Here is a 115,343-nt window from a genome sequence, read left to right on the forward strand (position 1 = left end):
ATGTATTGGAACTTCTGCTGGTAATAGGTCAGCACATCAGGATGCTGGTCAAAAAGACGCAAGGTCAGCATAATCAAATCATCAAAGTCTACCGCTTCTGACTGCCGGAGTTCCTTTTGGTAAGCCTCATAACACTTGGCGACGATCTGGGTATACATATCTCCCGCTTGTGCAGCATAGGCCACTTCATCGATCAGGTCATTTTTAGCATTGGAAATAGTTCCCAAGATGGTCCGTTCATTCCATTTCTTAGGATCCAAATTCAAGGACTTCAAGATCCGCTTCATCAAGGTTCGTTGCTCACCTGGATCGACAATGGTAAAATTGCGATTGTAGCCAATGTGATCCGCATCTCGACGAAGGATACGCACACACATGGAGTGGAAGGTGGCAATCAAGCAGTCTTGGGTGGCTGGATTTAGCTGATAAGCCCGCTCCTTCATCTCCCGAGCGGCTTTATTGGTAAAGGTAATGGCCAAAATATTCCAAGGATTGACCATTTTTTCATCGATCAAATAAGCGATACGGTGGGTCAAGACACGTGTCTTACCAGAACCAGCCCCCGCCATGATCAAGAGGGGACCTTCTGTCGTTTGGACCGCCTCTGCTTGGCGATCATTCATACCATTCAATAAAGGATTCATCTCATACTCCTCATTCATTCAATCGTTCTATTATACCACAAAAACCGGTCTAGCTTCTTTTAAAAAAGGACTCATTTGAATTTCCCTTCCAAAAACGATATAATAGTAGCTTAAAGAAAACAGGTTCATATCCGAGGTTGTAGGAGGAAATTTTGGAAAAACCATACAGTAACTTAAAACTGGCCGAACGTGGTGCCATCATCAGTATTTTAGCCTATTTACTACTTTCTTCAGCAAAATTAGCTACTGGCCATCTGCTTCACTCCTCTAGTTTGGTAGCCGATGGATTTAACAACTTATCAGATATTATCAGCAATGCTGCCCTGCTCATCGGGATTCGTCTCGCTCGCCAACCAGCTGACCGGGATCATAAGTTTGGTCACTGGAAAATTGAAGATCTAGCTAGTCTAGTCACTTCCATCATTATGTTTTATGTCGGTTTTGATGTCTTACGCGATACCCTCCAAAAGATCTTCAGCAATGAAACAGTTAGCATTGATCCACTCGGTGCTGGTGTCGGAGTGGTATCAGCCCTTGTCATGCTTGGCGTTTATTTCTACAATCTTCGCTTAGCAAAACGGGCCAAATCAAAAGCCTTAAAAGCAGCCGCAAAAGACAATCTTTCAGACGTCGTCACATCTCTTGGAACGTCGATCGCGATCGCTGCTAGTGCTTTTAACTATCCAATTGTCGATAAAATCGTAGCCATCATCATCACCTTCTTTATCCTCAAAACAGCCTACGATATTTTTATGGAATCTTCCTTTAGTCTTTCAGATGGCTTTGACGATAGTCTCCTCGAAGATTACGAAAAAGCTATTTTAAAACTCCCTAAGATTGCGCGTGTGAAATACCAACGCGGACGGACCTACGGAAGCAATATCTATCTGGACGTTGTCTTGGAGATGAATCCCGATCTTTCCGTCTATGAAAGCCATGCGATCACAGAAGAAGTCGAGAATCTCCTAAAAGAAGAATTTGGAGTCTTTGACATTGACGTCCATGTGGAACCTAGCTCAATTCCTGAAGATGAGCTGATCGAAAACGTTGAAAAGAAACTCTTAACCTACGAAAAACGCCTCTATGCTAAGCAAGAGTTTGATACATTGCTAGCGGATAATTATACCTTGATTGACGATACCGGTCACGAACACCACAAGGTAGAATTAATAGAGGCTCTCGCAAGTGACCAAGTTCAATTCCAAAACTTTGAACTAGAGTCCATCAGCCAAAAAACCAAACTTATCCGTTATGAACTAGACGGTCAAATCCATACCAGTCTCTGGCGTCGCCACGAAACTTGGCAAAAGATTTTCCATCAAATCACAAATAAAACCGAGTAAAAAGCTAGGAATCATTTCCTAGCTTGAGAGAGTATCCAAATCTTATAAAAAAAGTTAATTGATTCTCTAAAAATTTTCTAATTTTTAAAATGAATCAAAAGTATACCAAAACTTTCCGCTGTGAGAAAAGTGCTAGAAACAGTGATGTTTCTAGCACTCGGGAGTTTTGAAACCTTAGGTTCAAAACTAAGTCATGGAACTTCGTAGAAGTTCGCTGACGTCCGTACTCACCTAAGGAAAGTTTTTAAGATAACTTTGTCTTCAATCTAAAGCTAGGAATCATTTCCTAGCTTTTTTACTTGATATCGTCTGTTGCTACATCCGTTCCGAACCACTTCTTAGAGATCTTTTGGAACTGGCCCTTTTGATAGAGTTTTACGAAAGCTTCATCAATTTTTTTCTTCAAGGTTTTATCCGCCTTGCGCACCCCTACCGCAAAGGATTCTGTCTCAAAACCGACAGGAAAGACATTGTAGTCTTTTAAAATTCCTTCCGTTTGCAGATAATAGTTGGCATAGACACGGTCGATTAAGAGGCCATCGATCCGATCATTCTGAAGATCGATCAGCGCCTCGTTGAAACTCTGGTATTGGGTAGCCTTTTGATTTTTGACCTTATTTTTCAAGATTTTAGGATTGGCTTCAAAATCCATATAGCCGGAAGATCCGGTCTGGGCACCTAATCGTTTCTCTTTCATACCATCGACTGATTGGATCCCAGAGGCTTTCTTAGTGACCAAGACTTGTTCATTTTTCATATAGGGCTTGGTAAAAGCAACACTTTCCCGACGTTCATCTGTAGCCGAATATCCATTCCAGATGGCATCAATGGTCCCATTTTTCAGTTCCGTTTCTTTCATATCCCAATCAATGGGTTGCCAGTTGACATGAATCCCATAAGAATCAAAGACTTGATTGGCCAAATCAATATCAAAACCAGCGTAGCTCCCATCTTTTTGCTCAAAGCCCATGGGAACGAAAGTATTATCAAAACCAATCGTGATGGACTGCTCTTTTTGGTATTTTTGCCAGTTATCCACTTTAGGATCACTCACTGTCTGTCCACAGGCAGTCAGAAGAACGAGACTAAGGACACCTAGCAGCCATGGTATTACTCGTTTCATCCTCTCCTCCTATTTAGGCTCAACCTTGAGAAGAACATCCGCAATTGCTTCTGCAAATGGAATATCATGGGTAACAACGATCTGAGTCATCCCCAGTTCACGGTTTTGCAAGATTAGCTTCTCAACTTCTAATCGCAATTCTGGATCCAAGGCCGAAGTCGGCTCATCATAGCCAATAATTTCTGGATCGATCATCATAGCACGAGCCAATGCCACCCGTTGCTTCTGACCACCAGATAGAGAGAAGGGATAAGCATCCGCATGTTGTTCGAGTCCCAAACGCTCCAGTAAGCTCATGGCTTTTTTACTCGCTTCTTCCTTAGTCACATTCATGGTCTTAACAGGAGACAAGATAAGGTTTTCCATGACCGATAAATGTGGAAACAATTGAAAATCTTGAAAGACAAAACCGAGAAGATTTCGTTTTTCTAAGGCATCCAGAGGCAAGTTTTCACCATTGTAGATGATCTGACCAGAATCAATGGTTTCAAGACCAGCTAACATGCGAAGCAAGGTGGTCTTTCCTCCTCCAGAAGGTCCAACAATGGCGACGATTTGTTTTTCAGGAACGAGAAGATTGAAATCTGATAAGATCTGCTTATCCCCAAACCGTTTCGAAATTTGTTTTAATTCTAACATATGCTTCTCCTCCTATTTATAATATGAAAAGTTCTTTTCAACTCGCTTGGCAATGATGGTCACGATCCCAATGAGGATTAAATAAATAGCTCCCGCTAAAAACATGGGTGCTAGACTGGCATCACGATTGGCTGCCGTCCGACTAGCCAGGATCAAATCACTAATTCCCAGAGCATAGACCAAGGAGGTATCTTTAATCAAGGACATGACTTCATTGAAGACACTTGGAAGAACGATCTTCACCACCTGAGGCAAAATGATATAGCGAATTGTTTGCCATGAACTCAATTTTAAGACCTTGGCCGCCTCATACTGACCTGTCGGAATGGCGACAATTCCTCCACGGAAGATTTCCGCAAAATAGGCTGCATAATTGAGAGTGAAGGCTGTAATAGCCGCAGGCAAGCGATCAATCCGAATCCCGATACTTGGAAGGACGTAATAAATAAAGATCAACTGAAGCAAAAGAGGAGTTCCTCGCATGATCCAGATATAAATCGTTAGGAGTCCATGCAGGATCTTTGAGCGCAATTGAAGCAAAAAGGCAACAACGATTCCTAGTGGAATCGATAAAATCAATACGAAAGCAAACACTTGCAAGGTGAGGCTTGCTCCCTTTAACAAACTTGGTAAAATTTCCAAAGCATACTGCATAGCATTCTCCTCCTAAAAAATTATTTAATGAACATCTTACCACAAAAATGGAAAAAAACTAGTTCATTTTGATATTTATAAAAAAAATAGCCTTTCGGCTATTCTTCTACTTTTATAAATCCAAATTTATTGAGAGGATAGAGACGCAGATTCACGACTCCTTCGATCTGATTTTTATGGATATAACCAAACTCACGACTATCTTCTGTATCTCCACGGTTATCATTTAAGACTAGATAAGTATCGGATGGTACACGACCAGCCTTGGTCCCTTTTAACTCTGATAAGAAGAAATCATCCGTATAATACCCATTACTCGTAGGAGCAGCTAGGTGTTTGTTGAGCATTTTATTCAGGTAAGGTTCTGGTGTTGCCTGTCCATTCAAATAGAGGACATCATCTACGTAGCTGACTTCATCGTTTTCTTTGGCAATGACACGTCCAAGGTACTCTTTTCCACCAACCTTGTATAAGACCAAATCACTGCGATCTACCTGAGCATTTCTAGTCGCTACCACAAGATCTCCAGTTTTCACAGAAGCATTGGCCATTTTATCATTGATACTAAATGGATGAAATACAAAGATTCGAAGCAAAATCAGTGCTAAAACCAGTACACCGACAATGATGACATTTCTAATTAAATCTCTCCTTGGCATGAATGTCTCCCTTCCTTTTTGTTTATTATACCATTTTTTTGATCTTTAAAAAAGAGAAAGTAAGCATTAGTGAGAATTCTTGTTAGCACACTAAACAAGAAAAACCTCGCGGTCAGTCCTTTCAGACTAACCAGCAAGGCTTTAAGATAGAATTGTCTATTAACGTACTGTACGGATACGCATTGTGTTTGTACGAACAGCTTCTCCAACTGGTACACCAGCAACGATAACGATATCATCACCAGATTTAACAAGACCAGCTTCAACTGCTTTACGTTCAGCAATTTCGAACATATCGTCAGTTGATGAAGGAGCATCTGTCAACATTGGGATAACACCCCAGTTCAACATCAATCCACGTTCAGTCAATTCGTCAAATGTCAATGCCAAGATATCAGCATCTGGACGGTATTTAGAGATCAAACGTGCAGTGTGACCTGTCTTAGTCAATGTTACAACCAATTTGATATCCATTGAGTTTGTAGCATCTTTAACAGCTGAAGCCATAACTTCTGTCTTAGAGTTACGTTCAAATGTAGCTGGGTTCAAACGACCATATTCTTTCAAAAGTGTTTGAGCGTTCATGTCGATTTTCGCCATTGTAGCTACAGATTCAAGTGGGTATTTACCGTTTGCAGATTCACCTGAAAGCATTGTAGCATCAGTACCGTCGATAACAGCGTTGAAGACGTCAGATACTTCTGAACGAGTTGCACGTGGTTTTTCAGTCATTGTTTCAAGCATGTTTGTTGCAGTGATAACAACTTTACCAGCAGCATTTACTTTAGAAGTAATCATTTTTTGGTAAACTGGAACCATTTCGAATGGTACTTCGATACCCATGTCACCACGAGCGATCATGATACCGTCAGTAACTTCGATGATTTCATCCAAGTTTTCGATACCTTGTTGGTTTTCGATTTTCGCAAACAATTGAACGTGGCTGTTACCAGTTTCTTCACAGATAGCACGAACTTCTTGAACATCTTTTGCAGTACGTACAAATGAGATCGCGATGAAGTTGATACCTTGTTCCAAACCGAAGCGGATATCGTCGTTATCACGTTCAGCAAGTGCTGGGAAAGGAATCTTCGTATTAGGGATGTTTACACCTTTTTGTTTAGCGATGATACCATCGTTTTCAACTTCAACAACGAATTCACGTTTTGCAGCGTCTTTTTCTACAACGCGAAGACCTAATTTACCATCATCAACCAATACTTGGTGTCCAACTTCAACGTCATCAAAGATGTCAAGCGCACCTGCAACGTTCAAAGCAATCACTTCACGAGTTGATTTGATGCCTTGTTTTGTAGCAACGCGGATACGTTCACCAGTCTTGTATGAATATTCTTTAGCTTCGCCTTCGAACAATTCAGTACGGATTTCAGGACCTTTTGTATCAAGAAGGTAACCAACTTTTTTACCAGCGATTTCTTCTGCACGTTTAACAGTCGCCATACGTTCACCTTGTTCTTGGTGGTCACCGTGTGAGAAGTTGAAACGGAAAGTGTTAGCGCCAGCTTCGATCAATTTAGCAATGTTTTGTGCTGAAGCTTCAACGTCAAGTTTTTCAGCCCAGTATCCATCTTCACCGAATTTTTTACCGCCACGGATTTCTACCGCAGGACCTAAAGTTGCAACGATTTTTACACGTTTGTTCATGATATATATGACTCCTTTTTTAATATATCTGTCTTTTTAAGACAAGGTTAACGAATTAATGAAATAAAATTAGATTGAAGACAAGCTACGGTTCAACTCGGCAAGACCAAGATCAGCTTTATGTGGATTGTTTACCACAATCTTACCATCTTCTGTCAAGCTAAAGAGGGCTCCTTCTTCTGCTTTACCAAGGATTGGGTTTTCCACCATTTTTTCATTACGGATACCAACGGCTACACCACCGATTCCTTGTTTCAGCAATTTAACAGCGTGTGCTCCCATACGTGAAGCAAGAACACGGTCACGCGCAGTAGGTGAACCACCACGTTGGATGTGGCCAAGCTCAGTCACACGAAGGTCACTTTCATCACCAGCCGCTTTCAAGGCTTTACCGAATTCATCTGCAGACATCACGCCTTCAGCTAAAATGATAATGTTGTGGGTACGGCCTTTTGCGTAACCTTCTTTGATGCTCTCAACAACATCTTCGATCTTGAATCCTTCTTCAGGAATGATGATTTCATCTGCACCAGATGCAATCCCTGCCCAAAGAGCGATATCTCCAGCGTTACGTCCCATCACTTCAATAACGAAGGTACGGTGGTGACTAGATGAAGTATCACGGATCTTATCGATCGCGTCCATTGCAGTTGTGACTGCAGTATCAAAACCAATTGTAAAATCAGTTCCGACAATATCGTTGTCGATCGTACCAGGAAGACCAACAGCTGGGAATCCAAGTTCAGTCAAGCGCATCGCACCATGGTAAGAACCATCTCCACCAATAACGACAACACCTTCGATCCCGTGTTTCTTCAATTGCTCGATCCCTTTTAATTGACCTTCGCGTTGTGCGAATTCAGGGTAACGTGCTGAATGAAGGAAAGTACCACCACGGGAAATAATATCTCCAACAGATGATCTATCAAGGGGCTGAATTTTACCAGCAACCATTCCCGCATATCCATCATAGATACCGAAAACTTCCATTCCCTCTGAAATTGCTTGACGAACAACTGCACGGATGGCAGCATTCATACCAGGGGCATCTCCACCACTAGTTAAAACAGCAATACGTTTCATTTCGTTGTTTGCTCCTTTTTTTCTTTTACATTCTACGTAATTATAACACAAAGAAGACTAAAATTCTCGTATTTTTCGCAGTTTTTACCGATAAATCGTTTTCATAACGAGATTCTTTAGTTCATCTTCCAATTCTTTGTTTTTCTGAACTGTATAGCCCTTCAATTGAAGAGTTTTTTTCTCATCTTCATAGCGTAATACCACAGGATATGGCCCTGGATATTTTTTCAAGATAGAAAGAATCGTTTGATCCTGACGATGATCGAGCAACTGAATCCAGAATTTCTCATTAGTAGCTAGTTGAGCCTCTGCTAGAATCATCTGTAAGCGCCCATCACGCTCCTGTACCTTCCCCGTCAAGTAATAAAAGCCACTTTCTTTTATCAAGGAGGAAAATCGATTGTAGGTTTCAGGGAAAAGGGTCACATCCAGTTTTTTCTTGGTATCACTGACTTGTAAGAAAGCCATGAGATCACCCGACTTGGTTCGAATCGTTCGAATGTTTTGTATCTCAATGAGAATGCGTGCCTGCTCTCCTTGAACTAATTGAGAAATTGGTTGGATCTCGTAGGGACTCATTTGCCCAATCGCAACCAATGGGTGAGTACTGAGCCCGACGCCAATAATGGCCTCTTCCTTCTCATATTTTTCAGCCTGGCTAAAGTCCTCCGTTTCTGTCCAGGAATAGTTAGAATCCGCAAACAAACTGCCTAGCTCATCAGCAAAGACAAACAAATTCGGCAAATTGTGAAGCACCTTGCGCCTATTTTTTTCAAAAATGTCAAACAATCCAAGCTCCACTAAAGGTGTTAACAAAGGCAATTTATGATACTGATTGGGTAGTCGTAAAATAAAATCTTCGACACTTTCAAAGGGACGATTGTCAATGATCCAATATGCTAAATCTCTTGGGAGTCCCTTGATATTTTTCATTCCCAAGTAGATTTTCCGATCCTGGAACTTATCTCTGTAAGGGATGGTGTTGATGGATAATGGCGCGACTTTAAAATCAAACTGGAGAGCATCTGTCAGATAATCGCTACTCGAATAATTGAGCATGACATCAAAGAAAACATCTGGATAATGGACCTTGAAATAGGCCATCTGAAAGGCCAAGGCAGAATAGGCATAGGCATGAGAACGGTTAAACCCATAGCCTGCGAATTTTTCCATGATCGCAAAGACCTCTTTGGCTTTTTCTTCCGTATGCCCAAGTTTAAGAGCACCTGCGACAAAATCGTCTTCCATCTTGTGCATTTCAGCCACATTTTTTTTGCCCATAGCCCGACGTAAGATATCGGCTTTCCCTAGGCTAAAACCTGCAAAACGCTGGGCAACCTGCATGACCTGCTCTTGGTAGAGCATGATCCCATATGTGGGCCGTAAGATTGCTTCAATAGCTGGATCTAAAATCTCAACTTTTTCTTGGCCGTGCTTTCTTTTGACGAAATTATCAATGTAATCACTAGCGCCTGGACGATTGAGAGAGGTGGTCGCTACCACTTCTTCGAAATGATTGGGTCTCACACGTCTCAAAAGGCGAATGGCTCCAGCCTGTTCAAATTGGAAAATCCCCTTGGTATCCCCAGCAGCAAATAAGGCCAAGGTTTCTTGATCTTCTAAATCAATGGCTTCAATCACGATCTCTTCTTGGTACTTTTCATAGACGGCTTCCTTCATTTTTTGAACAAAGGTTAAGTTTCGCAGACCCAAAAAGTCCATCTTCAATAGACCATTGGCTTCAACCGCATGAGCATCGTACTGGGTAACAAACATGTCTTCTCCATACTTGAGAGGAATGTGATCCGTCAAATCCTGGTCACTCATCACAACACCCGCCGCATGGATCGAGGTCTGTCTAGGTTGGCCCTCAATTCTTTTGGCAATTTCAAAGCCACGTTCAAATTCTGTTCGACTATGAATCACTTGTCGAAAAGCTAGATTCTGTTCATACGCTGTCGTCAGTGTATCCCTAAAGCCAATCCGCTTGGTAATGGAGGTTAATTCGTACTCTGGTACCCCAAAACGTTTAAAAACATCTCGAATGGCTTGTTTGGCCCCAAAGGTTGAAAAGGTCACGATCTGAGCCGCATGGTAACTCCCATAACGGTCTCTCACATAACGGATAAATTCTGGACGATAGATATCAGGAATATCAATATCAATATCCGGCATGGTATAGCGCTCCACATTTAAAAAGCGCTCAAACAGGAGGTTCTTCTCCACTGGATCAATCCCTGTAATCTCCAGGGCATAAGCTACCAGTGAGCCTACAGCAGACCCACGCCCCATTCCCATATAATATCCCTGACTTCGTCCGAAACGAAGAAGATCCCAGACAATCAAGAAATAATCATCAAAGCCCATTTGGTGAATAATGTCTAATTCATGCTCCAAACGTTCTTGATAGACCGGACTAGTCAAGTTCTTTCGAAGAAGACCGGCTTGGGCTAATTCTCTCAATTCCTCAACAGCTGGTTTCTGAGGATTGAAGCGAGGCAATTTCAACTGAGTATCAATGTCGTATTGAATCCCTTGGACAAGTTTTTCAAGATTTGTGATGGCTTGAGGAAATCGCTCAGCAAAATCATTCTGTAACTCCTGAGGAGTTTTTAGGACAGTTCTAGGATCAATTTGTCCTGTTTCTGTCAAGCTTTGATTGTCCTTGATGGCCGCGAGCATCTGCATGGCTTCCATATCTTCCGCCTCAAAAAAACGCACAGTATGAAGAGGAAGCACAGGGTGGCTAAACTCTTGGTCCGGCGTATCGGCAAAAACTCCGATGAAGTAATCTAGACCAAGCGGTATGTCTTCACTAGCAAAAGGCGCTGGGACAATGACCGCTACTCCTTCTGTAAGGTGCTTCACATCTTCCCAATTGTTTTTCCCCATCATTTTGACGGTCGACATCTTCATCAGATTCTGGTAGCCTTTCGTTGACAGGGCCATCATCCGAAACGGAATTGTTTCATTGTCTACTTTTAGTCCAATTTCTAAACCGACCAAGGGGCTGAGGTTGTGGGCCTGACAGGCTTCGATAAATTCATAAGCACCATACAAATTATCTACATCCATGATTCCCAATGCGCCATACCCCATGCTTTTAGCCACTTGGACATAGTCTTTTATGGTCACTAGGCTTTCCATAAAGGTATAGACTGATTTGGTATCTAGCTGTGTAATCACTTTTTCTCCTTTCTTCATTGTCTATTTTGGTGCCTCCTTTGGTAACTCCTTTTTGTACAAAAAAACACCACTGCTACACAATGATGTCTCAACAACGGAAGACATGGGATTCGAACCCACGCACGCTATTACACGCCTACCGCGTTTCCAACACGGCCTCTTAAGCCTCTTGAGTAATCTTCCAAAATTATATATGGAGCCGGTGGGAGTCGAACCCACGTCCAAACACCTGCCAGCATATTTGTCTACAACCATAGGTTATGTCTTAGTTTAACAGCTACACGACACATAACTCAAGCCCTGTACCTGCGAGTCTATCAATCTCTTATCTAACTTCTAGACAAAGTTAGATCGTATCTCGCTAAAATAAAGACCTGTCATCAAACACGAGCGATTCGAATCGGGTCACGCCTGCTGGTGTTTAGGCAGCTAAAGCGTAAGAATTATTATTTTTTGCAGTTATATTTAACTGGCGTTTTACATCCGCTAGATGAGTTGCAAAATATGCCTCATAATGCCTGTCGAATCCGTAACGACCCCAAAACGAATACAATTAGTATATCAAAATGTAGCTAAAAATGCAAAAGAAAAAAATTGAACAAGAAGGCTTCCACTGGAGAGCTCCTTGCTCAATTTACTGTTATTATTGAAGATTCAACTTGTACTTGCTGATGTAGTGAATGGTGAAGTACATAGAAACAATCTTAATGACTTCATAAATGAGACCTGGGATGAAGTTTGGTCCAAATTCATCAATATTTCCATAAACCAATGCATATCCGACAGCATATGAATCTTTTAATGGATTGACTGCTGTACCGATGATACTTAACACAATACACAAGAGAAAGAAAAACAGAATAGCCTTCAATCCACGACGATTTTGGAACAGTTGGCCAAGTGCGATTGATACATAAAATAGTAAGATTCCTGAAGCTGTGGTAAAAATCCACCAGATGATAATCCAATAAGCAATAGAATGACTAAAAGCCTCAGCGATAATACTAAATACAGGAGAGAGGTCTTGACCAATGACAGCGCCCATCACAATAATTGTGATAAAACCACTAAAAAATAGAAGGAATAGGCAGTAAAGACTCGCTACTAAAGCTCCCACAAATTTAGACAAAATGATCGCATGAGGGCTAGCTGGAAGGGTCCAGGTCAAGTAACCTTCACGTCCGTATAAGTTGGAATAGAAACGACGAATAATAATATAGTAGTTACTAAGATAAAGACCAATGACTCCTCCAAAAATGAGAATCCCAAGAGTCCCAGTTATGATTTGCATACTATTGGTTTCCATATCCACAAAACCGTTTGTAGCACTTCCACCAATAACACCTGTAATCACTGACAAACCTAGTGCGATCAGGGTGATCAATAAATACCACTTAGCTGTCGATTTAAATTCATATTTTAATAATTTACCAAACATAGGGTCCTCCTAATAAACACGGAATTGATCACGGAAGATCTCATCGATTGATTTTCCGTGTTGATTGCGCAAAACAGTCGTATTTTCATGCAAGAGGATTCTTCCTTGGTTGATGAAAATCGCTTCATCCAAAACTTGCTCAATATCCGCAATCAAGTGAGTAGAAATCAAGACAGAAGAGTTTGGACGTCGGTTTTGAATAATGGTCCGCAAAATATAATCACGCGCTGCTGGGTCGACCCCACCGATTGGTTCATCAAGGACATACAAGTCAGCTTCACGACTCATCACCAAAATCAATTGTACTTTTTCCTTGTTCCCTTTTGAAAGGCTGTTCAATTTTTGATTTGGATGCAAATGCAAATCGTTGAGCAATTGGTAAGCTCGTTGGACATTAAAATCTGAATAAAAATCTTGGAAATAGCTAATAGCATCACTAATTTTTATATTTTCACTCAGATAAGTCGTATCCGGCAAATAGGAAACAACTTTTTTAGAAGCTGGGGATGGTAATTGACCATGAATATAGATATTTCCAAGGCTTGGTTGCAACAAACCATTAATCAATTTAATGATGGTTGTTTTCCCGCTACCATTAGGCCCCAAAAGGCCAATAATACGGCCAGGTTGGATGTTCAAACTAACATCCATGAGAGCAACTTCATGCCCATAATTCTTTGTCACATGGTCCAAGTAGACCAAAGGATACTGATTCATGTAAATCTCCTTTATTTTCTATTTATGCTATTATACCTTGTCCTCTTGATGATTGCAACTTTATCTGAAAATTTGCTAAGAATTTGAAAATGGTTGTTCAAAAATACAGGTGTAAACAAATCAGAGGTTAGGGAAGCCCCAACCTCTGATTTGTTTTGATGAATAGAATTTTTAACTAATTCCAAGTGCAATCCGTGCATAGCGGCTCATTTTTTCTACCGTCCAAGCAGGATACCAGACCAACTTCACATCCACAGATGTCACTTCTTCTACTTCTGCTAAAACATCATGAATCTGATCTGTCAGAAGATCCGCTAATGGACATCCCATGGTCGTTAGCGTCATATCAATAATGGTCGCTCCAGTTTCACCATCAAAATGGATCTCGTAAACAAGACCTAAATTAACAATGTCAATCCCAAGCTCAGGATCGATTACCTCTTCCAAAGCATTTAAGATTTTATTTTTAATTTCTTCAATTTGCTCAGTTGTATATGCCATATGACACTTCCTTTTTTTGTTATGTTACTCTCGATAGAATTGCTTAGCTCGGGTTAAAAAGATCCACAGGATCTGGGTCGCTTCTTCATTTCTAGGCGACCGTTAAAAATGTCCCCCGGACCTAGGTCGCTTCTTCATTTCTAGGCGACCGTTAAAAATGTCCCCCGGACATTTTTAATCCTCAATAAAATCACGCAATGGTTTGCTTCTGCTTGGGTGGCGGAGTTTGCGGAGGGCTTTGGCTTCGATCTGACGGATCCGTTCACGGGTCACGTTGAAGACTTTACCCACATCTTCCAAGGTCCGCATTTTTCCATCATCCAAACCGAAGCGTAAACGAAGGACGTTTTCTTCCCGGTCTGTCAGGGTATCGAGGACTTCATCTAATTGTTCACGTAGAACCACACGAGTGGTGTAGTCTACTGGATTTTCAATCACTTCATCTTCGATGAAATCTCCCAAATGGCTATCGTCTTCTTCCCCGATTGGCGTTTCCAAAGAAACAGGCTCTTGGGCAATCTTCAAGATTTCACGCACCTTATCAGGCGTCATATCCATGCGTTCAGCGATTTGTTCAGGCGTTGGGTCTTGTCCCAATTCTTGCAAGAGATTGCGTTGTTCACGAACCAACTTGTTAATGGTTTCCACCATGTGAACAGGGATCCGAATGGTCCGTGCTTGGTCTGCAATGGCACGAGTGATAGCCTGACGAATCCACCAAGTCGCATAGGTAGAGAACTTGAACCCTTTGGTATAGTCAAACTTATCAACGGCCTTCATCAAGCCCATATTTCCTTCTTGGATCAAATCCAAAAATTGCATTCCACGACCAACGTAACGTTTCGCAATGGATACAACCAAACGAAGGTTGGCTTCTGCAAGACGTTGCTTAGCTTCCAAATCACCTTGTTCCACTAGGATAGCCAATTCTTGCTCTTCTTCATTGGTCAAAAGAGGAACAACCCCAATTTCTTTCAAGTACATCCGTACTGGGTCGTTGACCTTGGCAGAGTTGCTTCCAAGCAATTCCTCATCTGACAATTCTGGCTCTTCTTCATTGTTCAACACACGCGCACTTGGGTTACCATCTTTATCCGTGATCGAAATTCCTGCATCTTGAATGCGTTGCAAAAGATCTTCAATCCCATCTGCATCTAGTGTGAATGGAATAACCAACTTGTCATTAATTTCATCATCTGTTGCAGTTCCACTTTTCTTGTGGCTGCGAATAAACTCTGCAATTTGAACGTCCAATGTTGTAATATCTTTTTGTTCTTTAGCCATTCCTACTCCATTCTTCTTTTTTGAGCGATCAAACGCTCGAGTTCCAATAAAGCTTTTTCCGCATCCCCTGTCGAGGAAGCTTCCTTCACTTTATTTCCAATTTGTTGACTTTCTTTGCGAAGAAGCTCACGATTTCGCGTTTCTTCCACTTCTTCTAATTCACCATCCACTATCTCTTCTGGCAAATCTTCTTCTAACATCCGGTACCAGGCATGCTGGACCCCTTCAGGTTGCTCGGACAAATCCTGAGATGTGACTTCTCCATTCTGACAGAGTAATTGGTACAAGATCTGTAACTCCGGTGTGTCGAAGACAAAATCAGGTCGCAAACGGTAATCATTGAGCACCATTGGAAAATCTTTCATCCTACTTAATAAATGATTTTCCGCCTTGATCAAGCGCGTCATCCCACGATTAGGCAGGAAATCTACTGAAAAATTCGACGTTCTTGATCGTCCGCCACTTTGATCCTCCTGCCGTTGATGCAAGCGACTATTATTGACAATCTGCTCAATCTGCAAATAATCAAAGTCTGGCAATAAATCTGCCAACTTATAAATATAGGTGTTTTGCGCTGTGATAGAGCGCGTCTGGGCGATCATCGGTGCCAGCTTCTCGACAAACTCAATCTGTGCCTGCAAGTTCTCAATATACTGGGGTTTCCAGTAGTGCATCAAGAATTCAACCTTACTGATCCGCGAATTCTTCAAGAGGGAAGCTAGATCTTCTGGGGAGGTTTTTTTGAGGTACTCATCGGGATCCATCTGATCAGGGATACGGACGATCTCCAACTCCAGATCCTGCAAGACATCCAAGGCCTTAGCGGTTGCTTCAAGTCCCGCCTTATCCCCATCATAGGTCAGAATGACCTTTTTGGTAAAATGAGACAGGTGCTGGACGTGCTCTGGTGTCAAGGCTGTCCCCATAGAGGCGACTGCATTTTCAATCCCAGCTCGATAAGCCGCAATGACATCCATAAAGCCTTCCATGATATACATTTCATGTTGCTTTTTGGCGCTCGTCTTAGCTTGATCCAAATGATAAAGTTCATAACTCTTATTAAATAGACGGGTACTTCGACTATTCTTGTACTTGGCTTGATGACTGCCATCATCCGTTAGTTTCCACAGTCTACCAGAAAAAGCAATGACACGTCCACTATCATCCGTCAAAGGAAACATAATCCGATCCTGAAAGGCATCAAAAACTGTTCCAGCATCTGAGATTGTGAATAACCCCGAATCGGTAATCACTTTCTCAGAGAACTTCTCAGAGAGATTTCGATAGAGATAATTCCCTTCTGCTGGGGCTAAGCCCAATTGAAAATGTCGGATGACCTCATCCGTCAATCCACGTTCATGCAGATAATTTCGCGCTTCTTCTCCCATCTTTGTCGTCATCAGAATCGCCTGGTAGAACTTACTGGCTTCCTGATGAATCTCATAAAGTTCTTGGTTGGGATTGATAGACGTTGGTTGAGCCGGCCTTGCTTGGTACTGAAGCGCAATACCCGCTTTTTCTGCTACGATCTGGACCGCATCCATAAAAGCGACTCCACGGTATTCCTCAATAAACTTAAAGACATCTCCCGAGCGACCACATCCGAAACAATGGTAAAACTGCTTGTCTTCAACGACATTAAAAGAAGGAGTCTTTTCACCATGAAAAGGACAGAGCCCTAAAAAATTACGGCCAGCCTTGGTCAAAGAAACAACTTCTCCAATAACTTCAACAATGTTTACACTGTTTTTAATTTCTGCAATTAGCTCTTTATCAACCATAAACAGTGCCTCCATTTTACCATAGATTATCACTTTATATTTTATACTAAAAGTTAGTAAAAGTAAATTTTTTCCTACCGATTTCACACATAAAAGAAAAGATTTTCAACCTTTATCACTAATTTTAAAAAATGAGGCATATTCCTTGTCAGTCGAATATTTTTCCGTTATACTATCATAGTAAAAAATTATTATGAAAGGACATATTTAGGATATGTTAAAAGATTTGAAAGCTTTTCTCCTTCGTGGGAATATTGTTGACCTTGCTGTAGCAGTCGTTATCGGAGCTGCATTTGGAGCTATCGTAACATCACTTGTTAACGATATCATCACTCCACTTATTTTGAAACCAGCTATGAAAGCTGCTGGTGTTGATAAGATTGCTAATTTGTCATGGAACGGTGTTGCATACGGTAGCTTCTTGAGCGCTGTGATCAACTTCCTTGTTGTTGGTACTGTTCTTTTCTTCGTAGTGAAAGCTGCTGAAAAAGCTCAAAACCTTGGTAAAAAAGAAGAAGCTGTCGAAGAAGAAGCTCCTGCTCCTACTCAAGAAGAGTTGCTTACTGAAATCCGCGACTTGCTTGCAAACAAATAATCAGATAAAAAGATCCGATCTTCTAGCTAGAAGATCGGTTTTTTTGTCTTTAACGGATGAAAAAAACAAAAAACAGACCGAAGTCTGTTCTTGTATTCAATTAGAATTTTTTACGTTTACGAGCTGCTTCTGATTTACGTTTACGTTTTACAGAAGGTTTTTCATAGAATTCACGTTTGCGTGTTTCTTGAAGAGTACCAGCTTTAGTAACCGCACGTTTGAAACGACGAAGAGCATCGTCAAGAGATTCATTCTTACGTACTACTGTTTTTGACATATTTTTCACTCCCTTCAAGCCTAAAATCTTAATCATTTTATCACACTTTAAGGACGCTGTCAAGATCTTTTGAAACTTTTCTAGCCCTCCTAGCCTTCATGTCATTTCTTTTTCCAACTTTTTCATTCTTCCCATTTTATGATACAATGGAAACAAAGAAAACCCTGAAGGAGATACTATGTCAGAAATTTATGATATTACAATTGTTGGGGGCGGACCAGTTGGTCTGTTTGCTGCTTTTTATGGCAATATGCGCCAAGTAAAAGTCAAACTGATTGATTCCTTACCTCAACTGGGAGGGCAACCAGCTATTCTCTATCCAGAAAAGAGTATCCTCGATGTACCTGGCTTTACCAATTTGACTGGTGAAGAATTGAGCAACCGCTTGATCGAGCAAGTCAAACGGTTTGATACACCGATCTTTCTCAATGAAACTGTAGAGGATATTCGAAAAGAAGGCGACCTCTTCACCATCACTACTTCTCGCCAAGTGCATCAGTCTAAAGCAGTCATTATAGCCATGGGCGGTGGTGCCTTTAAGCCACGCGCCCTTGACATTGAGGGAGCTGAAGACTTTGATAACGTCCACTATCATGTTTCGAACATCCAACAATATGAAGGACAGCAGGTGACCGTCCTTGGTGGTGGAGACTCTGCTGTAGACTGGGCTCTTGCTTTTGACAAGATTGCTCCAACTACGATCATTCACCGTCGGGACAACTTCCGTGCTTTAGAACATAGTGTAGAAGAACTCAAACAATCTTCTGTTAGCATCAAAACACCATTTATTCCTAGTCGTTTGATTGGGGAAAATGGTCATGCCACTCATCTTGAAATCACAAAAGTTAAAACCGATGAAAACGAACTCATTCCGATTGATCACTTATTTGTCAACTATGGCTTTAAATCTTCAATCGGAAACTTGAAAAAATGGGGTGTAGAATTGCAACGCCATAAAATCAAGGTCAACCAAAAACAAGAAACCAGCCTTCCTGGAATTTATGCTTGTGGAGACTGCTGCTTCTATGAAGGAAAGATCGATCTCATTGCTACAGGTCTGGGAGAAGCCCCAACAGCTGTAAACAATGCCATCAACTACATCTATCCAGATAAGAAAGTCCAACCAACACACTCAACCAGTTTATAATAAAAAAGGCCTTTGGCCTTTTTTATTTGTCTAAATCGTCTGCGATCTTATTGATCTTACGCAAGCGGTGATTGACGCCGCTTTTTGAAATAGGCTTTTGCAAACTATCAGCGATCTGCTGGATAGAATAATCTGGATGGTTCATTCGAATGTAGGCAACTTCTTGCAAGTCACTTGGTAAACTCCCTAGACCGACTGTATCCACAATTTTACTGATATTATTGATGGTTTTCATACTAGCTGTGACCGTGCGTTGGATATTGGCCATCTCGGCATTATTGGCCCGATTGAGGTCATTGCGCGTCTCTCTCATGACCTTGATGGACTCAAATTCCTGCATGGCTTGCATGGCCTCTACGACAATTAGAAAATCAATAATATCTTCCGCTCGTTGCAAATAGGTTACCACTCCTTTTTTACGCTCGATGGTTTTCGCATCTAGTAAAAATCCTTGCATGAGAAGGGCAATTCCTTCCGCGTGGTCTGTATAAACAGAATGAATTTCCAGCTGGTACTTCCCTTTTTCAGGATCCTTGATGGAACCACTGGACAGAAAGGCCCCTCGAAGATAAGCACGACTAGCTGCTTCATCTTCTAAAACACTAGCATCAATACCTGTTTCAATCCCAAAGAAGGCATCTGCCAAATGTAAGTCAGCTAGAATTTCTTCTACCTTTTCATCCAAGAATACTGTGTAGACACGATTCTTTTTCAAATTGGTTTTTTGATGGTGGCGAATATCTGATTTGGTCTCATAAAAATGATGCAATAATTCATAGATATGGCGAGCAATCTTGGCATTTTCTGTTGTCACCGAGAGCGTCAAGCCACCCATTGATATGCCGAGGCTCCCAGACATCTTGATAATAGCAGCTAATTCACTCTTTTCAAATCGCTTGAGAGACAATAATTCTTCTTTGACACGAACCGTAAAACTCATTTTCTCACCTGCACGATCTGCATCAGCTCTTCGACCACTTTTTCACCATCATGAAAAGCTCCCCCGTTGACCAGCTTTAAGAAATCGGAAGAAATCACTTGAGGAACTTGCGAGTGCAACCCCTTAAAATCGTGCTCTACCTGGACCAAGTATTCATCAAATTTATTGCTGTTCATATAAGCTGCGGGAACCTGATTGATATTGACAAGGACGGTATCGATGAACTTCTCTCCTAAATGTTTGTGGAGAACGGCAACGTGGTCACTGTCTGTGAAGTGTTCTGTCTCCCCTCTTTGGGTCATGATATTGCAAACATAGGCCACCTGAGCCTTGGTTTCAAGGATGGCTTTCCCAATCTCATCGATCATCAAATTAGGAAGGATCGAGGTAAAGAGCGAACCAGGACCCAAGACGACCATGTCACTTTCAAGAATCGCTTCCACCACTTTCTTACTAGCCTTTGGACGCTCTTGATCAAAGGTATTGGTCACATAAACATGATCAATCATGCCGGTATAGTTAGCAATGTGGCTTTCTCCTACTATTTCTTTTCCATCTTGAAAGACAGCATGAAGGGTCAAGGGACTATCACTGGAAGGATAGATCTTGCCGGTTGTATGAAAGAACTTGGTTAACAACTGCATGGCATTATAGGTCGAGCCTTGCATCTCTGAAATCCCTGCAATGATCAAGTTTCCCAAAGGGTGCCCAGCCAAAGGCCCATCATCGTCCGCAAAGCGGTATTGAAAGACTTTCTCATAAAAACGAGGCATATCTGACATAGCAACCAAGACATTTCGAAGATCCCCAGGTGGTGTCAATTTTTGGATGTTCTTCCGCAATTCACCTGAGCTACCGCCATCATCTGCAACAGTTACAATGGCAGTGATCTCGACCGGTTTCTTTCTTAGACTATCGAGAATAACAGAAATCCCTGTCCCTCCTCCAATAACGGTTACTTTAGGTTTTCTCATGAGCGATTCACCGTTTCTTTCCGTCTGTCCTTGTCTCTATGACTGCAATTGACCTGCCAATTTTTTTCTAAATCATGCGCCAAGCGCTCTGCAAAAGCTACTGAACGGTGTTGACCTCCAGTACAGCCCATGGCGATGGTGAGAACGGATTTACCCTCCCGTTTATAAGACGGTAAAATAGGAACGATTAAGTCATGGAGATGACGGTAAAAGTCCTCTGATTCAGGGTGATCCATGACATAATCATAGACAGCTGGATCTTGACCGGTTAAATTCCGAAGTTCCAATTTATAGTAGGGATTTGGAAGAAAACGCACGTCAAAGACGAGGTCAGCATCGATCGGAAGGCCGTATTTGAAACCAAATGACATGACCTCAACCCGAAAATCTGGCTGATTATCTTGACTGGCAAATTGCTCTGCAATCGTTTTTCTCAGATTACGGGGCGTCAACTCAGTCGTGTCCACCACATTTTGACTGATATTTTTTAAAGGAGACAAGAGCTCGCGCTCTAGGGTAATCCCATCTAAAACACGGCCATCTGCTGCTAGTGGGTGGCTACGACGTGTTTCCTTGTATCGTGCTACCAACTCACTGTCAGTGGCATCCAAGAACAGAACCTTGAAATCGAGGTCTTCTTGGTTGTCCAATTCATCCAAAATGGTGCGAATTTCATTGAAAAAAGAACGGCTCCGCATGTCCACAACAACGGCTAATTTATTGTTATCTGGGCTAAGGCGCATGAGTTCAATAAATTTCAGCAAGAGCGCCGGTGGCATATTATCGATGGTAAAGTAGCCCAAATCCTCAAACGATTGGATAGCGACGGTCTTGCCAGCACCGCTCATCCCTGTTACCATGACTAGTTGAATCTTACTTTCTGTCATTTTCTCCTCCCAAAATAAAACAGAGTGGCCTACAGTTTCCTGCTTTCCACTCTGTCTTTTTGTCTTTGAATGGTTATTAGGCCTTGATTTCCGCAATAACTTCAATTTCAACCTTCACATCACGTGGCAGGCGTGCTACTTCAACAGCAGATCGAGCTGGAAACTCTGTGGTAAAGACTGTTTTATAGACCTCATTAAAAGGTACAAAGTCATTCATATCACTTAAGAAACAAGTGGTTTTCACCACGTGGTCGAAGTCTGTCCCAGCCTCTTCCAAAATAGCCCCAATATTCTTTAAGACTTGCTCTGTTTGTTCTTGGATGGTTTCGCCAATGATTTCTCCTGTTTCAGGTGACAAGGGAACTTGTCCGCTTGCAAAGAGAAGATTGCCTACGATTTTCCCTTGAACATAAGGTCCAATTGCTGCAGGTGCTTTATCTGTATGAATTGTTTTTGCCATAGTATTCTCCAAGTCTATTTACTTCTGCTGGTTTTCTTTTGCTAATTTTTCCCTTTGTAGGCGCAACTTGCGCTTAGGATTTAGCGTATTAAAGAGTTCTTCTAATTTTTCAGCATTCCAAACATCAGCTGCTGAAACAAAATTTCCATTTTCATCTCGAAAAGATATTGGTTTATCTCCCACTGAAAAAGCCTCATTTCTTATTTGGAATCCTTGATCCGCTCAGGACCACCCTTAATCTACAAACTCAAATTCGAATTTACCGATCCGGACGATATCGCCATCTTTTGCTCCACGTGCACGGAGAGCTTCATCAACACCCATTCCACGCAATTGACGAGCAAATTTCATGACCGCTTCATCTCGATCGAAATTTGTCATATTAAAGAGTTTTTCAAGTTTTTCACCAGACAAGACCCAAGCGGCATCGTCATCACGACTGATGTCAAAGGCTGTCTGGTCTTCATCAAAGCCATAGTAAACTTCTTCTTGGGCCATTTCGTCTTCTGAATACAAGAGGAATTCTGGCGTTTTGTCTAACAATTCTGCCGTTGCTTCTAACAAGTTGTCCAAACCTTGATGCGCCAAACTAGAGATCGGGAAGATCTGTGGCAGTTCATCAAACTCATCGTAATTGGCTGCCAATTTCTTCTTGAACTCTTTCAAGTTTTCTTGACTCTCTGGCATATCCATCTTATTTGCCACGATAATCTGAGGTCGCTCCATCAAACGAAGATTGTAGGTTTCAAGCTCTTTATTGATTTGAACATAATCTTCGTAAGGATCGCGTCCTTCACTGGCTGACATATCAATAACATGCAAGATAACTCGAGTGCGCTCGATGTGACGAAGGAACTGGGTTCCTAGTCCAACACCTTGGCTAGCCCCTTCAATCAATCCAGGAAGGTCTGCTACGGCAAAGGATTCTCCAGACGGAGTCCGAACCATTCCCAAATTTGGAACGATGGTTGTGAAATGATAAGCCCCAATTTTTGGTTTGGCTGAAGTGATGACACTGAGAAGGGTCGATTTCCCAACAGAAGGGAAGCCAACCAAACCAACATCTGCCAAGACCTTCAGTTCTAACTCTAATTCACGTTCCTGACCAGGCTCTCCATTTTCAGAAATCTCTGGTGCTGGATTTTTAGGAGTGGCAAAACGAATATTTCCGCGACCTCCTCGGCCTCCGTGCGCTACAATATACTCTTGTCCATTTTCAACCAAGTCGGTAATGACCTTGCCAGTCTCAGCATCTCGGACGGTCGTTCCTTGGGGAACTCGTACATAGAGATCTTCTGCTCCCCGTCCGTGCATCCCTTTGGTCATTCCTTTTTCCCCATTTTGGGCTTTGAAATGCCGATTATAACGGAAGTCCATCAAGGTGCGCAAGCCTTCGTCTACTACGAAGATGACATTGCCACCACGACCTCCATCACCACCCCAAGGTCCGCCATTAGGGACATATTTTTCACGGCGAAAGGCCACCATGCCATCGCCGCCATTTCCAGCCTTGACCTTAATCTTGGCTGTATCTAAAAACATACTCATAAATAGATGATTTCCTTTATTTCTGCGTGCGTCTTAATAAGAAAGAGCACCAATTGCGGTTGCAAAGATTGCACCAACCGTTACAATCAACATAATCACAATAACCACCATCGTGATCATTTCAAATGGTGTTTTTTTACGTTTTCCGTTATCTCCAAAAGCCACTGCTAATACCTCGATTACTATAAATTCATTAGCCCTATTTTACCACGAAATAGGGGATTTTTCAAATCGAGCCTACACAAAAAGACCAGACAAACGTCTGATCTTTTATGGATAGATTTAGGAATCTTTTCTTACTCGTAAAATACTAACAGAAAGAACCGCCAGTAAGACACCCATGACAAGAACAACCGGTGTCATCTTCTCACCTGTACTTGGAAGAACTTTTTTCTTACCAGGTTTTGGTGCTTCTTCTTCTTTGACAGAAGTTGATGATGAGCTTGATGAAGTACTAGAACTTGATGAAGACGATGAACTTGATGAAGAGCTAGAACTTGATGAAGAGCTAGAACTTGATGAAGAGCTAGAACTTGATGAAGACGATGAACTTGATGAAGACGATGAACTTGATGAGGATGTTGTGCTAGGTGTCGGTGGCGTTTGGTCTTTCTCACCCAATCCTTCGCCAGATCCTGATTCTAATCTCACTTCGCGGGTTAAGCTACGAGGTGCTGGGAAATTGGTTGCTGTCCATGTTAACGCGTTATGAACAAGATCACCTACTTTTGTACCAGGAGCTACTTTGGTCGAATATTCGATATACATTGGCCAGTTGTAGTTATCTCCAAAATTAATGGTAAAGCCAGTAATTTTGCCATCTGCATTCTTTTCAAAAACCGCTTTTTTAGTAAAGTTATCAAGAACTGGAAGATTTAAAATCTGCGCTTCGTTCTTGATGCCACCTGGTACAGGATTATATCGAACAGCACGCAAGCTACCTTCAACTAGAGTTAAACCATCTCCAAATTTGTCTTTAATGACCATTCCACGGAGGATATCTTGACGAGCATTTAAGAGAATACGCCATTTGACAATGGTCGGATCAGACTTATCTTGGTAGCCATATTTCATCTCATAGTCTCCAGCTTCCCCATCTGTTTTTTCATAATTCAATGAAAAATCCGTATTTCCAAGTTTAAATTGGATTGGGGATGTTTTAGTGACCACTTCGGAATCTACTTTTACATCAAAATGCAAGGCAACTCGTTTATTGAGTGGATGAGATACGAAATAATCATTAAAGGTAACGGTCACTGTTTTCTTACCTGTATCAACGACAGCTTTCCCCACAGTTTGACCATTGGATTGGCCTTCCTCAAGAACATTGAATTCCAATGCTGTGTAGAGGGTTAATTCTTTTGGTAAGCTAAGTGTTAAGGTATCACCAGCTTGAATGGCTTGCGAATCAGGGAAGGTCAAAGAAATACTTGCTGACAATTTTTCATTTGTCAACACCTTGCTGCCATTCGTTAAAGGATTGCCATCTTTCGTTAAGCTTGCTGTCTGTGTATAAGACGAGACTTCTGCGGCCTGAATGGTTTTAGTCAAACCAGCTGTGAATAGAATCGTTAGCACTAAGACAAGTGCCCATACAATTTGACGAACCTGTTTCATATATACCTCCTCTGCTCGCCTATTTGCGAGCCATGTTTTTTACAAGGTTAAAGACCAATTTCTGCCTGGACAACTGCAGCAATGGTATCCACATAGTAGTCTACTTCTTCATGAGTTGGTGCTTCTGCCATGACACGAAGGAGGGGTTCGGTTCCACTTGGACGCACAAGGATACGACCATTTCCTGCCATTTCCGCTTCCATTTTTTCAATGATTTCACGAATAGCAGGCACTTCCATCGCCTTGTCTTTCATGCTATTTTCAACCCGGATATTGACAAGCTTTTGTGGGTAAATGGTTACTTCTGCAGCTAATTCAGACAATTTTTTGCCGGTTTCTTGCATGATTTTGGTTAATTGAACGCCTGTTAATTGACCATCACCAGTCGTGTTGTAATCCATGATGACTACATGACCGGACTGTTCCCCACCAAGGTTATACCCAGATTTGCGCATTTCTTCGACCACATAACGGTCTCCAACAGCTGTGATTTCTTTTTGAATCCCCTTCGCATCTAATGCCTTGTGGAAACCGAGATTGGACATGACGGTTGTAACGATCGTATTTTTTTCGAGCAAGCCCTTGCTTGAAAAATACGAACCGATGATGTACATGATCTTATCCCCGTCTACGATTTCTCCATTTTCATCCACTGCAATCAAGCGATCACTATCTCCGTCAAAGGCAAGACCAATCGCTGCGCCTACTTCTTTCACTTTCTCTTGCAAGTGCTCTGGGTGAGTAGAGCCAACCCCATCATTGATGTTCAAACCATCTGGGTTTTCACCGATGACAGTCAATTGAGCTCCTAAATCTGCAAAGATTTGACGAGCACTGGTAGAGGCTGCACCATTTGCTGTATCCAAAACCACGTGCATGCCCTCGAGTTGGACACCTGTCGATACAAGGAATTCTTGATACTTACGCAAGCCTTCCGGATATTCCATGACTGTTCCTAAACCTTGCGCACTTGGACGTGGAAGGGTATCTTCAGCGGCATCAAGCAAGGCTTCAATTTCAAGCTCGCGATCATCATCCAATTTGAAACCATCACCACCAAAGAATTTGATTCCATTGTCCAAGGCTGGATTGTGGCTAGCAGAAATCATAACGCCGGCGCTGGCTTTTTCCGTACGAACCAGATAGGCAACACCTGGCGTGGCAATCACACCCAACTTATAAACGCGAATCCCAACTGATAAGAGGCCAGCGATCAAAGCATGCTCCAGCATTTCACCAGAAATACGCGTATCACGTCCAACAAATACCAAAGGTGTTTCTTCTTCATGTTGGCTCAACACATAACCACCGAAACGACCCAACTTAAAGGCTAATTCTGGCGTTAATTCTACATTTGCTTCTCCACGGACACCGTCCGTTCCAAAATATTTACCCATTTTTGATTACCTTTTTACTTTCTAATTACTTGAACTGGAAGAGGTCGACGACGAACTGCTAGAGCTTGACGTAGACGAGCTACTCTTTGTAGTCACTTGAATCCGTGTTTCACTCGGATTAACCAAGCCTGGTAGAATATTTCCTTGAGCATCCACTGCATTTAAGGAAATGGCTCCGCTATAATTTCCACTGATGATCTCACTGGATGGGAAGACAGCTTGGACATGATCAATACGACTTAAGGTTTCTTGATCACTCGTCACTTCCACCTTAGTTTTTTCAAGAGAAATATCCGTTACCGTAATTCCATCCACAATTTGATTGTCCGGGATCGTGGCTCTAACTGCAAACGATTTTTTCGCTTTCTTCCCGATTTTTACAGAAACTTTCTGAGGCTCTACGGTTGCTGTCAAACCAGCTGGAAGATCTTCCACAATCAACGGCACTTCAACGGTACCTTCCTTGACCTTACGAAGATCCGCTACCACGCGAAACTTACGAGTGCCCGGTTGCATCTCACTTGCAAGTGCGACCCGGTTTGAACCTTTAAGAAAGACCGTTACCTCTGACGTCAATCCACTGACAAAATATTTCTTGTCATTGTATTTGGCATCAATTGGAATATTGGTCAAGGTATTGGTGTAGGTCTCTGAGCTCACTTGTCTAGCGCTACTATTATTTTGAAAATTAAAGGAAGAAGCATTGATAAACAAGATAAAGGACAATAAGACGGAGGCGAAAACATAAAGAAATTCTTTTTTCGATCTCATTTTGTCACCCTCCCAAATAGACGCTCTTTCCAACTATTCGGTTTATTCTCTTCAGGAACCAAGAAGGCTCTCAATTCTGACTCGAACTCTTCTAAAGTTAAATCGTGTCGGAAGGTTCCGTTGTAGGTCACAGAGATCCCGCCCGTTTCTTCGGATACCACAAAAGTAAAGGCATCAGAAACTTCAGATAAACCAATGGCTGCACGGTGACGCGTTCCAAACTCTTTTGAAATTCCGGTATTTTCCGTCAAGGGTAGGTAGGCACAAGAAACGGCAATTTTATCATTGCGGACAATGACCGCTCCATCGTGCAAAGGAGTATTAGGAATGAAGATATTAATCAGCAATTCTCCTGAAATTTCCGCATCTAGTGGAATCCCTGTAGAAATGTATTCCTGAAGGGTTCTGGCCCCTTGAATAGCTACCAAGGCACCAATCTTACGTGGGCTCATATAAGCCACTGCCTTAACATAGGCCTGTACCATTTTCTCTTCCTGACTGACTTCACTCGTCGTAAAAAATTCTGTCGCCCGACCTAAACGCTCTAAGCCAATCCGAATTTCAGGGGAGAAAATCACAACCAGCGCGATAACCCCATAGGTAATCACTTGATTGATCAGCCAAGAAATAGTCGTTAAACCCAAAAAATTGGCTAAAAATTGAGCCAAGAAAAAGATAATGACCCCACGCACCAAAATCATGATCTTGGTCCCGACGATGGCCTTGATCAAAAAATACAACAACCAAGCCACCAGGGCAATATCGATGATATTGATAATAACACTCCACCAATTCGGGAACAAACTGGTCCAAAATTGTGGATTTGAAAACTGTTGAATATTCATATTCTCATACCTACCACTTCTCTAAAAGACATCATCTTATTATAACACGTTTCAACAGATTTTTCTGTAACCTTCTGATGCTTTTTATGATAAAATATGATTTATGAAGATAAATACAACCTTGGGCCTTCTGGCAGGAAAGCTTTCCGGCTCTATTCTAGAAAAGATGGGGCGGGGATCAACCCTACCAGGTAAAGTAGCCCTCAAATTTGATAAAGATATTCTCAGTCAACTGGCAAAAAACTATGAGATTGTTGTGATTACAGGGACAAATGGAAAAACCCTGACCACTGCGCTAACAGTAGGTATTCTCCAAGAAGCTTTTGGACCTATTTTGACCAATCCAAGTGGGGCCAATATGATCTCTGGGATTACAACGACCTTCTTACGGGCTAAGCATTCGAAATCAAATCGACCGATTGCGGTACTTGAAATTGACGAGGCCAGCCTCTCTCGGATTTGTGATTATATTAAGCCCAGCCTTTTTGTGGTCACTAATATTTTCCGGGACCAGATGGACCGCTATGGAGAGATCTATACGACCTACCAAATGATTTTGGATGCCATTCACAAGGTCCCAACTGCAACAGTCTTGTTAAATGGTGATAGTCCGCTCTTTAATAGTCAGACCTTATCCAATCCGATCCAATATTATGGATTTGATATTGACAAATCAGAGCCACAACTAGCTCATTACAATACGGAAGGAATCCTCTGTCCGCATTGCCACAATATTCTCAAGTACAAGCTCAATACCTATGCTAATCTTGGGGATTATATCTGTGAGCACTGTGGTTTCCACAGACCTCCTCTGACTTATGCCGTATCAGACCTCCTCTCTTTAACCCATCGTTCTTCCCAATTCCGGATTCAAGGCCAAGACTACCACATCAATATCGGCGGTCTCTACAACATCTACAATGCCTTAGCTGCTGTTTCCGTTGCTGGATTTTTTGGAGTGCAACCTGAAGTGATTAAGCAAGGATTTGATCGCAGTCGCGCTGTCTTTGGTCGTCAGGAAACCTTTAAGATTGGGGATAAGGAATGTACCTTGGTTCTGATTAAGAATCCAGTTGGTGCGACCCAAGCCATTGAAATGATCAAACTAGCACCTTATTCCTTTAGCTTGTCGGTCCTCCTCAATGCGAATTATGCGGATGGAATCGACACCAGCTGGATCTGGGATGCGGACTTTGAGCAAATCACCCAGATGGATATTCCAGAAATCAATGCTGGCGGGGTGCGCCACTCTGAGATTGCTCGGCGACTTCGGGTCACTGGCTATCCTGCTGATCAAATCACAGAAATGTCTGAATTAAAAGAGGTTTTCCAACGTATCCAGCAACAGGAAACCCCTCACGCCTATATCTTAGCCACTTATACGGCCATGCTTGAATTCCGTGAACTTTTGGCCCAAGAACACCTGATTGAAAAGGAGATGAATTAATGACTTATACTTCTCTAGAATCTTCTGATCAGGCACAGTATCCTTACAGCCTGCGCATTGCCCATCTCTACGGCAACTTAATGAATACCTACGGAGACAATGGGAATATCCTCATGCTCAAGTACGTTGCGGAAAAACTTGGAGCCCATGTCACAGTGGATATCGTCTCTCTCAAAGACCGATTTGACCCTGATGCCTATGATATCGCCTTTTTCGGTGGAGGACAAGACTACGAACAGACCATTGTATCAGAAGATCTTCCAGATAAAAAAGAAGACCTTGCACGCTTTATTGATGACGATGGTGTGGTCCTTGCTATCTGTGGTGGCTTTCAGCTTCTAGGCCAATACTACATTGAAGCTTCTGGCAAACGCATTGAAGGACTCGGCATTATGGGCCACTATACGCTTAACCAAGTCAACAACCGCTATATCGGTGATATCAAGATCCATAACGAAGAATTTAACGAAACCTATTATGGTTTTGAGAACCACCAAGGTCGGACCTTCTTGGCGGAAGATGAAAAACCACTGGGCAAGGTCGTCTATGGAAATGGGAACAACAAAGAAGATGGGTGCGAAGGGGTTCATTACAAGAACGTCTTTGGCAGCTACTTCCACGGTCCTATCTTGTCCCGAAATGCCAATTTGGCCTATCGCCTAGTGAGCACTGCCCTAAAAAATAAATATGGCAAGGACCTTTCCCTACCGGCTTATGAGGAGATTCTAAGCCTAGAGCAGCCGGAAGAGTACGCTGATGTGAAAAGCAAGGCCCCTGCTGAACAATAAGGAGATAATGATGAACAAAAATAATCTACACTACATTGCTTTATTACTTTTAATTTTATTGATTGCTGGTATTTCCCTTGCAAACATGCAATCGGTTACCGTAAATTTCCTCTTGGTCCAATTTAAATTACCCTTGATCATTCTGATCTTGCTCTGTGTCCTCTTAGGTGCATTCGTCATGAACTTGATTAATTTTTCAAAGGGCTTCTCCCTAAAAAAAGAACTCAAGAGCACTCAAAAGCAACTGGAAGAAGCAAAGAAATAAATCAAGACAGAAGAAAAAGAAAACAACTAAAAAGCACCGATCGGTGCTTTTTTCATGCTGATATACCTTCTTTTGCTTGTAATTTCTTGGCGACTACTTGAGCTAGGAGTGAAAAGAGGATGACGCCAGCTCCAATCAGGAGAAAGGATTCTACTCGGACACTTGGCAACCAGGTCATCAATCCTTTAGCTACGGGCATAAAGAGAATGGCAAGGGTAAAAATGGTGCTTAAGACCCGGCCTAGATAGTCTCCTTCTACCTTGGTTTGAACCTGGGTAAAAAAGTGAATGTTAAAAATTGTCATAAAGAGTTCGCAGACCAAATTTCCAGAAAAGGAGAGAAAATGCGGAAGGGGCAAGCCCATCATTAAGACTCCTACTCCTGTTAAAATCAATAAGAAGAGAAGCATCTTCATGCTTGATTTAAATTTATTAGCAATCAAAGCTCCGATGATAGAGCCGATAGCGCCCAAGGTTAAGATGGTCGCATATGCTCCATTGACCCCGTAAAGGCGATTCGAAAAAGGAAGCAAAAACTCAAAAGCTGCAAAAAAGAAATTGACGCTGGAAGCCACCAACAAGAGAAAGAAAATCTCTTTCTGATGCCAGATGTAGTCTAGTCCATCCTTGATGTCCGAAAAAATATCTTTTCCTGTGAACCGTTTCTTTTCTTGAACTTTGGCTTCTTCTTTCGGAAGGAATGCCACTAGGACAAAGGCGATGAAAAAGGTCAGTGCATCCAGTAAGAGGGTCGCATGGAGACTGGCAAATTGTAAAACAAGGAAAGAGAACACAGGAGAGCTGACACCAACTACTTGTAAGACCAACTCCAAGTGGGCATTATAGGTCACAATCTCATCTTTCTCTACGACCTGAGTGATAATGGCTTTGTTGGCTGTACGAGAAAATGCAAAGGCAATGGCCTGGACAATATTGGCAACAATCAGGGCTACAATCATCCAACGATCATTCCTGATAAACGAAATCGCTAAACAAAGGAGACCACAAACCAAGTCGGTCGTCATCAAAATCTTGCGACGGGAAAACCGGTCTGAGATCACGCCACCAAATGGATTGACTAGAATGGAGGTGACAAGTTCAGAAATCTGATAAATCCCTAATACCGTCTTTCCTATAGTCCCCATCGAGGCCAGCCAGACACTATTCCCGTAATCATAGAGCATATTTCCCATTCGATTGATCGCTCCACGAGTAATTAATTGGACTGCATGTCGATTCATAAAAAAACCTCCTTCATTTTCTGAAACTATTGTATCAGTTCATGAAAGAGGTTTTCATTTTGTCCCTTATTTGGGAAAAATAATGGTTTACAAATTTATCAAAGGATCCTTACTGTTCTTTTGATTAAAGCTGCTTAGCTACTAGCTGAGCCAAGAGTGAAAAGAGAATAACCCCAGCTCCAATCAAGAGAAATGATTCCATACGGACGCTTGGCAACCAAGTCATCAACCCTTTGGCGATTGGCATAAAGAGAACAGCCAAGGTATAAATTGTGCTCAATACTCTACCTAGATAATCATCTTCCACCTTGGTTTGTACTTGGGTAAAAACGTGGATGTCGAAAATGGTCACAAAAAATTCACAGACCAGATTTCCTGAAAAGGAAAGATAAGGCGGAAGAGGCAAGCCCATTATGAACACTCCGACCCCTGCCATGATCAGTAAAAACAGGAGAATTCTCATACTTGATTTCATTTTATTGGCAACAAGTGCTCCTAGAATAGATCCAATAGCTCCCAGCGTTAAAATGGTCGCATAAGCTCCTTTAACCCCGTATAGACGATTCGAGAAGGGAAGTAAAAACTCAAAAGCCGCAAAAAAGAAATTGACGCTAGAAGCCACTAATAAGAGAAAGAAAATCTCTTTCTGATGCCAGATATAGTCTAACCCATCCTTGATATCAGAAAAAATATCTTTCCCGGTAAACTGTTTCTTTTCTTGAACCTTTGCTACTTCTTTCGGAAGGAATGCCACTAGGACAAAGGCAATGAAAAAGGTCAGCGCATCTAGTAAGAGGGTCGCATGGAGACTGGCAAATTGTAGAACTAGGAAAGAAAACACGGGAGAACTGACACTAACAACTTGTAAGACCAGCTCCAAGTGCGCATTATAGGTTACAATCTCTTCTTTCTCCACAACTTCTGTAATAATGGCTTTATTGGCAGGTCGAGAAAAACCAAAGGCAATGGCCTGAACAATATTGGCAACAATCAGAGCCGCAATCATCCAACGATCATTTCTGATAAAAGAAATCGCCAAACACAGGAGACCACACACCAAGTCGGTCGTCATCAAAATCTTGCGACGAGAAAAACGGTCTGAAATCACCCCTCCAAAAGGATTCACGAGGATCCCTGTCACTAACTCAGAAATCTGATAGATTCCTAATACCGTCTTTCCTATAGTCCCCATTGAGGCCAGCCAGACACTATTCCCATAATCATAGAGCATATTCCCAATTTTGGTAATCGCTCCACGACTAATTAATTGGACCGCATGTCGGTTCATAAAATCTCCTTTATCTCTCTCCTATTTAGGAACATTCATCTATTACAAATTTATCAAAGTGTTCTTGATAGTAAGCTACCTGCTCTGGAAGACCTAGCACATCAAAAATATGCATAGCCTCTTGCATTTGCTGACTCCCTTCTTTCTCTTGTCCCTTCTGATAGAGGGCAAATCCCTTGAGGTAATGAAAGACATTGCGTTCGTAGAGTTTGATGCTCTTCCCGATAATCTTTTCCACATAGGCTTCAAAATAGCTGGCATTTTCGAAAGAACGGTGTTCTAAACAATGCTGGTAACTATTCAGAGCTAAAATCAAGACCAGTTTTCGATGGCGACCAATTTCCTTGTAGAAATCTTCCCGCTCCATCACTTCTCTACCAAGCCGAGTGACATAATCCACATCATAAAAGCTATAAAGATTGCCAAAGAGAATCAACTCATACATGGTCCATTCTTCCGTTTGAAAGAGATAATCCGCCACCTTTTCCAGATCACTATGCTTCATCGTGTAGCTGGCATCTCTCTGGCAAATCAAGCCTTGTAGCAGGATCCAGTTCAATTCAAAATAGAGGGGATTGGTCGAACCTTTAGCCTTTTCCAGTTGTTCTCTTTGAAGCTTTTGGAAACCCGCAATATCATTTGCATAGTAAAGCGGAATAATCTGGGCCATCAAGGCCACATGTTCATGGTGTTGGAAATTTCTGGCCTTATCCATAAAATTCTCAATCGTCACATGGATATTGTCCAAAATTTCAAAGAAGCGCGACGTAGCCAGATCCGACTCCCCCAATTCAAAACGGGATAACTGGGAGGTCGAGCAAGCTTCTCCTGCAGCTTCTTTCAATGAATAATTTTTACTCATTCGAAATTCACGAAAAACTTTGCCTAAATCTTCCATTTGATTACCACTTAAATTCCTTTAAGTACCTTTCTAACTCTTGCAAATATCCTTCGTAGAATCCATGTTCTTCTTTAACGGAAAAATCTAATTGTCTTAAGTAAGAAATCAGCCAATCAACCAATAGATCATACTGATGAAGAGGTAGGCGTTTCATCTGCTCTTCAACAAAAGAAATGGCCTCCGCAAAGCGCTGCTCTTCTAAAACTTGCTGAAGATAGTGATTCCCGTTGATGAATTTTCCTTCCTCATCCTCATACTGCCCCAAATCTAAATTCTGAATCTGCAGGCGCAAAGTTGTACCAATAATATCGGCTACACCTTTAATCTGCTTCATAAACCAATCATTTTCAGTCATCACAATGTTCTCCTTAGGCAAATTAGAAAACTACACTTTCTCCGCTAGTTCTTCCCATTCTATCATGGCTTCTTCTTGGGCGGCGGTCAGCTGGTCGATTTGCTGCTGGCTTTCCATGAGTTCGCCGGTTTCATTGGTGGCCTGCAGCTTCTTTTAACGAATAATTCTTACTGATTCGAAATTCACGAAAAACTTTGCCTAAATCTTCCATTTATTCCACCTGCTCTGACAGTTCTGCCCACTCTTCCATGACAGCTTCCTGTTGAATAGTCAGTTGGTCTAGCTCGCTTTGCAGTTGGACCAAGTCGGCTGCATCATTGGTGCTATGCATGGTTTCGGTGATGTCTTGGATTTTCTGATCTAGCTCTTCCATCTCTGCTTCCAATTGCTCAATGCGACGGGTGATTTTGCGGAGTTCCTTTTGGTTTTGCTTTTGCAAGTGATAGTTATTGCTGGTGACTTCTTCCGTTGAAGAAGCGGGCACAGCTTCTGCTTGCACTGCAGCAAGGGCCTCTAACTCTGCTTTCTTCTCCAGATAATAGTCATAGTCCCCTAGGTAAAGAGTGGAGCCCTCTTCTGAGAGTTCCAAGACCTGTGTAGCCACCCGATTGATAAAGTAGCGGTCGTGGCTGACAAAGAGCAGGGTCCCATCAAAATCAATCAAGGCATTTTCCAGTACTTCCTTGCTATCGATGTCCAAGTGGTTGGTCGGTTCATCGAGAATCAAGAAGTTGTTATTTTCCATGGAAAGCTTGGCCAATAGCAAGCGGGCCCGCTCTCCACCTGACAGCATGCCGACGGTTTTCTTGACATCGTCCCCTGAGAAAAGAAAGGCTCCCAGGCGGTTGCGGATCTCCACTTCTGGTGTCAGTTTAAAGTCATTCCAGAGTTCATCTAAGACACTGTTTTGAGGAGTTAGTTTACTTTGGATCTGGTCATAGTAGCCCACTTCGACATTGGCTCCAAAACGAGCTTCTCCCTTGATAAAAGGAATCTGCCCGACGATGGACTTGATAAGAGTAGATTTCCCGATCCCATTTGGTCCTACAATAGCGACCGCATTCATCTTGCGGATATCCAGATTGATCGGCTCGGACAGGATTTGATCGTCATAGCCAACGGCCGCCTCTTCTACTGTCAAAACGACATTGCCAGAGGCCTTATCAGAATGGAAGGTCATATGGGCAGACTTGGTCCCAGCTTCGGGCTTGTCTAGGCGCTCTATTTTTTCCAACTGCTTGCGACGAGACTGGGCCCGCTTGGTGGTCGACGCTCGCACCAAATTGCGATTAACAAAGTCTTCGAGCGCTGCAATTTCTTTTTGTTGCTTCTCGTAGTTCTTGGCTTCAGTCAGCAATTTTTGTTCTTTTTGCTCCACAAAACTGGAGTAATTACCGACATAGCGATCTAAAGAATGCTTGGTCAAGTCCAAAGTAATGGTTGCGACCTTGTCTAAGAAATACCGATCGTGGCTGACAATGAGAAGGGCCCCGCTATAATTGACCAAGTAATTTTCCAACCAGGCAATGGTCTCAATATCCAAGTGGTTGGTCGGCTCGTCCAGTACCAAGAGATTTGGCTTTTCCAAAAGCATCTTGGCCAGGGCTAGACGGGTATTTTGCCCACCAGATAACTCTTCAATCTTCATCTGCCACATGGACTCATCGAACTTGAAGCCGTTTAAAATCGCGCGAATTTCTGCCTCATAGGTAAAACCACCAGCTTGACGGAATTCTTCCGATAAACGGTCATAGTCCTGCATGAGCTTTTCTAAGTCAGCCCCTGTTTTTTCCCCCATCTCCAGCTCCATTTGACGCAAGCTTTTCTCGGTCTTTCTGAGATCGTCAAAGACATGAAGCATTTCATCGTAGATAGTATTGGACGACTCAAAGCGGCTATCCTGAGCCAGATAGGAGAGAGAAAGGTCGCGCTTTTTATTGATTTCACCATAAGTCGGCTCTTCTTCTCCCACCAAGATTTTCAAAAGCGTAGACTTGCCGGCTCCGTTCTTTCCGACCAGAGCAATCCGGTCCCGTTCATCCACTTGCAGGCTGATATGATCAAAAAGAACCTCCCCTGCAAAAGAGCGTTCAATTTTGTTGGCTTGTAAAATAATCATGTCCCTATTTTACTATCTTTTTACGGATTAAACAAGGGAAGACGAAGCATCAAAAAAATCCTGAGCCCCTTGAGGCCCAGAACTTTTAGCAAGTATTTTAAAACTCATTATTCCTTGTATAATTGCCGTACTGCTTCTACATCTGAATCCTGGATACTGTAGAAAGAGCCAGCTGGTTGCATAACCGATTCTCCATCTGTGTGGTCCAACCCAATCGCATGGCCTAGCTCATGCTCAGCTGTATTGACAATCCGATCATAACTATAGTTATAGACATAATTTAAAAGATAATGGCGATTGAGGCGAACTGTGATGTGGGTGAACCGATTGGTTAAGAGGTTGGTTTGAGAGGCAGTCTCTCCTGCTGCAGAAACGGATGCGTTGTCCATTTCGGTCAAGACCACATTGGCCTCTTTTTCATTTGTGACCAGCTTGAAAGTAAAGGCACCTGTTTGGTTCCAAGCCTCAATGGCATCCCGATAGGCTTTTATAAAAGTTTGACTGATATTGGGATCTAGATAAACCGTGGCCTCTGCTTTTTCCCAGCGAGCACCACTATGCTCATGATTGTCCGTCTGCGTCGTCTGTGAGCTAGGCGCCATCCCAAAGCGCGATACAAAGCCCTGATCACCAAATAAATTTCCAACTTGATAGACAACCTTTTGGGCAGCTCGCCCAACCCCATCCATACCAGAACTAGGAGAATCTGTGAAATAGATGATCCCCACAAGGATGAGAAAACTGATGGCAATGGTCCAGAAAAATCCCCAAAAGAGACTCCAAGCCATGCGAAGGATTCCTCTGAAAAACCGAAAAATAGTTCTCATACATTCTCCTTTCTCTTAAAGAAGGTATGCAATTGTAACACTCCATTCTTAAAAATAACTTAAATAAACCTGCTTTTTTGCTTATTGATGGATGGTTACTTTTCCTGTCTGGTAATCCAGGCTCATTCCACTTTGAACATTGGGAACAAAGACATTGAACTCAAGGGTCCCATCACTCGATTTGGCTTCGATCTGAGAACCTAAAGGAATCAGATCTTCCGGCTGATTGTAGATCAAGGTGACCCGATAGCGGATCCGCTTGTTATTATCCAGCGCTTTTCGAACCAGGGTCTCGTAGTAGTTTTGACCGGTGGAATGAGGATCATTGGCTTGATTAGACCAAGCCGTTTGAACGGCGATATTTTTGGGATTGCTAGTAGAGGCGTCAAAGCCTTTGAGATTGCCGATCAAGGCGTAGCCCAATAGATGACCTCTATCCACAGCATGGTCGTACTCGCCTGACAGATTATGAACCTGATGCCAACCTGCAGGTTTCCAATCGGTTAGGCCACTTCCTGTTGCATCGCGATCTCTGTACTGACGAGTCGCCTTAGTCATGATGGCATTGGCCACTGTCGGTACGGTCTTTCCATTGACTTCTTTTGTCTTGTTATCCGCATAGGGTTGACTAGCCACACTGGCATCCAAATCTGTTCGATTGCCCTTAACGACAAAGGCTCCAGCTCCATTCCATTCTATGTCATTTCCTAATTGTGAACGAGCAGATTTCGTTAGTACCGAGCTAGCTAACTCTTTACTGGGTGTTTCCTCTTGGCTACTGGTCACCACGGAAACAACCTGATCCGTCGCTTCTTTTATCGTCGGTTGATTAAAATAATAGCCCCCGATTGCTAGGGCTGTTGCCACCACAAAACCTGCTAGGGTTTGTTTGGTTCGTTTGCTTACTGTTTGTTTTGTCATGCCTCTCTCCAAAAAAGAGCAGCGCTAGATGGGTCACTGACTCGATTCGCTGCTCTCCTTTTTACTCAATGTTATTTAAATCTTATTTGCCGGTTAGCTTCCCAATGATTTCTGACCAGGTATCCGGAGAGAGAATGGACCATGGATTCTTTCCATCGCCAATCACTCCATAGCCAATGACCAAACCAACTGCAAAAATGATGATGGCAATCACAGCCAACAGGAGGACAATTCCTAGCTGTTTTCCAACATAGCGAAGATTAGTTTTCATCGTCTTCTTCCTCTACACGTTTCACGTCTGCACCTAGTGCCACCAATTTCTCATGGAATTGATAATAACCACGATCTAAGTGACTTAATTTGCTGACCTTTGTTTCTCCTTCTGCCACTAAGCCCATCAAGACAAGCGTTGCACTCGCACGCAAATCGGTCGACATGACCTCTGCACCTTGGAAGCTTTCACCTCCTACGATACGAGCTGTATCCCGCATAATATCTGAGTGAACGCCCATTCGACGCATCTCTTCTAAGTGCTGGAAGCGATTCTCAAAAACAGTTTCAATCATGGTGGACTCACCTTTAGCCATGGCCATCAAGGCTGTAAATTGAGCCTGCATATCGGTTGGGAATCCTGGATATGGAAGGGTTTTAACGGTCACTGGACGGAGCTTACTGATATCCGATTGAATCCGAATTCCATTTTCTTCTTCGGTTACCGTCACGCCCATCTCCTGCATCTTAGACAGCAACGGACGGTTGTGTTCCCAAATGGCATCTTCGATCAAGACATCTCCACCGGTCATAGCTGCCCCAATCATAAAGGTTCCAGCTTCGATGCGGTCTTGTACAACATTGTGGTCTGCCCCGTGCAAGCTCTCCACACCGACGATGGTTAAGGTCTCAGTTCCTGCCCCCTTGACAGTAGCTCCCATTTTGTTGAGCAAAAGAGCTAGGTCGACAATCTCAGGTTCCCGCGCAGCATTTTCAATCACGGTGACTCCATCAGCCAAGGTTGCGGCCATCATAATATTTTGTGTCGCCCCTACTGATGGGAAGTCCATATAGATATGTGCTCCCTTGAGACGATCTGCTTTCGCTTCAATATAGCCGGCCGTTTGTGTAATTTCAGCCCCCATGGCTTCCAGACCTTTGAGATGGAGGTCTATTGGACGACTACCGATCGTACAGCCTCCAGGCATGGAAACCTTAGCATGGCCATTGCGTGCCAAGACAGGACCCAAGACAACGATAGAGGCCCGCATCTTGCTCACATACTTATAAGGCGCTTCCTCTGATAATTTTTCTTGCGCATCTACGACAACCGTATTTTCTTCTTCATTGAAGGTCACTTGTGCATTCAAGCCACGAACAACATTGTTCATTGTGAAGACATCTGATAAAACAGGGACGTTTTTTAAGGTTGTCACGCCCTCACTTGCAAGGACTGTTGCAGCAAGAAGCGGAAGGACAGCGTTTTTTGCTCCTTCGATTTTGACAGTTCCAACTAGTCGATTATTTCCACCATTAACGATTATTTTTTCCATACGGGATTGTTCTCCAATTTCTTAAAGTCACGACTTCTATCATACCATATTTTTGATAAAATGTGGCTAGAATTGGCCAATAAAAATCTGCCGACTCATCTCATACACGCTGATAAAAAATGAGCTGGCTAGATAGCCGATTCCAATGCTGAGCATCAAGATCAAAAAACGGATTTTAACCGCATTTTCAGCACTTACTTTTAAAAACTTTTCCCATTGAACTAGGTTCAACAATAGGTAATAGGCAAAAAAGATAAACAATAAATGGCTTGAAAAGTTAAAAATCATTTGGATCATACAGCTATTATACCATATTTGATTCTCACTTTCTTCTTTTGATTCTCACTCAACAAAAATAAGGCGAGGACAAGACCTCTACCTTATTTTTTAATATGTTATAAACGATTTCCGACATTAATCCGGTTAATGGCGCGTTGAAGAGCAATTTTAGCACGACGTTCCATATCAACCGAATGCTGATCTTTGGCTTCTTCAATCGCTTTTTCAGCTCGCAGTTTGGCACGTTCTGCACGACTAATGTCGATATCTCGAGCACGTTCGGCAGAATCGGCAACAATGGTAATGACATTACCTGCTACTTCGATAATCCCCCCATTGACTGCAATCCAATCAATATGTTTGTCATCGTCGACACGACGAACCTTTACTTGGTCTACAGCCAAAACCGCAATGGTATTGATATGATGAGGTAAAATCCCTAATTCACCATCAATTGTCTTGACAGATACAAATGCGGCATGATGATCATAAACCAGTCCATCCGGTGTAACGATTTGGACGTTCATTTGACTCATCTTTCACCTCTTCTTAGAATCCCATTTTTTCAGCTTTGGCAATCACATCTTCGATCGATCCAACACCACGGAAGGCATCTTCAGGAAGATGGTCATATTTTCCGTCCAAGATTTCTTTAAAACCACGAACAGTTTCTGCAACAGGTACGTATGAACCAGGTTGACCGGTAAATTGTTCCGCAACGTTGAAGTTTTGTGACAAGAAGAATTGGATCCGGCGAGCACGAGCAACCAAGGTCTTTTCTTCGTCAGACAATTCATCCATCCCCAAGATAGCAATGATATCTTGCAATTCATGGTAACGCTGAAGGACACGTTTGACCTCAGATGCTACTGCATAGTGTTCTTCTCCTACGATTTCTGGAGAAAGGGCACGTGAGCTTGATGCCAATGGGTCCACCGCAGGGTAGATCCCCAATTGTACCAATTTACGTTCCAAGTTGGTTGTTGAATCCAAGTGGGCAAAGGCGGTTGCTGGCGCTGGGTCTGTATAGTCATCGGCTGGCACATAGATGGCTTGGATGGATGTAACAGAACCTTTCTTGGTTGACGTAATCCGTTCTTGCAATTGCCCCATTTCAGTTGCCAAAGTAGGTTGGTAACCAACGGCTGATGGCATCCGTCCCAAAAGGGCTGATACTTCAGATCCTGCTTGGGTGAAACGGAAGATATTGTCGATAAACAAGAGAACGTCCTGACCTTCGACATCACGGAAATATTCCGCAATGGTCAAACCAGTCAAAGCAACACGCATCCGTGCTCCAGGTGGCTCATTCATTTGTCCAAAGACCATGGCTGTTTTTTCAATAACGCCAGATTCTTTCATTTCCCAGTAAAGGTCATTCCCTTCACGTGTCCGTTCCCCAACACCGGTAAATACAGAAATCCCACCGTGTTCTTGGGCAATATTATGGATTAATTCTTGAATCAAGACAGTCTTCCCAACTCCGGCACCACCGAAGAGTCCGACCTTCCCACCTTTCAAATAAGGGGCTAAGAGGTCAATGACCTTGATCCCTGTTTCAAGAATTTCTTCTGAAGTAGAGAGCTCGTCAAAGGATGGAGCTTTTTTGTGGATGGAGTCACGAGGAGCATCCTCAGCAAAAGGTTGATCCAAGTCAATGGTATCTCCAAGAACATTGAAGACACGTCCCAAGGTTTCTTTTCCGACAGGAACAGAGATTGGACGACCTGTGTCCAAGACTTCCATTCCACGGGTTAAACCATCGGTTGATTCCATGGCGATGGTTCGTACGACCCCATCACCAAGTTCCAAAGCTACTTCAAGAACGACTTTTGATTTTTGTTGGTCATTTTTATAGACTACAAGCGCATTATTGATCTCAGGAAGTTTATCTCCAACGGAAAAGGCAACGTCTACGACGGGACCTACGACCTGAGAAATTTTGCCTAAACTCATGTCATTCTCCTATTCTAAGTAATTTCTACTGCTCAAAAGTTCTCTTTCAAGCATCTGTTTTTGTATTTAAAATTGTATCCGACAACTATTCAAGGGCGCTAGCACCCGCAACGATTTCGGTAATTTCTTGTGTAATCGCTGCTTGACGAGCACGGTTGTATTGAATCGTTAATTCATCAATGACTTTCTTGGCATTGTCTGTTGCAGTTTGCATGGCCATCATCCCAGCAGCATTTTCAGCTGTTTTAGCATCAATAATGGCACCATAGATCATGCTTTCAGCAAATTGAGGAAGCAATTGATCTAAAATGGCATCTCGACTAGATTCCAATTCTAGATTCAATACATAGTCCTCATCCGCTTCATTTGGGTCCAAATCAATAATTGGAAGCATTTGTTCCACCCGCATTTGACTCGTCAAACTGTTGACGTGGTGGTTGTAACAGACGTACAACTCATCAAACAAGCCTTCCTGATACATTTGGACTGTTTTCGAAATGATCTTGCGAACTTCCTTAAAGCTAGGCTGATCAGGCAAACCACGCAATTCGTATACCGGCTGAATCCCACGGGCACGGAAGAAATCCGCACCGACGCTTCCAATACAGATCACTTCAAAGTCATCTCCAGTTGGATGATATTCTGCCTTCATTTCCATCATGGTTTTAAGGATGGAGGCATTGTAACCCCCGACCAAACCACGATCAGATGTAATAACGATATAAGCTGTCTTTTTTACCGGACGACTCACCAACATCGGATGGGACTTGGCATTTTCTGTTTCATGTCCATGGAGCAAGTCTGTTAATAACTTACGTACCTTGGCAGCATAAACCTGAAAATCCTTGGCTGCTTGCTCGGATTTCCCGAGTTTAGCAGCAGAGACCATCTGCATGGCATTGGTAATTTGACTGGTATTTTTAGTGGATGCAATTTTATTTTTTATATCATTTAATGAAACTGCCATCTTCCACTCCTATTTCTATTTGAAATTTGACTGGTTGACAAATTCTGTAAGGGCTGCATCCAGTTCTTCTTCTGCTGGAAGATCATGTGTTGAACGAATCGTCTCAAAGATTTGATGATAATGTGCTTCAAAGTATTCAAACAACTCTTCTTGGAAACGAAGAATGTCGTCTACTGGAATACTATCTAAGAAACCATGAGTCAAGGCATACAAGATCACAACCTGTTTTTCAACAGCCAATGGTTCATGAACAGGTTGTTTCAAGACTTCAACTGTTCGGCGACCACGGTTCAATTTCGCTTGAGTCGCAGCATCCAAGTCACTACCAAATTTCGTGAAGGCTTCCAATTCACGGTAGGAAGCAAGGTCGATACGAAGGGTACCAGCAACCTTCTTCATAGCCTTGATTTGAGCAGATCCACCAACCCGGGAAACAGAAGATCCGGCATCAATGGCTGGACGAATACCGGCATTAAACAAACTATCTTGCAAGAAGATTTGTCCGTCTGTGATCGAAATCACATTGGTTGCGATATAAGCGGAGATGTCCCCTGCTTGGGTTTCAATGATTGGAAGAGCTGTAATAGAACCCCCACCCAATTCATCCGAAACTTTCGCAGAACGTTCCAACAAACGGCTGTGGAGATAGAAGACATCCCCTGGGAAGGCTTCACGTCCTGGTGGACGACGAAGAAGAAGGGACAATTCACGGTAAGCTACGGCTTGTTTTGACAAATCATCATAGACGATCAAAACATGTTTACCGTTATACATGAACTCTTCTGCCATGGCAACCCCAGCATAAGGTGCCAAATAAAGCAATGGAGACGGTTGAGAAGCCGAAGCGGTTACCACAATCGTATAATCCATAGCTCCGTATTTACGGAGAGTTTCTACTTGCGTACGAACTGTTGATTCTTTTTGACCAATCGCCACATAGATACAGATCATGTCTTGACCCTTTTGGTTCAAAATGGTATCGATGGCAATCGAAGTTTTCCCTGTTTGACGGTCCCCGATGATCAATTCCCGTTGACCGCGTCCAATTGGAACAAGGGCATCAATGGCTTTCAAACCAGTTTGTAGGGGTTCTGAGACAGATTTCCGTTGCATAACACCAGGAGCTGGTGTTTCAACTGGACGGAATTTATCTGTCACAATCTCACCCAAACCATCTACTGGTTGGCCAAGTGGGTTGACAACACGACCAATCAAGGCATCCCCTGCAGGGACTTCCATGATTTTACCTGTACGACGGACAGAGTCTCCTTCACGAATATCCGTGAAATCACCCAAGATGATGATCCCGACATCCATTGTTTCTAAGTTTTGGGCCATCCCGTATGAGCCATTTTCAAAGATTAACAACTCACCACTCATGGCATTTTCAAGCCCATGAGCGCGGGCAATCCCGTCACCAATGTAGGTTACAACACCTGTCTCAGTGACGTCAAAGTTTGGCTTGAAATTTTCAATTTGTTGCTTAATTAAAGCGCTGATTTCTTGTGCGTTAATCGCCAAAATTCACACCACTTTCTATTTCAATTTAGATTTTATAACTTGCAATTGGTGTTTGAGACTGGTATCCAACGTTTTATGATTGGCTGTCACGACAAAGCCACCAATTAAATCTGGATCGATCTTTTGTTGGATCGAGCGAACTTGAATCCCAAATTTTCTTTCGATAATGGGTACTAGCTTTTGCTCTTGAACAGGATCCAAACCAGCAACTGTCGTAACAGTGACGACAAATGCGTTGCTCAACAGTTGAATCTGATCCAAACAAATCGTTACAATGTCATAAAATAAGGCTTCACGATGATTGAGAATAACCACTTCAATCAAATGGTCGAGTAATTGTGAATCAGAGGGTTGAAAAAGTCTGAGACTTTTTGCTTTCTCTTCATCCTCTACACCGATATGAGCTAAGAAGTTAGCAAGTCCAGTCTCCTCAAAAATGCCCTTGATTTGGGTCAATTTTTCAAAGACAAGATCTTGTTCTCCTTTTTCAAAGACCAATTGAACAAAAGGCTGGGTATATTTCTCAATCACCATCAGTTGCTTTTTGTCCATTAGGCTTCTCCTAATTCATCAAGATAGCGATCGATCAGTTGGCGTTGACCTTCAGCATCCAGCTGTTGACTCAACAATTTGCTGGCAAGATTGACAGTGAGATCTGCCACATCGCCTTTGATACTGTTCAATGCTTCTTCTTTGTTATGCGCAATTTCTTGTTGCGCTTTTTCTTTCAAACGTACTGCTTCTTGAGTGGCTTCTGAAAGGATCTGAGATTTGTTCTTTTCTGCAGTTTCCTTTGCATTTTCGACAATAGACGCAGCTTCTTTGCGGCTACCTGCCAACTCTTCTTCACGTTTACTTGCTAGTTCCTCAGCTTTTTGACGAGCTGATTCTGCTCCATCAATATCATCTGTAATCTTTTTGGCACGCGCTTCTAAAATTCCATTGATATTGTTCCATGCAAATTTCTTTATTAAAAAGATTAATAATAGGAAGGAACCAGCAATGAGAATAAAGTTACCAATAATTTCACTCATTGATACATGCATTCTTCTACTCCTCCTCTACTTACTCTTCACCATTAATTTTCTTACCAATATAGATTGATGACAACATGGTAAACACATAGGCTTGGATACATGAAATAAAAATTGAAAATGCAGTCCATGCCATGCTACCAATAAAGGCAAATGGATACCAATAGAAAGCTTGGTGTGATAAGTTCACGAGCAAGCTTGCTAATACCTCACCCGCAAAGATATTTCCGAAGATCCGAAGTGCCAAGGAGGCAAAGTTCGTTAATTCTTCCAAAATATTCATGGGGGTCATAAATCCAGGTGTCACAAAAGCCTTTAAATATTCCTTCACACCACGTCGGCGAATTCCTTCTACATGGGCGATTAAGGTGATCAAAAATGAAAAGGCAAAGTCATAACCCAGGTTAGCGGTTGGTGATGTCCACAAATTGTAACCATTGGTCGTTTCGATTTTAGCCATCAATCCAATGTTATTGACCACTAAAAGAAATAGGAAAAGAACAAACAAGAACAAGGAATAGTCCTTTATATAATGTTCCCCAATATTTCCTTTGGTGAAGCCTACGACAAAGTCATATGCGTATTCCAGCACATTTTGTTTGCCCTTTGGTCGGATCGTCATTTTACGGCTGGCCCAATAAATAAAGCCAAAAACCACCAAAACAGCAATCAAGGTCATAGCAAGTAGGGTCAAATTAAAAGTTACAGGTCCAAGAGTTATCGTTGGAGTGATACTTTCTTCCAAGTTTTGACACCTCCTTTTCTAAAATAGAAGTGCTTATTTGATAATGAAGGCCATAACCAAGGTTACGAAGAAAGTACCTTCGACAAAGGCAACACCAAGAATCAAGAGGCTACGCAATTGACCAATAATTTCTGGTTGACGAGACGCAGATTTCAATAGGCTGCTCATCATCAAACCTTCTGCCAGTGATACACCAAAGCAGGCTAAACAAAGACCTAAAAATGTTAAATTCATGATGAATTCTCCTTTTATAAATTTTACCTCCTTAGTTTACTCCTAAAAGATATAATAGTCAAATATTTCCTAGAAAAGAAAGCGTTTTTGTTAAATTACGTTATTTTTTTAATATGATAATTTTTCCGACCTACGATTGATTCCTTTTAATTTTTAGACACTTTGTCCACCTCTATTCATTTTTTCTTCTAAAAAACTCTCACCTGCTCAGCAGATGAGAGAATTCGATTATTTAAAGATAGACGTTTTGAAACTGTCTGTTTGTTGCAGCAATTTCTTAAAGACTTTTTCTTTCAGTGCAACCGTATTGTCAAATTTGACAGAACCGTTACTTAGAGTAGCCTTATCTTTATCCACTGCTTCAGCAAATGCACGTTTCAAGCCTTCATAGCTATTGTAGGTCTTCCCATCGATGTCAATAGCCTGCATTCCATTTTTGGCACTGGTTACCACTTCATTGAAGTAAGCTTTCTTCCAATCTTCAAGGGTACTGAATCTTCCATCAGAAATCTTCTGAATGACGAAGTCATCTCCTAGAGTGGCAAGTCCAGCTTGTTTAGACTCTTGTTTATACTTGTTTGAAGCATAACCCAGGAATCCTTTTTCATAGCCATAATAGCCCCAAATTCTGAAGGTATTGTGTTTGAAGGACATGGCTCCAGGAGCCCCTTCACTAGTGTTCCCACCATAGATACCTGTCATCATCGGCACAGTCACATAGGCTGAACCAAAGTCAGACGGATTATAGACGCCATTTCCAGGACCACGATTGGTCATGAAGTTGTTGGTGATGAGGTCATCTACTGTGTTTAAAGCAATCGCTTTTTCCTCATCACTCAAAGCTCGAACCTTATCGAATTGATTCTTGGTGTTAGCTCCTCGGTATTGTTTATCAACCTTCTTGAACCAAGCATTGTTTAAGTCCTTACTATGTTTGTCCAATACAGCTTCTCCTTCAAGATAATCCAGAAGCATGAGCGTATCGTTATAACCTTTCATGTAGCGATCAATCTCATCACGTGATTGAAGATTGTTTGGATTGGTATTGTACCATTGGTTGCCATCGTTAGGACGTTCATAGGCCATGTTGAGACCTAAGGCTTTGTATTCCCCATTTGGATTAGATACAGATGGTGTTTGGAGCATTCCTTGGGCAAAGGCTTCAATATCTGTTCCTTCGCGGTGTCTCCAACCACCTAAGTAAACCATACGGTCATTGACATGCGTCGTTTCGTGGGTAAAGGCAGAAACCCCAAAGTCACTAATCATATCGGTCACCATGAAGAAGACAGAGTCGTCTTTATATGGATTTCCGTAAATTCGAGCTACAGCCCCCATGCGCCAATCTGTCGCATGGTAACGATCGGTAGGCCCGTACAATTCACGGATTGGAGCGACATCTTTGCCACTATCTGTATGTCCATAACGATCTGTGCTAATGCCTTTATAGTTTTGGTTATCGAGAACAGGGGTCGGCACCATATTGTTGCTCTTCAGGAGCTGATTGCGAACCTTATCCGTTGCGAGACGTGACCAGAAATCCAGGTAATCCTGTTGTCCTTTAGCCACCTTGTCGATTTCCGCTTTGAAGGCATTTCGTTCCGCTTCTGTGTTCTTACCATATTTCTCGAAGGAACTATAGGCCATGGTATTGTAGGTTGAAATCAAGAACATATGGGCATCTTTTAAGTTCAAGAGTGGCAAGATAATTTTACCGTGAACATCATTGTTTAAGCCTTCGTATGCTCGATGTTTCTTATCGGCAAACTCAGGAGTTGTTGTTTTTGGCTCTACAATATAGACATTGTCTTTGGTTGCTTTGATAAACCAATCATTCAAGTCTGTATCGCTTGTAAAGAGTTCCATATTGTACTTAAGGAAGTCATTAAGATTTCCAGAAAGAGTCGATTTAGCCACGACTTCACGGAAGGCATCGTGGGTACGAGTCCCTTTGATATAGTCTTCTTTTGAACCAATTTCAATCAAGCGGTCTAAGACATCGACATTCTTACCATAGAAGTCTGGCTTGAACAACATGAGCTGTTTGAGATGGACATCATCAAATTTCACTCCGTAATAACGGTTGAGATAAGAGAGACCCAAAAGAACTGCCGCCTTGTTATCTTCAATTTTCTTGATGAGTGCCCGTTTGGCAGCCTCATCCGTGTTCAATTGATGGTCTTGGTTTTCAACCAACTGTTTCACCAAGTGAGTCAAATTATCCTTCACCTCTTTGAAGGATTCTTCAAGATAAAGGTTCTTAATGGCATTGACTTTGTTAGGTCCTGTTCTACCAAGATGTGTGTAGATTGGGTCAGATTGTAATTCGACTGGATTTAATGTTTCAACAATGGCACTAATGAGATCGCTACGGTCTTTGTCCACCATGTTCGGCGTGTAGACAACTTCACCGAGCTCCGCTACGCTGTACTCTTTCACTTGTTTGACTTTTGAATCTTTCGGTGAAATGCTAAAGATATCTTTTGTCTTATCCGAGTAATGGATCAGAATGTGGTCGGCATCAGCCAATTCTGTTACAAAATCATTGCCCTTCATGGCCGTCACAGACAAGACTTCCTTGGTCAAGAGAGGACTAGTCGCAGCCAATTTATTTCCTTGATCCACAATCCACTCTTTATTGTAGAATGGTTGCAGTTTAGCAATATTGCGGTAAGCAAGTTCGCGAGCTGTGTCGTAGCCATCAATTGCCTTGTATTGATCGTCTTTGTTAACAAGGTTATTGAGTTTATCTTCAACAGGTTTCGTGCTTTCAAATTTATCAGCAGTAATTCCCATTGCTTCAATTTTCTGCTCAGCTTCTGCAAGGGAAATGCTAGGGATTTTACGGGAGTTGTTAAAGGATTTCTTCCCTTCACTCACGCCCTCCACACTGTAATTGCGTTTGGTTCTTGAATAGGTAAAGTAATCATCTGCATCGATATCCGAGTGTCCGAAGACCATCTCACCTGTTTTGACTTTCATCATGGTGATGTTGTCTTCAATGGCTCCCAAAGCCCAGTTGGTCCCCAGTAAGCCACCAGATTGGACCGCTTCTTTCAGTTCAATCGAACCTTTAGCAACTGAATTTCTGAGAACTCCTTCTCTACCAAGCGTATTGTTATTCCCACCATTTTGAGAAGAATAAACTAAACCTGCAGCTTTGGCTTTGTTCCCAGTGATTTCAGCATCAACGTAAGCCTTTTCTACAATACCTTTCCAGTTCTCGCCAACAACACCTGCTAGATAGCTACCTTTATTGCCAGCAGCGTGCAGTTTCCCGATGAAGGCAACATTACTTACCTTCCCACTACCATCAATTTTATTGATAATACCAGCTACATCGTTGTTTCCAACAACGCTTCCTGTTACTTTAACATTTTCGACAGTCGCATTATTTTTGATGACACCTGCGATTGGTGCTACTCGATCAAATCCAGGCATGTCAATGTTAACATTTTCAAGCAAGAGATTCTTAACAGTACCACCTTCAATGTTACCAAATAACGGTCTCGTAATGTTATGAATAGCAAATTTATTGCCTTCTGTACTTTCCAATATTCCCTTGAAGGCATTGGTTACATAAGACTTGCCAGCTGGTTGCACATTACTTGCATTCATACTGCTACCAAGCTTAAAGGTACCAGTCGGATTGGCTTGCATAGCTTTTACTAGTTCGTTGAAATTGTAGTAGACATCTCCTTCATGAGCTTTCGGCTTTGCAATGTAGTGGACATAGTCCTCACTGAACAGGTTGTCCGCAGTCCGTTGGATGAGATCTGGAGCCTTGGCTGTTACTTTGTATAAGGTCGCTCCATCTACCGTCACTTCTTCGATTTTATCAACGGCCAGTTTTGTGACCTTATTATCATGGGTGGTAACCTTTAAGTAATAAGGTTTCACATCTGAAGGTGTTTCTGACAAGAGGCTACGATCAGTCTCAAGGCCTTGGTCATCCACGCTAATCAGACTAGTTTCCTTGATGTTTTTGACCTCAACTTTTTTAAGGTCAAGTCTTAGTGGTTCTTCCTTGAGAACTTCTTCTTCATCCCCATTTCCACGGTCATAGACCATGGTCGTTGCCAGCGTATAATCCTTGTAGTAGTCCAAGTCCGCTAAGGCTGCTGCTAAATCAGCCTCTGAAAGGGCAAAAGTATTCACCACTTGATCGCCCTTCTTCAACACCGCCTGGATGGACTTGATGGTCACACCCTCTGGTTTGTCTAAATGATAGGAAGCCCTAGCACTGCGCTTCAACTCTTCCTTATCGACCTGGGTCAAGGTCAAAGTTGGCTTGTCTAGTTCTTTGGTCCCTTTTTTAATGATCCGATCTTGGGCTTGTTCAACGACTTCCTCCGAAACTGTTGGAGCATCCGCAGTTTTTACACCTTTAATGGTCTTGTAGACCTTGGTGATTTTCTTATTCCCATTTTTTCCTGCTTGAGAAACCGTTTCGCTTCCTTTTAGCAGGGTGGCATCTTCTTCGGTTACCGTCTTAAATGGAATTTCCTCAAAAGCAACTTCCTCTGTTTGGCCTTCAATCGCCTTGGTCCCACGACTAATTTTTTCTGTCACAGGAGCTTTTACCGTTTCAGTTGTCGTGCTGAGAGGCTCTCCAACTTTCTCACCATTGACCGTTTTATAGACACGACGAATTTCCTGGCTACCGGCCTCTCCTTTTTGAAGGATCCTTTCTTCATCAGTATAGCGGTCCGCATCTGGTACATATTCAGTTTCATAAGGAAGGAGCACCGTTTCTGTTTCTGTAACTGTTCCTTCCGTTATTTGGTAAACTGGGTTCTCAGGCTGAATTGGGGCTTCACCGATATGGCCTTCTTCTTGCGTTCCCTTGGCTTCGATGACACCGGTATAGGCTGGGTTCTCAGGCTGTACAGGAGCTTCACCAACATGGCCTTCCTCTTGCGTTCCTTTGGCTTCGATGACACCGGTATAGGCTGGATTCTCTGGCTGTACAGGAGCTTCACCAACATGGCCTTCCTCTTGTGTTCCCTTGGCTTCTACTACCCCTGTATAGGCTGGATTCTCTGGTTGAACAGGAGCTTCACCAACATGGCCTTCTTCTTGTGTTCCCTTGGCTTCCACTACTCCTGTATAGGCTGGAGTCTCTGGCTGTACAGGAGCTTCACCGACATGACCTTCTTCTTGCGTCCCCTTAGCCGTTACAACTGGAGAAGGGCTAGGTTGAGGGGTTGGTTGGGCATCTTCTTTTGTCCCGACGGCAAGAATTTGTGAAACTGGTTCTTTGGTGACTTTGCTTTCAACTACTCTGCGAACTTCTTGTCCATCTACCACACTCACTTCCGTCAAGATGGTCCGCTCGCCATTTTGGCCAGCTGTCAGCACCTTGGTTTGCCCTTTGGCTAATGTAGGATCAGCTTGGTTGACAATTTCAAACGGCATAGGCTCAGTAGATACTTCAAGGCTTGGTTTTTCAACTTGAGGAAAGGCTGGAGCGACTTCTGGCGTCACACGCGCTTGTGGTTCCATTTGTGCAATCCCTGCACTTGTTTTGATCGAACTCTCTACAGATGGTTGGATTCTCTGAATAGCTTTTGGTTCTTGTGAGTTCGTCTTTTGGACAGACGGGTAGCGCAGATAGCCAACATAGTCATAGCCATCAATATGAATCACGCCATTTGCCAGATCTTTACTAGATGCGATCGAAAGATTCTGATTATAAGCACGTAAAACTTGGTTTTGCAAAGCTGCAACTTCAATTGGTAGCAGAAGACTTTGGCCCATAGCTCCAATCAAAAGGACAGCCATGACTTTCTTTCTGTGCTTTTTAGAAAGTAAGAGCACAGCAAAAGAAGCAGTAGCTAGACTTAGACCTAACAATGCCACTTCCTGACTTCCAGTTTGGGGAAGCACTGGCTGAGTTGCCTCCTTCTTCTTATAGACTAGAAAGAAGGTATCTTCATTTTGATAGTCTTCAGGAATTGCATGAATCACCTGTGCTTTTTCTTCAGAGGTTAGCTCTTCTTCTGTCACATAACCTAAGTGCACATTAGCAGGTAAGGTCACCTGATCTGCTTGTACAGGACGAGCTCCTAAGAGAGTCCCCCCTAATAAAAAGGCTCCAATGGCAACAGGACCAACCCCGACAGATAATTTCCGAATCGAATATTTGGTCATTTTTTCAAAAGTTTGTTTAGCTTTTTTCATCCTAAAATTCCTATATAGTAATATTTGAACCACATGTAGGCCCTTATTGATTAAAGAGGATGGGACCATCTCCAAAAACAAGGACCTTCCCGGGATTTTTTACCTTTACCTATCTTATCTTTTTTCTTCTATTTTAGCAAGCTCTAAAACTCAAAAAAATAAACCGTTTTCTTTATAGGAAGAAAACAAAACAAAAAACGCCTCGAAAGGCGTTTTTACACTAGATTTACTTATAAGGACTGGTATAAATCGTTGTATCGTTGACTAGCCGTATCCCATGAGAAATCACGAGTCATGGCTTGTTCTTGCAGGCCATACCAAGCCTGTTTGTCATTGTAGTAAACAGCTAAAGCCTCATCAACTGCCCAGTTAAACCAGTAGCCAGATAAATTATTGAAGCTAAAGCCTGTTCCACTTCCATCAACAACATTATACGGTTGGACCGTATCTCGAAGTCCGCCAACTTCATGCACCAAAGGAAGGGTTCCATAACGCATGGCCATCATTTGAGAAAGGCCACATGGTTCAAAGCGGCTTGGCATCAAGAAGACATCTGACGCTGCATAGATTTCTTGGGCCAATTGGACATCAAATGTGATATTAGCTGAAAGTTTATCTGAGTAGGCTTGACCAAACCAAGCAAAGGCATTTTCAAATCCAGGATCTCCTGTACCGAGCAAGACAATCTGAATATCCTTTTGCAAGAGTTGATGCAACTCTTCCACCACAACATCAAAACCTTTTTGACGTGTCAAACGAGAGACAATTCCAAACAAAGGTACATCATCGCGAACGGGTAGACCGACACGTTCTTGAAGAGCTCGTTTACTAGCTGCTTTACCTGAAAGATCTGAGAGACTGAAGTGATACGTCAGGAGCGGATCAGTTTCAGGATTATATAGATCTGCATCAATCCCGTTAACAATACCGGTCACCTTGCCAGACTCCATCCGAAGGATCTGATCCAAGCCACAACCATATTCAGAAGTCATAATCTCATGTGCATAACTAGGAGATACGGTTGTCACACGGTCAGCATATAGAATGCCGGCTTTCATCCAATTCAGGCAATCATTCCACCGAAGTGTTCCGTCTGCATAGCGTTCAAATCCCACTCCGAATAGATCCCATAACATTCCTGGGTCAAACTGACCTTGGAATTCCAAATTATGGATTGTCAATACTGTCTTAATCCCATGATAAGCTTGAATCCAACGGTATTTCTCCTTCAGCAAGAAAGGAATCATCGCTGTATGGTAATCATGGGCATGAAGAACATCTGGAATGAAGTCAACCCGCTCCATCGTTTCTAAAGCCGCAAGCTGGAAAAAGGCAAACCGTTCGCCATCATCAAAGTCACCATATACATGGCCTCTAAAGAAATAGTGTTGGTTATCAATAAAGTAAAAGGTGACCCCATCTCGTACAATGCGTTTCACACCCACATATTGACTTCTCCAGCCAACCTTGGTCTCAAAATGCAAGACGTCTTCAATTTGATCCCCAAATTTTGCCTCTACCATATCATAGTAAGGGAGAATCACGCGCACGTCATGACCACTTTTAGCTAAGGATTTAGGAAGAGCACCAATGACGTCTCCCAAGCCACCTGTTTTAGAAAACGGTGCTCCTTCAGCTGCAACAAATAATAGTTTCATTAGACAATATCCTCTGTAACAATCGTTCCTTTTTTAACCACGACAGGTGCTTCTTTTGTCCCACGAATCGTCACACCAGCAGCCACTTCGGCCCCCTTATCCAGGATGGCATGTTCGACGATTGCATTTTCATGAATGACAACACCAGGGAAAAGAAGACTACTGCGGACTTCTGAACCTTCATGAAGGTGTACCCGGCGTGAAACAACAGAGCGTTCAACGGTTCCTTCTACAATACTACCAGAAGCAAATTGGGACGATTTGATATTTGAAGTCTTGGAATAATAAGTTGGCTCTTCATTCTTCACTTTTGTATACACCTTTTGATTTGGTGAAAAGAGCTTCATGAATTTTTGGTTTTCCAACATATCCAAGTTTGCTTGATAATAGGATTCAACTGAGTGAATATTTGCTAGATAGCCTGTATACTCAAAGGCAAAGGCATTGTATTCCACCGCCAATTCACGTAAGATATAGCGAAGTTTTTGTGGGTATTCTTTTTTGGCTTCTTCTTCAATTTTTTCAATCAACCAAGGAGTATCTACAATAAAGACATCTGTTGACATATTGTAGACTTCATCAGGATTCTTACCATCAAAAAGTTTTTGCTCTGTAACATGGTCTGTTTCATCAATTTCCAAGACAGCATTCACTTCAGAAATGTTTTGCAGATGCAACTTTTTATAAACCACTGTAATCGGACGATCAATGGTATTATGAAGGTGGAAAATCTGATTTAGGTCAATATTCATTAATACATCACAGTTCAAAGCAACTGTTTGATTAGAACCAGACCGTTTCAAATAGGTCAATAATTGTTGGTAGTATTCTGGCCCTACCGTTGTATTTTCAACCGGAGTATTATAGATTCCGAGGTAATAGTGGCTCAATAAAGTAGACAAGCCCCACTCACGACCTGAACGAATATGGTCAAAGACCGAACTAATATTTTCTTGTTGGAAAATCCCAAAAACACTACGAATACCAGCATTTGCAAGACTAGACAATGGGAAGTCGATTAAGCGGTATTTCCCATCAAACGGTAGGGATGCTACCGGACGATGGCTGGTCAAAGTGGACATATCATGATACCCAACTGTATTTCCTAAAATGGCTGAATATTTATCAATCTTCATCTGTTGCTACCCCCACTTTTTCATTGTAACCGACAACTTGTACTTCCTCTGTTCCATCAATCACGACACCTTCTGCAATGACTGCGCCTTCTCCGATAATCGCGCGTTTCACGACAGCTCCTTTACCGATAATGGCATTGCTCATCACGACAGCATCTTCGACAACTGCTCCTTCACGAACTTGAGCTTCTGTTGATAAGATGGAGTGTTTGACTGTACCGTCTACCGAACAACCGTCGACGACAAGAGAATCTTCGACGTGGCCATGTTCCCCAAAGAAGTTCGGTGGAGAAATGAGGTTGCGTGAATAGATTTTCCAGTGACGATCGCGACTATCCAAGGCATTATTTGGATCGATATATTCCATATTGGCTTCCCAAAGAGACTCAATCGTACCAACGTCTTTCCAATAACCATTGAATTCATAAGCATAAACACTTTCGCCTGATTCTAGATAAGTTGGAATGACATTTTTACCGAAGTCTGACATATCGATATCACTCTTTTCAGCAGCAACCAACATATTGCGGAGACGAGCCCAGTCAAAGATGTAAATCCCCATGGAAGCCTTGGTAGATTTTGGTTCAGCTGGTTTTTCTTCAAATTCGACAATCCGATTATTGGCATCTGTATTCATGATTCCAAAACGGCTTGCTTCCTTCAAAGGTACATCTAGGACGGCAACAGTTAAGCTTGCATTATTATCCTTGTGCGCTTGAAGCATATCATCGTAATCCATCTTATAGATGTGGTCCCCAGATAATATCAAGACATATTCCGGATTGATGCTGTCGATATAGTCGATGTTTTGGAGGATGGCATGGCTAGTTCCTTCAAACCAACGATTTCCTTCACTAGCTGAATAAGGTTGGAGAATAGACACACCCGTATTGATTCCATCCAAGCCCCAGCTGGAACCATTCCCAATATGGCTGTTAAGGGCAAGTGGCTGGTACTGTGTAATCACACCAACATTGTGAATTCCTGAGTTGGCGCAGTTTGATAGCGCAAAATCGATAATCCGATAGCGCCCACCAAATTGAACCGCAGGTTTTGCGATGTTTTTGGTTAATTTTCCAAGACGTGTTCCTTGCCCACCGGCAAGAATTAAAGCGAGCATTTCATTCTTCATTGACTACTTCCTCTTTTTAAAGCTTGGACTCCCATAGAGTCAACCGATCGTCATTTCTTATCTGATGTTTTAGATTTTGTCTTACGCACCTTGCGTTTTACCTTCCAAATGCTAGCTCCTAAAGCCGGCAAGGTAAAGGTCAAGGTTTGTTCATAATCCTTCCACAGTCCCTCTTGAGACTGAACTGTCGGATTGTGCTCTTTCCAGACACCTCCCCATTCTTCTAATTCTGTATTCCAAATTTCTTCATAGACCGCTGATACAGGCACACCAATCGTAAAGTCCTTGCGTTCTACTGGTGCCATATTGAAGACACATACTAGAAGCTCGCCTTTACGATTCTTCCGGACCATAGACAAGACGCTCTGATCCCGGTTATCTGCATCAATAATCTCTAAGCCATCAAAGCTATCATCAATCTCCCACAATTCCTTGTGTTCCTTGTAGAAATGATTGAGCTGAGAAGTGAAACGACGCATCTTAGCATTCATTTCATCCTCTAGATTCCCCCATTCTAGTTGCTCCTCTGACTTCCATTCCAAAAATTGACCAAATTCTGAACCCATAAAGAGCAATTTCTTACCTGGATGGCAGATCTGATAGGTTAAGAGATTACGGAGTCCAGCAAATTGATTGTAACGATCTCCCCACATCTTATGCATCAAACTCTTCTTACCGTGCACCACTTCATCATGTGAAAATGGAAGAAGGAAATTTTCAGAAAATGCGTACATATAACTAAAGGTTACCAGATTAAAGTCAAATTTCCTGTAGACCGGGTCTTCCTCATAGAATCGGAGAATATCATTCATCCAACCCATATTCCATTTATAGTCAAAGCCTAGACCACCTTCTTCTTCTGGGCCTGTGATCTTTTGACCAGCAGAGCTTTCTTCTGCAATCATCATGACATCTGGGTGTTCGTTCTTAATAATCGCATTCAAACGTCTAAGGAAATGAACGCCTTCGTAGTTGAGGTTTCCACCATCAATATTTGGTGTCCATGGACCACTATCATAATCGAGATAGAGCATATTGCTCACGGCATCAACCCGAATTCCATCTAAATGATAGGTGTCAATCCAAAACTTCAAACTAGAAATCAAGAATGACTGTACTTGATTTTTTCCTAAATCGAAGTTCAAAGCCCCCCAACCATAGTTATGGGCCCGATGTTCATCCTGATACTCAAAAGTTGGTGTTCCATCATAATAAGCCAAGGCATCATCATTGATAATGAAATGGCCAGGTACCCAATCCACAATCACTCCGATATTGTTGAGGTGACATTCTTCCACGAAGTCTTGAAACTCTTCTGGGCTACCATAAGTCTGCTCGAGGGCAAAATAGCCCATGAGCTGATAACCCCAGCTCAATCCCAATGGATGGGCCATCACTGGCATAAATTCTACGTGGGTGTAGTTCATCTCAACCAAATAAGGGATGAGTTCTTCTTTTAGTTGTTTGAAAGTATAGGAACTATAATCATCATTTCGTTTCCAAGATCCTGCGTGAACCTCATAGATATTAACAGGTCGTTCCTTAAAACCAAATTTTTTACGGCGTGCTCTCCAAAGACCGTCTTTCCAGTTCTTTTCTGGAATGGTCTTAATGATAGACCCTGTATTGGGTCGTTTTTCCATCCATAACGCTAGAGGATCAATTTTCTGAACCTGATGACCATTATTTCGTGTCACCAAATATTTGTATATATCTCCCTCTTTTGCATCTGAACAGAAGACTTCCCAGACGCCTCCTTCATTACGAACCATTGGAATTTTCCGTGCTTCCCAATCAGTAAAGTCACCAATCAGATCGACCGCCTGAGCATTGGGAGCCCAAACACGGAAGGTAAAACCTTCTTGTTCTCCCCTTGTTTCCTTGTGAGCTCCTAAGTACTCTTGAAGATGGAAATTATCCCCTCTTCCAAATGTCCATAAGTCTGTGCTTCTATCCATATACTCACCTCTTTATTTTTTGAAAGCGTTTTCTATTTGATCTTATTTTACTATAAAATCACTTAATTTTCAAGTTGATTCCTGTAAAATCATGTAAAATTATCAGGAAAAGTTCTTTCATTTTCTTTTCCGAACCTTTTACTGCATTCCTTCGCTTTCCTCCTAATCTTACTTATGATTATACTATATATACGAGGAAAATTAAAGAAAAAACCGAACATTTAAATCACTATTTTTATTACTAACTAGTTTATTACGAATAAAATGAACATTTTTATGAACAATGTAAAAAAAGACTAAGACAGATGTGTCTTAGTCTTGATTCATTCTTAGTCTACGTTCACGTATTCTTTAGAAAGTTCAAGCACTTCTTCCATGGTTGAACATTCAGTCAGAGCACGGTTAGCGTATTCTTGCATTTTAACTGTATCCAATTTCTTCATCAAGCTACGTGTACGAAGAACAGATGTCGCTGACATGGAGAACTCATCCAAGCCCATTCCGACAAGGAGTGGAACAGCTGTTTGGTCACCGGCCATTTCACCACACATACCAGCCCATTTACCTTCTGCGTGAGCCGCCTTGATCACATTATTGATCAAACGAAGGATTGATGGGTTATATGGTTGGTAAAGGTATGAAACTTGTTCGTTCATACGGTCAGCAGCCATAGTGTATTGGATAAGGTCATTTGTACCAATTGAGAAGAAATCAACTTCTTTAGCAAATTGGTCAGCTAGCATTGCAGCAGCTGGGATTTCAATCATAATCCCTACTTGGATATCGTCTGCAACGGAAACACCTTCAGCAACCAATTTAGCTTTTTCTTCTTCAAGAATACCTTTAGCTGTACGGAACTCAGTCAACAAAGCAACCATTGGGAACATGATCCGCAATTTACCGTGAACAGATGCACGAAGCAAAGCACGCAATTGTGTACGGAACATTTGATTACCAGTTTCAGAGATAGAAATACGCAAAGCACGGTAACCCAAGAATGGGTTCATTTCTTTAGGAAGATCGAAGTAAGGGAGTTCTTTATCCCCACCGATATCCATTGTACGAACGACAACAGGTTTACCGTTCATACCTTCAAGAACTGCTTTGTAAGCTTCATATTGGTCATCTTCAGTTGGGAAGTCTTGAGAATCCATATACAAGAATTCTGTACGATAGAGACCAACAGCTTCTGCACCATTATCATTTACACCTTCAACATCTTTAGGTGTACCGATGTTAGCAGCCAATTCGAAATGTTTTCCATCAGCAGTAACTGTTTGAGCATCTTTAAGGAGAGCCCATTCAGCTTTTTGTTTAGCGTAAGCTTCACCAGCCGCTTTGAAGGCTGCGATTTGTTCCTCAGTTGGGTTGATCACTACTTCACCAGTAATACCTGAAACAGCCAAAACATCACCATCTTTGACAAGTTCTGTGATGTTATTTGTTCCAAGAACGGCTGCGATTTCAAGTGTACGCGCCATGATAGCTGAGTGACTTGTACGTCCACCGATGTTAGTAACAAAGGCTTTTACGTACTTTTTGTTCAACTGAGCTGTATCAGATGGTGTCAAGTCATGCGCCACCACGATTGCTTCTTCATTGATAGAAGCAGGGTTTGGCAATTTCTTACCAAGCAAGTTGGCAAGGACACGTTTGGTAACGTCGCGAATGTCTGCTGCACGTTCTTGCATGTAAGGATTGTCTTCCATTCCTTCAAAGATTGCAATGAACATGTCAGTGACTTCTTTCAAGCCAGCCTCTGCATTGATTTTTTTCGTACGAATCGTTTCTTTGATCTGACCAATCATTTCAGGGTCAGCGAGAACCATCATATGCGCATCAAAAACTTGCGCTGCTTCTTCACCAAGGCTTGCTACTGCATTCTCCCGAATAAGAGAAAGCTCGTTTTGTGAAGCTTCAAGAGCTGCATCCAAACGAGCTTCTTCTGCACTTGTATCTTCGACTGAAACAGTCTCAAATGATAAGTCTGGTTGAATGAGCAAATATGCCTTAGCAACGGCAACACCGTCAGATGCTGCAATTCCTTTTAGCATTTTTGTCATATTTTTAAGCCAATCCTTCTTTAGTCATTGTTTCTGAGATAGCTGCGATCGCATCATCAGCGTCAGCACCTTCAGCAGAAATTACAACGTCAGCACCTTGACCAACACCAAGGCTCATAACACCCATGATTGATTTCAAGTTAACTGATTTACCTTTGTATTCAAGAGTGATGTCTGATGCAAATTTGCTAGCAGTTTGAACCAACAAAGTTGCTGGACGTGCGTGGATACCTGTTTCTGCCACGATGTGGAAATCTTTAGAAGCCATAATTGGACTCTCCTTTTAAAAAATAGTTTTTGAGTTACCTTTTGATAACCCTTACAATTTGGTATTATATCATCTTTTGAAATTTTTTTCAAGATTTTTATCACTGACTTACAGAAAAAGACTGCGAAAAATCCCAATTTAGATACATTCTAAGAAGCTACTGAAGAATGGAGAACAAATCTTTTCAATTTTCTACTATATTATAAGTAACATTTTCCTCCGCTTTCAAATAAAAAGAAGCAAGTGTACCACAGGATATTGATTCACCAAAAAATTATAACTAATTAAAGATGCTTTAAAGCCTATTCCTATCCCATTTCTTCGATTTTCACACTTTTCACTCACCACAATATATTGTGCTTTGAAAACTCCATTTCATATCTTTGCACAATATTTAGTTTTATTTTGTTGACAAGTTGCTGGATTTTGTTTATACTGTTTACAGATTTATATTTCGATAGGAGAACGGAAAAGAAATGGTAACCATTTATTCAAAAAATAATTGTGTTCAATGCAAAATGACCAAGCGATTCCTCGATAGCAATCATGTGGAATACCGCGAAATTAACTTAGATGAACAGCCAGAATTTGTAGAGCATGTTAAGAACCTTGGCTTCAATGCTGCTCCAGTAATTCAAACACCGGATGAAGTATTTTCTGGTTTTCAACCAGCTAAGTTGAAGAAACTTTCTTAATAAACACAGTATTTTGCTTAAATAGGGTCTAGCGTTAGCAACCTAACACTAGACTTTTTACTTGTAAAGAGAGGACTTCTCCTCTTCATTTTTTTGAACTAGAAAAGGATTATTATGGGATTAAAATCTCTTGAAGATGTGACGTATTTTCGTCTTAACAATGAAATCAACCGTCCAGTAAACGGCCAAATCATGCTTCATAAAGATAAAGAAGCTTTGGATGCGTTCTTTAAAGAAAATGTTGTACCAAATACTAAAGCCTTTGACTCGATTACAGACAAGATTCAGTACCTTCTCGAGCACAATTACATTGAGAGAGCTTTTATCGAGAAATACCGTCCTGAATTTTTAGAGGAATTGGCCCAATTTATCAAAGACCAAAACTTCCAATTCAAGTCCTTCATGGCAGCCTACAAATTCTATAACCAATACGCTTTGAAAACAAATGATGGAGAATACTACCTTGAAAGCATGGAAGACCGTGTCCTCTTCAATGCTCTCTACTTTGCAGATGGAAATGAAGCTATCGCGCGAGACATCGCAAACGAAATTATCCACCAACGTTACCAACCAGCTACTCCTTCTTTCTTAAACGCTGGTCGTGCCCGTCGCGGCGAATTGGTTTCTTGTTTCTTGATCCAAGTAACCGATGACATGAATGCGATTGGACGTTCTATCAACTCTGCCCTTCAACTTTCACGTATCGGTGGTGGGGTTGGGATCTCCCTCAGCAACCTTCGTGAAGCTGGAGCACCAATCAAGGGCTACGAAGGAGCCGCTTCTGGGGTCGTTCCTGTTATGAAACTCTTCGAAGATAGCTTCTCTTACTCGAACCAATTGGGACAACGCCAAGGGGCTGGTGTGGTTTACTTGAACGTCTTCCACCCAGACATCATTGCCTTCCTTTCTACTAAGAAAGAAAACGCCGATGAAAAAGTTCGGGTTAAGACCCTCTCACTTGGGGTCGTCGTACCAGACAAATTCTATGAGTTAGCGCGTAAAAATGAAGAAATGTACCTCTTCAGCCCATACTCTGTTGAGCGTGAATACGGAGTACCATTCAACTACATCGACATCACTGAAAAATACGATGAGTTAGTCGCTAATCCAAATATCCGTAAGACAAAAATCAAGGCACGTGATTTGGAAACTGAAATTTCTAAATTGCAACAAGAATCTGGCTACCCTTATGTAGTCAACATCGATACTGCTAACCGGGCAAACCCAGTTGATGGGAAAATCATCATGAGTAACTTGTGTTCAGAGATCCTCCAGGTTCAAGAACCAAGCTTGATCAACGATGCCCAAGAATTTGTCCAAATGGGAACAGACGTCTCCTGTAACCTTGGTTCCACCAACGTGGTTAACATGATGACTTCACCTGATTTTGGACGTTCTATTCGTGCCATGGTCCGTGCCTTGACCTTCGTCACTGATAGTTCTCATATCGTCGCTGTTCCTACTATCGACCACGGAAATAGCCTTGCGCATACCTTTGGTCTTGGAGCCATGGGACTTCATAGCTACCTTGCCCAACAATTGATTGAATATGGATCACCTGAATCTGTTGAGTTTACGAGTATCTACTTCATGCTCATGAACTACTGGACTCTCGTAGAATCAAACAATATCGCACGTGAACGAGGCATTACCTTCCACAACTTTGAAAAATCAGACTATGCCAACGGTAGCTACTTTGATAAGTACACGACTGGAGAATTTGTACCAAAATCTGATCGCGTCAAAGAACTCTTTAAAGATATCTTCATCCCTAGTGCAGAAGACTGGGCAGAATTGCGTGCGAAGGTTCAAGCAGATGGTCTTTACCACCAAAATCGCTTGGCTGTTGCACCAAATGGTTCTATCAGCTACATCAATGACGTATCTGCTTCTATCCACCCAATCACACAACGGATTGAAGAACGCCAAGAGAAGAAAATCGGGAAGATCTACTACCCTGCAGCTGGATTGTCAACAGATACCATTCCATACTACACTTCTGCCTACGACATGGATATGCGTAAGGTGATTGATGTTTATGCGGCTGCAACTGAGCACGTAGACCAAGGTCTTTCACTGACCCTCTTTATGCGCAGTGACATTCCAAAAGGTCTTTACGAATGGAAAACTGAAAACAAACAAACCACTCGTGACTTATCTATCCTTCGTAACTACGCCTTTAACAAGGGTATCAAGTCTATCTACTATGTCCGTACCTTTACAGATGATGGTGGAGAAGTTGGTGCCAACCAATGTGAAAGCTGTGTCATCTAAGACACTCAGATCCATTGCTACCAAAAAGTCGGTTCGCCGACTTTTTGTGCGGTATTCTAACAATTGTGTTAAAATAATAATGATTGTATGATCGAATGAATTAGAAAAAGAAAGAGATTTCAAATGGAAACTTACTACAAAGCCATTAACTGGAATGCCATCGAGGATGTCATCGATAAATCTACTTGGGAAAAGCTAACCGAACAATTTTGGTTGGATACACGTATTCCTTTGTCAAACGACTTGGATGACTGGAGAAAGTTGTCTAATAAAGAAAAAGACCTAGTTGGTAAAGTCTTTGGTGGATTGACGCTCTTGGATACCATGCAGTCTGAAACGGGTGTGCAAGCTCTTCGCGCAGATATTCGTACGCCTCATGAAGAAGCCGTCTTTAACAACATCCAATTTATGGAATCTGTCCACGCTAAGTCTTACTCTTCTATCTTTTCGACCTTGAATACCAAGTCAGAAATCGAAGAGATTTTCGAATGGACCAATACCAATCCTTTCCTTCAAAAGAAGGCAGAAATCATCAATGAAATCTACCTCAATGGGACTCCTCTTGAAAAGAAAGTAGCCAGCGTCTTCCTTGAAACCTTCCTCTTCTACTCTGGTTTCTTCACACCGCTCTACTATCTTGGAAACAACAAGTTGGCCAACGTGGCTGAGATCATCAAGTTGATCATTCGGGACGAATCAGTTCACGGAACCTATATCGGCTACAAGTTCCAACTCGGATTTAACGAATTACCAGAAGACGAACAAGAAAAACTCAAAGAATGGATGTATGACTTACTCTACACCCTCTATGAAAACGAAGAAGGCTATACAGAGAGCCTCTATGACGGTGTTGGCTGGACAGAGGAAGTCAAGACTTTCCTTCGTTACAACGCTAATAAAGCCCTCATGAACCTGGGACAAGATCCGCTCTTCCCTGACTCAGCAGATGATGTCAACCCAATCGTCATGAACGGAATCTCAACCGGAACATCCAACCACGACTTCTTCTCTCAAGTCGGAAATGGATACCTCCTCGGTGAAGTAGAAGCCATGCAGGATGACGATTACAACTACGGACTATAAGACAAAAACCTTTCCAGACGGAAAGGTTTTTTTGTTGCAATTTTTTCTGATTGGATCCCCTTCTTATTTGAAAAAAGAGGCTGGGACAAAAGTCCTAGTCTCTTTTTGTTGTTGGATTGTCGAGCAAGACGCAGTGGTTGAGTGGGCTCTACTACGCTGATTTCATCAGCTTTTACAGCCTACTCAACTGTGCGGAGGTGGGACGACGAAATCGAATTCTAACGAATGTCCGATTTCTGTCCCACTCTCTCCTATTATTACAATTTACCTGCTACTGCATCCAACAATTCTTGGATTTTCGCTTGGTTGCTTCCTCCTGCCATGGCCATGTCTGGTTTACCACCACCACGTCCATCGACGATTGGAGCCAATTCTTTAATGACATTACCTGCATGGACCTCTTTTGTCTTGCTGGCTACAAGGACATTCACTTTGTCACCGATGGCTGCGACAAGGACAAGCACATCAGAGTAGTCTTTTTGTTTCCAGTTATCCGCGAAGGTACGAAGGGCACCTGCATCTGATACAGAAACTTGGCTTGCGATAAAGCTGTGACCATTTGCTTCTTGAACATTCTTGAAGACATCACCTGCTGCTGCAGCCGCTGCTTTTTCCTTCAATTCTGCATTTTCTTTTTGCAATTGACGGAGTTGTTCTTGAAGGCCTTCCACCTTGTGAGGGACTTCTTTGAGTTGAGGGGCTTTTAAGGTTGCTGCGACTGCTTTCAGAGCATCTTCTTGATCACGATAAGCTTCGAAGGCTTCCTTACCAGTCACTGCCAAGATACGACGAGTTCCTGATCCGATCCCTTCTTCTTTGACAATCTTGAAGAGACCGATTTCAGAAGTATTGCCTACATGGGTACCACCACAGAGTTCCACTGAGTAGTCACCGATGGTGACAACACGGACTTCTTTACCGTATTTCTCACCAAAGAGGGCCATGGCTCCCATTTCTTTAGCAGTATCGATATCTGTTTCAATTGTTTCTACTGCGATTGCTTCCCAGATCTTCTCATTGACTTGTTGCTCAATAGCGCGTAATTCTTCAGGAGTTACGGCTTGGAAGTGAGTAAAGTCAAAGCGAAGGAATTCTACTTCATTGAGAGATCCTGCTTGGGTTGCGTGGTTACCAAGAATATTGTGAAGAGCCGCATGGAGCAAGTGAGTTGCTGTGTGGTTCTTCATAACACGGTGACGACGATTCGTATCAATGGCCAAGGTGTATTCTTGGTTCAAGGCAAGAGGAGCAAGGACTTCAACAGTATGGAGTGCTTGTCCATTTGGTGCTTTTTGAACGTCTGTTACAGTCGCTACGACATTTCCTGCCGCATCCAAGATTTGACCGTGGTCAGCTACTTGTCCACCCATTTCAGCGTAGAAAGGTGTTTCTGCAAAGATCAGTGATGCAGTTCCTTCTGAAACAGCTTCTACTTCAGCATTGTCCGCTACGATAGCTACCAACTTAGAAGGCAATTGACTGGCATTATAGTTAAAGACACTTTCAACTGTGATGTTTTGAAGGGTTTCATTTTGCATTCCCATAGATCCGCCTTTAACAGCTGATGCACGCGCACGTTCTTGTTGTTCCTTCATTGCTGCTTCAAAGCCTTCACGGTCGACTGTCATTCCAGCTTCTTCGGCAATTTCTTCTGTCAATTCTACTGGGAATCCGTATGTATCATAGAGTTTGAAGACATCTTGACCAGCGATAACCGTTTGGCCTTTTTCTTTCAAGTCTTCAACGATGGTTTGGGCAAAGTGTTGACCAGAGTTCAAGGTACGAGCAAAAGATTCTTCTTCACTCTTGATGATTTTTTCAATGAACTCTTGTTTTTCAAGTACTTCTGGGTAGTAGCTTTCCATGATCTTCCCAACGGTTGGAACCAATTTATACAAGAAGGTTCCTTCGATCCCCAATTTTTGACCATGCATAGAAGCACGACGGAGGAGACGACGAAGAACGTAACCACGACCTTCATTACCAGGAAGAGCCCCATCCCCAATCGCAAATGAAAGCGAACGGATGTGGTCTGCAATCACCTTGAAGCTCATGTTGTCTCCATCTGGATCATAGGTTTTACCAGACATCTTTTCAACTTCACGGATAATCGGCATGAAGAGGTCTGTTTCAAAGTTGGTCTTCGCTCCTTGGATAACGGCTACCAAACGCTCTAAACCAGCGCCCGTATCAATGTTCTTGTGAGGCAATTCCTTATATTCGCTACGAGGAACAGCAGGGTCTGCGTTAAATTGTGACAAGACAATGTTCCAGATTTCGATGTAACGGTCGTTTTCGATATCTTCTGCAAGCAAGCGAAGGCCAATATTTTCAGGGTCAAAAGCTTCACCACGGTCAAAGAAGATTTCAGTATCTGGTCCAGAAGGTCCCGCACCAATTTCCCAGAAGTTGTCTTCGATTGGAATCAAGTGACTTGGATCCACACCAACAGCGATCCAACGGTTGTATGAATCCTTATCATCTGGATAATAGGTCATGTAAAGTTTGTCTTTGGGGAAGTCGAACCATTCAGGACTTGTCAAAAGCTCATAAGCCCAAGTAATGGCTTCATCACGGAAGTAATCCCCGATGGAGAAGTTCCCCAACATTTCAAACATAGTATGGTGACGCGCTGTCTTCCCTACGTTTTCAATATCATTGGTACGAATAGCCTTTTGAGCATTGGTAATCCGTGGGTTTTCAGGTTTGATGGTCCCATCAAAGTATTTCTTAAGAGTGGCAACCCCTGAGTTAATCCACAAAAGGGTTGGGTCGTTTACAGGAACCAAGCTAACAGATGGTTCTACTGAGTGGCCTTTGCTTGCCCAGAAATCAAGCCACATTTGGCGGACTTGTGCACTAGATAATTGTTTCATGTTTTTCTCCTAATTCTTATTTAACTAATTGGCGCCAGTTTCCAACATTTCGACGTAATCGATGGCGACACAAAGCGAGATGACTAAATCCGCGTACTCGTCCTCATAGACCGATACTTGATAGGTCGAGGTGAGATGAAAGAGTTCTTTGCTAATCTCAGCGACGATTTGATCCCGATCATCGAACAATTTGAATTCCAGGTCCCAGATATTTCCCTGCACCCGCAGTCCTAAATCTTCGATATCGTATTTATCCCTGAAGAGCGTCAGCTTTTTATGGATAAAAAAGCGGTCCCCATCCTTCAACTCAACCACAAACTTGGGAAGAAAGCTGATTGTTTTTTTAGTAATGTGGCTCACTTCTTGTCCATTCTTATCATAGATGGTAAAAGTCTTGGGAATCTTAAGAAAAGATCCCTCAACCTGGTACTCAACATTTCCCAACTCATCTTTGATATCGAACCGCTCGCCACCCAATCGAAATTTTTGTTTCACTTGATAGGTTCGCATCTTTTGATCTCCTTTAAAAAGCTCCAGACAACTGCCCATAAACAAAAGACAAGCCACTAAACGAAGGGCGAAAAACCGCGGTACCACCTTCATTCAATGAACTTGTCATTCTTCATTTTATATGCAATTGTCTCAGCCGAGTAGCAAAATCATTTCTCTTCCATGGCTCGCACCCCCGCCACTTCTCTGATTCCGAGTAACAATGATTTATTCTCAACTATTTCATTATACAAGTTCCAAAAGGAACCGTCAACTATTTTTTAGATGATGAGCTGCTATCACTTGTTTGAACACCGATATTTTGCAAATATTGGTTGAAGGTTGATTTGAAGGCATCATCTTTGACCTTGATATTGGCATTGGTCATCGCTTTTGCAATAATGCTACGGATGTAGTTAGTATCTTGCTTACGACCGTCAACAATGATCTCTTTCAAACGTTTTTCGTATTTCTTCCAGTCAGAACCTTTTTCTGTCTTCTTATTCAATTTGACAATATAGTAGCTAGCAGAATAGTTTTGACCTGCTGAAACTGTGATCACATCTGAAATGCCGTTTTCATCCAATTTAAAGGCAGCTTCTTTGACTTGAGATGGAATATCTGCTGTTCCTGAATCGAACTTGACTTCTCCACCTTTGTCTTTTGTAGCAGTATCTGTTGAATTGTCTTTGGCGATTTGGGCAAAGTCTGCACCTTCCGCTTTAGCAGCTTCCAACACTTCTTTTGCTTTATCTTCTGAATCTAACTTGATAATTTGTGCTGTTACTTCTGGTGTGTAAGATTCAAAAGCCGCCTTGTAGTCAGACTCTTTGATATCTTTCTTAGCAGCTTGGTTGACTGCATATTCCAACAACATATTGCTACGGATTTGTTTCTTCGCTGTTTCTTCCGTCAAGCCTTGTTGCGCCAAGTAAGCATCGAATTGGTTACCTAATTGTTTCTTTTGTTTAGCCAATTCTTTATCGACTTCTTTATCAGAAACTTTTGATCCATATTCTTTTTCAAAGACTTTATTGATGGTCATTTGGAAAAGAACTTGTTGAGCACCTTGGTTGGTTTTGATTTCATCATAGAAATCAGAAACTGTAATCGTGTCCCCTTTCATGGTCACGATATCTTTGTTTGTGCCATTGGCACACGCTGCTAGTGTTACGACTGATAGCAAGGTCACAGCACCCGCTACAAGTTTTTTCTTCATGAAAATTATTCTCCGTTCCTTTTTAAACTTCTTCTATTTTACCACAAATTAGAGAGAATACCTTAAATTTACCTAAAAAGAGCTAGGATCTGGCAAGGTTACCGTCTCTGTATTTTTCCGAATCATTAAAATACCATCTCCAAGTGGCACCAAACTAGCGGTCAAATCTGGATGATTGAGAGTCGCATGAAAGAGATTCTGAAGCCCTCGGTAAATGGTTCGTTGCCCACGACGAACTTCCATGATATCTTTGGCAACATCTCCTCCTTGGAAAATATCATCCAGTACCACAATTCCCCCAACCTCTAAGAGTTCGAGAATCCGTGGTAAAAAGACGATGTACTTAGACTTAGCAGAGTCCATAAAGACAAAGTCATAGGTCTCTGTTAAATCCTGCAATACATCTACTGCATCTCCTTCAAGCAAGGTGATTTGCTTTCTCTGATCGTATTTAGCCAGATTTTCCTTGGCAAAGCCAATCATCTCTTCATTCCGATCAATAGTGGTAATTTGTGCATCGGGAGCATTTTCAGCCATTAAGAGCGCTGAAAATCCAATTGCTGTCCCAATTTCCAGGATTTTCTTTGGTTGTAGGGCTTGCAGGAGTAGTCTAAAGTAAGCTACCGTTTCATGCGGAATAATCGGAATATTTTCCTTGCGGGCGAATGCTTCTAACTCCTCCAAGGCACCTGCTACCGGTTTTTGACGCGTGCGCATAAAGTCAACGATCTCATCTTTAACCACTGGCCGGCGCATATTGTGGTTGGCATTTTTACTATAAGACTCTACCATCTTATGCGAGTCCTATTTTTTCTACTAGGGCTTCAAATTCATTCAAACGACGTTCGAAGACCGCAAAGGCTGCGTCCAAGTAGTCTTCTTTTTCCATATCCACACCTGCTTTGCGGATGACGTTGAGTGGATAATCAGAATTTCCAGCCTTCAAGTAGTCGATATATTTATCACGATCTTCTTGTGTTCCATGAACAATCTTTTCAGCTAAGGCTGAAGCTGCTGCAAAACCTGTTGAATATTGGAAAACGTAGTAGTTATAGTAGAAGTGAGGAATACGAGCCCATTCATATTGGATTTCAGGGTTGTCATCTTTTGAAAGACCGTAGTATTTCTCATTGAGTTCTGCATAGAGGTTATTCAAGAACTCACTAGTCAATACCGTACCTTCTTGGTCTGCTTTATGAATAGCATGCTCAAATTCGGCAAACTGGGTTTGACGGAAGACGGTTCCACGGAAGCCATCCAAGAAGTGATTCAAAATAGCAAAGCGAGTTGCATCGTCTTCTACTTCTTCTAACAGACGTTCGGTCAGGATATTTTCATTGGTGGTAGAGGCGATTTCAGCAAGGAAAATGGAATAGTCCCCATAGACATAAGGCTGGGTTTCACGGGTATAGCTAGAATGCATACTGTGACCAGTTTCATGGACCAAGGTGAAGAGATTATCCAATGTATCTTGCCAGTTCAATAACATGAAGGCATTGGTATCATAAGAACCACCTGAATAGGCACCTGAGCGTTTGCCTTGGTTGACATGCACATCAATCCACCGTTCGCTGAAGGCACGTTTCACACGAGAAAGGTAGTCCTCACCCAAAACAGCCAAGACTTCTTCTGCTTTAGCCAATGATTCTTCATAGGTAAACTTGTAGTCTGTATCGGATAATGGCGTATACATATCGTACATCTTCAAGTCTGAGATTCCAAGAATTTTTGAGCGCAATTGCACATAGCGTTGCAAGAGTGGCAAGTGTTTGTTCACAGCTGCTACCAAGCTATCATAAACACTTTCTGGTACAAAGTTTTCAGAAAGGGCCGCTTCACGGGCAGATGAGAATTTGCGAACTTTGGCATTGAAGTTGTGAACTTTCACATTGGTTTGTAAGGTTTTAGCATAGGTGTGTTGGTACTGTTCATAGACCTTGTAGAGTCCTTCATACGCTTCCTTACGAACGGCACGATCTTTTGATTCTACCAAAGAAATATAGTTTCCATGGGTTAATTGAACTTCTTCACCCTTGTCATCATGAACAGTAGGGAAGACAATATCCGCATTGTCCAAGATTTCAAAGGTTTCCCCGCCAGCTGCAAAGATCTCACCCGCTCCTGCAAGTAATTCCTCTTCTTTTTGAGACAAGACGTGTTCTTTTTTCTCCAGCAAGCGATCAAAATAATGACCATATTGTTCCAAGGCTGGAACCTCACTCACAAAGGCCTGGTACTGCTCATCCGTAATGCCCATGAATTCAGGCTCATAGAAGGCAAAGGTTTCACCTAATAGGCTATAAAGTGACATCCCTTTTGATTGGTATTCTTGGTATTTAGCAACCCGTGTATCTTGGTCATTTTTCATATGGGCGTAAACATAGACCTTTTCCAACCGACGGCTCAATTCCAAATAAGCATTGGTTGTATCCAAAAGCGTTTGGGCTGAATCCAACAAATGGCCAGCATAGTGGCTTGCTGCTTTAATATCTGCAGCTAAGCTGGCTGCTTCTTCTTCCCAAGCTTGATCTGTCGCAAAAATAGTCGACAAATCCCATTGGTATTTTTCATCAATTTCATTACGTTGTTTTACCATTTCGATTAATCCTCCAATGGTTCTATTTTAGCACAAAAATGAACATTTCGGGAGGATTTCTATCTTATAAAGTTAGCTTTTCTGCTGAGTATAAAAACGTGGGGGATAGAGGATCTGAACAGGTTGGATCCCTTGCGACTGATAATAGCTCATAAATTGCTGGTAGTAATCTTCTATATCCTCTTCAATTTGAAGCAAATTCTGTGAAAGGATCGGACGACAAAGAGGATAAAAGAAATCCAGCCCCAGTTCCATCAGATGGTGTCCCTGCAAATAGAGTTCTTCCTGAAGTTTCAGCCACTTTGGGTGACGATAAAAGAGTTGCTGCTGTATATACGTTAAAAATGTCCGATCGAGCTCGACTGCCATTTGCTGCATGGGTTGCGAAAGATAAGGGGTACGCAAGACTTCCAGTAAGGACCTTTGACCAAAAGGGAAAATTTCTGTTTGATAATGCAATCGCCCTCGTAAATCCTCATGGATGAGGTATTGCAGACGTAGCTCTTTTTTTGTCAGATCCAATTCCCAAAGATGAAACCCTCGATTCTGACTAAAATATAGAAAACCAGCCTGCAGCTTTGTCAGTCTTTCCTTAAGCCATAACTTTTTACCAAGTAACCAATAGACCTGATAACCGTGGGATCGATAAGCATCGCTTCTCTCCTTCAAGCGCTCTAAAGATAAGGAGCTACATTGCACTTCCAAAGCTAAATTCTTATCTACTACCAAAAGATCGGCAATTTGTTGAAAATCTGCTAAATAACTTTCTACTTCTGTATGAGACTCCTTAGAGGCCCAGTCATAAAGACTGGCTTTCAATTCCAGATGTTCAAAACTCTCAGCTTCTTGATGATAAGGACAATGCTGTAATTCCACATGGGCAAAATGAGCCCGTAGGACCGTACCATTTTTAAGACGCACAGGACTGTGACAGACTAAGCAATAGAATGGTCCTTCGGTCACAGCTGGGATCTCTTCCATACAGTTCCACCGCTTTTGATTTTTATCCATGGCAATAAACATATCCCCACCTCCTCATCTATATCATTCGAAAAAAAATAAGAAAAAGGCTGGAAATTCCAACCTTTTCTTCCTTTTATTCTTCAGAATCTGAATCATCACTGTCGTCATCTGCAACAGGTGATTTACTCAATTCTTTCTGCATATCTTTCATTTCTTTACGAGTACTTTCCAACTCGTCTCGAGCATCTTTCAAGCTTTCGATCAAAGCTTCACGGTCTTCTTTAGGAACGACTGTGCTATCTGAACCGATGCTTTCCAAGCTTTCATTAAAGATATCTTTTTGGTTTTCTAATCCTTGCTTCAAAGCGCTAACAGTTGCATCGTATTGCTCTTTTGCAGGACCTGTCACAGACTTACCTGCTTCTTCGGTAAGTGAAACAGATTGATCCATTAATTTTGCAAACAACTTTTTGAAGTCTCCAACTGTTTTTGCTTTACTGATTTCTGCATCTGTTAAGAGTGTAGAAGATGAAGTATCTTCTGAATCTGTTGAAGTATCCTTACTTTTTGAAGTATTGGCAGATTTGCTCGTCACTTTAGTCGTTGATTGACTGTTTGAAGTTTCCTTCTTTGTGTCTTGTTTGTTTGAACAAGCAGCAAGTGAAACAATCGTCAAAAGAGCAGCTGTCGATAAGATCATTTTTTTCATAAAATGGTCTCCTTTATATTTATTTTACCTCATTCTATCATCGAATACTTTGATTGTCAAATTAATCACTAGTTCTTGATAATAGCAAAAAAATTGGACTGAATCCTTTGAAATCAGTGATTCTGTCCAACTTTTGGATAGTTAGTCATAAAATCGTAACAAATTATTTATTCCACATTGCCACCAAAAAGGCCGTGAGCCTTCCCTTGGGGCATTTTTAAGACAAAGCTCATCACAAAAACGATTCCTACTACTCCAGCTAAGAATAGACTCATGAGTGAGTAGCCACCGTGTTCAATAAAGTAGCCAGCCACTGGTTGTAAAAGAATTGTCCCTAGGTAGCGTGCTCCTTGTACAATGGCCATAGCGAGAACCAAATCTTTTTTCTCTACCTGTTGGGCGATAAACCGTAAGGAGACCATAATCAACACCATCCCTGTCGTATGTTTGGACAATAGTGTCACTAAGACTTTTAAGAAGACTGGGCTCGGAAGGGCATAGATGACATACTGGGTACACAAAAGGCCAATCGGAAGAGCGATTAATACTCGTAGTGGCCAACGATCCATAAACCGGTCAGAGAAAAAGATCAAGGGGGCTTCTACTACAACCGAGATAGCCACAACTGTTGAGGCTATATGAACAGGAAGTCCACTAGCCATGAGCAGTTCAGGGATATAGGTATGACCAATATTACCAACCCCTGAAGCCAACCCAATCAACACAATAAAGAAGAGATAAGGTCCATTGTGAAGAAGAGGACGAATAGAAACAGGGTGTTTTTCCTTTTCCACGACTGTCTCTTTTTTCTTCATTCGAACCGCACTTAGGCAGAAGAGACTCAATACAATGGTGATCAAAACGGTATAATAAACTGCTTGGGGGGTAAATTGATGGTATACCCAGCCAGCTATCTGGACACCCACCGAATAACCAATAGTACCCCATACCCGAATCTTCCCAAAAGCGTATGGGCTTTGCGTTGCAAAAACTTCCATCATAGGGGCTGTCCCATTCAGACAGACTAGTACGAATCCGTAAAAGAATGTTAACCAAAAGAGATTGGGAGCCCAAAGAAAACCTAAGACTCCTCCAATGATCAAGCTCAGACTGAGGGACGTCATTTTAATGATCCCAAATCGCTCATTGATATAACCGAAGAAGGGTTGGGCGAGCATGGATAAGAAAAAGGCTACAGAAACTACAGTAGACACTTGACTGGCATTATAATGTTTTCCCATCAAATAGACGGAAATCAGTGTCGTAAAGAGAGAGGTGGACATAAAATAGAAAGTATAGAGAAGCATATAAGCTGCATAAGAATTTCGGAATCTTTTCATATAAGTCCTTTCTAAAAGTATCTGAATAGAACAATGACAAAACCCAACTGACAATCAGTTAGGTTTTATTTTATTCTTTATTATAGCGCCTTTGGGCATCTTTTTTGCGTCGATCGCGACTTTGTTTTTCAATCGATAGAATAATGACCAGAATGAGAATTGGAATCAAAATCAGGAAATGATCCAACGAAAGCCATTTGATGGGCTTAGCAGCTGTCTTTTTCCCACTTGCCGTTTCTTTGACAAGTTCTGGCTTGGCCCCTTCTTCCACTTTCATATCATCTCGGATTCCTTCAGACAAAGTATAGAGATCGTTATCTACTGTCAAATACCCATCTTTTACCGCAAGAGTCGGTTCTTTAGCGCCTTTTTTGACCGTTGCATAGAAGGGTTTTTCAAGGGTATAGGTCTTGCCATCAATCTGCTGGACACCCGCATCCAACAGTTTTTTATAGCCAAAGTCTTTGTAGGCTTTTTCAATCAAGGCATTGCCAAATGGGTGACGATAGTATTCCCCATCTTGGTCTGCCCAATCTCCTACTCCCATAATCACAGCAATCAATCGTTGATTGCCCCGTTTGATGGTCGCGATATAGTTGAAAGCTCCACGAGGGCTTGATCCAGTTTTTAAACCATCCACACCTTTCAAAGCATACTTGGCTCCTGGCAATGAATAATTGTAGGTATCAAAGGTTTCCTCATACGGAGTCCCTTTTTTGACCGTGACTTGTGCTTGATTGGTATAGTTTAAAATATCTGGGTATTGATTGATAAAATGATAGACCAGAATCCCTAAATCACGCGCGGTTGTCTGGTTGGCCGCATCATTTGGATAATTGTTTACCTGATAGTAGCCTTGCAAGGTGGAGATAGCCGCCCCGCTTGGGTTATTCCAGACCGTGTTGGTCATCCCTAATTCCTTAGCCTTGGCATTCATGCGCTCGATAAAGGCATCTGGATCATTGTTGGACATGAGATTGGCCAACATGAGGGTCGATACATTTGAGGATGGAACCACTGTCATGGTAATCAACTCAGGAATTGTGTAGTCTACCCCAGCAACAATATTATTGTTGGAGATCTCATAGATCTTTCCGATCGCTTGGTCTGAAGCGGTCGCCTTGATCACTGTATCTTTACTGATCTTGCCATTTGCCATATCTTCAAACAAGAGATAGAGCGTCATGAGCTTACTCATGCTGGCAGGATCTCTGACTTCATCGATATTGTCCTTCCAAAGAACATTTCCCGTATTACCGTCAATGATGAGCGAAGAATGTGGACGGTTAATGGCTTGGACATTGTCATTTGGATACATCTTTTGCGCCATATCCACCAATTCATCCGCACTCGCTAGAATTGGCTGGCATAAGAGACTCAGAAGGAGGCAAATATGGATCAAATATTTTTTTATCATAAACTTTTCCTTTATAACAGACTAATCAGCTGGAGGCTAAAATAAGCTTCTAGCCCTCATGCTCTTTTCTCCTGTCTCCCAGTAGATGAAAAGAGCCAAACACAGCAGATAATTACTTGTATTGTACCATACTTTGAAGCAGAAAAAAACCTATCTGGCCCGAATAAATCGGCGATAGGTCCTGTTTTTTATCGACTTAACAAGCTCAGGGCTTCCTTATCCGCAATAATGGTCACATTTGGATGTCCTTGAAGGGCACTAGCTGGCACTTTTTCTGTCCTTTCACCCTCTACTGTACCTTTGATTGCTTGGGCTTTCGATTCCCCATAGGCAAACAAGACAATTGATTTCGCTGCTAAGATATTGGCAATCCCCATCGAAATGGCTTGGGTTGGTACATCTTCGATCTTATTAAAGAAACGAGAATTGGCCTCAATGGTAGAGTCATCCAACTGAACTAAGTGGGTCTGACTATCAAAGGATGTCCCTGGCTCATTAAAACCGATATGCCCATTGCGCCCAATGCCCAAGATTTGAAGATCCACTGGATGCTCTTCGAGTATTTTGTTATAACGGATCACTTCTTGATCGGCAGATTCTTCTACACCTGATGGGAGATAGCTTTCTTTGAATGGTTTGGCATCAAAGAGGTTTTTCTCCATGAAATACCGATAAGATTGAGGATCATCTCCCGTCAAGCCTACGTATTCATCTAAGTTCACACTGATTAGATTAGACAGATCCAAATCACTTTCACGAATTTGTTTATAAAACTCAAGGGGACTGCTTCCAGTCGCAAGACCTAAGGTTTGAGCACCTTCCTTTAAGGTTTCTTTCAATATATCAAAGGCAACTTTTCCACCCTCAATTTGGTCCTTTACTTCAATAATTTTCATTGGATAGACCTCCTATTTCTCTATGCTTTTATTATATGGTATAGACCAATTTTTGTCAAGTGAAACCGCTATCTTTTTCTGGCATTTTTTTCATTTTCAAGTCGATTCGTGATATAATGAAAGGTATGATTGTATCACTATTATTCATCATTTTTTTGATCGGACTCCTTGTCTTTCTCTTATCTTTCTTGATTCATCAAAGAAAGATTCTCAAGGTCCTGATCTTTTTGATGGGAATCTGCCTGATGCTCTTAGCTGTCGGGACTACCATCTATCTACTCACAAATTTATTATAAAAGGAGCGCAAATGAATACCAACGACTTTGACTTTGATTTGCCTGAAGAACTGATTGCCCAAACCCCTCTTGAAAAACGAGATGCCTCTAAACTCTTGATCCTCGATCGAAAAACAGGGCAATTCCAAGACCGTCATTTTGATGCCATTTTGGATGAATTGGAGCCAGGAGATGCTCTTGTCATGAATAATACGCGCGTACTGCCTGCCCGTCTTCATGGTGTCAAACCAGAAACAGGTGGTCACGTCGAATTCCTTCTCCTTAAAAATACCCAGGATGACTGTTGGGAAGTCTTGGCAAAACCTGCAAAACGCTTAAAGGTAGGGGCCACAGTCAGCTTCGGAGATGGTCGTTTGACTGCAACCGTTGAGGAAGAATTGGAGCACGGAGGCCGCATCGTTCGCTTCCACTATCAAGGGATCTTTTTAGAAGTCTTGGAAAGCCTTGGTGAAATGCCACTTCCTCCCTATATTCACGAAAAACTTGCTGACCGCGAGCGCTACCAAACCGTTTACGCCAAAGAAAATGGTTCTGCTGCAGCTCCGACGGCAGGTCTTCATTTCACCCAAGAATTGCTCCAAAAAATTGAAGCAAAAGGGGTTCACCTGGTCTATTTGACCCTTCATGTGGGCCTAGGAACCTTCCGTCCAGTATCTGTGGACAATCTTGAAGACCATGAGATGCACTCTGAATTCTACCAACTTTCTGAAGAGGCTGCTGCGACCCTTCGTCAGGTAAAAGCTGCAGGGAAACGCATCGTAGCCGTCGGAACGACTTCTATCCGAACTCTTGAAACGATTGGAAACAAATTTGATGGTGATATCCAAGCCGATTCAGGCTGGACCAATATTTTTATCAAACCAGGTTATGAATGGAAAGTCGTCGATGCCTTTTCAACCAACTTCCACCTTCCAAAATCAACTCTGGTCATGTTGGTTTCTGCCTTTGCTGGCCGTGAATTAACCCTAGAAGCATACCACCATGCGATTCAAGAACGCTACCGTTTCTTCAGCTTTGGGGATGCTATGTTCATCAAGTAAAGGAGTCTCTCATGAATAAAATTGAAAGCCGCCATCGCTTGATCCGCTCGATCATTTCTGAGCGTAGGATTCATACCCAACAAGAACTCCAAGAAGCCTTAGAAGCCAATGGCGTTCTCGTTACTCAGTCCACCCTTTCACGGGATGTCAAATCCTTGAATCTAGTAAAAATTAACGAGGGGGATAGTTCCTACTATGCCATGAACACCATCGCTCCTTCCCGTTGGGAAAAACGACTGCGGATGTATATGGAAGATGCCTTAGTTATGTTACGGCCCGTTCAAAACCAGGTCGTTGTAAAAACTCTTCCAGGTCTGGCCCAATCCTTTGGAGCTATCTTAGATGCATTGGAACTCCAAGAAATTGTAGCCACCATCTGTGGAGATGATGTCTGTTTGGTTATCTGCGAAGACAACCAAGGAGCTTTGGATTGCTTTGAAAAATTAAAAGAATTCACCCCACCCTTCTTCTTTAGTAAATAAAAAGTTTGGAAACCAAGTTTCCAAACTTTTTATGTTGTAGCTAAGCGTTGAATGGCTTCTCGATAGATTTCCATCGCAGCATAGAGATCGTCAATTTTTGCTCGTTCATTGGCTTGGTGCTCGGTCTGTTCCGCACCTGGGAAAAGAGCCCCAAAAGCGACACAATTTTCCATGGTCCGCGCAAATGTCGCACCACCAGAAGACATAGCTGGCGTCTTATCACCAGTTTCTTCCTGGTAGACGGCCATCAAAGAGCTGACTAAAGGACTATCCAAAGGAACATATAAAGGAGCTAAATAATCAAACTCTTCATATTCCAACTGATAGCTGGCCGCAATTTCTTGCAAACGAGCTACCAAGGCATCCTTGTCTGCTAAGACGGGGATCCGAATATCAATTCCGATTTCCGATTGTTCTTGATCGATCACAAGGGTCGCAAGATTGAAGGAAAGATCCCCACTTGGTTCATCTGAAATAGGGCCAAATAGCGCTTCTCCCGTTGCATCCTCACCAACTGCATCTGCGATAAAGAGCAAAGCTGGATGGGGTTGGATGAGGGATAAACTTTCCGCTAAACCGACAATAGCATTCACTCCTTCAGCTGCATCTTTAGAATGCTTGGAAACACCCAAAACCGTTACAGAATCTTCTGTTTGGCTATACCGAACCCCACTTTGATCCAAAACAGGAAGCAACTCTTCCAAACGATGACCAGCATAGGTCGCCTTGTCTGGAACAACATTGAGGGCCTGACCAGCCTGTAAAGGAAGATCATCCCAACCTGGACCATGCAATTTCACTTGTAATAAGCCTTTTTCAGCATAGGTTAATGGGAAAGAGGAATCCGGTGCAAATCCAAGATCTGCTTGTTCTTCGATTTGGTTGTAGCGGTTCATACAGCGCCACAAGGTTTCTTCATCCGTCCCAAAGATAAAGCGGATTCGTTTGGTAAACTGGATGCCATCATCCAGCAAACTCTTGACTGCATAGAGGGCAGCAAGAGACGGTCCCTTATCATCCTGCACACCACGACCTACTAGATAATCACCGACAATAGTCGCTTCAAAAGGTGGCGTTTGCCAATCTTGTAAATCACCGGCTGGAACAACATCCAAGTGACAAAGAACGGCCAGGAGTTCTTCCCCCTGACCGATCTCTGCATATCCATAGTATCCTTCAGGATCTATATATGTTTGAAAACCTAATTCTCGAGCAAGCTCTAAGGTTTTTTCTAGGACATCTTGGATAGCTTGTCCAAACGGTGTTCCATTTTCCCCTTCATTTAACACAGAAGGGTAAGAAATGATGGTTTGAAGAGAGTTTAAAAACTGCTCTTTCACATCGTCCTTAATTCTTTTTTTCATGAAACACCTACTTTATTCTATTGCAAGAATGGAACCACAGTTCCTAGTAGAAGAAGGGCAATAGTAATCACAACAATCGCTACGACCAATTTACCCATGAATTTCCACCATGCACTCAAGTCAACACGTCCAAGAGCAAGAGCTCCCATTACGATACCTGAAGTTGGTGCGATCAAGTTCAAGACACCAGATGCAGATTGGTAAGCTGTGACAATCAAGCTACCTGGTACATTGACGAATTTACCAAGAGGTGCCATGATACCCATTGTTGCACTGGCAAGACCAGATGATGATGGGATCAAGAATGACATTGGCAAGTAGAAAATGTAAGTCAAGACAATGAACAATTGAGATGAAAGACCTTTCAGTCCTTCTTCACCCCAGTGAAGAATTGTTGCAGTGATCATACCGTCGTTCATGATGACTTGGATACCACGTGCTACTGCTACGATAAGAGCAACACTCAAGAGGTCAGCTGCACCATTCATGAAGGATGAAATGATTTTATCTTCTTTCAAGCCATAAATGATACCAACAAGGATTCCCATGAAGGCAAAGAGCATAGCTGTTTGAGGGAAGTACCATGTACCAAGAGCATCTGTGTTACCGATCAATTGACCAAGCACTGGAACTTTATGAAGAGATTCGTTAAAGTTTTCAAAGAATTTAATACCCAAATCTTTGAATGGGATAAATCCAGCAACCATGATGACGAATGTCGAAATGAAGACGAGCAAGACACGTTTTTGTTTCTTGTTCATTTGTGAAGGGATTTCTTCGCCACTTTCTACGTTGAAGTGTTTCAAATCTTCTTCACGAGTTGCATAAGTGAGAGATTTGGTTGGGTCTTTTTGAACCTTATCTGCATAACGGTATACATAGTAGGTGCTAAGTCCTGTCAATACGATCCAGAAGATTACACGGAGCAAGAGACCTGAAGCACTTGAGATACCTGCAGTATCAGAAGCGATAACTGTCGCAAATGGGTTCAATGTCGACGCCAAACATCCGATTTGTGATCCTAAGAGGATAATAGCTACCCCTGTCAAGCTGTCAAAACCAACAGACATCATAACAGGAACAAGAAGTGGATAGAAGGCCATAGTTTCTTCACCCATACCATAAGTTGTACCACCAAGGGCAAACAATGGCATCAAGATCAAGATCAACATTTTTTCGCGGCCTTTGTATTTGCGAACGATAGAAGCAATCCCTACATCAAGGGTACCTGTTTCGTTCACAACTCCAAGGAAACCACCGACCATCAAGATGAAGAAGGCTACGTCAATCGCTGCACTGGTTGGTGCTTTACCAAGCATCGCATTGATTGGAGCCATCAAGATATCCCAAATCCCTTGAGGATGTGCTTTTACAGATTCATAACTACCTGCAATGATAGCACCTGCATCGTCAACTTTGTATTGACCAGCTGGAATGATCCAAGTTAACACTGCCATAATGGCAATGATGATCAACAATACGGAAAAAGATGAAGGCATCTTAAATCCTTTTTTCGTTTTTTCACTCATTTGTCTTCCTCCTAACGCAACAAAGTGTGAGTGATGTTTTACAAGAGTCTCTTGTAAAACGCTTACCTATAGACTTATTCTATCACAATAAGCTTTAAAATACTAGTTTTTTCCTAATTTTTCATTAGTCTTTTTGGATGATTGTTCCACTTTCAGACTCAATCAAAGCTCCAAGGTTTTCAAGTGATGTAATAACTGCTTTTCCTTCAGGGCGACCATTTACAAAGGCAATGGCAGCTTCCACCTTAGGAAGCATGCTTCCTGGTGCAAATTGGTCTTGTTTGATATATTCTTCCAATTGAGCCACATTCACATGTTCCAATTTCGCTTGGTCTGGTTTGTTGTAGTTCACAAAGACATAATCGACACCAGTCAAGACGATGAAGAGGTCTGCTTCTACCAATTCAGCCAAACGTTGAGATGCAAAGTCTTTATCGATAACCGCTTCAACACCAGTCAAGCTACCATCTGCTTCTTTCACAACCGGGATACCGCCACCACCAGCAGCTACCACGACTTGACCGTCGTTCAACAAAGTACGAATGGTATTGATTTCTTTGATATCCACTGGTTTTGGTGAAGCCACAACTTTACGCCAGCCACGACCAGCATCTTCTTTGAAAGTTGCACCTGATTTTTCAGCTTCTGCTTTTGCTTCTTCTTCTGAGTAGAATGGGCCAATTGGTTTGCTGAGGTTAACGAAAGCTGGGTCGTTCTTATCAACAACGACTTGTGTCACAACAGAAGCCACATCTTTTTCAATTCCTTCTTCAAGAAGAGCATTTTGAAGAGCGTTTTGAAGCCAGTAGCCAATGCTTCCTTCGGTCATAGCAACTAATGAATCCAATGGGAAAGCTGGGTTCTTTTCAGAATTTGCAGCCAAATGTTGGAGCAAGAGGTTCCCTACTTGAGGACCATTTCCATGAGTGATGATCAACTCATCCCCATTTTTGATTAATTTAACTAAGTGTTTAGCTGTTTCTACAAGTGCTTTTTGTTGAGCTTGCGCAGAAGGATCAGATGAGAGAATAGCATTTCCTCCCAAAGCAACGACGATTTTTCTTGACATGAATTTTCCCTTTCTATAAAAAATAGGGGCAGGACTAAAGCTAGCAGTCCAGCCCCTATAGCTGTTGGTATACGGTTAAGTCTTAAACTTTTGGAATGTACAAGTTACCAAGAGTAGCTGCCATAACCGCTTTAATTGTGTGCATACGGTTTTCAGCTTGGTCAAAGTGACGAGCATATTTGCTGCGGAACACTTCGTCAGTAACTTCCATTTCTTCTACGCCGAATTTTTCAGCAACATCTTTACCGTAAACAGTGTTTGTATCGTGGAAGGCTGGCAAGCAGTGCAAGAAGATCAAGTCTTCGTTATCAGCTTTCTTAATCAAATCCATGTTTACTTGGTAAGGTTTCAAAAGGGCAACACGTTCTGCAAATTTGTCTTCTTCACCCATAGATACCCAAACGTCAGTGTAAAGTACGTCTGCACCTTTCACTGCTTCGTCAGCATCTTCAGTGATCAAGATATGAGCGCCACTTTCTTTTGCAAATCCTTCTGCCAATTCAACGATTTCTTTTTCTGGGAAGAGTTCTTTTGGTGAGAAGATGTGTACGTTCACACCAAGGATAGCACCTGTTACAAGAAGGCTGTTCGCAACGTTGTTACGGCCATCACCACAGTATACAAGTGTCAAACCTTCCAAACGTCCAAAGTTTTCTTGAACTGTCAAGTAGTCTGCAAGCATTTGAGTTGGGTGCCATTCGTCAGTCAAACCATTCCATACTGGAACACCTGAGAATTCAGCCAATTCTTCAACCATACGTTGGCTGAAACCACGGAATTCGATACCGTCAAACATACGTCCAAGAACTTTAGCAGTATCTTCTGTAGATTCTTTTTTACCAAGTTGGATGTCGTTTGCACCTAGGTATTCTGGGTGAGCACCAAGGTCGATAGCTGCTGTTGTGAAGGCAGCACGAGTACGAGTTGAAGTTTTTTCAAACAAAAGTGCAATGTTTTTTCCAGCAAGATAGTGGTGTTGGATGTTGCGTTTTTTAAGGTCTTTCAAGTGAGCTGAAAGTCCGATGAGGTATTCTAACTCTGCGCGTGTAAAGTCTTTTTCTGCCAAGAAGCTACGTCCTTGGAACACTGAATTTGTCATTCTAATTGTCTCCTATTTCTTTCTAGTATTGATCAGTAAGAAGGAAGAGCTGATCCCTCAAGACCAGCTCTCGGTCTTCTACATTAGATTTCTTCACGTTCAAATGGCATTGACATACAACGAGGTCCACCACGACCGCGAACCAATTCACTTCCGCGGATCTTGATCAAACGAAGTCCGTATTCTTCTAATTTCTTGTTTGTGACTGTGTTACGGTCGTATACGACTACCACACCAGGTGCGATTGTAAGAGTATTTGAACCGTCGTTCCATTGTTCACGAGCAGCAGCAACCACATTGCCATCGCCACAAGGGATCAATGTAACTTTTTCAACACCAAGGTTTTCAGCAAGCAATTCAGCCAAATCACCTTTTTCTTCAACGATCTTCAATTGTTCGTTTTCATAAGTTACAGAGAAGACGCGAAGGTTACCTTGGATTTCTGGGTGGATTGTGAATTTATCGTAGTCCACCATTGTGAATACTGTATCCAAGTGCATGAATTTACGGTTGTTAGCAAATTCGAAGGCCAATACTTTTTTGAAGCCAACGTTCTTCTTAAAGATGTTTACCAACAATTTTTCGATTGATGCAGCATCTGTACGTTGTGAGATACCAACTGCCAATACATCTTTAGAAAGTACTAACTCATCTCCACCTTCGATACGAGTATCTTCTTCACGGTTGTAGACAAGTTCAACTTTTCCACCGTAAACTGGGTGGTATTTGAAGATGTATTTACCATACAAAGTTTCACGGTTACGTGTATCTGCGTACATGTGGTTCAATGATACTGCATTACCAATTGTCGCAAATGGGTCACGTGTGAAGTACAAGTTTGGCATTGGGTCGATAGCAAATGGATAGTCAGATTCAACAAGGTCTGTCAATCCTTTTGCTTCTTCAGGAATTTCTGGAAGTTCAGCTTTTTGAACCCCTGCCATTGTTTTTTCAACCAATTCTTGGTTGTCTTCAATGCTGTGAAGCAATTCACGGATCGCAATTTTTGTTTGGCGTCCACGAATGTTCGCTTCTTCAAGGTATTCTTCGATGAACTGATCGCGAATTTCTGGAGAAGTCAATGACTCAGCAGCTAACTGTTCAAGATAAAGTACTTCGATACCTTCGTTACGAAGTGCTTCAGCAAATGCGTCGTGTTCTTTTTGAGCATCTTCCAAGAAAGGAATATCATCAAAAAGAAGACGTTCAAGATAGTCAGGCATCAAGTTTTCCAACTCTTTACCTGGACGGTGCAAACAAACTTTTTTCAGTTTTCCAATTTCTGAGAAAACATGAATTGGGTGTGTAGACATCTATAGTCCTCCTTTTTCTTCGGGCTTGTTCAAAAGCTTTATTACAATTGTTATTATATTCTTTTTTTGTTACCGCTTTCATGAAGGATTCTACTTTTTTAACGCAAAGAATTTGGCATTATTTTGAATTATTCCTATTTTTTAGTTAATATGAAGCGTTTTCTTTGCATATTTTGTCTTTTATATTGTTTTTATGAATATATATTTTTTTAAAAAAATAAAAAAGATCAACAAATTAATTGATCTCTTTAAAACTCTTTAAAAAGTAGGCTGTATCTAGAAAGGTTAATTGTTTTCTCTCATACTGTATCTTATGAGAATCGATGAGTTTCTTTAAAACTTGATTGACGGTTTCTCGGGTTGTGGCCGCTAATTTGGCCATTTCCTTCATACTGATTGGAAATGGAAGTTGATTTCCTAAACTTTCATAGTCCTTGCACAAGATAGCTAAAGATTGAACCACACGCTCACTGGCACTAGCTGTCACGACATTACGTAGACGCAACTCTTGAAATTCTAAAATTGACGAGAGCTTTCTCGTAATGAAGAGCAACTGCTCCTTACTCTCTTGGGCAGATAATTCATAGAGGTTGACGGGGATAACGAAACAACGCAAATCTGTCACTGCACTAGCTGTATAGTGATAACGCTCATCCTGAAACATCCCGCCATAAGGGAACAGGGCCCCTTTCTTGATATAATCCATATAGGAAAATTGATCAGACGAATCGAATTGCTCAATGCGAGCAAAGCCTTTTGCAAGAAGAAAAATGCGATCCCGCTTATCTCCTGCGTAAAATAAAATTTGTCCTTTTTGGATATCCCTAGCATGAATTTCAACAGCTAATTTATCAAATAGCTCCACTGGCAACGCAGAGAAGGCTGGATGCGAGCGGACCAACTGGTAATCTTCCTTTGTAATCATGTCTATACTTCCTCTTATTACTATTAATTAGTATAACATATTTTTTGATAGAAGAGGGAAAGAAGCCTCTTTAAAACAGAAAAGTATTTCGAAACACCAAGTGAATTTTAAGCTACTGTGATAGAAGAAAAGAGAGTGGGACAGAAATCGGTAATTCGTTAGAATTCGATTTCGTCGTCCTACCTCCGCACAGTTGAGTAGGGCTGTAAAAGCTGATGAAATCAGCGTAGTAGAGCCCACTCAACCACTGCGTCTTGCTCGATAATCCAAGGACAATTGAAGAGGCCAGGACTTTTGTCCCAGCCTCTTCCGTCAATTATTCATTCATATTCACACGATGCCATTCATTGATGACATAAGCTAGTTCTCCCAACTGATAAAGACCAACACCACTGATTTCAGAACTTTCTGGGGTCGTTCCACCCAGTCCTGCAGTATAGATGGCAACCAAATAAGGGGTCGATTCATGGACAATGGCATCCACATTGAGCGCTTCCGCAACATAGCCCGGTTTTTGTTGAATGACCAAATCTGGCAAGAATTTCTTATAGTACTCACCTGGGAAAGACTCCCCAATCAATTCCAACAAATCTGCATATTTTTCTTGATGATTCCAAAGATATTGCAATACATGGATATAATAATCCGTTGTCGTTTTATTATCTTCGCTAAAGGTTTTGACTTCTGGTGAGCGAGATTGACCATAGCGACTGAATAACTTGCGCGCTTGCTCCATTCCCCCTAAACGATCTGCCAAGGCATAAGCAGGGGTATTTTCAGAGTATACTAATGAATAGCGTTGCATATCAGGGATAGACATGGCTCCATCAAAGGCAGCAACGTAATTGTCATGTTCCCCTACATATTCATAGTAGGTATTGTTAATGTCAAACCGATCTGTTAAATTGAGTTTCCCCTTTGTGACCTCATCCACCACCAACATGTTCAACGGTAGCTTATAGGTACTTCCTGCCGTCATTGGTTGAAGATCATTCATGGCAAATTGCTCTCCTGTAATGGCATTGCGATACGTGAAGGCAACTTGTGACGGATCAATTCCACTTTCCGCTAGAAAATCCTGGACAACCTCTACCAAACCCTTATTAGCATAATCATAGACAAGGCCATAAGCACTCATCGTTTCCATGTCTGCGTCTACTACTGCTTGCTTGGCTTCAGGAGATTTGACACGTGGTTTTTTCGTCTCAGGCGTAGACTTTTCTATATCTTTTTCTTTTGCTTCTTTTGTTTTCTTTGCTTTTTTTTCAATTGCTGATGCTGTTGGTTGCGTAACATGCAAGTAGCCCAGTGCGCTTGTTCCCACTAAGCACAATAGAATACTGATCGCAATCATGATCGAGCGTAGATTAAAATATTTTTTCATACGAGATTAATTATAAAAGATTCTACTGAAAATAACAAGAATTATCAGAAATAGAAAACGATTTCTTTTTAAAAAGTTTATTTCTTTTTATCAATGGCTTATTTTCGTTTAAAGGAGCCCATAATTAGCTTAGCGATCTCACGCGCAATCGTCCGGAATAAGGAACTCAAGAAGGAATCCTTAGCTTTTTCAAGACTGGATTTTCTTGGGCGACCTGGACTGCGTTTTTGCTCTGCTTTTTCCGCCGTAGCTCGTTCTTTTTCTGCTTCTTTTTTCTCCTCTTCTTGTGCTTCCTTGCTTGCTTTAGCTGCTAATTTTTCATAGGCAGATTCCCGATCAATCGTCGTCGCATACTTTTGATGGAAAGGCGATGTCGTGATTAAGGCCAATTGTTCACTTTCATTTAAGAGGTCAAAACTCGATTGAGGAGAGAGGATATAAGCACGCTCAACAACACTAGGTTGCCCCTTCTCATTCAGGAAAGAAACCAAGGCTTCCCCTGTCCCTAATTCTGTGATCACTGTTTCTGTATCAAAGTCTGGATTCGGACGAAAACTTTGGGCAGCCACCTTGATGGCCTTCATTTCTTTTGGTGTATAAGCTCGAAGAGCATGTTGTACACGATTTCCAAGCTGTGCCAAAACAGATTCTGGTAGATCTTGAGGATTTTGGGTAATAAAGTAAATCCCTACACCCTTAGAACGAATCAGGCGCACGACTTGCTCGACCTTCTCAAGAAAGAGCTTGCTTGCATCCTTAAAGAGGAGATGGGCTTCATCAAAGAAGAAAACCAGTTTTGGCTTTTCGGGATCCCCAACCTCGGGAAGTGTTTCAAAGAGACGAGACAACATCCAAATTAAAAAGGTTGAATACAATTTTGGTGAATGAAAGAGCTTTGTAGCCGAAAGAATATTGATATACCCACGCCCTGATGCATCGAGTTGCATAAAGTCATTTAAATCAAGTGCAGGCTCTCCGAAAAACTGATCCGCTCCTTCTTCTTCAAGAACCAAGAGGCTTCTTTGGATCGCACCGACAGATTGTTTGGTGATATTACCATATTGGGCAGAATAGTCTGAGCTGTGTTCATAGACTTCCTTTAAAAGGCTTTGCAGGTCCTTCAAATCAATCAAGGGCCAATCTTTCTCTTGAGCCACTTTAAAGACAATTGCAAGAATTCCTGATTGAGTTTCATTCAAATCAAGCAGACGAGAAAGAAGCAATGACCCCATTCCTTCGACAGTCGCACGAACAGGATGACCAGCTTGGCCAAAGACATCCCACAATCGAACAGGGAAGGCTTGCGGCTCAAACGGATCTGTGAGACCAAGCAGTTTGTAGCGTTCTTCCAGTTTTGGAGTCCATTGTCCCGCTTTGGCTAAACCAGATAAATCTCCCTTGATATCAGCTAGAAAGACCGGAATGCCCTCTTTGCTTAATTTTTCTGTGAGGACCTTGAGGGTAACTGTTTTCCCTGTCCCTGTTGCTCCTGCAATCAAGCCATGACGATTCAACATCCGTAAATAGATAGGCGTCTCAACTGCTCCTTTGGTAATGGTAATACTAGTCATTTCATTTCTCCCTGAATGTTTCAGTTTTCATTTTAACGGTCATCTTTTCCTTGTCTAGGCCCTTCAAACTGGGCTTCTGATAAGTAAGACACACTCCTACTAGTGTATCATTTTCCTGTCCAAACGCAAGAAATTATACTCCGATTTTCCGGATACAAACAAAAAAATCTATAAGAGCCAATTGTCGCTCTTATAGATTCCTTTATTTTATTATTTTGCTGCTGCAAACAATTCATTAACTTTATTCCAGTTGATCACTGAGAAGAAAGCTTTGATGTAGTCAGGACGTACGTTACGGTATTTCACGTAGTAGGCATGTTCCCAAACATCCAAACCAAGGATTGGTGTTTTTCCTTCAGAGATTGGTGTATCTTGGTTTGCTGTTGAAGTGACTTCAAGTTTACCTTCTTTGTTGACAACCAACCATGCCCAGCCAGAACCAAAACGTGTCGTTGCTGCTGCTGTGAAGGCTGCTTTGAAGTCTTCAAATGAACCAAATGTGGCATCAATCGCTGCAGCAAGTTCTGCTGAAGGAGCTGTTTGTTCTGGAGTCATCAGTTCCCAGAAAAGAGCGTGGTTCAAATGACCACCACCATTGTTGATCACAGCTTGGCGAATGTCAGCTGGAATGGATTCAACATTAGCTAACAAGCTTTCAAGGTCTTCTCCAATTTCAGGATGTTTTTCAAGAGCTGCATTCACATTGTTTACATATGTTTGATGGTGTTTATCATGGTGCAAATGCATGGTTTCTTCATCGATATAAGGTTCCAATGCATCATAAGCATATGGTAATTCTGGTAAAATGATAGCCATTTTATGGTCCTCTTTTCTTTATTACTGACTTGATGATAACGCAAACAGCTAAATTATTCAACTAATCTGCTTGCAATTTCATTCATGTTTAGACGCTATTTGCCACTTTTAAAAGTGCCAAATCAAATAAGTAGTCTTTATCATACGTTCCACTTTTAATTGCATAATCCGTCTCGATGAAGGTCATCATGGCCTGCTTCAAAAAGGACAGGGAAAGTTTGCGGCTATCCCGTAAGGCAAACTTCACCTGATATGGATTGACCTTGCGTCCTGACAACTCCGACAAGCTCGCTACGATTTGGTTTTCGGATTGACCTTCTTCTGAAAATATTTTTACTTGAGAAAACATTCGGAATTGCCCCAACAGAATAGCAATCAATTTTATTTCATCTTCTCCTTGTAAGCGGAGATCTTTCACCAAATTCCGGGCTTGATCGATTTGGCGTTTGAGAATCATTTGGGTCAGATCAAAAATATTATCTTGCAAGGTTTTGGGAACAACCTCCTCAATATCTTCGAGGGTAATCTGACCATCCTCTTTATAAGCCTGCAAAAGAGCGAGATTCTTCTGTAACTCTCCAAAATCATAGCCAGATTTTAAGAGTAGTTGGTCCAAGGAATCGCCCACAAACTGCAGGCCCAATTCTTGGGCTTGGCTTGCAAAATAGCGCTTTACCTCTTGCTCTTTAGGAGTTGCCGCTTCAATGATTTGGGCATCCCGTTTTAGGAGTTTGACCAAGCGACGCTTACTATCTAATTTCCCTTCTGCAAATATCAGCAAATGGGTCGATTCAGAAGGATTTTCCAGGTAGTTTTCAAATTGCTTCAGATCTTCATCTGTTAAATAGCGTTTTTTGGCAGTAGTCAGATCCAATAAGTGATCCAAAATCACAATTTTTTCATCAGCGAAAAAGGGAAGACTGACCAAATCCAGCTCTACCTCAGCATAGGAGGCTTCCTTCATATCAAAATAAGAATAATTCAAATCTGAGGGATCATAGCCTATTTTTTTTAAAATGTCTTTTTTTAACCATTCAAATTGACCTACATCCTCGCCTGTCAAGACAAGAATAGAAGGCAGAGTTTGAACCGTCAGATGTTTAGTGTCGGTAATTGCTTGCATGAAACTCTCTTATCTTTATCCGTTTAGTGGATTTCGTGTTCAGCAGCCATTTTTTGTTCCAATGGTGGTTTTTCGTCGGACAAATCTGGAGCTGCTACAAAATTAGGAATTTGCTCAAACGAGTTGCCTCCAAAGCTTCCTTCTGTCGCTGTGACCTGTGGTTCAGAAGTTACTCCCATAGGAGTTTCTACTGGTTGTGGGAAGGTATTTTTTCCTGGAAGCATCATGAGAATCAGGAGAGAAATAACTGTAATCACCCAAAGAAATAGGAAAATATCTAGCCCTGACAATAAATAGAGTAAAATCGGACCAAGGTTCAAAAAGATCCAAGACCAATGGATCCCAGCATCCCTCAAGCGACGCACACAAATGGCTTGACTGGGTACCAAAATGAGGAAGTAAAAGAATGCTAAGAAAGCGAGTGCCCATAGACCTGTTTTAGAATGAACAGTTGAAAAATTGAGTATTTCTTGAGCATTCTGATGGGATAAAGAAGTCACGATGTAAAAAACCCAAAGAGGCAAAGAAATCAGGAAATTCCAGAAAAAAGCTAGCCAAAAATGGGCTCGACTGGTCTTACTTGAAAAATCTGCATACTGTATCCAAAATTGCTTAAATGCGTTCATACGATTCTACCTTTACATTGATTTCACCTTCTATAATAGCAATTTTCAGCATAGAAAGCAAACCTCTCCTCATCTCTAGCGGACCGTTTCTACCCTCCAATGATCCCACCCAATCAAGCGAATCGCTCCTCTTTCATCGGTACGAAGGTAAGAAATGGATCGTTCCTCTAAACGATCAAGCAATTCTTTATGAGGGTGCTGGTAGCGATTTTTCTTTCCAACGGAGATTAAGGCCAATTGAGGATGTAGCTGGTCCAAAAATACATCACTAGAGGAACCTTTCGATCCGTGGTGGCCTACTTTCAAGACATCCACTTGTAATTGGGGATAGTTTCCCAATAGTTTTTTCTCCCCAGCTTCTTCCAGATCACCTGTAAACAAAAACCGTTTCTGATAAAACTGCCCATAGAGGACAATCGAATCATTATTTTTGCCATCCCCCACTTCATCAGGAGATAAGACTTCGAGATGATGATCAAAAATAGGAAGTTGATCCCCTCTCTGGACTACTTTAACTGGACTATGAAGCTGTTTCAATTTCTCTTGAAATTTGGAACTGTTTAGACTGCCTGGACTGACATACACTTTTTTAACCGGGATTTGTCTTGCAACTTCTAGCATATCGCCCATATGGTCCTGATCTGTATGGGTCAAGACCAAAGCATCGAGTTTTCCAACACCTCGACTCTTGAGATAGGGAATCAAGGTTTTATCCGCATTGGCAGATTGACTGCGCTCTTGCCACTTGTCTCCACTTTTAAAAGTGACGCGTCCTCCGACATCAATCAAAATGGTCCTTCCTTTCCAATCGCGTAAAAAGATACTGTCTCCTTGACCGATATCCACCATGGTGATTTCATTTTCTAAAGGATGCTTGGTCCAACAAAAGATGAGTAGAATCATACCGATGAACAGAAAACGAAGTCTTTTTTGCTTTCGAAGATCATATAAGGTCCCTAAAAGAAGTAAGAGGACGATCAGAGCTAATCCCGTCGGCTGACCAAATACCAACGGTACCGACGTGAGCTTTGAGATCCAACGAATACACTCCTCTATGAGTAGAAAGAAACTATTAAAAATCGTAAGAGGATTTAGAATCGATAAGATAAATAGCACCGTTAAACCTGGAAGAAGAACAAGGTCAAATAAGAAAGAAAAGAGGAAGGTTAAAGGGAGTGACCAGGGTTGAAAAACACTAAAGTAATAGGTCAAAAGGGGCAAAATCCCCAGGCTAATCCAGAAACTTTCCACTAGTAGCTTTTTAAGTCCGGAATAAGAACTGGTATCTACCAAGGTCAAAATAAAGGCATAGGCACAACTCAAGACGCCTCCAGCTGTCAGGAGAAACTTGGGCATGAGAATCATTAAGAGCATCAAAGTCATCGCCATATTTTCCATCCCTCGGATCTCCTTTTGAGAGAGGATCTTCTGTAAGAGACTGCGAACAACTGAAACAGAAAAACCTGTCAAGCCAGCATAGACCAAAGAGATTGGAAGCATCCAGATATCGACTGTTTCTTGCAAGATTCCTAGACGTAAGAGAGCTTTTCGGATCCCATTGATGAAAAAGCCGACCTGCATCCCAGACAAGGCAAACAAATGAATAATCCCTAAACTCGTGTAAAGCTGATCCATCTCCTCAAAATCCGTATCTAAATAACCAAAAAGAAGGCCGGTCATATACTGGTTCATTGGCTGTGGAAAGTGCTCCTTGCTCCAAACAATGGCTTGGCGCCTCCATTGAGATAGCCAATCGAAAACATTCCACGTTTGGATGGGAAGCGCAGATTGGATCGTTCCAATTCTAATTTGGTGATATATTCCCTGAGTCTTCAAATAAGCTCGATAGTCAAAACCTCTAAAATTTCGCTGCCCTTCTGGTTCCTCTATAACACCTTTATACGTCAACTCCAACAAGTGAGTTTGACCTTGCCACTGCTGTTTTTCTTTTTCAGATTTCAAGGTGTAAAAAACTTGGTAGGTGCTACCCTGATCTTTAGCACGAAAAGACAGGGCATCTCCATTAACCTTGATGGTATCTGGGATCAGACGTAAATGGGCTGGGGACCGACTTTCGACTTGTTTTGGATGATCCTGGGCTCGCTGAAAAACAAAGAAGACCGCAAAACAAAGAGTTGCTAAAACAAGACGCAACAAACTTGAGCGATCCTCCTTATAGTGATGAACCACTAAACATATCACCACTACTAGACCGCTGATCGAAAGCCAAGATGGTTGATAAATGCTAAAGTACAACCATAGGAGCAAAAAGGTGAGATGGACAAGCGAAAAAGGGAGCTCTTTAATCCACCGTGAAAGCATCTCTTAGTTTCTCCAGTGTTTTCTCCCCGATTCCTGAAACATTTTTAAGATCATCCACTGATCGAAAAGGGCCATTTGCGTCGCGATAGGCGATAATGTCCTGGGCTCGTTTCTGACCAATGCCTGATACCGTCTGGAGCTCTGACTCGCTCGCTCGATTTAAATGGACCTTGCCTGTTTTTTCTGCTGATGCTGACGAAGTTGCAGGACTTTCTGAACTTCCAAGTGCTGGAACATCCTCCCCTTCTTTGGCAACATAAATCACTGCTTCATCAGAGAGTTTTTGCGCCAAGTTGACCGATTGGCTATTGGCTTCAGCAGTCATTCCACCCGCCTTATGAATGGCATCGTGGACTCTGCTATCAGAGCGCAACTCATAGACACCTGGTTGTTTAACAGCCCCTTTGACATCGACCGTAATGATCTCGGGCGCATCAGACACTGAAGCAGCCGGCTTTTCTTCTCTTGAACTAGAAGCAGATGTCTTTTCTTTGCTCGAAGTTGAACGGGAAGTCTGATAGAGATCCGGTATTGTTGATGTACTCGACTGAGGTCGATGAAAAAGAAAATACCCTCCAAGTAAGAGTCCGATAGCTGTAAGTGCTAAAAAGAGCTTATATTCTTTGATTTTTTCGATGATATCCTCCATAAGAAACCTCCTCTCACTTTTATTATTCGTAAAAATAAAAAAAACTGAGAAAAACTCTCAGTTTTTTTACTTGTTTTTTCGATGTTTGTCCGGATCCCATACAAAGCTGGCCAGGTAACTAAAGAGCAAGGTCAAGACGCCCACGACTAAGACAAGAGGAATCAAAAGGATTTTTAACAAACGAATCAAGATAAACGGTTTTGTTGGGGTGTTGATCGCTTGCGCTTCCGCATCCAAACGGTCAAACTCCTCTTGAATACGACGGGCAACTTCTGCCACTCCTTCGTCATTCATCTTTTTAATATCCGAAATATCAATCGGATGTCCAAAGTTCATATCAATGCGTTCACCCGTTGCCAACCCTTTCAAGTCTCTTGGACCAGTATATGTCACTGGCATGATACGGACCTTAGCCATTTTGGCAATGATGGCAACACCGCCTTTGACGTCTTGAGAATGACGGCTTCCACTTGGAAACATAATCAAGGAACGGTTGCTCTTTTTCAGCATATTGACAGGATACTTAATGGCTTCTGCTCCCGGATTTTCACGGTCGATCGGAAAAGCCCCACACATACGAATCCACCAGCCAAAAATACGATTGGCGAAGAGTTCTTTTTTCGCCATAAAGATAAACTGCTTTGGCTTAGTCGCAAAGGCCATATAGACTGGATCCCACCAGGTCCGGTGAGGCGATACCAATATATAGTTCTCTTCCCGATCTGGAATATTGTCCTTATGATGGTAATGGGCATTGCCATTTAAAACCCAAAGAATAAAGGCAACAAGGCCACGTAAATAGGTATAAAACATAGTTGTTCCTCAAATCCATTTCATTAATCTCTACAAGATATTCCATCATGTAAAACGTTCCTTCTTATTATACCGTATCCTGATTTTGACCGCAAACTTTTTTTAGATAAAAAATGTCTCAGCGGACCTATTCTAGATAGTCTTTTTCTCAAAAAAATGATATCATATTGTCTATGGAAACGAATGATTTAAAGGGCTTGTCCCTCAGTGAAGTCCGTAAGAAAATGGATCGCGGACAAACCAATGATTTTACAACGAATACAAGTACCAGTACCTGGCAAATCATCAAGCGCAACGTCTTCACCTTGTTTAATACCTTAAACTTTGTGATTGCCGTAGCCTTGGCTGCTGTACAGGCCTGGAGCAATATGATCTTTTTCGCGGTCATTTGCTTCAATGCCATTACAGGGATCATGACCGAGATGCGCGCCAAGCGGATGATTGATAAACTCAACCTCATGAGTCGTGAGCTAGTGACTGTCATTCGTGATGGGGAAAAAGATGCGATTCCACCAGAGAAGCTTGTCCTAGGTGATCTAATGCTTCTGTCTTCGGGTGAGCAGATCCCTAGTGATGCTGAAGTCATGTCCGGTATTGCAGAAGCCAATGAGGCTATGCTAACTGGTGAGAGTGATCTGGTCTTAAAAGAAGTTGGCGATGAACTGCTTTCTGGTAGTTATATTGCCAGTGGTCAAGTCTATGCCCGTGTCAAGCGAGTTGGAGCAAACAACTATGCCAACAAACTGATGATGGAAGCTAAAACCTTGAAGCCTATCAATTCGCGTATTCTTTATAACTTAGCGAAAATTTCTAGCTTCACTGGTAAAATTATCATTCCATTTGGCCTTGCCCTCTTCTTTGAAGCACTGTTGATCAAGATGCTACCGATCAAGGATTCTGTCGTGAATTCTTCCACAGCTCTCTTGGGAATGTTGCCAAAGGGAATTGCCCTACTGACGGTTACATCTCTTTTGACAGCGGTTATTAAGCTCGGTATGCGCAAGGTTCTTGTCCAAGAAATGTACTCAGTAGAAACCTTGGCGCGTGTGGATACCTTGTGTCTTGATAAGACCGGTACCATCACTCAAGGGAAGATGACAGTCGAAGCTCTCCATAGCTTATCTGATCATTTTTCTGAGGAAACCATCAAAGTTATCCTTTCAGCTTACATGCAATATAGCGAGGACACCAATCCTACTGCTCAAGCTATTCGCAAGGCTTATGGGGAGTTGGAGCATGCTTATACTGCGGAAAACATTATTCCTTTCTCAAGTGATCGGAAATGGGGAGCCATGCACCTATCCAACCTTGGAACCGTCTTTCTCGGTGCTCCTGAAATGCTCCTTAAAAAAAATCCAGCTGCTGTCGTCGAAGCACAAGCTCGTGGATCGCGCGTGCTCGTCTTAGCTCACAGTTCAGAACTGATCAGCATGCAGGAATTGAAACTTCCTGAAAATCTTGAAGGAATTGCGGTTATTGAGATTACAGACCCCATTCGTGAAGGGGCTTCAGATACTCTTGAGTATTTGCGCTCTCAAGGAGTGGATCTCAAAATCATCTCCGGTGATAACCCTGTGACGGTCTCTTATATCGCTCAACAAGCTGGCTTCAAAAATTATGAGAACTACATCGATTGTTCAAAAATTTCTGATGATCAATTAGTGGATCAAGCAGAAGAAACAGCTATCTTTGGGCGCGTGTCTCCTCACCAGAAAAAACTGCTCATCCAAACCTTGAAAGCAGCTGGTCGGACGACTGCTATGACAGGAGATGGGGTCAATGATATCCTTGCTCTTCGCGAAGCAGACTGCTCCATCGTGATGGCCGAGGGAGATCCCGCAACCCGTCAAATTGCCAATATTGTTCTTTTGAACTCTGACTTTAATGACGTTCCAGAAATTCTTTTTGAAGGCCGTCGTGTGGTGAATAACATTGGACGAATCGCTCCAATCTTCTTTATCAAAACGATCTATTCCTTCCTCTTGGCTATCATTTGTATTGCCAGTGCTCTCTTCTTTAACGTCAACTATTTGCTGATTTTCCCTTTCATTCCTATTCAAATCACCCTGATTGACCAATTCGTCGAAGGATTCCCACCATTTGTGTTGACCTTTGAACGCAATATCAAACCTGTTGAAAAGCACTTCTTGAGACGTTCCCTTCTGTTAGCCTTACCAAGCGCCTTGATGGTCGTCTTTAGTGTCTTGTTCATTCGCCTTTGGGGAGCAAGCCATGGTTGGTCTGCAGCCGATATGTCTACTGTATCCTACTACTTACTTGGATCCATCGGTTTCCTATCCGTTATCCGTGCTTGCCTGCCACTAAATATCTGGCGGGCCCTCCTCATCCTCTTCTCTGTAGTAGGATTCTACGCATCTGCGGTCGTGTTGAAAAACTTGATCGAGATTTCCCTCCTTACAGCCACTACTTTCCCAGTTTATCTGGCATTGATGGCTATCTTTACAGGAGTCTTTATCCTCACTACGATTCTCCAAAAATATGAATTTGATTAAAAAAAGAGGCTGGGACAAAAGTCCTAGCCTCTCAATTATTTTTGGATTGTCGAGCAAGACGCAGTGGTTGAGTGGGCTCTACTACGCTGATTTCATCAGCTTTTACAGCCCTACTCAACTGTGCGGAGGTGGGACGACGAAATCGAATTCTTACGAATTACCGATTTCTGTCCCACTCTCTTTTTATGTTCTATCGATCTTTCCCCAAGCCTCTTTTCATGCTATAATAGAGCCATGACAGATATCGAATTAAAAGACGGCGAGCGCGTCAATCAACTCTTTTCAAGTGATGTGAAAATTATACAAAATCGGGAAGTCTTTAGTTATTCCGTGGATAGCGTCCTGCTCTCGCGCTTTCCAAAATTGCCCAAGCGGGGCTTGATCGTAGATCTCTGCGCTGGAAATGGGGCCGTGGGACTTTTTGCGAGTACTCGTACAGAGGCCCAGATCATTGGTGTCGAAATACAGGAACGTCTAGCGGATATGGCAACCCGCTCCATTGCTCTCAATGGCTTGAACCAGCAAATGTCCATGATCACAGATGACCTCAAGCATTTACCCCAACATATCAAGGGCAGTAAGGTGGATATCATCCTCTGCAATCCTCCTTATTTCAAGGTGGATGAGCATTCCAATCTCAATGAGAGTGAACACTACCTCTTAGCTCGGCATGAAATTACCACCAATTTAGATGAGATTTGCCATGTGGCCCAGCGGGTTCTCAAATCAAATGGTCGACTAGCGATGGTCCATCGTCCAGATCGCTTCTTGGATATCATCGAAACCATGAAGCGTTACAATCTTGCACCTAAGCGGATCCAGTTTGTCTATCCCAAAGTGACCAAAGAGGCGAATATGTTGTTGATTGAGGCGATCAAGGATGGCTCACTGGACGGTTTAAAAATTCTGCCTCCCCTCTTTATTCACAATGAAGACGGCAGCTATACAGACGAGATTCATGAGATTTACTATGGAAACTAAGGCTTACATGTATGTCCTAGAGTGTGCGGATGGCTCCCTCTACACTGGCTACACCACAGATGTCGAAAAACGCATAAAGACGCACAATGCTGGAAAAGGTGCCAAATACACACGGGCTCGCCTCCCCGTTAAACTTCTCTACCAAGAATCCTATCCAGATAAACCCTCTGCTATGTCTGCCGAGGCTCTCTTTAAAAAGAAATCACGCCAAGCTAAGCTAAACTATATCAAAAAGAACCGTCGGACTCCATAGTCCAACGGTTTTTCATTTACAAAATGGTGATACGGTACTGGTGACTCCGTGTTTCTTGAGGAGCCAACTGGATCACACCTTTTTTATCTTCGAAGAAATCGCCCTCTTCTGCAGATGTGGAAATACCCGTCCAAGGCTCTAAGGCAATGAAAGGCCCCTTGTTATTGGTAGACCAAAGGACGAGATTCTCAAAATCTGCAAAGGCAAATTCCAAACCTTTACCAGATTTTTTCGAGAGGAGCTGCACAGATTTAGAGGCTAATTGATCTAAAATAATGGCGTCTTTTTCAAACAGTTCATGGCGCAAAGGTAGCCTACGACTATGGTCTAAAAATGGCGTCCGCTGCAGGCGATCAACCAAACCGGTTTCTGTGAACAAGAGAGGAACGCTACAACTTTCTTCTTTTTCAAAAATCAACTCGTAGTCTTCATAGTCTTCATCTGTTAAAAGGGGACAACGAAAGGCTGGATGCCCTCCAATGAAATAAGGCATGACTTGATCTGACTCTAAATTTTGCACGCGATAGGTGATGGTGATCTCTTTCCCTTTCAATTCATAATCGATTTCCACTCGAAAATGGTAGGGATAATTTTGTAAGCTCTCGTCGTTAGAGGTGATTTCAAAGACAAGACGATGGTCTGTTTGTTCTTTGAGTTCAAACTCTCTCTTGCGAATGAGGCCGTGTCTTGGAAGCTGGTCTGTCTTCACTCCATCTTTTAGATGATACTGCACTTGGCCATTACGAACACTCCCGCAAATCGGAAACAGAACCGGCGCTTGTCCTGACCAATACTCTGGATCTCCCTGCCAGAGATATTCTATGCCTTCCTTACTTCGAATGGAGCTCAATTCCCCACCAAATGTCTTAAATTGTACTTCTAGATCATCATTTTTTAATGCAATCACCATGGGCGACACCTCTTTTTAATTAGTATAGTTATTATATTCATTATAACCTTTTAGAAGAGATTGTCAATTTTTATTTTTCTAGTCAAAAATTTTAAAAAAATAAGAAAAAATTCTTGACAAAGCTTAGAAATAATTGTAGACTTAACATGTTAACAGAAATATTCCATTTGAGGAATTCATTCTTTCTGTTGTCTGACTTTTTTGGATGCTCCTTATCATGATACATTTTTCTAAAAGAGTCAGTTATCATTTAGGTCTCCTTATAAATATACAAGGGTTAACAGCTGGTTAACCCTTGTATTTTTTATTTTTCATATAAAAAAACGGCCTATTGCTAGACCGTTCCTTCGGACTTATTTATCCCCTTTATTGCGGATGACAAATCCATTTTTCTTTTCATTGGAAGTACGATGAGGACGTTTGTTGCCTTTGCCCTCAAAATCTCGGCTATTTTTATTTGACTTGCGTTTGAAATCACGGCGTCTACCTTCACGGTCATCTCTGCGATTTCGGTCACGGCGTTGGTCTCCACGACGGCCATTCCCACGGCCGCCTTTGCCTTTCCCACCAAAGCCACCACCAGATGGTTTAAATGGCAATGGTTTTTCACGCGCAATTTCGACCTCTGGAAGACTGTCTGGATCTTGAACAGTCAAGCTCAAGATATACATAGCCAATTCTTCAGGAGTGAATGCTGTAGCCAATTTGCGAGCATCCTTACCAAACTTCTCAAAGTTCGTTCGGATTTTTTCATCCTCAAAGTCTCGCTCAATTTTCTTCAGCGCTACTTGTTTTTTCGCTTGGAAGGCTTCTTCCGCTGTTGCAGGTTTCATTCCCTTCATCCGCTTTTTAGTCAAGTTCTCAATGATTTGCAAATAGCCCATTTCATTTGGCGATACAAAGGTAATGGATTGCCCTGTTTTCCCAGCACGACCTGTCCGTCCGATCCGGTGAACATAGCTTTCTGGATCTTGTGGAATATCGTAGTTGTAGACATGGGTCACACCTGAAATATCCAAGCCACGTGCCGCAACGTCTGTTGCTACCAAGACGTCCAAGTTCCCATTTTTAAAGTCACGAAGCACTCGGAGGCGTTTGTTTTGATCCAAATCTCCGTGAATTCCTTCTGCCCGGAAACCACGAATCTTCAAGCCACGAGTCAATTCATCGACCCGGCGTTTGGTCCGACCAAAGACGATGGCAAGTTCAGGTTGCTCGACATCCATCAATCGAGTCATGGTATCAAATTTTTCGCCTTCTTTGACACGAATATAGTATTGATCGACCAAATCAGTTGTCAATTCTTTGGCCGCAATCTTAACGTGTTCGGGTTCTTTCATAAACTGAACACCAATGCGTTTGATGGCTTCTGGCATCGTTGCTGAAAAGAGCAAGGTTTGGCGTGTTTCTGGAACACGGCTAATGATGGCTTCGATATCTTCCAAGAAGCCCATGTTGAGCATTTCATCTGCTTCATCCAGGATCAAGGTTTCAATATGATCGAGCTTCAAGGCCTTGCGCTTGATCAAATCTAGCAAACGTCCAGGTGTTCCCACAACGATGTGAGCGCCTGACTTCAAAGCTTTAATTTGCTTTTCAATGCTTGATCCACCATAGACAGAGCGCACTTTGACACCCTTACTGCGTCCAAAGCGGAAGAGTTCTTCCTGACTTTGAACCGCCAATTCACGCGTCGGAGCAATGACAAGTGCTTGAATCACTGTGTTATCGACATCGATCTTCTCCAAAGTTGGAAGACCGAAAGCGGCTGTTTTACCAGTCCCTGTTTGCGCTTGACCGATGACATCTTTTCCTTCAAGAGCCAACGGAATGGTTTGTTCTTGGATTGGGCTTGCTTCTACAAAGCCAGCTTTTTCGATTTCTGCTAATAATTCAGCAGATAAGTTAAATTCATTGAATTTCAATTCTTTCTTCTTTCTAAAAAGTGGTGCGAAGCCACTTTATCAAACTTCTTTCAATGCGAATACGCACTGATTGCATAGGAAGTCATCTTCCCGGTTACCTGTCGCAAGACTCATCTAAAGAAAAACTAGTCCGTCTGTTTAAGACTACATTTTCTTTAGAGAAAAATGTTTTGCGTCCTAACGGATGTTGTTGACTAGAATCGTTTTTTCAAACAAATAGGCAACATGATCCTATTTGCGGGAGTCTTCTTTCGAACAGAAGCCTTCCATCTGTTCAGTCTCCCCACCATTTCTCTCATACAAGTTTGCAACTTATCTAGTATAACATAATGAAGAGGCAAATGATAGTCAAAGGAGATTAATTTTATTTTTTAGGAAAAAATCCTGGATCGCTTGAAATCAGAAAAGTGACGCAAATCCTAGCCAGGACTGGTTTTCTTCTTGCGACCATTTTATATACTTCATCATTGGAGTATAAAAAAATCGGAAAACTTTTATTTTTTGGTAACTCTTATCTTGCGTTTTTACAAATAAATATGTATAATACAGTTAGTATCTAAAATATTTCTGTATAAAGAAATAGGATCATTTTATCTGATTCAACGATTTATTCTAAGTTCTGATTTATTTAGAACCACTCAGTACTATTAAATCTACTCCTACTATTTCCAAGAAGATTTTGTACAGTCGATGAACTATTCACACTGCCCCTTCTTTGGAGAGGAGGGCAGGTGTCTAGATGGTTCCTATTTCTCAGATTATTCTAGATACGAAGAGGCTCGGATTTCTCCAAGCCTCTTTTTTTTATCTTTTTTTCACAATCCAACGCATGACCTTTGCCAAAATGAGCCATAATATAAAGCTACATAGGGATACATAGATCCAAGCATTGGGATCCTCTGTCATAGGAAGAGGGATATTCATTCCGAAGAAACCGGTGATAACGGCTAAGACCGCCAACAAGGCTTCAAAGATGGTTAGGGTTGTCAAGTTGTCATTCAAGTTGTTGTTTAGGATATTGTTGTATGATCCAGACAACTGCTGTAAGACATTGGAAATCAACTCGGTCATTGAAACCAACTGACGCGCTTCGATCATGGCATCATCAAACTGCTCTTTTTCAACATCATTCATCCTGCGATAAATGACATGTGCTTTGATATGTTCTAGCAACATCCGATTTTGCTTGGCTGCCGCGACCAGATAGACCATACCGGTCTCAAGGTCAGACAGGGCATAAAGATTCTTTGTCGTCGTTGTCTTTCGAAGCAAACGATTGAGTTCATCTTTGTGCTTATCTAAGCGATCAATAATCGGATAATAAGCATTACTGATCATTTCAAGACCTGCAAAAAGCAACTTATAGATCGACAGCTCCTCATGGCTTTCCAAATAACGAACCATTTGTTCAATGATATAGGCATTGTCCTGGTTACTGATGGTCACGAGTCGCGTATCTTGAACGATAAAGGTCATGGGGATGGTTTCGTAGTATTCCTTGTCCTTTTCTAAATCCAATACATTGTAGATAAAGGTGATCGTTCCGTTTTCTCGATTGTAATCCATATGGGCACGTTCGTTCTTATCCATCGCGTACTCAATGGTTTCTTTGTCAATATCGTATTTTTTATAAAGATATGAATTTTCAGCAATCAAATCCGAGTCGATATTGATCCATTTCCGATCTTGACCCAATTGTTTATCGATAAACATTCCGTCTCCTTTCTCAACTGTTCTCTATCAACATGATTTTTTATTTAAAGACCGCACTGGCTAATGCTTGCTGGATTTCAATGACACTGTTGTCACTCTTGAATTGTAAAACTTCTGAAGGTTCCACTGCTGAAGAGACCCAGATTTTTAATTCAGCATCCAAATCAAAATGACCGGAAGTTTCTACTGAAAATCGAGAGATGGAGCGATAAGGAAGGGATTTGTAGGAAGTTTTCTTTCCTGTTACTCCTTGCCTATCCACCAAGATCAAACGAAACTCTGTAAAGACGATTAAATCACGAATCAAGCTAAAAGCAAGTGTGACTTGCTCTCCCGGCACCAAGATATCTTCCAGATCTCTTTCTACTTTATCAACATTCTTTTGAGAGGCATTGCCCATCAAACCACTTAGTAATCCCATCATTTCTCCTTTAAAAGCGAAAACAGATAAGCTTCCGTTTTCTTATTTCTATTGTTATGGATCAGTTTTGAAAACGTTCCTTATCCCATCTTTTCTTCCAACTCAACGTCTGGATACTTGTCCGCAAACCAGCGGAGGGCAAAGTCGTTTTCAAAGAGGAAGACTGGCTGGTCAAAGCGGTCCTTCGCCAAGATGTTTCGGCTTGAAGACATGCGCTCATCTAAGTCTTCTGGTTTGATCCAACGAACGGTCTTTTTACCCATTGGGCTCATGACCACTTCTGCATTGTATTCATTTTCCATCCGGTGTTTGAAGACTTCAAACTGAAGTTGCCCGACGGCACCCAACATGTATTCACCTGTTTGGTAGTTGGTATAGAGCTGGATAGCTCCTTCTTGCACCAATTGCTCAATCCCTTTGTGGAAGGATTTTTGCTTCATAACGTTCTTGGCAGACACCTTCATGAAGATTTCAGGGGTAAAGGTTGGCAGTGGTTCAAATTCGAACTTATTTTTACCAACTGTCAGCGTATCTCCAACCTGATAAGTACCAGTATCGTAAACCCCGATGATGTCTCCTGCTACAGCATTGCTGACATTTTCACGGCTTTCGGCCATAAATTGAGTCACGTTAGATAGCTTAGCGCCCTTACCAGTTCGAGGGAGATTAACACTCATCCCACGCTCAAATTCACCAGATACGATCCGCACAAAGGCAATCCGGTCGCGGTGACGAGGGTCCATGTTGGCTTGGATTTTAAAGACAAAGCCTGAGAAATCCTTGTCGTAAGGATCGACAAGTTCACCGTCTGTTTTCTTGTGTCCGTGTGGTTCTGGAGCAAATTTCAAGAAGGTTTCCAAGAAAGTCTGCACCCCAAAGTTCGTCAAAGCGGATCCGAAGAAGACTGGAGTCAATTCACCTGCAAGGATGGCTTCTTCTGAGAATTCATTTCCAGCTTCTTGCAAGAGTTCGATATCGTCTTTTACTTGCTCGTAGAAGGGGTTGTTAGCAAAGAGCTTGTCTCCGTCTTCTAGACTCGCAAAACGCTCGTCTCCTTTATAGAGTTCCAAGCGTTGGTTATAGAGGTCATAGAGTCCCTCAAAGGCTTTCCCCATCCCAATCGGCCAGTTCATTGGGTAACTGGCGATGCCCAAGACTTCTTCCAATTCTTGTAAGAGGTCCAGTGGCTCACGACCGTCACGGTCTAGCTTATTCATAAAGGTAAAGACAGGAATGCCACGGTGTTTCACAACCTCGAACAATTTCTTAGTTTGAGCCTCAATCCCCTTGGCAGAGTCCACCACCATGACAGCAGCGTCCACCGCCATCAAGGTCCGATAAGTATCTTCTGAGAAGTCCTCGTGCCCTGGGGTATCAAGGATATTGACCCGTTTGCCATCATAGTCGAACTGCATAACAGATGAGGTTACCGAAATCCCACGTTGCTTCTCAATATCCATCCAGTCAGACTTAGCAAAGTTTCCTGTTTTCTTCCCTTTTACGGTACCGGCTTCCCGAATCTCTCCCCCAAAGTAGAGCAACTGCTCTGTAATCGTCGTTTTACCAGCATCCGGGTGGGAGATAATGGCAAAGGTACGGCGTTTTTTAATTTCTTCTTGTACGTTCATATTCCTAATTCTTTCTCTTTTTATTTTCTGATAAATTTACAAATTCATCTTTACATCGGATCTCTCCTCAATTTCTCTATCTTTTCTATTATAGCGAAAAGAGGCACTTTTTTCAATGATGGATCTTTTTGGGGACGCAAAAAAAGACCAAAATCCGTAGATTCTAGTCTTCTTCAATCATGGTTATTTTCTCACTTTTATCCGCTCACTTCTACGAATGAAGATCTGATTAAAGAGTAATAAAGCAAGGGCTAAAATGCTGGATACAACTAGATAGTTGAGCCAGATCTTATCCCCTCTCATAATCGGAGGTCGGGCCATCAAACCATAATTACCTCCCGTCAATTGATTGACTCCAACCAGAAATAAATCTAAAACAAAGGTATAGAGAACAATCTGACTATTTTTTAAGAGGTTTCGATCATACCATCTCAGGAGATAAATCAAGGAATTGATCAGGAGACAGTAATGTCCGAGGAGGAAAGAAAAGCTCGTAATATGAGGGAAAGTGTAGGGGTCAAAGACTGGATAGCCCAAAGCAAAGATGGCTCCACTCACTCCCATCAAGGCAAAGAACTGTTTGCTTTTCCATCTGTCTGGCAAAAACAAGACCGCAAACATGGCCAAGCGACAATGATAAAAAGGTAAACTGTTGGACCAAGGAATGTGGTAGGAAAAATACCAAAGATACAAGCAAATTAACTGGAAGCCCTGTAAGTATTGAAAGCATTTGCGAAATTGCTCATTCTGATAATAGCGAAGTGACATCACGATCGCTGTCACAATTAACAAGACCATCACACTATACCAAAGCGCTGAGATTGCTGGTGGTGCTGTTGATTCTGTAGTGAAAAAATGATGCATAAAGTCTCCTTATTTAAACAGATTCAGGTATTCTTCTTTTCTTACTGTACTGAACGATAGTATTGATGAGGATCAGTGTCCCCGTCATTAGGACTGTCACGATGAAAAAGTTGAGCACAAGGCCATGGTCTCCTAGCACAGGAGGACGACGCAGAAAGCCATAGTTTCCGCCCGTTACAAGGTTGGCTAGAACAATAATGGCATTGACCCCAAACGTCATCTGACAGATCTTCCAAACGGCCCCTTCTTCCACCTGGTAGGATTGAACCAGATAGATTAGGCAGTTGGCCAAGAGGGCCCAGTGACCAAAGACATTGTTGATCGAGGAAACGTGAGGAAAAGGGTAGGGATAAAAAACAGGATGAACCAAGGCCATGATGGAGCCAAAGACTCCCACGAGGGCAAAATATTGCTTGAAGCTTCCCTTGGGGGCCAAAAGGATAATCCACATGGCCATCCGGCTATGATAGAAGGGAAGACTCTCTGAAAAAGGCAAGCGAGCTGCTAAATACCAAGAGTTGATGATGAGCAACTGGATCAACTGTCCCCAATACCAAAAGGTTTGGTAGCTTTTGGAGTGAGCAAATCGAACGGACAGAACTCCCACCACTACCAAAGAAGTCGGCAATAAGAAATACCAGACCCCCAATTGAGGAGGGGATGTTGGTTGACTAGTGAAAAATAAGTCCCAAAGTGCCATGATTTCTTTCCCTCATCTACTCTTTTTTCTATTCTGAACGCGAAACGACAGTCTCTTCAACCATCTTGTATTTGTAGCGCTGGTTGACCAAGCAAATACCAGACACCATCACGATGCTGACCAAGAGGTAGTTCAAGAGAGCACCGTGGTCTCCAATGATTGGTGGACGTCGTAAGAAGCCGTAATCTCCTCTGGTCAAAAGATTAACCAAAAAGATGACTGCATTCATACCAAATGTGATCTTAACAATTCGTAAAGTGTCCTGTTTTTCCGACTGATAAAAATCATGTAGGTAAATCAAACTATTGGCAAACAAGGCCCAGTGACTAAAAATCAGATTGAGTACGGTGATATGGGGGAATGGAAAGGGATCAAAGGCTGGATAAACCAAGGCCGCAATGGATCCTAGAACTCCCAAGAGGGCAAAGTATTGCTTGATATAGGTCCCTCTCGGAGCAAAGAGGATCGCAAGCATGGCCAAGCGACAATGATAAAAAGGTAAATTATCCGTCAAAGGCATGTGGGCGAGAATATACCAAGCATTGATGGTCAAAACTTGAATCAATTGTGCCCAATACCAAAAGCGTTGGTAGCTTTTAGACTGTGCATATTTGATGGAAAAGTAGCCAACCACCAACAAAGAAGCTGGCAGAATGAAATACCAGAGCCCAAACTCAGGCGGGGCTGATTTTTGGTTCGTAAACAATAAATCCCAAAATGTCATGTTTATATCCCTTTAATTTATAGATCATTTTTAATCACAATACAAATCTCGTTTCCCATCATAAACCTCCCAAAGGAAATTCAATTGTTCTTCTGTATTGCGCTTGGTAGAAAGAGCAGGCATTTTCTCTCTCTCAAAAAATGCAAGATCGGAAATTTCCTGATTCTGTTGAAAACTTCCATCCAGCAATTCACATTCAAATACCAATTTCACATATTGGCGGCTTTGCAATTGGTAGCGATTGGTATCAAATACTGCCAACAAGCGATTGACACGTGCTACATAGCCCGTTTCTTCCTGGATTTCCTTTAAAATATTTTCTTTAGGAGAATAGCCAACCTCACCAAAACCACCCGGCAAAGCCCAGGTCTCTTCTCCCTGACCTTTCACCAGACAAAGTTTTCTATCTTTGACAATCCAAGCCCTAACATCAATTAAGGGGGTGTCATAATAGTTTGTCGGTCGAAACAAATCCGATAATTCTTGTGAATTCAGATCAGTCGTTTCTCTCACAAGATCCTGTAAAATTTCACGAATATCCTGGTAGCGCTCTTGATCAAATGGATCTTTTGAGAACGCTAAGCCTGTATTGGTGATTGAAATCAAGCGCTGAATATCCTTCAGTACATTATTACTTACCATTCTCCAATTCCTCTACCAATTTTGCCAAATTCATGGAATTGCTTCCCTTGATAAGGATTTGGTCTTGCCCTTTCAAGCTTTCCTTGACTTGTTTGACCATGTCCTCAAACTGGTCTTCCTCAGCTGTTTTCTTGAAATAATAGACATGTCCGAGTGGGAACATCTGACTCGCTAACTGAGCCAATCCCGCAATGTCTTGGCCGTAGAAAATAACCGTATCCAAGACATCTGGCGAGAGGCTGAGAATCATTTGGTTGTGCAGATCAATAGATTGCTTCCCTAGTTCTTTCATATCTGCCAGGACGGCTAATTTTCGACCATTTGGATTAGCAGGAATGGTAGAGAAAGTTTCTAAGATTAAGCGCATAGCCGTTGGATTGGCATTGTAGACATCGGATAGGATATCCGCTCCGTTACTGGCCTTCTTCCATTCTGTCCGGTTGCGCGTTAATTGCAAGGTTTCAAAACTATCACGAATCGCAGCCTCACTCACTCCTTCTTGCAGGGCAACATAAGCTGCGATCATAGCATTGGTCGCATTGTATTTTCCTGTTACCGGAAGATCAATCGCTTCTTCTAAGAAATTAGCTCGGAAAGTTAAGCTATCCTTTCGCTCGATTAACTCGGTAATAAAAATCTCCTCGTCTGGACCAAAGCGGACCACTGTTTGATTTTCAGGAAGGTAAGTATTGACGATCGGATCAGCTGGAACTACCAGAAGACCACCTTCTGGCATGCCATCCGCAATCTGGAGTTTTCCTTTTGCGATCTCACTTCGATCTTTAAAGAATTCCAAATGGGCTTCCCCAATCAAGGTGACAATAGCAGCTTTTGGATGCGCCAGTTCTGACAAGAGATGGATATCTCCTAGATGGTCTTGCCCCATTTCAAGGACCAGTTTGTCTGTCCCTTCTGGCATATGCAAAACCGTATAAGGAAGACCAATTTCGTTATTATAGTTTCCTTGTGTTTTATAGGTCAGGTAGGTGGTGGACAAAAGCTGTGCCAACATATCTTTTGTGGTGGTTTTACCATTTGACCCCGTTACTGCAAAAACATCTACTTTTGTCTTTTGAAGATAGGCTGCAGCTAGTGTTTGAAAAGCGCTCAGCACATCTTCCACCAAAATATAAGGGTGGCCTTCGATCACTTTCTCTGAAAAAGTGGCTACGGCTCCATTTTCAAAAGCAGTCTCAATAAAGTCATGACCATCACGCGCTCCCTTTAAAGGAACAAACAGGTCTCCAGGCCCAATCAAACGGCTGTCAAATTCCGGCTTGACGAGGGCCACATCTTCAAATTGGCTGATATCATTTTTTGCATGTACTAGATGAGCAACTTCATGTAATGTGAGATTCATATCCAACTCCTCAGTTCTCCGTAACGTCCTCAAAGATTTGGACGCTCCTATCAAATTCTTCTCATTATACCATATTCTAGACCACAAAAAAAGTGGCTGGGACAGAAGTCCTAGCCTCTTGATTGTTTTTGGATTGTCGAGCAAGACGCAGTGGTTGAGTGCTCAAAGCACTGCTTTGAGGTGGTAGATAGGACTTGCTAAGCAAGTTTCCTAAGTAGTTGTTCGCTTTTCAAGTTCCAAAGATGCCCTACTCAACTGTGCGGAGGTGGGACGACGAAATCGAATTCTAACGAATTGCCGATTTCTTTCCCACTCTCTCTTTTCTTACAACAAATGCGCTTCGTGTTTTTGGAAGACTTCTTTTCCAAGCTCTACTAACTTGGTGATCAAATCTGTATAGTTAAGTCCCATATTGTCCCAAAGCAAGGGATACATAGACCATTGGGTAAATCCTGGCATGGTATTGAGTTCGTTTAAGAAGATCTCCCCTTTATCGGTATAGAAGAAATCACAACGCGCCAAGCCCAGACCACCAATCGCACGAAAGGCTTTTTCTGCGTTGGTCCGCATGATTTTCACAACCTCAGGGTCCAATTGAGCCGGAATCGCCATGGTAATTTTGTTGTCGATGTATTTGGCATCATAATCATAGAAGGCCACATCTTTCACAACTTCACCTGGCAAGGTGCTCTTCACATCATAGTTTCCAAGCAGTCCAACTTCGATCTCACGCGCATTAACCCCTTGTTCTACCAAAACACGGCTATCGTATTTAAAGGCTAATTCAAGAGCAGCCCGAAGCTCTGTTTGGTTTTCAGATTTTGAAATCCCAACACTAGAGCCCATATTGGATGGTTTGGTAAAGACAGGGTAAGAGAGATTGGCTTCAATTGCAGCAATTTTCTCATCCACGTCATCGCCTTCCACTACAGCTACATAAGGAACTTGTGGAATTCCTGCAGACTCCAAGACCCGTTTGGTCGTGATCTTGTCCATCGCAACACTAGAAGCCAGGATACCACAGCCGACATAAGGCATCTTCAAGACTTCTAAGAAGCCTTGAATGGAACCATCTTCTCCCATTGGTCCATGAAGCACTGGAAAGACCACTGCTCCTTCCTTGTAAATCGCTGATGGTGCGACTTTTTTAGACCAGTCCACTGTATCGTTGGTCATCAATTTCTCATCATCCTCTGGCTTCTCTTCAAAAGCTTGCGTCTGGATGAAGTCTCCTGACTGCGTAATAAAGTAGGTTTGAACCGAAAATGCTTGGTAATCAATCGCACGCATCACGCTTTCTGCTGAAAGAACAGATACTTCACGTTCTGCACTACGTCCACCATATAACAGGATTAAGTCTTGTTTACTCATAGTTTCTCCCTAATTGTTCCCTTGATTTCTTACTTGATAGTATACCACAATGATAGCCCTTTCGAAAGAACTTCTCTTATAATTCTGTTCGATTTTCGATCGCGCGAAGCAAGGTCACTTCGTCCGCATACTCGATATCGGCTCCAACTGCTAGACCCCGTGCCAAACGGGTCACTTTGATGCCTGCAGGTTTGAGGACGCGTGAGATATACATAGATGTCGCTTCCCCGTCTGCCGTCGCATTGGTCGCAACAATGACCTCAGTAACTGTTCCATCCATCAAGCGACTGAGCAAACTCTTGAGATTGATATCATCGGGTCCCACGCCATTCATGGGTGAGATCAAGCCATGCAAGACATGATAGCGACCGTGGTATTCCTGGATATTTTCCATAGCAGAGACATCCCGGCTATCTTCTACAACAAGAAGAAGAGATGGATCCCGCGTTTCATCTCGACAAATCTCGCAGGTTTCTTCATCGGTTAAATTGCCACAAATACTGCAATACCCTAGCTCACGCTTGGCATTCAGTAAGTTCTTGGCAAATTCATTGACATCATCATCTGACATACCAATGGTGTAAAAAGCCAGACGAGTCGCTGTTTTGATCCCAATTCCTGGCAACTTCGAATAGCTGTCAATTAATTTTGCAATAGGTGCTGGATAAAGCATAGTTTCCTCTCTAATTCATGGGGTGTTTCTGATTGTATAAATTAATAATGTCGCGCGTAATGGAATGACTGACCGTCGCTTGTAGATTGGTATTATGTGGAAAAACCACTGCTACTGCAATCTTTGGATTGTTTGACGGTGCATAAGCCACCACATTGGTATTAATGGCTTGTTTGCCTCCATCGACTGTGGTTTCGGCCGTACCTGTCTTGGCACTAATGGAGACACTGGCACCTTGACCAACAGTTTTCCCTGTCGTCAACCCACTCGTACCATTCGCAACCTGATAGAACCCTTGCTTGATCAAGGCCATGTCCTCCGCTGAGATATGGACCTGATTGAGCTCCTTGGTTTCGATCGCTTTTTTCAACTGACCAAGGCCCCCTTGATCATTATTGTCATAGATGCCTTCGACGACATGAGGACTCACCCTCTTCCCATCATTTGCAACGGTTGCCGCATACTGGGCCAATTGCATCGGTGTATAGTTGTCAAACTGGCCAAAGGCATTGGTCAAATAATTGCCGACTGTGTAGTCTTTTGGAATAAAACCAGTCGATTCATTGGGAAGGTCAATCCCCGTTGATGTTCCAAGACCATACTCTGCAAAAGTAGAACGGAGTTTTTTCATAGCAGGGTCCACTTGATCTACTTGTAAGGTCATATTTGGAGTGTAGGGTTGCCCCATCATCTTAAGAGCAATTTGAACCATGTAGGTATTGGAAGAGTATTCCAAAGCTTCTACTGCATTGATGGAGCGACTGCCATATTGGGTAAACCAAGAGTTAATCGGCGTTGATCCTGCAAAAACAATCGGCTGATCGGTCAGAACCTGATTCCCAGAAATGGCTCCATTTTCCCATCCAGAAGTCAAGGTCGCTCCTTTGACCACAGATCCTGGGACGAAGACGTTGGTGACTGTTCCCAACGCATCTGCTGATAGATCTTGACTACCAGCCTGGTGTTTAATCCCTGCCATAGCAAGGACCTTCCCTGTATCGGGTTCCAGAGCTACGGCATAGACACCTTCGGAGTAGGTCGCATTTCCAGCTTGCAACTCTGCGCTAAAGGCGGAGCGAAGGATATCTTCCACTCCTTTTTGGAAATCTAAATCAATCGAGAGCTTGAGGTTTTCTCCTTTGGCCCCTTTTGAAACATCGACCACTTTCTCCATGTTGCCATTTTTATCTAGGAGAATTTCTTTTTCACTGCGTTTGCCTTGAAGGACGTTTTCGTATTCCTTTTCGAGATAAGACGTACCAACCCGGTCATTGAGAGCATAACCTTTTTTGACATAGTCCTCAACCTCTTCTGCTGGAAGCCCCGCCTGCTCGGTCGATACGTTTCCAATTATAGAAGCTAAAGGAGTGTCCAAAACCTTGCGGTCCCAGCTAGTCGTGATAGCAATCCCCGGAAGGTCCTGACTGTCCGCTGCGATGGTCGCAATCTGCTCAGCTCCTAGTGCCTGTGTCGTAATGATCCCCGTCGCAAAATTCTCTACCGCATTCATCTGGCTATAGAGATAAATAATCTTTTTCTCATCATCTGTATAGCCGAGCTTTGAAGGATCAATACTATCCACTGCTGCTTGATAAATCTTGGCTTCCGGCAGGCGGTTGCCATCGGTATCAAATTTCTTTTTCTCAGGTAGGTGTTCCACGACCTCTTGGTAGACCTTGGTATTAGCTAGATAGTAATCCACTTCTTGTCGTTCAGTCACTTGAGGATTTTCTACGTCGACATACTGTAAGAGTTTCCCAGCTGTCTCTCGCATTTCTTGTGCCGTCATTTTACGATCGCGCGTAAAGGTCAGGACTTGTTTTCCCACATTTTCCACCAAGGGCTTACCAGAAGCATCATAGATTTGCCCTCGCACACTTCCTTGTTTGACCGTCTTTTTCGTAGCTTTTGCCAATTTATCCGTATAGTAGGCTTGGTGAGAGATCTGCATATAGCCAAGTCGGGCAATCAGAACCAAAAAAAGAAGGCAAATCAAACTAAACAGCAGATAGAGTCTGCGTGTTATCGAATGATTCTCAAACTTCCGTATTTTCTTCTTCATGAAATGTTCTATCCTTCTTTTCTAATCAACACTTACCTTCCATTTTACTATTTTTCCAAGAGTATCTCAAGAAAAGGAAGGGACCTTTCCTGGAATTTTATGAAGAAAAAAGATTGGACCTGCTCGCCCAATCTTGAAATTAACACAAACTTTTTTACATGTACAACCTTATGTGAGGTGGTTGAAAAAATATTGATTTTTAATTTTTAAGCTTATTCAAGCATATGTCGAAACTTTCCGCCGTGAGAAAAGTTCCTGAAACACAATTGTTTCAGGAACTCGGGAGTTTTGAAACTTTAGGTTCAAAACTAAGTCATGGAACTTCGTAGAAGTTCGCTGACGTCCGTACTCACCAAGGAAAGTTTTTAAGACTATTTTGTCTTCAATTTGAGATTGGACATGCTCGCCCAATCTTTTTTTCTAATAAGTCACAACATTGATTTTTCCTTTGTCATACTCAGCAATGAAAATATCCAAAACGTTGTCATAGCCTTCTTTTTCCAATTCAGCCAGCAACCACTCTTCACTTTTCCCAATTGTTTCCAAAATTTCAAGCTGAACCACACCATCAGTAATGATCGGGTATTTAGGATTTTCATCCCCCGCACGGACAACGATCAT

The 115,343-nt window shown here is 42.2% G+C and carries 102 protein-coding genes, 1 tRNA gene and 1 other RNA gene (2 of these 104 cut by a window edge); 14 read left to right on the forward strand and 90 right to left on the reverse strand.

Features of this window, described 5'->3' with window-relative positions:
• On the reverse strand, positions 1-644 hold the beginning of the coding sequence (gene pcrA / locus O3626_RS00595) for a DNA helicase PcrA (protein WP_371494599.1). 1,642 nt of this gene lie to the left of the window's left edge; 644 of the gene's 2,286 nt are visible here — the first part of the coding sequence; it begins with the start codon at positions 642-644; its stop codon lies beyond the left edge, outside the window.
• Between the two features lie 152 nt (positions 645-796).
• Here pcrA and O3626_RS00600 point away from each other — a divergent pair, with 152 nt between their 5' ends.
• A complete protein-coding gene (locus O3626_RS00600; RefSeq protein WP_371494600.1) occupies positions 797-1,987 on the forward strand; it encodes a cation diffusion facilitator family transporter in 1,191 nt (396 codons plus the stop codon).
• Positions 1,988-2,282: 295 nt separating this feature from the next.
• Here O3626_RS00600 and O3626_RS00605 read toward each other — a convergent pair whose 3' ends face one another.
• The 14 genes from O3626_RS00605 to dnaG form a co-directional block, all read right to left on the reverse strand.
• Positions 2,283-3,110: an amino acid ABC transporter substrate-binding protein gene (locus tag O3626_RS00605; protein WP_049490584.1), complete on the reverse strand. Its 828-nt coding sequence runs from the start codon at positions 3,108-3,110 to the stop codon at positions 2,283-2,285.
• Between the two features lie 9 nt (positions 3,111-3,119).
• Entirely contained in the window at positions 3,120-3,749 is a 630-nt protein-coding gene (locus O3626_RS00610) for an amino acid ABC transporter ATP-binding protein (RefSeq protein ID WP_003014104.1), read from the reverse strand.
• Between the two features lie 12 nt (positions 3,750-3,761).
• Positions 3,762-4,403 (reverse strand): amino acid ABC transporter permease, encoded by a 642-nt coding sequence (locus O3626_RS00615; protein WP_023917742.1) that lies wholly within the window; start codon positions 4,401-4,403, stop codon positions 3,762-3,764.
• A gap of 98 nt (positions 4,404-4,501) precedes the next feature.
• The gene (lepB, locus tag O3626_RS00620) at positions 4,502-5,062 is read right to left on the reverse strand and encodes a signal peptidase I (RefSeq protein WP_003006560.1); all 561 of its coding nucleotides are present in this window, start codon (positions 5,060-5,062) and stop codon (positions 4,502-4,504) included.
• Between the two features lie 159 nt (positions 5,063-5,221).
• Positions 5,222-6,727: a pyruvate kinase gene (gene pyk / locus O3626_RS00625; protein WP_049472257.1), complete on the reverse strand. Its 1,506-nt coding sequence runs from the start codon at positions 6,725-6,727 to the stop codon at positions 5,222-5,224.
• 69 nt (positions 6,728-6,796) lie between these two features.
• Positions 6,797-7,810 (reverse strand): 6-phosphofructokinase, encoded by a 1,014-nt coding sequence (pfkA, locus tag O3626_RS00630; protein ID WP_013903351.1) that lies wholly within the window; start codon positions 7,808-7,810, stop codon positions 6,797-6,799.
• Positions 7,811-7,894: 84 nt separating this feature from the next.
• Positions 7,895-10,996: a DNA polymerase III subunit alpha gene (locus O3626_RS00635; protein ID WP_371494769.1), complete on the reverse strand. Its 3,102-nt coding sequence runs from the start codon at positions 10,994-10,996 to the stop codon at positions 7,895-7,897.
• A 95-nt stretch (positions 10,997-11,091) separates the two neighbouring features.
• Positions 11,092-11,179: transfer RNA gene (locus O3626_RS00640), tRNA-Ser, on the reverse strand.
• An 8-nt stretch (positions 11,180-11,187) separates the two neighbouring features.
• Positions 11,188-11,536: a transfer-messenger RNA gene (gene ssrA, locus O3626_RS00645) on the reverse strand.
• 103 nt (positions 11,537-11,639) lie between these two features.
• Entirely contained in the window at positions 11,640-12,434 is a 795-nt protein-coding gene (locus O3626_RS00650) for a hypothetical protein (protein WP_049496668.1), read from the reverse strand.
• Between the two features lie 9 nt (positions 12,435-12,443).
• A complete protein-coding gene (locus O3626_RS00655) occupies positions 12,444-13,151 on the reverse strand; it encodes an ABC transporter ATP-binding protein (protein WP_021152925.1) in 708 nt (235 codons plus the stop codon).
• Between the two features lie 171 nt (positions 13,152-13,322).
• On the reverse strand, positions 13,323-13,652 hold the full coding sequence (locus tag O3626_RS00660) for a metal-sulfur cluster assembly factor (RefSeq protein WP_004220168.1): 330 nt from the start codon (positions 13,650-13,652) through the stop codon (positions 13,323-13,325).
• 174 nt (positions 13,653-13,826) lie between these two features.
• A complete protein-coding gene (gene rpoD / locus O3626_RS00665) occupies positions 13,827-14,936 on the reverse strand; it encodes an RNA polymerase sigma factor RpoD (protein WP_021152924.1) in 1,110 nt (369 codons plus the stop codon).
• Positions 14,937-14,938: 2 nt separating this feature from the next.
• Positions 14,939-16,717 carry a DNA primase gene (gene dnaG / locus O3626_RS00670; protein WP_371494605.1) on the reverse strand — a complete coding sequence of 593 codons (1,779 nt, stop codon included), beginning with the start codon at positions 16,715-16,717 and terminating at the stop codon, positions 14,939-14,941.
• 214 nt (positions 16,718-16,931) lie between these two features.
• On the opposite strand from dnaG, the gene mscL reads away from it, so the two are divergent.
• Entirely contained in the window at positions 16,932-17,312 is a 381-nt protein-coding gene (gene mscL / locus O3626_RS00675) for a large conductance mechanosensitive channel protein MscL (RefSeq protein WP_021152922.1), read from the forward strand.
• Positions 17,313-17,412: 100 nt separating this feature from the next.
• On the opposite strand, the gene rpsU is transcribed toward mscL, so the two are convergent.
• Positions 17,413-17,589 (reverse strand): 30S ribosomal protein S21, encoded by a 177-nt coding sequence (gene rpsU / locus O3626_RS00680; RefSeq protein WP_000048054.1) that lies wholly within the window; start codon positions 17,587-17,589, stop codon positions 17,413-17,415.
• A gap of 178 nt (positions 17,590-17,767) precedes the next feature.
• Here rpsU and O3626_RS00685 point away from each other — a divergent pair, with 178 nt between their 5' ends.
• The gene (locus O3626_RS00685) at positions 17,768-18,736 is read left to right on the forward strand and encodes an NAD(P)/FAD-dependent oxidoreductase (RefSeq protein WP_049483888.1); all 969 of its coding nucleotides are present in this window, start codon (positions 17,768-17,770) and stop codon (positions 18,734-18,736) included.
• Positions 18,737-18,758: 22 nt separating this feature from the next.
• Here the strand turns inward: O3626_RS00685 and whiA are convergent, their stop codons facing one another.
• The 11 genes from whiA to cdaA form a co-directional block, all read right to left on the reverse strand.
• A complete protein-coding gene (whiA, locus tag O3626_RS00690; RefSeq protein WP_371494608.1) occupies positions 18,759-19,676 on the reverse strand; it encodes a DNA-binding protein WhiA in 918 nt (305 codons plus the stop codon).
• The gene (locus tag O3626_RS00695) at positions 19,673-20,650 is read right to left on the reverse strand and encodes a YvcK family protein (RefSeq protein ID WP_070673851.1); all 978 of its coding nucleotides are present in this window, start codon (positions 20,648-20,650) and stop codon (positions 19,673-19,675) included. The genes whiA and O3626_RS00695 overlap by 4 nt, the downstream gene beginning before the upstream one ends.
• Positions 20,647-21,537, reverse strand: coding sequence for an RNase adapter RapZ (gene rapZ / locus O3626_RS00700; RefSeq protein WP_155167838.1), 891 nt, complete (start codon positions 21,535-21,537; stop codon positions 20,647-20,649). Before rapZ ends, O3626_RS00695 begins: the two co-directional genes overlap by 4 nt.
• Before the next feature lie 76 nt (positions 21,538-21,613).
• Positions 21,614-21,997, reverse strand: coding sequence for a RidA family protein (locus tag O3626_RS00705; protein ID WP_003006514.1), 384 nt, complete (start codon positions 21,995-21,997; stop codon positions 21,614-21,616).
• Between the two features lie 18 nt (positions 21,998-22,015).
• Positions 22,016-22,180: a hypothetical protein gene (locus O3626_RS00710; protein WP_003006512.1), complete on the reverse strand. Its 165-nt coding sequence runs from the start codon at positions 22,178-22,180 to the stop codon at positions 22,016-22,018.
• 51 nt (positions 22,181-22,231) lie between these two features.
• Positions 22,232-23,545: a GTPase ObgE gene (gene obgE / locus O3626_RS00715; protein WP_371494610.1), complete on the reverse strand. Its 1,314-nt coding sequence runs from the start codon at positions 23,543-23,545 to the stop codon at positions 22,232-22,234.
• A gap of 33 nt (positions 23,546-23,578) precedes the next feature.
• On the reverse strand, positions 23,579-23,710 hold the full coding sequence (locus tag O3626_RS00720; RefSeq protein WP_003011566.1) for a DUF4044 domain-containing protein: 132 nt from the start codon (positions 23,708-23,710) through the stop codon (positions 23,579-23,581).
• A gap of 117 nt (positions 23,711-23,827) precedes the next feature.
• Complete coding sequence (locus O3626_RS00725; RefSeq protein ID WP_371494612.1) at positions 23,828-25,162, reverse strand: Ig-like domain-containing protein; 1,335 nt, start codon at positions 25,160-25,162, stop codon at positions 23,828-23,830.
• Positions 25,163-25,209: 47 nt separating this feature from the next.
• Positions 25,210-26,559 (reverse strand): phosphoglucosamine mutase, encoded by a 1,350-nt coding sequence (gene glmM / locus O3626_RS00730; RefSeq protein WP_003006502.1) that lies wholly within the window; start codon positions 26,557-26,559, stop codon positions 25,210-25,212.
• Between the two features lie 21 nt (positions 26,560-26,580).
• Positions 26,581-27,330, reverse strand: a complete 750-nt coding sequence (locus tag O3626_RS00735) for a YbbR-like domain-containing protein (protein WP_003006499.1) — start codon at positions 27,328-27,330, stop codon at positions 26,581-26,583.
• Positions 27,327-28,175 carry a diadenylate cyclase CdaA gene (gene cdaA / locus O3626_RS00740; protein ID WP_371494615.1) on the reverse strand — a complete coding sequence of 283 codons (849 nt, stop codon included), beginning with the start codon at positions 28,173-28,175 and terminating at the stop codon, positions 27,327-27,329. Before cdaA ends, O3626_RS00735 begins: the two co-directional genes overlap by 4 nt.
• Positions 28,176-28,278: 103 nt before the next feature.
• On the opposite strand from cdaA, the gene murT reads away from it, so the two are divergent.
• From murT to O3626_RS00755, 3 genes are read left to right on the forward strand one after another with little or no spacing between them, the layout of a single operon-like run.
• A complete protein-coding gene (gene murT / locus O3626_RS00745) occupies positions 28,279-29,622 on the forward strand; it encodes a lipid II isoglutaminyl synthase subunit MurT (protein ID WP_371494617.1) in 1,344 nt (447 codons plus the stop codon).
• Positions 29,622-30,410 carry a lipid II isoglutaminyl synthase subunit GatD gene (gene gatD, locus O3626_RS00750; protein WP_302692378.1) on the forward strand — a complete coding sequence of 263 codons (789 nt, stop codon included), beginning with the start codon at positions 29,622-29,624 and terminating at the stop codon, positions 30,408-30,410. Before murT ends, gatD begins: the two co-directional genes overlap by 1 nt.
• A 10-nt stretch (positions 30,411-30,420) precedes the next feature.
• The gene (locus tag O3626_RS00755) at positions 30,421-30,675 is read left to right on the forward strand and encodes a LapA family protein (protein ID WP_155171567.1); all 255 of its coding nucleotides are present in this window, start codon (positions 30,421-30,423) and stop codon (positions 30,673-30,675) included.
• A 52-nt stretch (positions 30,676-30,727) separates the two neighbouring features.
• On the opposite strand, the gene O3626_RS00760 is transcribed toward O3626_RS00755, so the two are convergent.
• From O3626_RS00760 to O3626_RS00880, 25 genes are all read right to left on the reverse strand, one after another.
• Complete coding sequence (locus tag O3626_RS00760; RefSeq protein WP_371494620.1) at positions 30,728-31,915, reverse strand: MFS transporter; 1,188 nt, start codon at positions 31,913-31,915, stop codon at positions 30,728-30,730.
• A gap of 124 nt (positions 31,916-32,039) precedes the next feature.
• On the reverse strand, positions 32,040-33,203 hold the full coding sequence (locus O3626_RS00765; RefSeq protein ID WP_371494622.1) for an MFS transporter: 1,164 nt from the start codon (positions 33,201-33,203) through the stop codon (positions 32,040-32,042).
• A gap of 25 nt (positions 33,204-33,228) precedes the next feature.
• Positions 33,229-34,101, reverse strand: coding sequence for an XRE/MutR family transcriptional regulator (locus O3626_RS00770; RefSeq protein ID WP_371494624.1), 873 nt, complete (start codon positions 34,099-34,101; stop codon positions 33,229-33,231).
• Between the two features lie 4 nt (positions 34,102-34,105).
• Positions 34,106-34,459, reverse strand: a complete 354-nt coding sequence (locus O3626_RS00775) for a hypothetical protein (protein WP_371494626.1) — start codon at positions 34,457-34,459, stop codon at positions 34,106-34,108.
• Between the two features lie 211 nt (positions 34,460-34,670).
• Positions 34,671-36,578, reverse strand: a complete 1,908-nt coding sequence (locus tag O3626_RS00780; protein ID WP_371494628.1) for an ABC-F family ATP-binding cassette domain-containing protein — start codon at positions 36,576-36,578, stop codon at positions 34,671-34,673.
• 107 nt (positions 36,579-36,685) lie between these two features.
• Entirely contained in the window at positions 36,686-37,405 is a 720-nt protein-coding gene (locus tag O3626_RS00785) for a M57 family metalloprotease (RefSeq protein WP_371494630.1), read from the reverse strand.
• 81 nt (positions 37,406-37,486) lie between these two features.
• Positions 37,487-38,326, reverse strand: a complete 840-nt coding sequence (locus O3626_RS00790) for a DNA/RNA non-specific endonuclease (RefSeq protein WP_371494632.1) — start codon at positions 38,324-38,326, stop codon at positions 37,487-37,489.
• An 82-nt stretch (positions 38,327-38,408) separates the two neighbouring features.
• Complete coding sequence (locus O3626_RS00795) at positions 38,409-38,597, reverse strand: DNA-directed RNA polymerase subunit beta (protein WP_024056063.1); 189 nt, start codon at positions 38,595-38,597, stop codon at positions 38,409-38,411.
• A complete protein-coding gene (murA, locus tag O3626_RS00800; RefSeq protein ID WP_023917703.1) occupies positions 38,587-39,870 on the reverse strand; it encodes a UDP-N-acetylglucosamine 1-carboxyvinyltransferase in 1,284 nt (427 codons plus the stop codon). The genes O3626_RS00795 and murA overlap by 11 nt, the downstream gene beginning before the upstream one ends.
• A 66-nt stretch (positions 39,871-39,936) precedes the next feature.
• Positions 39,937-40,167, reverse strand: a complete 231-nt coding sequence (locus tag O3626_RS00805; protein ID WP_371494634.1) for a DUF1146 family protein — start codon at positions 40,165-40,167, stop codon at positions 39,937-39,939.
• Between the two features lie 98 nt (positions 40,168-40,265).
• The gene (locus tag O3626_RS00810) at positions 40,266-40,685 is read right to left on the reverse strand and encodes a F0F1 ATP synthase subunit epsilon (RefSeq protein WP_201089832.1); all 420 of its coding nucleotides are present in this window, start codon (positions 40,683-40,685) and stop codon (positions 40,266-40,268) included.
• A 13-nt stretch (positions 40,686-40,698) separates the two neighbouring features.
• A complete protein-coding gene (gene atpD, locus O3626_RS00815; RefSeq protein ID WP_013903321.1) occupies positions 40,699-42,105 on the reverse strand; it encodes a F0F1 ATP synthase subunit beta in 1,407 nt (468 codons plus the stop codon).
• An 85-nt stretch (positions 42,106-42,190) separates the two neighbouring features.
• Positions 42,191-43,072 (reverse strand): F0F1 ATP synthase subunit gamma, encoded by an 882-nt coding sequence (locus O3626_RS00820; protein ID WP_003011829.1) that lies wholly within the window; start codon positions 43,070-43,072, stop codon positions 42,191-42,193.
• Positions 43,073-43,087: 15 nt separating this feature from the next.
• Positions 43,088-44,593: a F0F1 ATP synthase subunit alpha gene (atpA, locus tag O3626_RS00825; protein WP_371494637.1), complete on the reverse strand. Its 1,506-nt coding sequence runs from the start codon at positions 44,591-44,593 to the stop codon at positions 43,088-43,090.
• A 15-nt stretch (positions 44,594-44,608) separates the two neighbouring features.
• Complete coding sequence (locus O3626_RS00830) at positions 44,609-45,145, reverse strand: F0F1 ATP synthase subunit delta (RefSeq protein ID WP_013903319.1); 537 nt, start codon at positions 45,143-45,145, stop codon at positions 44,609-44,611.
• Positions 45,145-45,639: a F0F1 ATP synthase subunit B gene (atpF, locus tag O3626_RS00835; protein WP_004219970.1), complete on the reverse strand. Its 495-nt coding sequence runs from the start codon at positions 45,637-45,639 to the stop codon at positions 45,145-45,147. The genes O3626_RS00830 and atpF overlap by 1 nt, the downstream gene beginning before the upstream one ends.
• Positions 45,640-45,658: 19 nt before the next feature.
• Positions 45,659-46,372 carry a F0F1 ATP synthase subunit A gene (atpB, locus tag O3626_RS00840; protein ID WP_371494639.1) on the reverse strand — a complete coding sequence of 238 codons (714 nt, stop codon included), beginning with the start codon at positions 46,370-46,372 and terminating at the stop codon, positions 45,659-45,661.
• Positions 46,373-46,405: 33 nt separating this feature from the next.
• Positions 46,406-46,606: a F0F1 ATP synthase subunit C gene (locus tag O3626_RS00845; protein WP_003006433.1), complete on the reverse strand. Its 201-nt coding sequence runs from the start codon at positions 46,604-46,606 to the stop codon at positions 46,406-46,408.
• 228 nt (positions 46,607-46,834) lie between these two features.
• Complete coding sequence (locus O3626_RS00850; RefSeq protein ID WP_371494641.1) at positions 46,835-52,789, reverse strand: ZmpA/ZmpB/ZmpC family metallo-endopeptidase; 5,955 nt, start codon at positions 52,787-52,789, stop codon at positions 46,835-46,837.
• Positions 52,790-53,019: 230 nt separating this feature from the next.
• Positions 53,020-54,447 carry a glycogen synthase GlgA gene (glgA, locus tag O3626_RS00855; protein WP_315375228.1) on the reverse strand — a complete coding sequence of 476 codons (1,428 nt, stop codon included), beginning with the start codon at positions 54,445-54,447 and terminating at the stop codon, positions 53,020-53,022.
• Positions 54,447-55,583 carry a glucose-1-phosphate adenylyltransferase subunit GlgD gene (glgD, locus tag O3626_RS00860; RefSeq protein ID WP_371494643.1) on the reverse strand — a complete coding sequence of 379 codons (1,137 nt, stop codon included), beginning with the start codon at positions 55,581-55,583 and terminating at the stop codon, positions 54,447-54,449. The genes glgA and glgD overlap by 1 nt, the downstream gene beginning before the upstream one ends.
• On the reverse strand, positions 55,573-56,715 hold the full coding sequence (locus O3626_RS00865) for a glucose-1-phosphate adenylyltransferase (RefSeq protein ID WP_014713084.1): 1,143 nt from the start codon (positions 56,713-56,715) through the stop codon (positions 55,573-55,575). The genes glgD and O3626_RS00865 overlap by 11 nt, the downstream gene beginning before the upstream one ends.
• Before the next feature lie 50 nt (positions 56,716-56,765).
• Positions 56,766-58,673: a 1,4-alpha-glucan branching protein GlgB gene (gene glgB / locus O3626_RS00870; protein ID WP_371494645.1), complete on the reverse strand. Its 1,908-nt coding sequence runs from the start codon at positions 58,671-58,673 to the stop codon at positions 56,766-56,768.
• Between the two features lie 329 nt (positions 58,674-59,002).
• On the reverse strand, positions 59,003-60,736 hold the full coding sequence (gene ptsP, locus O3626_RS00875; protein ID WP_371494647.1) for a phosphoenolpyruvate--protein phosphotransferase: 1,734 nt from the start codon (positions 60,734-60,736) through the stop codon (positions 59,003-59,005).
• 4 nt (positions 60,737-60,740) lie between these two features.
• The gene (locus O3626_RS00880) at positions 60,741-61,004 is read right to left on the reverse strand and encodes a phosphocarrier protein HPr (protein ID WP_003006411.1); all 264 of its coding nucleotides are present in this window, start codon (positions 61,002-61,004) and stop codon (positions 60,741-60,743) included.
• Positions 61,005-61,480: 476 nt separating this feature from the next.
• On the opposite strand from O3626_RS00880, the gene nrdH reads away from it, so the two are divergent.
• From nrdH to nrdF, 3 genes are all read left to right on the forward strand, one after another.
• Positions 61,481-61,699, forward strand: coding sequence for a glutaredoxin-like protein NrdH (nrdH, locus tag O3626_RS00885; RefSeq protein WP_003006408.1), 219 nt, complete (start codon positions 61,481-61,483; stop codon positions 61,697-61,699).
• Between the two features lie 114 nt (positions 61,700-61,813).
• The gene (gene nrdE / locus O3626_RS00890; RefSeq protein WP_371494649.1) at positions 61,814-63,973 is read left to right on the forward strand and encodes a class 1b ribonucleoside-diphosphate reductase subunit alpha; all 2,160 of its coding nucleotides are present in this window, start codon (positions 61,814-61,816) and stop codon (positions 63,971-63,973) included.
• A gap of 123 nt (positions 63,974-64,096) precedes the next feature.
• Positions 64,097-65,056, forward strand: a complete 960-nt coding sequence (nrdF, locus tag O3626_RS00895) for a class 1b ribonucleoside-diphosphate reductase subunit beta (RefSeq protein WP_037608336.1) — start codon at positions 64,097-64,099, stop codon at positions 65,054-65,056.
• Positions 65,057-65,313: 257 nt separating this feature from the next.
• Here nrdF and alaS read toward each other — a convergent pair whose 3' ends face one another.
• The 10 genes from alaS to O3626_RS00945 all read right to left on the reverse strand — a co-directional run bounded on the left by alaS (position 65,314) and on the right by O3626_RS00945 (position 77,561).
• Entirely contained in the window at positions 65,314-67,932 is a 2,619-nt protein-coding gene (gene alaS, locus O3626_RS00900) for an alanine--tRNA ligase (protein ID WP_371494651.1), read from the reverse strand.
• A gap of 24 nt (positions 67,933-67,956) precedes the next feature.
• Positions 67,957-68,442 carry an LURP-one-related/scramblase family protein gene (locus O3626_RS00905; RefSeq protein ID WP_371494653.1) on the reverse strand — a complete coding sequence of 162 codons (486 nt, stop codon included), beginning with the start codon at positions 68,440-68,442 and terminating at the stop codon, positions 67,957-67,959.
• 253 nt (positions 68,443-68,695) lie between these two features.
• Complete coding sequence (gene prsA, locus O3626_RS00910; protein ID WP_371494655.1) at positions 68,696-69,640, reverse strand: peptidylprolyl isomerase PrsA; 945 nt, start codon at positions 69,638-69,640, stop codon at positions 68,696-68,698.
• Between the two features lie 72 nt (positions 69,641-69,712).
• Entirely contained in the window at positions 69,713-70,432 is a 720-nt protein-coding gene (locus O3626_RS00915; RefSeq protein WP_049486342.1) for an O-methyltransferase, read from the reverse strand.
• A gap of 1 nt (position 70,433) precedes the next feature.
• The gene (gene pepF / locus O3626_RS00920) at positions 70,434-72,236 is read right to left on the reverse strand and encodes an oligoendopeptidase F (RefSeq protein ID WP_371494657.1); all 1,803 of its coding nucleotides are present in this window, start codon (positions 72,234-72,236) and stop codon (positions 70,434-70,436) included.
• A gap of 72 nt (positions 72,237-72,308) precedes the next feature.
• Entirely contained in the window at positions 72,309-73,259 is a 951-nt protein-coding gene (locus O3626_RS00925) for a competence protein CoiA family protein (RefSeq protein WP_371494659.1), read from the reverse strand.
• 73 nt (positions 73,260-73,332) lie between these two features.
• Positions 73,333-73,908 carry a hypothetical protein gene (locus O3626_RS00930; RefSeq protein WP_371494661.1) on the reverse strand — a complete coding sequence of 192 codons (576 nt, stop codon included), beginning with the start codon at positions 73,906-73,908 and terminating at the stop codon, positions 73,333-73,335.
• Positions 73,909-74,075: 167 nt separating this feature from the next.
• Positions 74,076-75,248, reverse strand: a complete 1,173-nt coding sequence (locus O3626_RS00935) for an MFS transporter (RefSeq protein WP_371494663.1) — start codon at positions 75,246-75,248, stop codon at positions 74,076-74,078.
• A gap of 70 nt (positions 75,249-75,318) precedes the next feature.
• Positions 75,319-76,665 (reverse strand): DUF1958 domain-containing protein, encoded by a 1,347-nt coding sequence (locus O3626_RS00940; protein ID WP_371494665.1) that lies wholly within the window; start codon positions 76,663-76,665, stop codon positions 75,319-75,321.
• Positions 76,666-76,853: 188 nt separating this feature from the next.
• Positions 76,854-77,561 (reverse strand): glucosamine-6-phosphate deaminase, encoded by a 708-nt coding sequence (locus O3626_RS00945; protein WP_371494667.1) that lies wholly within the window; start codon positions 77,559-77,561, stop codon positions 76,854-76,856.
• A 307-nt stretch (positions 77,562-77,868) separates the two neighbouring features.
• On the opposite strand from O3626_RS00945, the gene queA reads away from it, so the two are divergent.
• Positions 77,869-78,897 (forward strand): tRNA preQ1(34) S-adenosylmethionine ribosyltransferase-isomerase QueA, encoded by a 1,029-nt coding sequence (gene queA, locus O3626_RS00950; RefSeq protein WP_003006367.1) that lies wholly within the window; start codon positions 77,869-77,871, stop codon positions 78,895-78,897.
• A gap of 11 nt (positions 78,898-78,908) precedes the next feature.
• Positions 78,909-79,379 (forward strand): arginine repressor, encoded by a 471-nt coding sequence (locus O3626_RS00955; RefSeq protein WP_003006364.1) that lies wholly within the window; start codon positions 78,909-78,911, stop codon positions 79,377-79,379.
• A gap of 29 nt (positions 79,380-79,408) precedes the next feature.
• On the opposite strand, the gene O3626_RS00960 is transcribed toward O3626_RS00955, so the two are convergent.
• From O3626_RS00960 to O3626_RS01025, 14 genes are all read right to left on the reverse strand, one after another.
• The gene (locus O3626_RS00960; RefSeq protein WP_371494670.1) at positions 79,409-80,743 is read right to left on the reverse strand and encodes a dipeptidase; all 1,335 of its coding nucleotides are present in this window, start codon (positions 80,741-80,743) and stop codon (positions 79,409-79,411) included.
• Between the two features lie 17 nt (positions 80,744-80,760).
• Complete coding sequence (locus tag O3626_RS00965; RefSeq protein ID WP_155199430.1) at positions 80,761-82,272, reverse strand: YfcC family protein; 1,512 nt, start codon at positions 82,270-82,272, stop codon at positions 80,761-80,763.
• 124 nt (positions 82,273-82,396) lie between these two features.
• Complete coding sequence (gene arcC / locus O3626_RS00970) at positions 82,397-83,341, reverse strand: carbamate kinase (protein ID WP_049472138.1); 945 nt, start codon at positions 83,339-83,341, stop codon at positions 82,397-82,399.
• An 82-nt stretch (positions 83,342-83,423) separates the two neighbouring features.
• A complete protein-coding gene (argF, locus tag O3626_RS00975) occupies positions 83,424-84,440 on the reverse strand; it encodes an ornithine carbamoyltransferase (RefSeq protein ID WP_070660144.1) in 1,017 nt (338 codons plus the stop codon).
• An 83-nt stretch (positions 84,441-84,523) separates the two neighbouring features.
• Positions 84,524-85,753, reverse strand: coding sequence for an arginine deiminase (gene arcA, locus O3626_RS00980; protein WP_049514063.1), 1,230 nt, complete (start codon positions 85,751-85,753; stop codon positions 84,524-84,526).
• Positions 85,754-85,988: 235 nt separating this feature from the next.
• Positions 85,989-86,678 carry a Crp/Fnr family transcriptional regulator gene (locus tag O3626_RS00985; protein WP_371494673.1) on the reverse strand — a complete coding sequence of 230 codons (690 nt, stop codon included), beginning with the start codon at positions 86,676-86,678 and terminating at the stop codon, positions 85,989-85,991.
• A gap of 316 nt (positions 86,679-86,994) precedes the next feature.
• Positions 86,995-88,062: a serine hydrolase gene (locus tag O3626_RS00990; protein ID WP_371494675.1), complete on the reverse strand. Its 1,068-nt coding sequence runs from the start codon at positions 88,060-88,062 to the stop codon at positions 86,995-86,997.
• Positions 88,063-88,160: 98 nt separating this feature from the next.
• Positions 88,161-89,633 carry a helicase HerA-like domain-containing protein gene (locus O3626_RS00995; RefSeq protein ID WP_070595134.1) on the reverse strand — a complete coding sequence of 491 codons (1,473 nt, stop codon included), beginning with the start codon at positions 89,631-89,633 and terminating at the stop codon, positions 88,161-88,163.
• A 210-nt stretch (positions 89,634-89,843) separates the two neighbouring features.
• Positions 89,844-90,449, reverse strand: coding sequence for a superoxide dismutase SodA (sodA, locus tag O3626_RS01000; protein ID WP_371494678.1), 606 nt, complete (start codon positions 90,447-90,449; stop codon positions 89,844-89,846).
• Positions 90,450-90,537: 88 nt separating this feature from the next.
• Complete coding sequence (gene holA, locus O3626_RS01005; protein WP_201036888.1) at positions 90,538-91,572, reverse strand: DNA polymerase III subunit delta; 1,035 nt, start codon at positions 91,570-91,572, stop codon at positions 90,538-90,540.
• Positions 91,573-91,595: 23 nt separating this feature from the next.
• Positions 91,596-92,198, reverse strand: coding sequence for a DUF805 domain-containing protein (locus O3626_RS01010; RefSeq protein ID WP_371494681.1), 603 nt, complete (start codon positions 92,196-92,198; stop codon positions 91,596-91,598).
• A 75-nt stretch (positions 92,199-92,273) separates the two neighbouring features.
• On the reverse strand, positions 92,274-94,520 hold the full coding sequence (locus O3626_RS01015) for a DNA internalization-related competence protein ComEC/Rec2 (RefSeq protein WP_371494683.1): 2,247 nt from the start codon (positions 94,518-94,520) through the stop codon (positions 92,274-92,276).
• Positions 94,501-95,169: a helix-hairpin-helix domain-containing protein gene (locus O3626_RS01020; RefSeq protein ID WP_371494685.1), complete on the reverse strand. Its 669-nt coding sequence runs from the start codon at positions 95,167-95,169 to the stop codon at positions 94,501-94,503. Before O3626_RS01020 ends, O3626_RS01015 begins: the two co-directional genes overlap by 20 nt.
• Positions 95,170-95,235: 66 nt before the next feature.
• Positions 95,236-95,982 carry a lysophospholipid acyltransferase family protein gene (locus tag O3626_RS01025; RefSeq protein WP_371494687.1) on the reverse strand — a complete coding sequence of 249 codons (747 nt, stop codon included), beginning with the start codon at positions 95,980-95,982 and terminating at the stop codon, positions 95,236-95,238.
• A 173-nt stretch (positions 95,983-96,155) separates the two neighbouring features.
• Between O3626_RS01025 and O3626_RS01030 the strand changes: the two genes are divergently transcribed.
• The 3 genes from O3626_RS01030 (at position 96,156) to O3626_RS01040 (ending at position 99,729) form a co-directional block, all read left to right on the forward strand.
• Positions 96,156-98,495, forward strand: a complete 2,340-nt coding sequence (locus tag O3626_RS01030) for a cation-translocating P-type ATPase (protein ID WP_371494689.1) — start codon at positions 96,156-96,158, stop codon at positions 98,493-98,495.
• Between the two features lie 234 nt (positions 98,496-98,729).
• The gene (locus O3626_RS01035; protein WP_021152863.1) at positions 98,730-99,476 is read left to right on the forward strand and encodes a tRNA1(Val) (adenine(37)-N6)-methyltransferase; all 747 of its coding nucleotides are present in this window, start codon (positions 98,730-98,732) and stop codon (positions 99,474-99,476) included.
• Positions 99,466-99,729, forward strand: coding sequence for a GIY-YIG nuclease family protein (locus O3626_RS01040; RefSeq protein WP_371494692.1), 264 nt, complete (start codon positions 99,466-99,468; stop codon positions 99,727-99,729). The genes O3626_RS01035 and O3626_RS01040 overlap by 11 nt, the downstream gene beginning before the upstream one ends.
• A 16-nt stretch (positions 99,730-99,745) precedes the next feature.
• Here O3626_RS01040 and O3626_RS01045 read toward each other — a convergent pair whose 3' ends face one another.
• From O3626_RS01045 to O3626_RS01110, 14 genes are all read right to left on the reverse strand, one after another.
• A complete protein-coding gene (locus O3626_RS01045; RefSeq protein WP_371494694.1) occupies positions 99,746-100,639 on the reverse strand; it encodes an aldose 1-epimerase family protein in 894 nt (297 codons plus the stop codon).
• A gap of 353 nt (positions 100,640-100,992) precedes the next feature.
• On the reverse strand, positions 100,993-102,564 hold the full coding sequence (locus tag O3626_RS01050) for a DEAD/DEAH box helicase (protein WP_371494696.1): 1,572 nt from the start codon (positions 102,562-102,564) through the stop codon (positions 100,993-100,995).
• Positions 102,565-103,368: 804 nt separating this feature from the next.
• Positions 103,369-104,277, reverse strand: a complete 909-nt coding sequence (locus O3626_RS01055) for a magnesium transporter CorA family protein (protein ID WP_070666301.1) — start codon at positions 104,275-104,277, stop codon at positions 103,369-103,371.
• 40 nt (positions 104,278-104,317) lie between these two features.
• Complete coding sequence (locus O3626_RS01060; protein WP_371494698.1) at positions 104,318-104,698, reverse strand: PH domain-containing protein; 381 nt, start codon at positions 104,696-104,698, stop codon at positions 104,318-104,320.
• Positions 104,699-104,778: 80 nt separating this feature from the next.
• Complete coding sequence (locus O3626_RS01065; protein ID WP_023917622.1) at positions 104,779-106,326, reverse strand: peptide chain release factor 3; 1,548 nt, start codon at positions 106,324-106,326, stop codon at positions 104,779-104,781.
• A 183-nt stretch (positions 106,327-106,509) separates the two neighbouring features.
• A complete protein-coding gene (locus tag O3626_RS01070) occupies positions 106,510-107,190 on the reverse strand; it encodes a TIGR02206 family membrane protein (RefSeq protein ID WP_371494700.1) in 681 nt (226 codons plus the stop codon).
• A 13-nt stretch (positions 107,191-107,203) separates the two neighbouring features.
• Positions 107,204-107,890, reverse strand: coding sequence for a TIGR02206 family membrane protein (locus tag O3626_RS01075; protein WP_371494701.1), 687 nt, complete (start codon positions 107,888-107,890; stop codon positions 107,204-107,206).
• 28 nt (positions 107,891-107,918) lie between these two features.
• Entirely contained in the window at positions 107,919-108,614 is a 696-nt protein-coding gene (locus tag O3626_RS01080) for a TIGR02206 family membrane protein (RefSeq protein ID WP_371494703.1), read from the reverse strand.
• A 30-nt stretch (positions 108,615-108,644) separates the two neighbouring features.
• Positions 108,645-109,256, reverse strand: coding sequence for an NUDIX hydrolase N-terminal domain-containing protein (locus tag O3626_RS01085; protein WP_003015213.1), 612 nt, complete (start codon positions 109,254-109,256; stop codon positions 108,645-108,647).
• The gene (murF, locus tag O3626_RS01090; RefSeq protein WP_254727863.1) at positions 109,246-110,616 is read right to left on the reverse strand and encodes a UDP-N-acetylmuramoyl-tripeptide--D-alanyl-D-alanine ligase; all 1,371 of its coding nucleotides are present in this window, start codon (positions 110,614-110,616) and stop codon (positions 109,246-109,248) included. Before murF ends, O3626_RS01085 begins: the two co-directional genes overlap by 11 nt.
• Positions 110,617-110,940: 324 nt before the next feature.
• Positions 110,941-111,987 (reverse strand): D-alanine--D-alanine ligase, encoded by a 1,047-nt coding sequence (locus O3626_RS01095; protein ID WP_371494705.1) that lies wholly within the window; start codon positions 111,985-111,987, stop codon positions 110,941-110,943.
• A 76-nt stretch (positions 111,988-112,063) separates the two neighbouring features.
• Positions 112,064-112,660, reverse strand: coding sequence for a recombination mediator RecR (recR, locus tag O3626_RS01100; protein WP_023917606.1), 597 nt, complete (start codon positions 112,658-112,660; stop codon positions 112,064-112,066).
• A gap of 10 nt (positions 112,661-112,670) precedes the next feature.
• Positions 112,671-114,722 (reverse strand): penicillin-binding protein PBP2B, encoded by a 2,052-nt coding sequence (gene pbp2b, locus O3626_RS01105; protein WP_371494707.1) that lies wholly within the window; start codon positions 114,720-114,722, stop codon positions 112,671-112,673.
• Positions 114,723-115,142: 420 nt separating this feature from the next.
• On the reverse strand, positions 115,143-115,343 hold the 3' end of the coding sequence (locus O3626_RS01110; RefSeq protein ID WP_049474280.1) for a DUF421 domain-containing protein. 432 nt of this gene lie beyond the right edge of the window; 201 of the gene's 633 nt are visible here — the last part of the coding sequence; its start codon lies beyond the right edge, outside the window; it ends in the stop codon at positions 115,143-115,145.

Source organism: Streptococcus sp. 20925_1_77, assembly GCF_041432125.1.
GTDB lineage: Bacteria > Bacillota > Bacilli > Lactobacillales > Streptococcaceae > Streptococcus.

Bases quoted from the DNA above. Each gene is read 5' to 3' on its own strand.
- O3626_RS00925 (WP_371494659.1), bottom strand. From the start codon at position 73,259: ATGTTTATTGCCATGGATAAAAATCAAAAGCGGTGGAACTGTATGGAA.
- O3626_RS00880 (WP_003006411.1), bottom strand. From the start codon at position 61,004: ATGGCTTCTAAAGATTTCCACATCGTGGCAGAAACAGGTATCCACGCA.
- O3626_RS00770 (WP_371494624.1), bottom strand. From the start codon at position 34,101: ATGGAAGATTTAGGCAAAGTTTTTCGTGAATTTCGAATGAGTAAAAAT.
- O3626_RS00935 (WP_371494663.1), bottom strand. From the start codon at position 75,248: ATGAAAAGATTCCGAAATTCTTATGCAGCTTATATGCTTCTCTATACT.
- O3626_RS01060 (WP_371494698.1), bottom strand. From the start codon at position 104,698: ATGGGATTACTAAGTGGTTTGATGGGCAATGCCTCTCAAAAGAATGTT.
- O3626_RS00755 (WP_155171567.1), top strand. From the start codon at position 30,421: ATGAACAAAAATAATCTACACTACATTGCTTTATTACTTTTAATTTTA.
- murA (WP_023917703.1), bottom strand. From the start codon at position 39,870: ATGGAAAAAATAATCGTTAATGGTGGAAATAATCGACTAGTTGGAACT.
- O3626_RS00725 (WP_371494612.1), bottom strand. From the start codon at position 25,162: ATGAAACAGGTTCGTCAAATTGTATGGGCACTTGTCTTAGTGCTAACG.
- O3626_RS01010 (WP_371494681.1), bottom strand. From the start codon at position 92,198: ATGAACGCATTTAAGCAATTTTGGATACAGTATGCAGATTTTTCAAGT.
- rapZ (WP_155167838.1), bottom strand. From the start codon at position 21,537: ATGACAGAAAGTAAGATTCAACTAGTCATGGTAACAGGGATGAGCGGT.
- pfkA (WP_013903351.1), bottom strand. From the start codon at position 7,810: ATGAAACGTATTGCTGTTTTAACTAGTGGTGGAGATGCCCCTGGTATG.
- O3626_RS00615 (WP_023917742.1), bottom strand. From the start codon at position 4,403: ATGCAGTATGCTTTGGAAATTTTACCAAGTTTGTTAAAGGGAGCAAGC.
- pepF (WP_371494657.1), bottom strand. From the start codon at position 72,236: ATGGTAAAACAACGTAATGAAATTGATGAAAAATACCAATGGGATTTG.
- arcC (WP_049472138.1), bottom strand. From the start codon at position 83,341: ATGTCAAGAAAAATCGTCGTTGCTTTGGGAGGAAATGCTATTCTCTCA.
- O3626_RS01095 (WP_371494705.1), bottom strand. From the start codon at position 111,987: ATGAGTAAACAAGACTTAATCCTGTTATATGGTGGACGTAGTGCAGAA.
- O3626_RS01045 (WP_371494694.1), bottom strand. From the start codon at position 100,639: ATGGTGATTGCATTAAAAAATGATGATCTAGAAGTACAATTTAAGACA.
- nrdF (WP_037608336.1), top strand. From the start codon at position 64,097: ATGGAAACTTACTACAAAGCCATTAACTGGAATGCCATCGAGGATGTC.
- holA (WP_201036888.1), bottom strand. From the start codon at position 91,572: ATGCAAGCAATTACCGACACTAAACATCTGACGGTTCAAACTCTGCCT.
- O3626_RS00610 (WP_003014104.1), bottom strand. From the start codon at position 3,749: ATGTTAGAATTAAAACAAATTTCGAAACGGTTTGGGGATAAGCAGATC.
- O3626_RS01025 (WP_371494687.1), bottom strand. From the start codon at position 95,982: ATGTTTTATACCTATTTACGTGGCCTTGTTGCCTTTATTCTTTGGGTT.
- rpoD (WP_021152924.1), bottom strand. From the start codon at position 14,936: ATGGCTAAAGAACAAAAAGATATTACAACATTGGACGTTCAAATTGCA.
- O3626_RS00915 (WP_049486342.1), bottom strand. From the start codon at position 70,432: ATGGTAGAGTCTTATAGTAAAAATGCCAACCACAATATGCGCCGGCCA.
- queA (WP_003006367.1), top strand. From the start codon at position 77,869: ATGAATACCAACGACTTTGACTTTGATTTGCCTGAAGAACTGATTGCC.
- O3626_RS01075 (WP_371494701.1), bottom strand. From the start codon at position 107,890: ATGGCACTTTGGGACTTATTTTTCACTAGTCAACCAACATCCCCTCCT.
- O3626_RS00830 (WP_013903319.1), bottom strand. From the start codon at position 45,145: ATGGACAAAAAGCAACTGATGGTGATTGAGAAATATACCCAGCCTTTT.
- O3626_RS00760 (WP_371494620.1), bottom strand. From the start codon at position 31,915: ATGAATCGACATGCAGTCCAATTAATTACTCGTGGAGCGATCAATCGA.
- O3626_RS01080 (WP_371494703.1), bottom strand. From the start codon at position 108,614: ATGACATTTTGGGATTTATTGTTTACGAACCAAAAATCAGCCCCGCCT.
- O3626_RS00780 (WP_371494628.1), bottom strand. From the start codon at position 36,578: ATGATTATTTTACAAGCCAACAAAATTGAACGCTCTTTTGCAGGGGAG.
- cdaA (WP_371494615.1), bottom strand. From the start codon at position 28,175: ATGAATATTCAACAGTTTTCAAATCCACAATTTTGGACCAGTTTGTTC.
- O3626_RS00805 (WP_371494634.1), bottom strand. From the start codon at position 40,167: ATGATCCAAATGATTTTTAACTTTTCAAGCCATTTATTGTTTATCTTT.
- murT (WP_371494617.1), top strand. From the start codon at position 28,279: ATGAAGATAAATACAACCTTGGGCCTTCTGGCAGGAAAGCTTTCCGGC.
- O3626_RS00845 (WP_003006433.1), bottom strand. From the start codon at position 46,606: ATGAATTTAACATTTTTAGGTCTTTGTTTAGCCTGCTTTGGTGTATCA.
- O3626_RS00930 (WP_371494661.1), bottom strand. From the start codon at position 73,908: ATGAAAAAAATGATCTTATCGACAGCTGCTCTTTTGACGATTGTTTCA.
- glgD (WP_371494643.1), bottom strand. From the start codon at position 55,583: ATGAAGATTGATAAATATTCAGCCATTTTAGGAAATACAGTTGGGTAT.
- O3626_RS00965 (WP_155199430.1), bottom strand. From the start codon at position 82,272: ATGAGTGAAAAAACGAAAAAAGGATTTAAGATGCCTTCATCTTTTTCC.
- murF (WP_254727863.1), bottom strand. From the start codon at position 110,616: ATGAATCTCACATTACATGAAGTTGCTCATCTAGTACATGCAAAAAAT.
- O3626_RS01035 (WP_021152863.1), top strand. From the start codon at position 98,730: ATGACAGATATCGAATTAAAAGACGGCGAGCGCGTCAATCAACTCTTT.
- O3626_RS00795 (WP_024056063.1), bottom strand. From the start codon at position 38,597: ATGAAAACTAATCTTCGCTATGTTGGAAAACAGCTAGGAATTGTCCTC.
- glgB (WP_371494645.1), bottom strand. From the start codon at position 58,673: ATGGATAGAAGCACAGACTTATGGACATTTGGAAGAGGGGATAATTTC.
- O3626_RS00735 (WP_003006499.1), bottom strand. From the start codon at position 27,330: ATGAGATCGAAAAAAGAATTTCTTTATGTTTTCGCCTCCGTCTTATTG.
- O3626_RS01020 (WP_371494685.1), bottom strand. From the start codon at position 95,169: ATGGAGGATATCATCGAAAAAATCAAAGAATATAAGCTCTTTTTAGCA.
- arcA (WP_049514063.1), bottom strand. From the start codon at position 85,753: ATGTCTACACACCCAATTCATGTTTTCTCAGAAATTGGAAAACTGAAA.
- glmM (WP_003006502.1), bottom strand. From the start codon at position 26,559: ATGGGTAAATATTTTGGAACGGACGGTGTCCGTGGAGAAGCAAATGTA.
- O3626_RS01055 (WP_070666301.1), bottom strand. From the start codon at position 104,277: ATGTTTATCGATAAACAATTGGGTCAAGATCGGAAATGGATCAATATC.
- nrdE (WP_371494649.1), top strand. From the start codon at position 61,814: ATGGGATTAAAATCTCTTGAAGATGTGACGTATTTTCGTCTTAACAAT.
- lepB (WP_003006560.1), bottom strand. From the start codon at position 5,062: ATGCCAAGGAGAGATTTAATTAGAAATGTCATCATTGTCGGTGTACTG.
- O3626_RS00985 (WP_371494673.1), bottom strand. From the start codon at position 86,678: ATGATTACAAAGGAAGATTACCAGTTGGTCCGCTCGCATCCAGCCTTC.
- O3626_RS00785 (WP_371494630.1), bottom strand. From the start codon at position 37,405: ATGAGAACTATTTTTCGGTTTTTCAGAGGAATCCTTCGCATGGCTTGG.
- dnaG (WP_371494605.1), bottom strand. From the start codon at position 16,717: ATGGTTGATAAAGAGCTAATTGCAGAAATTAAAAACAGTGTAAACATT.
- O3626_RS00660 (WP_004220168.1), bottom strand. From the start codon at position 13,652: ATGGCATATACAACTGAGCAAATTGAAGAAATTAAAAATAAAATCTTA.
- alaS (WP_371494651.1), bottom strand. From the start codon at position 67,932: ATGAAACAATTATCTAGTGCACAAGTCCGCCAAATGTGGCTTGATTTC.
- O3626_RS00995 (WP_070595134.1), bottom strand. From the start codon at position 89,633: ATGACTAGTATTACCATTACCAAAGGAGCAGTTGAGACGCCTATCTAT.
- obgE (WP_371494610.1), bottom strand. From the start codon at position 23,545: ATGAGTATGTTTTTAGATACAGCCAAGATTAAGGTCAAGGCTGGAAAT.
- O3626_RS00820 (WP_003011829.1), bottom strand. From the start codon at position 43,072: ATGGCAGTTTCATTAAATGATATAAAAAATAAAATTGCATCCACTAAA.
- O3626_RS00695 (WP_070673851.1), bottom strand. From the start codon at position 20,650: ATGAGAAAACCTAAAGTAACCGTTATTGGAGGAGGGACAGGGATTTCT.
- gatD (WP_302692378.1), top strand. From the start codon at position 29,622: ATGACTTATACTTCTCTAGAATCTTCTGATCAGGCACAGTATCCTTAC.
- atpD (WP_013903321.1), bottom strand. From the start codon at position 42,105: ATGAGTTTAGGCAAAATTTCTCAGGTCGTAGGTCCCGTCGTAGACGTT.
- O3626_RS00810 (WP_201089832.1), bottom strand. From the start codon at position 40,685: ATGAGTCAAATGAACGTCCAAATCGTTACACCGGATGGACTGGTTTAT.
- rpsU (WP_000048054.1), bottom strand. From the start codon at position 17,589: ATGTCAAAAACAGTAGTACGTAAGAATGAATCTCTTGACGATGCTCTT.
- O3626_RS00650 (WP_049496668.1), bottom strand. From the start codon at position 12,434: ATGTTTGGTAAATTATTAAAATATGAATTTAAATCGACAGCTAAGTGG.
- argF (WP_070660144.1), bottom strand. From the start codon at position 84,440: ATGACAAATTCAGTGTTCCAAGGACGTAGCTTCTTGGCAGAAAAAGAC.
- O3626_RS00790 (WP_371494632.1), bottom strand. From the start codon at position 38,326: ATGACAAAACAAACAGTAAGCAAACGAACCAAACAAACCCTAGCAGGT.
- recR (WP_023917606.1), bottom strand. From the start codon at position 112,660: ATGCTTTATCCAGCACCTATTGCAAAATTAATTGACAGCTATTCGAAG.
- O3626_RS01070 (WP_371494700.1), bottom strand. From the start codon at position 107,190: ATGCATCATTTTTTCACTACAGAATCAACAGCACCACCAGCAATCTCA.
- O3626_RS00655 (WP_021152925.1), bottom strand. From the start codon at position 13,151: ATGAATCAGTATCCTTTGGTCTACTTGGACCATGTGACAAAGAATTAT.
- mscL (WP_021152922.1), top strand. From the start codon at position 16,932: ATGTTAAAAGATTTGAAAGCTTTTCTCCTTCGTGGGAATATTGTTGAC.
- O3626_RS00775 (WP_371494626.1), bottom strand. From the start codon at position 34,459: ATGACTGAAAATGATTGGTTTATGAAGCAGATTAAAGGTGTAGCCGAT.
- O3626_RS01030 (WP_371494689.1), top strand. From the start codon at position 96,156: ATGGAAACGAATGATTTAAAGGGCTTGTCCCTCAGTGAAGTCCGTAAG.
- whiA (WP_371494608.1), bottom strand. From the start codon at position 19,676: ATGAGTTTTACGGTTCGTGTCAAAGAAGAATTATTGTCTCTCAAGCGA.
- O3626_RS00940 (WP_371494665.1), bottom strand. From the start codon at position 76,665: ATGATAAAAAAATATTTGATCCATATTTGCCTCCTTCTGAGTCTCTTA.
- O3626_RS00705 (WP_003006514.1), bottom strand. From the start codon at position 21,997: ATGGCAAAAACAATTCATACAGATAAAGCACCTGCAGCAATTGGACCT.
- O3626_RS00905 (WP_371494653.1), bottom strand. From the start codon at position 68,442: ATGCGAACCTATCAAGTGAAACAAAAATTTCGATTGGGTGGCGAGCGG.
- glgA (WP_315375228.1), bottom strand. From the start codon at position 54,447: ATGAAACTATTATTTGTTGCAGCTGAAGGAGCACCGTTTTCTAAAACA.
- O3626_RS00945 (WP_371494667.1), bottom strand. From the start codon at position 77,561: ATGAAAATTATTGAAGTAAAGGACCAAATTGAGGGTGGAAAAGTTGCC.
- pyk (WP_049472257.1), bottom strand. From the start codon at position 6,727: ATGAACAAACGTGTAAAAATCGTTGCAACTTTAGGTCCTGCGGTAGAA.
- O3626_RS00765 (WP_371494622.1), bottom strand. From the start codon at position 33,203: ATGAACCGACATGCGGTCCAATTAATTAGTCGTGGAGCGATTACCAAA.
- O3626_RS00605 (WP_049490584.1), bottom strand. From the start codon at position 3,110: ATGAAACGAGTAATACCATGGCTGCTAGGTGTCCTTAGTCTCGTTCTT.
- pbp2b (WP_371494707.1), bottom strand. From the start codon at position 114,722: ATGAAGAAGAAAATACGGAAGTTTGAGAATCATTCGATAACACGCAGA.
- O3626_RS00850 (WP_371494641.1), bottom strand. From the start codon at position 52,789: ATGAAAAAAGCTAAACAAACTTTTGAAAAAATGACCAAATATTCGATT.
- prsA (WP_371494655.1), bottom strand. From the start codon at position 69,640: ATGAAGAAAAAACTTGTAGCGGGTGCTGTGACCTTGCTATCAGTCGTA.
- atpF (WP_004219970.1), bottom strand. From the start codon at position 45,639: ATGCATGTATCAATGAGTGAAATTATTGGTAACTTTATTCTCATTGCT.
- O3626_RS01085 (WP_003015213.1), bottom strand. From the start codon at position 109,256: ATGGTAAGTAATAATGTACTGAAGGATATTCAGCGCTTGATTTCAATC.
- O3626_RS01015 (WP_371494683.1), bottom strand. From the start codon at position 94,520: ATGCTTTCACGGTGGATTAAAGAGCTCCCTTTTTCGCTTGTCCATCTC.
- O3626_RS00990 (WP_371494675.1), bottom strand. From the start codon at position 88,062: ATGAAAAAATATTTTAATCTACGCTCGATCATGATTGCGATCAGTATT.
- O3626_RS01065 (WP_023917622.1), bottom strand. From the start codon at position 106,326: ATGAACGTACAAGAAGAAATTAAAAAACGCCGTACCTTTGCCATTATC.
- O3626_RS00960 (WP_371494670.1), bottom strand. From the start codon at position 80,743: ATGAAAAAAAGAATTAAGGACGATGTGAAAGAGCAGTTTTTAAACTCT.
- O3626_RS01040 (WP_371494692.1), top strand. From the start codon at position 99,466: ATGGAAACTAAGGCTTACATGTATGTCCTAGAGTGTGCGGATGGCTCC.
- ptsP (WP_371494647.1), bottom strand. From the start codon at position 60,736: ATGACAAAAATGCTAAAAGGAATTGCAGCATCTGACGGTGTTGCCGTT.
- sodA (WP_371494678.1), bottom strand. From the start codon at position 90,449: ATGGCTATCATTTTACCAGAATTACCATATGCTTATGATGCATTGGAA.
- O3626_RS00955 (WP_003006364.1), top strand. From the start codon at position 78,909: ATGAATAAAATTGAAAGCCGCCATCGCTTGATCCGCTCGATCATTTCT.
- O3626_RS00685 (WP_049483888.1), top strand. From the start codon at position 17,768: ATGTCAGAAATTTATGATATTACAATTGTTGGGGGCGGACCAGTTGGT.
- nrdH (WP_003006408.1), top strand. From the start codon at position 61,481: ATGGTAACCATTTATTCAAAAAATAATTGTGTTCAATGCAAAATGACC.
- O3626_RS00865 (WP_014713084.1), bottom strand. From the start codon at position 56,715: ATGAAGAATGAAATGCTCGCTTTAATTCTTGCCGGTGGGCAAGGAACA.